The sequence below is a fragment of the Tenacibaculum adriaticum genome, from assembly GCF_008124875.1.
Classification (GTDB): domain Bacteria; phylum Bacteroidota; class Bacteroidia; order Flavobacteriales; family Flavobacteriaceae; genus Polaribacter; species Polaribacter adriaticus.
Genome location: NZ_VNIA01000004.1, coordinates 57,672 through 173,014, shown reverse-complemented (window position 1 = coordinate 173,014; position 115,343 = coordinate 57,672). Strand labels below are relative to the sequence as shown.

Genomic DNA, 115,343 nt, shown 5'->3' with positions numbered 1-115,343 from the left:
CGGTTCGCATTTGAATACGGTGTATCCGATAGATTAATGTTGGGTTTAGGTAGGAGTTCATTTAAAAAAACCTATGATGGATTTTTTAAATATCAGTTAGTTAGGCAAACAAGAGGAGTCAAAGCCTTTCCTTTAAGTATCTCATTGTTTGGTAGTGCTGTTTATAAAACACTAAAAGATTACGATCCAGAAAATAAACCAGATTTTAATAGAAAACTCGCATACACCTCTCAAGTATTAATAGCAAGTAAGATAAATAATTCCGTTTCAATACAGATAACACCTACCTACATTCATAATAACTCAGTAAGAACTAACCAAGATCCACACGATATTTTTGCGGTAGGATTAGGTAATAGAATAAAGTTAAGTAATAGGGTAACATTAAATACCGAATATTTCTACACAGCAAATCCTTTAAAGTCTATTAAAGCAAAAGATGCTTTAGCTATTGGTGTAGATATAGAAACAGGAGGGCATGTATTTCAACTCATTTTGTCTAATTCAATTACAATGATTGAAAGAGACTTTATTACTGAAACTACAAATGATTTTTTTGAGGGAGGAATTCATTTTGGTTTCAATATATCAAGAGCATTTCAAACAGGAGGAAAAAAGAAAAAGAAAGATTTTTAGATTAATTAATTGAAATGCGATTAAATGCTGGGTGAATTTGAGAGGCAACTAAAAAATCTTTTGAATATCACCCAGTTGTTTTTAAAACAGTAAAAAATGTTTAAAAAATCATTTAAGGTAAACGGACAAGAAGATATTGATGATTTTATGTTGATGATTGATGCAACTTATCACAAGTACTCAGATCTAACTAGAAAAGATTTTTTTGCAAAAAACAGCGAAAAAATATTTAAAACTAATAATTCTGACAAGTTAGAATTTGAGATTAAAAACCAATCACTAAATAAAATCAAAAACTTATATTTTACCAATATATTCAAAGTAGACATTCAAATTTTGAACATAGATTTTGATTTATCTATAATTAAAATAAAGCATAATTTTTTCAATCAAAAAGGAGAACTGTGCGCAATTTTAAGTTGTAATATTCATTGGTATGTTAAAGTCATGACATATTGAAAACTTGATGCCTTTTGTATTTGTTTTAGGGTTTGGAAAAGAATATTATAAGAATTGTTAGAGAGTTTGAAGCCAAAATTGAATTACTAGAGTCAGAAATAGAAAATACAATTAATAAAGCAGAAGAGGGTATAAAAATCACAAGAAAAACTTTAAATAAACTTAGGGAGGTAATTAGCAATAGTGAGTTTAAAAGTATCAAAAGTGAGATAAACTTTTTTAAAAACATCAAGCCACTTATATATAGCAAGTTAATTTACTATGTAAAACTCTTCTATATTGAAAGTAAAAGACCTAGAGGTAGTTCTAAATCTCAAATTAAATATTTCAATAGTCAAATAGATAAGCTTCAAAATTATTTTAATGATAATTTAGAGTTTTATCATTATTACAGAAGAGGTGCAACATTTTTAGATGAGCATTACTTCTTAAGAGGAAAGGCAGATATTCGCCTTTTTCCAAATTCACTAGCCTTTTTTTATGACCATCAATTTGCAACAAGTCACGATACAACCGTATCAACGATCATCGCATATGATATGCTAATAATTTATTTAAAAACTGAAGCTGATAAAATAGAAAACAATACAGGAATGGAAATAGGATTAAATACATTTCAAAAACAATCAGATATGATGTGGTCAGCCAACAAAACTGATTTAGTTGAGTTAATATATGCGCTATATGCTTTAAGAGCTATTAATAGAGGGACTGTAGATATAAAAGAAATAGCATTAATGTTTGAGAACATGTTTAATGTAGAATTAGGAGATTATTACAGAACCTATTTAGAAGTGAGGTCAAGAAAAATAAACCGAACCAAGTTTTTAGATAAACTAAGAGAAGCTTTACTTCAAAAAATGGACGAGCAAGATCAATAAATCACCCAACTTGGGTGTTCATTGTGAATAAAGTCTACTAAATCACTTCATATTTGTCAAACGAAAGTCAAATTAACTAAAAGGTTATTAGAAGAAATGAAATTCTGAAGATAGCCTTGAAAGTTATCCCGAACTTGTTTCGGGACCTCATTATTAATTTAAAAATTATTAATAGCTACTGCTACGAATGAGAGTTCAAGGCGGTAGCTATTTTAACTAAAATCGTTTAAAATGGCAGCAACAATTATCACTACCGAAGACTTACGAGAATTCAAAGAAGAATTACTCGAAGATATTAAAGCAATCATTAACCACCAATCAGGTTTTGCACCTAAAAAGTGGCTCAAATCACCAGAAGTTCGCGATCTGTTAAGTATCTCACCAGGAACATTACAAAATCTTCGTATCAATGGAACACTGCCCTACACTAAAGTCGGTGGAGTCATCTATTACGATTACGAAGAAATTTTAAAAGTAATGGAAGAAAACCGAATCCATAACAAATTTTAGTGTCATTGCGAGAAGCGTAGCGACGTGGCAATCTCACTCATATGCAAGAAGTAAACTACAGGATCGAGCGTTTAAAAAACATCCAGTGGGTGTTTTTAGCGAAGAGGCCAGCTGGCGCATTGGTGTTTAAACTATAGAACTAATATGCAAGACGTTAATTATATTAAACATCTAAATTCAATCTTTATCCAATTCTCAAAAGATAATCGATTAAATCCAACCCACATAAGCTTATACATAGCATTATTTCAGTTGTGGAATTTAAATCGATTTTTAGAAGAGTTTTATATAAACCGAGATGAGGTCATGCAATTATCTAAAATAGGTTCAAAATCTACCTACCACAGATGTGTTAAAGAATTAAGTCATTGGAAATATATCATCTATTATCCATCGCATAACCCATTTAAGGGCAGCAAAATTAAGATGTTCAATTTTGAGACAAGCTCTAAACAAGTGGTGGACTCATACAATCCTAAAAATGGACAAGCACTGGTATCTATTAATAAACATATACAAACTAATAAAAACATTAATAAACTAGACCGGCCAAAAAATGGAAAAGAAGTCATTGATTTTTTCAAAAAAGAAAATTGGCCAATAATTGAAGCTCAAAAATTCTTCAATCATTATCAAGGCATAGGCTGGAAAGTAGGAGGCAAAACAAAAATTGTCAATTGGCAATCAACAGCTCGTAATTGGATGCTAAAAGCTGAAGAAATAAAAACAGAAAAAACACAAAAGGGAGTTAGCCAAAACCAAGACAACCTTAAGACTAGTAAAAATAAAAACTATAATGAACCTTTATGAGCAATCTACAACCACATATAATTCGAGAAGGAAGTGTTCAGTACTGTTTAGGAGAATTTAAAGACAATAACATTTCATACGATTTCAAAAAGATATTAATTTACCTAGATGCAAAAGGAAAACTATTGTTTGGGAAAAACTTCAAAATTTATGAAGAAGATGAGGTCGTACTATACAAGCTATGCATTTATTTTATTAGAGATTTTGAAGCATGCAAAAAATTAGAAATAGATCCAAATAAAGGCATTTTATTATCAGGACCTGTTGGATGTGGTAAAACAAGTTTAATGAAGTTACTTCGTCACATAGTGCCTCATCACAAACCGTATGAAATCATTCCAGCAAGAAACATAACTTTTGCGTTCAACAATATTGGCTTTAAAACCATTGAAGAATATGGCAATAGTAGTTTTTATTGTTTTGATGATTTAGGTGTAGAAACAACCGGAAGACATTTTGGTAAAGACTGCAACGTTATGGGAGAAATTCTGTTATCACGTTACGATTTATTTCTAAAACGAAATATTAGAACTCATGCAACTACCAACCTTAACGCCCAAGAACTGGAAGAAAGATATGGTAATCGTGTACGTTCAAGAATGCGTCAACTCTTTAATTTGATAGCTTTTGATAAGGAAACTATTGATAAGAGGGTATAACAATTTCTTCATGTCTTATATTATTTCATAAAAATTTTGTATGGAAGTACCAGGTTATTCCATGCAAATAATATATTTTTGAGTATTTTAAAGGTTTTTTATGAATTTTATAGATTTATTTTCTGGAGCAGGTGGTTTATCTGAAGGTTTTATTAAGGCTGGTTTTAATCCAATCGCTCACGTAGAAATTGATTCTAATGCTTGTCAAACTCTAGAAACAAGATTAATATTCCATAAACTTCAAAGAGAGAATCAATTAAATTTTTATTATGATTATTTATTAGAGAAGATTTCAAGAGAAGACTTTCTTTTGAAATATAGTAATAAAGAAATTTCTAATTCAGTAATTAATACAGCAATCGGTGGTGAGAATAATAAAGAAATTTTTAATATTATAAACAAGTTAGTTGGTGCTCGAAGTATTGATTTAATAGTTGGTGGCCCACCATGTCAAGCCTATTCATTAATTGGTAGAGCTAGAGACAAAAATAAAATGAAAGATGATTCAAGAAATTATCTTTATAAAGAATATGCAAAATTTTTAAAAGAATATAGACCTAAAGTATTTGTATTCGAAAATGTCCTAGGTTTAATTACTGCAAATGAGGGTAAGTTCTTTAAAAATATGAAATCATATTTTAAAAGAATAGGTTATGAGTTGGATTATTCAATAGAAACATCATCAGATTATGGTGTACTTCAAAAAAGAAAGAGAATTATTCTTATAGGTTGGAGAAAAGACGTTGATTTTGAATTCCCTACTTTTGATAAGGTTACGAATGATTGGACAGTTACTGATTTACTGACTGACCTGAAAAAGCTTAAACCAGGAGAACAAAATAAAATAACAAAGTACAAAACTGATACGACAAATTATTTATCAAAATTTGATTTACGAAATGGTGTTGATTTTGTTACACAACATATAGCAAGACCACATAATCATAGAGATTTAGAAATCTATAAAATTGCTATTAAAAAATTTGAAAAGGGAGAAAGATTAAAATATCCTGACTTACCAGAAAGGTTAAAAACGCATAAAAATCAAAAATCTTTTGTTGATAGATACAAAGTAGTTGATTCTGAAGGATTGTCACATACTATGGTAGCTCATATCGCAAAAGATGGTCATCATTATATATATCCTGATAAAAAACAAGTGCGTTCATTATCAGTTAGGGAAGCAGCTAGAATTCAATCATTTCCTGATGATTTCTTTTTTGAAGGAGGAAGAACTTCAGCTTTTAAACAGATAGGTAATGCAGTACCGCCACTTATGGCTAAAGAGATTGCAAATAAAATACATGAACAGTTGATTAATGAGTGAAATAATTAAACATAATAACGATAAGGATAGAATAATTGAGAAACCATTCAAAGCTAGGGCTCGTCTTTTACCTCAATTAGGAGATATGCTCATCAAAAGTGAAGATGTAGCATTTCTTGAATTAATTAAAAATTCTTACGATGCCGATGCTGACGAGGTTAAGGTTTTAATGGAAAAAATAACTAGCCCAAAAGAAGGGATAATTATTATAGAGGATAATGGTGTAGGCATGGATTTAGATTTGATTCTAAATGTATGGTTAGAGCTTGCTAGTGATTTTAAAACAAAACAAGTTAAGGATTCTCTTCCCACACTAAAAGGTAGATTACCTATTGGGGAAAAAGGTATTGGCAGATTAGGTGTTCACAAATTGGGTAATAAAATTGAATTAATAACTAAAAAATTAAATAGTAAGGAAGTTCACGTAAATATAGATTGGCGCGAGTTTGAAAAAGGAGGTTATTTAGAAGACGTTCCTGTCAAAGTTATTGAGAAACATACACCCGAACATTTTTTGAACGGAAACAAAGGGACTTATATTGCAATAACTGATTTTCAAGAAAAAACTAAATGGACTCGTGGAAAATTCAGAGATATTTTAAGAACTGTAACATCATTTACTAGCCCATTTGAAGAAACAAATGAAAGTTTTAAGCCAACCATTGAAATTTTAGATAATCCAGAGTGGAAAGAAGATATAATTACTTGGGAAGATGTAAAAGATTATTCTATAATTCAATTTGAAATTGAAATATCAGGAGAAGAGATTACAAAATTTCATTATAAGTATGAACCATATTCTGTTTTTGAAAAAGCCAAGGAGAGAACAATAAAGTATGGAGAGTTTAAAGATGAAAATGGTAATTTAAAATTTTTTGATGATAAATTAGTTTCAGCAAATAAAACAGTTTTAGAAGACACAAAAAAAGCCGAACCTATTGATGTATCTGGTTTAGGTACTATTAAGTTTAAAGGATATATCTTTAATTTAGAAGCATTTGTTATAAAAGATACTGTTAGTGATAAGAAAGGACTAAAATCTTATTTATCAGAAAGTAGTGGTGTCAAAGTATATCGTGGTACAGAACCAAATGAAAATAATGAAGCTAGTTTTGTTAGAGTTTATAATTATGGCGAACCAGGTAATGATTGGTTAGGACTAAATTTAAAGAGAGTAAATTTTTCTTCCAGTATTAGTAATAATTTGATTGTTGGAGGTGTTTTTTTAGATAGAGAGAGTACTAAAGAATTACAAGAAAAAACAGATAGACAAGGTTTTATAGAAGATGAGAATTATAAAAACTTTAGAGATGCAATCAATCATAGTGTCAGTGTTATAGATATATTCAGAAGAGCAGATGTTAAAGCTCTGAGAGATTTGTATGGTCCTAAAGGAGGCGAAGAACCAGTTATATCATCAATTAACAAGCTACGTACTTTAGTAAATGAAAAGATAAAAAGCGACAAACCTTTAAATATTGCCTTAAATAAATATATTAATGACATAGAATCAAGTTACAATACTATTCAAAGTCAGTTAATAAAAACGGCAAGTGCAGGTTTGAGTTTAGGAATAGTTTTGCATGAAATAGAAAAAGTTATTGGAGAACTTTTACATATAATAAAAAATGAAGATTCAAATAATGTAGCAGAACTGATTAAAAGACTAAACAAGCTTGTAAAAGGTTATGCGGAGATTTTTAAAAAATCAAACAGAAATAACATAGATGTAAAAGATGTAATTGAGGATGCTTTATTTTCAGTTGAATTTAGATTGAGAGCACATGAAGTTGAAGTTATAAAGGAATATGAAAAATCAAAAGCTAATATTAATTTAGCTAAAGGTCTTATAGAAGGAGTACTAATAAATTTAATTGATAATTCAATTTATTGGTTAGAGATTGCTAAAAAAGAACATAAGACGATTTCTCAAAAGAAAATATTTATAAATATTGAGGAAACAGAAAAAAATATTCATTTAATAATAGCTGATAATGGTACAGGTTTTTTATTAAGTAAAGACGAGATAATTCAACCTTTTGTTACTGGTAAAAAATCAGGCATGGGTCTTGGTTTACACATCGCTAATGAAATAATGTTATCTCATAAAGGCAAATTAGATTTTCCTGATTTTAGAGATTATACAGTACCTGAAGAATTCAAAAAAGGAGCCATTATAAGCTTGATTTTTCCAAAATAATTTCACTAAATGATTCAACAATACTTTAAAACTGGCAAAACAATCGTAATCGATGATCAATATGAAGAAGCAAAACCTTTGTTAGACGCCTTAACAAGATTACATATCCCTTTTATTTATTCACAAGGTAAACCAAATTCTAAATTTCCATTACCAGATAGGAAAAATCCATTTCACTATAATTTAGTTTTTATGGATTTGAATTTAGATTTTAAATTTACTGGAGGCTTAAGTACTGAAGGAAATCAAAAAACATTTAAAGGTCTACATTCACAAATACTAAACAATCTATTAAAAAATGACAACAGAAGTTTTATTTTGATTATATGGAGTAATGAAGAAGAAGAATATAGAGATCATTATTTAAACATATTTGAGGATGAAGAGAAGTATAGGACAGACAAAAGACCATACAAAATAATTTCATTATCAAAACCAGATTTTTTTCAAGAACAAGAAGATGGTACATTTAAGTTTTTAGAGGAAAAAGAAACAGAACTTAAAGAAAAAATCAATAAAGAGCTTTCAAAATTAGAAGCGTTTAATCTTTTATGTGAATGGGATAAGGTTGTTTCGCAATCAGCAGGTGATGCTATTGATGACATTATGGGGTTAGTAAATAAGATTCCAGATGAAAATCAAAGAGAAGAGCATTTAGCAAAAATACTCACGGCAATGTCAATTGCTTATTCAGGAGATAAAGGTTATTTAAATTTTAATTCAAATCAAGAAAGAACAGATTCTGTTCTTTTGACATTGACTCAATTACTCAATGATGATATTGATAGAAATGTATTGAACCAAAGACAACAAGAATTTACTGGTTGGAAAGCCAAAGATACATCAGAAATTAATCAAATTAGAAGTGATATTAATCCTTCATTGTTAAATAATAAGCTTTTAATTTTTCAACCAAATAAATCTGATTTAACAGGGTCGGTTTATAAATCAAAATATGTTAATGTTGAATTTAAGGATATTTTTACTGATTCTATAAATAAAGATAAGGCCTGTAAACAGTTTTTAACTAGGTATAAAAAATGGTATAAAATTAAAAATTTAGACCAAGCAATGACTAACATCATTAGAGAAAGTTATTGTGATAAATACATTTATAACCGTTCCACGCCTATTGAAATTAACCTATCGCCACTTTGTGATATTGTTCAAGATAAAATAGTTTACCATAGAATAGTTTCTGGATACATAATGCCTGCATCTTTTTATAATTCAACAAAAAGTGATTTAGCCTATTTTGTAAAAAGTCCTGTATTCAATTATGATGGTAATGATGTATTTATAGGTTTAGATTTAAGACACCTTGTTTCATGTACTAAAACCGATATAGAACAAAAAGACTATTTATTCACCTTAAGAACAAATTTGGTTAATGATATTCAAACTAAATTAGCTTCTCATGTTTCTAGATTAGGGGTTTTAAACTTATAAATGAAGATGTTTAAATAAATCCCTTTATTTATGTCACCTTCAGAATCTTTAAAAAACATATTAGAAGAAGAATCAAAAAAACTCAAAGAACTTTTTGATTACCCAAGCTATTTAGCTATCCACAATATAGTTAGACGAATGGATATCGTCATTCCTTTATCTTCTAGAATTTCAAGCAGTCCTCAAGATGATTATGCTGAATTTAGAGCTTTTTTCGATTATGGCTGGTTACCACTACTCAAATTCTATTATTCAAAAATCAATTTAAGTGATAGGCTTCCTTTTACATTAGTGACTAAAGAAATATTATCTATTTGTGATACAAGTATTTCGTATAGTGGTAAAATAGAATTTTGCAAGCAATTGTTGAATTTTGAAAAGGCAGATTTAATAAAAATCAATAGAGTAAGTGACAAAGAATTTTCATTTACATACTTGCATAAAGATTCAGGTATTGAACAATTTGACAATATAAGTTTGAATTTTTATAAAGATCGTATTGTTGAAAAAATAATTGAAGCGAAGAAAAAAGAGAAACCGTTTGATGAAAAATATATAAAAGAAGAAGTTAGGAGAATAGTTAATAGTCCTGATGGAAATATGATTATCTATCATACTACAGAAGAAATTGACGACTACTATAATCAGCAAGGTCATTTTCATATGTTAAGAACACAAGGCTACGATGAATTTGATACCAAAGATACTTTTGGAGGTATTGAGTATTGGAGGTATGTTGATCTTATTGAAATTCTAATGGGATCAGCTTTAATGAGAATAGATGCTTGTTTAGAATTACAAAAAAAATTAGAATCAATTGATTTGCATAATGTACTTTCCTATACTTATTATAAAGATAAAATAGCTGCTAATTTCTCTAACTATTTGGATTTAGATAAAGGTGTTGTTGAACAAATTATGTCCTGTCTCACACTTACAAAAGATAATTATGAATATTATCTTGATTATCCTTCAGCGCCACCACCAATTTTTTTCCAAGTTGCAGATAATTTATTAATTACTTCAATTGCTGGATCTTTAACAAATCCAATAGTTTTATTGAATAAAGAGTTAAAGAGAAAGTATAAAAAAGATTATGATAAGGCAGTAAACAACAGAGAAGATAGATTTCGTAACGAATTGTTTATGTTCTTTCAAAACAACCGGATTGTAAAAGTTTCGAGAGGAATAAATATTTCATTCAATGGCATACATACAGATATCGATGCAGTAGCCTATGATACAAAAACAAAAACATTAGGTTTATTTCAACTAAAATGGCAAGATAGGTATCATCACTCAATGAAAGAAAGATACAGTCGTATCAGTAATTTATTTGATAAGGCTAATGAATGGATAGGTAAAATTAAGTATTGGGTAGATAGTAATTCAGATAAATCAATTATTAGTTCATTGCAAATTAACAACCAACAAAAAGCTTTAACTGAAATTAATGAAGTTTACATATTTGTGATTTCTAGAAATCAGATGAATTTTACTGGTGTCGAATTAGATGATTCTGTTGCATGGAGTTCATGGCATCAACTTATAGAATCACAAGCTTATATTGGTTCTAACATAGACAACCCAATTAAAGAGATGTTCATAAAAATGAAAGCACTTGAACCTCAAAATAGAATTAAAAGAGGAGGGATGCCAAACCAAACCAAGTTAGTAATAGAACTAGGAGATTACAAAGTTTTTAATAGTTGATTCCCCACAAACCAAAATCCAGTTTTCTCGTTCCTCAAAACCCTCTGTCTTTTGGTTTGTTCCGCTATCCAACGCGCAGTAGCTTTTGGTTGCCAACGCTCACACAGCACATTGCTTCTTTTGCTTAAAGTGTTATTTTCATAATTGAATAATCAAAAAAGCAAAGAGCTGTTCCTAACGCTCACACCAAAATCTACCCAAAGCTATGTTACATAATGCGCAGTTATAGTAGCATTCATTCACTTTCTGTACTATAACGCCATTATGTAAAATATCCGCTCACCAGCCGCCAATTCAGAACTGACATTGAAGTTTAGAACACACAAGATTGCCACTTTTCCCCACCACCCATTTCAACGGTGTAGGTTACAGCAATTATTAATGTTTGCCAAGTGTCTGCGGTAGGATGCATTTCATTCGCTCAATCCCTTATCAGGGAATCGCTCTTTCCATTTACTCACCTCAACACCGCGCATAAAAAAAGAGCATTTTTTAGAAAATGCCCTTTATTTATCTTTCCAACCGCTCAACATCAATAATTACTTCCACCTACGACACTTTGCCCCGTTAAGTGAGTCGTTCATATCTTGTTTCCAGAATATCCTTATAAGCAGCTTTCATATCATCCGATAAAAAGGAATTATCTATCCATTTTATGGCTTTAGGTTTGTTTTTGAGCACACGCTTAAAAACACCTTGTATTTGTCTATCAGTTAATCCAAATCCAAGTCCTAAACGCTCAAAATGTGATTTTTTAAGCTTTCTTTTTTTTCCCTCAAGAGTGAGCGCCAACTCTTCAGTATCTTCAGGAAGAACAATAGACACATTTAACAAATCATATGCAGGAGCTAATATCCAACCTGAAGGGCTTTCTATCATGGAAAAGTTTTTCAAATGCATATCATTGTTTCCCGTGAGAAAACTAAAGACAGCCAATTCAAAATAGAAGATTTTATCCAACAAAGTATTATTAGAATAACTGTCCAAGGCTTTACCAATTTTTTCCATGGAGCTTTTATACTTATCAAAAGCCTCTGTAATTTGAAACATATCCAACATATGAATTTTTTTTCCTTTTTCAGTCCTATCAATACGTTTGGTAACATAAGACAATTCACCCGAAGCCAATTTTATCAAACTTGATGGAACAACCCGTATGCCCAAAGCTTCCGCAATCCGCATAGTCAAATGTTCGTTCTCTGGCATTTCCGGAAATTGATGGGATGGTGGTTTAAATATATACTGGCCACCAAGTGCACCAACAACAGTTAACCGTGTGTCGGCTTGTTCTTGCGTTTCTTTTATCAAAGACATTGATAATTTAGGTTGCACACCTGGTACAGCAACACTGCGTTCAACAACACTCTTTGCCAATTCTGCCATTTGATCTATAGTATAGGGGATTATTGGGGGTGTTGTAGTACCAAAGAATTCCATAGAACATTTTTCATGAAAATCAGTTCCATTTTCAAGTGGCTCATAACAATATAAACATCTACGCATCATCTATTTAAAATTTCGTTAGCTATATGGTCAATATTTAATTATTTCGAAAGCTAATAACTAGCTCATAGCTTAATGCCCATTATGGGCTTTCATCGTCATCAGTTTTAGGTACAACGCTTACTGCCCCAATACAATTCTGGCAACAGGCTAATAATAATCCCATACGATCATTTCGGTTTATTTTCCAGTTTTTTGATGCAATATCTAGTAACCAACCTTCAGGTATTAAACCTTCAAAAAAAGGAAATAATTTATTATCAGTATAAGCTTCTTTCCTAACAGGCATGGTAAACGTTATAAATTCAGAAGGGTGAGCTTCTACATAAGTTGCATCATATTGAAACACATAATCACCTTCATCAGTTTCAATAATAGTTCCGGCCAAATAATCTTTATAATATACATTACCTTGTCTCATCGTTCAATGCTTTACTATTTACAGGGGCTAGTTCATGTCCAAACATAGCAAGGACAAGATTAACCTTTTCCATGTTAAGCTTGGTCTTACCTTGTTCTATTTTTCGTACTACTGTTAAAGCAACACCAGCTCTGTCGGCAAACTCTTCTTGTGTAAGCCCAACTTCTTTTCTTCGTTCTTTAACAAATTCTGCTAATGATTTCATCTTATATTTATATTGTAATTATATGCTTTTACATATAGTTTTAAACAAATATACATAATTATATGCTTTTACATATAATTTCAATAAAAAAGATATAATTATATGCTTTTGCATATAAAAGTGAAATATAGATTTTATATTTAACTGAAAAGGTTAAGTATAAGAAAGCCCAAAAAGATCCTGGGCTTATATTTACATTTTGAGTTTCTTAATAAACTTAATAATAGATTTGAACAGCATCGAGGCAATAAAACTGACCAAAGCCCCTACAAATGCCAAAATAGTGGTAGTAATCAAATCCTCAACACTAATATTTATAATTGAGGAAAATAAAGTACCACCAACAATGGCAGATTTGGTATTATAATCCATCGTTAGCCTCATCAGTTTCTGTATTATCATCATCTTTAACAACCGCTTGACTTACTGCAGTAGCTACAGTTCCAGCAACAGTCATATAAGTAGCAATAGTAACGACAAGAGCTGGCATACTAATTGGGGTAGCTATGATAGCACCACCTGCAGTAGCTAATGCAATGCCAATGTTTCGTAAAGTTTTAAAGAATTTCGGAGTTGATTTTTTATAACGTTCTACTATGTTCATAATTTTGAGATTTAATAGTTAATAAAACAGTTTCTTTTCGGTCTTTAGCTTGATACACTAAAGACAATAATTTTTGCATAGCATCTCTTGAGTAAACGCCTTTTCCAATACCGCCTAAATAAGTTACCGGTGCAATACAACCTTCCAATTCTTTTAAAGCATTATTTGCAGGATGAAACAGAATTAAACGTCTATTTTGAATACCTTTAATATGTAAATGATGCTTAAAACGTTTAGAAAAACGAGGTTCTACTTCATAAGTACCTTCAGGAATACAAGACACATTTCGCTTGTTATTATTCCAGGGCAATTCAATAGTGTGACACAAAAAAGTATTAGAGCGAAAGAGAGTACCGTCAGTACCCTCTTTAAAATATGCTCTATCCAATACTAATTCCATAATTATAGAGCATCAATAGTAACAGCAGCCAAAGCATTGTAAGCGCCATTCTTAAGTTCATACATTTGGCCATTAACCTCTTGATAAAACTCAACACCCAACACCTGAACAACAGGCAATGTTGAATTTACAGTCAATGAAGCTGTTAAGACAATTGCAGCAGTATTTGCAGCTGTATAAGGAAGAATTGCAGTCTCATCATTTTCAAATGTTGAGGTTTCATTTTCGAAATCCAATTCAGATGCACCCATAACCACCTTAAAATGGGTTGTTCCTGTTGGAGCTGCAATTCTTACAGTTGGAGAAAAGGCAGCAATAGTTAAAGTTGCATCACCAGTAACACGGTCAAATGCTTTTGTAAATGCAGCAAACAAAGTTGTGCCTAATTTACCATTCAAATTGAATTCAAAGTTTTCTAATAAGCTTAAATTACCGTTTTGTACTGTTCTCAATCCTCTTTCATTGGTTGTGTCTGTCTTAACAATAGCCAAAAGGTCTTTTGTTAATCTACTTACTACACGTTTATCTTTTGCATTCTGCAAAAGCACACGAATAGCGTTTCGTAATACTTTACCACCTTTACCAGCACGTCCAAATTCAGACCCATTTTCACGCGTTCTCTGAAACGCAGGATCATTCGCAATACGACTTGCATCAACACCGCCTTTTTCACGTGCTAGATGTCCGTCAGTAGTTTTGTAAAAGGAAATACCACCAATAGTTCCTTTTAGTTTAATAATTCCAGTTTGTTTTGCCATAATAATTCGTTTTTTGATTAATATGTCAAATCACGTAACTTTATGGCTCGTTGTAAAAAAGCAAATTCCGTTTTTGGTCATACATTCCGATAAAACCAAAAACGTCATTAAAATATTGATAACACTATCGTGTTGTCAACATTTTAACAACGCATCACCACCATCACCATCATAAAATAATAATGTATGGATGATGTACAGATAAAGCATAGATAAAGTATCATGAATCAAAAAAGAGCTTGCATATACCCAAAAGATATTCAGCGCATCACAGGAAGAAGTGAGCGCTATGGACGTAAGCTTTTAAATGATATTAAAAACTTCTTTGGCAAAGAATCTTACCAATTTGTTACAATCAAAGAATTCGTTGAATACAGTGGTATAGAAGAAGAAATTGTCAACAAATATTTAATAGATTAATCATAATATTTGATGCAAATTGACTGGTTTTAATGGAGTTAAAATCGTAAATTTGTAGTAAGACGTTCAGATAAAAAATACTATTTCAATCTAACTAATAGGTCTACAATTCGGTTCACTCTGTTTTAGTCTATTTCTGAAAGTATTGATTTTACTACATAGTGGCAGTTTAGTTATCATCCTGCCACCCCGACTAAAATGAATACTAAAGAAAACTAAAACCTTGTAAATCGTATTATTTACAAGGTTTTATGGTTTTTAGACTATCATAAGAATTGATATTATATGGTTTAATTCGGTTCACAATTCGGTTCACAGTTTTAAAACATAAAAGGTGTGAACCGAATAGATACTTAAAATATTGTAATTGAAATAGTTGATTTGACTTTCGTCTTGAATGAATGTTTAATTAAAAGACGACAACTATGCAATCACAAACCACCTTTACCCTGTCATTTTGGGTTAATGCAACACGTATTAAAAACAATCAAGTTTCAGTTTTTGCCAGAGTAACCGTAAACGGTAAACGCGCTAATATCAGTTTACAAAGAAAAGTAATCTTATCTGAATGGGATTCCAACAAAGGAAGAGCTAAAGGAAACAAACAAGAATCTAGATTACTCAACAGATATTTAGACCAGGTTAAAAATAGAATTTATGAAGCTCACGATGAATTGGTTAAAGAAAAAGCGTTTATCTGTGCTCAATCCATAAAGGCTCGTTTCCTGGGAGAGGATAGCGAAAAATACTCTTTACTAACATTAGTAGATTACCATAATACCCAAATGAGCGAATCTTTAACTTATGGCACTTTAAAGAACTACTTCACTACTCAAAAGTATATCAAGCTATTTCTAACCAAAAAGAGAATACAAGACATCTATTTGTCTCAACTTACGTTTCGTTTTCTAGTCGATTTTGAAAAGTTCTTGCGTTCCTATGTTCCAGAGGACCATCAAAAGCAAATGGAAAACAATACGGTTATGAAGCATATCCAAAGACTTCGTAAAATGGTTACGTTGGCTTATAAGATGGAATGGATAGATAAAGATCCTTTTATAAAATTCAAGCCAACTTACATTAAAAATGAACGTGAGTTTTTACGAGAAGATGAGCTGCAAGCTATTATTGAAAAAGACTTTGAAATAGAAAGATTGAAGCTCGTTAAAGATTTATTTGTTTTTAGTTGTTATACAGGATTATCATATATAGATGTAATGAACCTCAACGAAGATAATATTGCTATTGGTATTGATGGTGGTCGTTGGATAATTACTAACAGGCAGAAAACACATAACAAGGTTAAAATCCCAATTTTACCTCAAACAGAAATGCTTATTGTAAAATACAAAGACCATATAAAAGCAAAGAAAACAAAAACCTTATTCCCTAATATTTCAATCAAAAGCTCTACTCATACCTAAAAGAAATAGCTGATTCATGTAGTAGCATTAAAAAGAATCTAACCTTTTACATAGCTGGACATACACATTTGCTACCACTATAACTTTAAGCAATGGTGTGCGAATAGAAACAGTATCCAAATTATTAGGCTATTCTAAAATAGCTACTACATATATTTATACCAGAGTAATTGAAAGAAAAGTGAGGACATACAAATATTGAGAAACAAATTCCAAACTAATAAATTAAATTAAAAAGTAAATTTTAAAATCTTACAACAAAATTAATTTTTCAATTGAAATAAAATTGGACTTTTTAACAAAGTTTATTGCAAAATTTATAAAGAATTTTGTTCCATAAAAATGAAAACAATGGAAGATAATTCAAACAAACCAAAAAAGTCAATATTAAAAAGAATAATACGTCTTTTAGGTGTTACTATATTTAGTTTTATTCTACTTATAGTTGGATCAGCAGTTTATATTGCTATAAATGATAAAGCAGCAAAATCACCTCTTTACACAGGACCTATTATTCCTGACGAATTCCAAATTCCAATAGACAATAATTTTGATCATCATACAGAAGCTGTGGATGTTGTGCAGGGGCTTGATTTAAAGGGTAAAATAATTGTAATGACTGGCGGACATAGTGGAACTGGTAGAGAAGCAACAAAAGCATTTGTAAGTAGAGGGGCAACAGTAATTGCTTTAGCAAGGGATGTAGAATGGGCTAAAAGAAAGCTAAAAGGATTGCCAAATATTGAGATAGAATATTTGGATTTGTTAAAACCAAAATCAATAGAGGCTTTTACCCAAAAGTTCTTAAAATCCAATCGTCCAATTCATGCACTTATAAATAGTGCAGGAATATATAATATCCCATTGATAAGAGATAAAAGAGGATACGAATTACAGTTTGCAACGAATGTTCTAGGGCATTATGAATTAATAATGAAATTGCTTCCAGCTTTGAAAAAAGCAAACGGAGCTCGTATTGTCAATTTATCATCTCGTGGGCATCGTTTAAGTAATGTTCTCATTGATGATGTAAATTTTGAACATACTAAATATGACGGAATGATATCCTATGTCCAAAGTAAAACAGCATTAATTCTTTTGACCGTTAAATTGGATGAGTTGTTAAGAGACTCAGATATTAGGACGTTTGCGGTTCATCCAGGTCCAATCCCTTCATCAGATCTTTTTGCTTCATCCCAAGTAGGTATTGCTTCCAATACTAAAGTTCAGTTCATGAAAGCTTCTGCAAAATTATCGAGGGCAATCAACTATACTTGGTTATTGAACTTTTTTAGAAATCCAGAAAACGTTGGAGATATATACAAAACAGTAAAAGAAGGCGGTGCTACAACAGCATGGGCAGCAGTCAGTCCTGAATTAAATGGAAAAGGAGGTTTGTATTTAGAAGATTGTAATATAGCAAAACTAGTCCCTAATGATAGTAATGCCCCTTTCGGAGTAAGACAATATGCTTTAGATATGGAATCAGCTGACCAAGTATTGAAAATTTGTGAGAATATGACTGGTATAATATTTTAAAATTGAAAATGATGGAATCAAATAATTTAAATACAAGAGTTTTAGTAACAGGAGGTACAGGATTTTTGGGTGTACATACCATTGTTCAATTATTGCAACAGGGATATAAAGTAAAAACTACTATACGCTCTTTGGAAAGAAAAACAGATGTTCTGGAAATGCTTAAAAACGGAGGCATAACTTCCTTTGATAATCTCGAATTTATTGAAGCCGATTTAACAAAAGATGCTAATTGGGACGAGGCAGTAAAAGACTGTAAATATGTATTACATCTTGCTTCGCCTTTTCCTTCGGATGAACCAAAAGATGAAGACGAATTAATTATTCCTGCTAAAGAAGGAACGCTTCGAGTGCTAAAAGCTGCTCAAAAAGCAGGTGTAAAGCGTGTTGTAATGACCTCTTCCTTTGCCGCAATAGGCTACAGTATTAACCCTGAAAATCATATTTTTTCTGAACAAGATTGGACAGATCCTAATACAAATATTGGCGCATATATCAAATCAAAAACACTAGCTGAACAAGCTGCTTGGAGTTTCATTAAAACGGAAGCAAACCCGTTAGAATTAACCGTTATTAACCCTGTTGGTATTTTTGGCCCAATTTTAGGTAAAGACTTTTCAAGTTCAGTACAACTGATAGAACAACTCATGAGTGGAAAAATGTCTGCAACACCAAAAGTCTTTTTTGGTATTGTTGATGTCAGAGATGTTGCTGATATCCATATTAAAGCTATGATAAGTAAAGAGGCTAAAAATCAACGTTTTTTAACAAGTTCTGATGAGACTACTTCTTTACCAGAAACTGCAAAAATTCTGCGTCAACAGCAAAATAAATACTCGAAAAAGGTTACTAAAAAAGTACTTCCTAATTGGTTAGTAAAAATTCTATCAAATTTTAAACCAGAACTTAAATCTGTTGCTTCTCAAGTAGGTATTATCAAAACTATTTCTAATGAAAAAGCTAAAAAAATTTTAGGCTGGAAACCTCGAAATAAAGAAATTATTATAACCGATACAGCCAATAGTTTAATTAAATTTAGTGTCATTAAATAAAGTAATGGACATAAAATCGTGTTACATAGGGCCCGAGATTTCACCAGAACAATTTATACCAGAACATTTGTTTTTGTTTTTGGCAAAAGGAATCTTAAATGGTTATGATGGCAGTAATTATATTACAATGAAGTCTGGCGATTATTGTATTGTTCGTAAAAACCATTTAGCGAGATATAACAAGCAAAAAGAAAACGATGAATTTGAAAAGGTAGTCGTAATTTTTGATGAAATATTTCTTAAACAATTTCTAGAAAAACACCAACTCAAAAAAGAAAAATACAAACCTAAAGAAGCATTTATTCATTTAGATAAAAATGAACAAATACCAAGTTTTATAAGTTCATTAATACCTTATTATAATGGTATAGGGAAGATTGAAAAAGAAATTCAAGATACTAAGCGAGAAGAACTCTTACTTATCTTGTTAGAAATGCAGCCAGAATTATATGGAGTGTTTTTCGACTTTGGTAAACCCGAAAAAATAAACATGGAAGAGTTCATGAATCAAAATTACAAATTCAATGTAGGTATTGAGCGTTTTGCATATCTTACGGGTAGAAGTCTCTCGGCATTCAAAAGAGATTTTAAACAAATATTTAACGAAACACCCAACCGTTGGTTGATTCAAAAAAGGTTACAAGAGGCTTATTTTCTCATTAATAAAAAGAAACAAAAACCATCCGAAATATATATTGATTTAGGTTTTGAAGATTTATCTCATTTTTCATTTGCATTTAAAAAACAATTTGGAATGAGCCCAAAGAACTTATTATGACGATTTCAATATAATTTTAATTAGTTAATTTTACTTTGAGAAGTTACCAAAGCATTTAATTTCAATGAATTCAAAAAAAATATTATCTCAATACATTCAAAACTTTGTTGATTTAAATGAAGATGAAGTAAATCAATTCGTCAGCTGTTTTGAGGAGATAAAAGTAAAAAAAAGACAATTCATTGTGCAACCTAATTTTATTGCTCATCATGTACATTTTGTAGTTAAAGGGGCTTTCAGGTCGTATGTGGTTACAGACGAAGGTAACGACCACACTACTTCTTTTGCCATTGAGAATTGGTGGATTACCGATTATAATAGTTTTATATACCAACAACCAGCTACATCTTTTGTAATTGCTCTTGAAGATAGTATAATACTACGCGTACATTATGAAAAACAAAAGGAACTAAAACAAGTAAATCATAAGTTTGAAACTTTTTTCAGAATTATTGCAGAGCGAGGTTTAGCATTTTTTCAACGTAGAATTACACATAATATAACATTATCTGCAGAAAGGCGTTACGACCAATTTATGAGTAAATATTCTCATATAGCTCAACGGTTACCTCAATACGCTTTAGCATCTTTTTTAGGAATGACACCTGAGTTCTTATCTAAGATTAGAAACAACAAGGTTCAAAAGAAATCTTAAACTACTTCAACCATTTTTCCTAATCTACTTCATTGGAACTAGGTAGCTATTCGTTGCACTTTTGTAAGGTCAATATTGACGTATAATAATCAAAACAAAAGTAAAATGAAAACAGCAGTAAAAACAAAATGGAATTTAGATGTAGCACATTCAGAAATAAGCTTTAAAGTTAAGCATATGATGATTTCTACAGTAACAGGACACTTCGAAGACTTCAGCGCAACGGCTGAAACAGAAAACGAAAATTTCGTAAATGCAGATTTTAAATTTGTAGCAAATGTTGATTCTATCAATACTAAAAATAGTGATAGAGATGCACACTTAAAATCAGATGACTTTTTCAATGCAGAAGAATATCCAGAATTGACTTTTAAATCAAAATCTTTTGATGGAGACAAATTAGTTGGAGATTTAACAATTAGAGATAAAACCAAAGAAATTATATTAGATGTAGATTTTAATGGATTAGCTGTAGACCCTTATGGACAAACCAAAGCAGGTTTTGAAATCACTGGAAAAGTGAATAGAAAAGATTTCGATTTAACATGGAGTGCGGTAACAGAGGCAGGAAGTATAGTGGTAAGTGATACTATTAAGCTTGTTGTGGACTTACAGTTTATTAAAGAATAGTTTTGGCTAGTAGTATTTATTGAGGTTGATAAAAAATTTTCAGCCTCAATTTTCAATAAAACAAATAGTAACAAGGAAATTGTAAAAAACATAAAATGGAAAATCAAACAAAATTAAAAGGCGGTTTGGACACATTAGCATTATATAATGTTGCTTTTGTAGTATCAAATATTGACGAATCAATTAATTGGTACAACATTAATCTAGGATTTAAATTAGTTATGAAGCAGTTATTAATGATTCGAGAACTGACGCCCCACCATCAGTAATAGGTGGTAAAGCTTTAGTATTTCAAGTAGAAGATTTAAAAGTAGCTACTAAAGAACTTGAAAATAAAGGTGTGGAGTTTTTATGGAAAAAAAGATATTTAGCAGGAGATGTGCTATTTTGTTCTATGGTATTAGACCCTGATGGGAATCGTATAAATATTTTTCAAGCAAATACAGTAGCTCAATAATAGAAGATAACACTTTATTGGACAATTCATTTAACATCTAGTTTCTGTTAAATGATTTATCAAAAATAAGAATTGTAGTCAATTGAAAATTGAAGTCATAATGATGATTTCATATTCAATTGGCTTTGTTTTTTTATGAATATCTCATAAAAAATACTATAACCATTTATACTAAAATACATTATAACATATTTTATCATAGTTAAATTTTTAACTTTGTAGTATCATGTTAGAAGTTTTCAAGAAATATATAAATGATAAAACATCCTTGCCAGAGGAAGACTTAAACGAGATACTTTCTTATGCTATCATTAAAAAACTGCGTAGAAGACAATTTCTTTTACAAGAAGGTGATATTTGGCGTTATAATGCTTTTATCTGTAGTGGTTTTGTTAGAACATATTCTGTAGATGACAAAGGAACAGAACACATCATGAATTTTTCACCTGAAAACTATTGGACAGGAGATAGAGAAAGTCTTACCAATGAAACACCTTCAAAGTTTAATATAGAAGCTCTTGAAAATACAGAAATATTACTTATTAAAAAGGAGGATTTTGAAATGCTTTGTAAAAAAATACCTCTATTTAATAATTTAGTTAATAATATATTACACAAGAGTTTTATTACTTCACAAAGTAGAATCCATTCTAACATAAGCCAATCATCTGAAGACAAATACAACAATTTTGTTTTAAAATATCCATCTATAGCTAATCGTGTACCTCAACACATGATAGCTTCTTACATAGGGATTTCACCCGAAACCTTAAGTCGCATTAGATCTCAAGCAACTAAAAAGTAAAAACGTTGACATATGTCAAGAGTTTTTTGCTTTAAATGTCAATGGAAAAAAGCCATTGCCAGTGGCATCTTTGTATCATTAATAATTTAAAAAATTTATAAAATGAGCAAAGTAATTTTTATCACAGGAACAAGTTCAGGCTTTGGTAAATTAACAACCATTACCTTATCAAAAGCTGGTCATACTGTAATCGCTGGTATGAGAGGAACTACAGGCAAAAACAAAGATGTTGCCGAAGAACTATCTGCATTACACAATGTAGAAGTCGTTGAAATTGACGTAACCAACGACAATTCAGTATCAAATGCATTTCAACAAACACTTTCTAAATACGGAAAAATTGATGTGTTGGTTAACAATGCAGGAGTTTCAGGTTTTGGGCTTTTAGAGGCCACTTCACTAGAACAAATCCGTAAAATGTTTGAAGTGAATTTTTATGGAGTTATCAGAGCTTATCAAGCTGTTTTACCAAGTATGCGTAAAGAGAAAAGCGGTCTGATAATTAATTTGACATCAGGAGCAAGTGGGCACACCTTACCTTTTATGATTCCTTATTTAGCTTCAAAATTTGGTGTGGAAACTATAGCTGAAGGTCTACAAGCTGAATTAGCACAATTTAATATCGAAAATGTAACCATTCAGCCAGGGGTTTATCCAACCGAAATGAACAATGGTAGTAAAGCAGGAATTGGTGCAGATAAGCCTGAAATAGCTACTGACTACGATCCAGTTGCAACAGATATGTTTAACGCTATTGGTACTGGATTATTTGGTAAAATGCAAGAATTCGACATGAATCCGCAAACTATTGCAGATGGAATTTTAAATCTAGTAAGTATGCAAAATGGGGCTAGACCATTACGTTATCCACTGGATGCTATTGCACAAGGTACCGACATTGAATTTATAAATGCTAGAGCAGAGATAAAAGAAAAATGGTTAGCTAAATATAGCGGATAAATTTAATCTAATACGCTTATCCTGAATCTAGGATAAGCGTTAAAATCCTGAAAAATGGAAACTACAGAGGCAATGAAGTGGCACTATACTGCTAAAAGAATGTCTAGTAGAACAATACCAGATAGAACAATACCAGAGCATAAAATCAATAAAGTGATTGAGACGATGCACTTGTCACCATCAGGAATTGGCTTACCACCCGCCCTATGGAGCTGATTACCATTACTAATAATGAGTTGAAGAATAAAATAAAACCTCTAGCATTTGATCAAATGTAATTTGTTGAAGAGTATGCTTTAGGAATTGTACTTTTTGGAGAATCATGTCTTTATACAATTGCAGAATATTTTGAATATATTTTCGAAATTGATTTAGGACAATACCTTCATACATTCCTTCAAATTAGGGCTAGAAAAGCAGATAGGGAAAATTTCTAATCTCCTTAAATGAAAGTCTTTTAAAATGAATGGTTTAATAAGCTATAATATATTATTTAAACTAATTTTCGATAATTTTTTTTCAATATTTTGATTGTTTTTGTGAATAAATTCGTTTTTTAGAGCATCATACTTATAATCTTTACTCAATTGTTTATAATTTTTTGATACGTCTTGTATAGCATCTAAATACTCACTTTTACCTTCTTCTGGGTGCATATTAATTTTTGCACAGGGTGCAGAACATGCAAAATCAACAAAACATAATCCATTATTTTCATGCATTATTTTTGCAATTTTGTGATAATTAATACGTATACCCGTAACGTCAGAGCACGCTGTTATAGCCGCTATTTTTATGGGAATATTTTTAAATTCACTTAATAAAACTGCTAGACTATCCAAACAAGGCAAGCCCCTTTTATTAGATGGAATTACTTTTACCCTAGCAATAGTTTCTAACCATGAAGTATGATTGGAATGGTGCTCCATATGAGAAACAAAAATAATTGGACGTTTTTCCTCGGGAACTTTGATGTAGTCTTTTAAATTTTCATTCAGCTTGAGCCCTAAAATACGTTGGAATTTATTGATAGCTCCTGTCATTCCTGTACCTACATCCTTTGAAGCATTAACGTGCTTTTTTATAATGTTTTTGGCTTCATGATAAGCCAATGTCATCACAGAACCTGTAATGAGTGTTTAGGTATGGGTATTAGCTACATAAGGACCAATGTTATTTAACAACTCCTCTTCTATAGGACGGTATAAACGTCCACTTGCTGTCCAATCGGCATAAATAATTTTCTTTTTTCCATAAGGGGATTCAAAATACTCATCTATTCTAACAATATTTTTTCTAAAAGGTGCAAAATATTGCTCCAATGTAGTGGTATTATGTAAAGCCTTATTCATTGGAAATCTTTTTAAACTCCTCTAAACCACACTCCAAAAATTTGGCATATTCATCTTCATCTGGTGTATAACCTACGGGCTGGTTCAAGATCTGTGTACCATCTGAATTTAACAATACATAATAGGGTTGCGAATTAGTATGGAAATACTGAGTCTGGAAATTTGCCCATTTATGTCCATAGTTTGTAAGTTTTCTTGTACCTCCATTTACCCTATTTACCAAAACTTGCTGATCTTTGGGTAGCTCTTTTTTATCATCAACATATAGTGAAATTAACACATAATCGTTTCGTAAATACTTATCTATAGCTTTTTGAGACCATACATGCTCTTCCATCTTTCTACAATTTACACAAGCGTACCCTGTAAAGTCCAACATAATAGGCTTATTTACTTTTTTGGCATATGCAACACCCGTTTTTAAATCTTTAAAACATTCTAGGTTATTAGGGCAATCATTAGCATATAAAAAACTATATCCAACTGGTGGTGCCAAACCACTCAAAAGCATTAATGGAGTAAATGTATTAGTATCCTTATTTACTCTAAACCCAGATGCTAGATAAATAACAAAGGTTGTTACTAATATTCCTCCTACTATTCTTGAAAATGATATTTTTTTTATAGACGAATCATGGGGAAACTTAATTTTACCAAAAAGGTATAGTGTCAATCCACCAAAAACTAAAATCCAAATAACTAAAAAAGGTTCTATTTTTAATATACCCCAATGTTGTACCAAATCAGCATTCGATAAAAACTTAAATGCTAATGCCAATTCTAAAAATCCTAAAATTACTTTAGTGGTATTTAACCAACCTCCTGATTTTGGTAAAGCATTCATCATGTTTGGGAACATTGCAAACAATGCGAACGGTAAACCTAAAGATACTCCAAAACCTCCCATACCTGCTGTAAGTTGCCATGCTCCACCATCAGCAGTTAGCGAACCAGCCAATAATGAACCCAATATAGGACCTGTGCACGAAAACGATACTATAGCCAAGGTAAGTGCCATAAAGAAGATACCTATAAGCCCTCTTACACTTTCTTCTTGGGTTGTTTTATTAGTCCAACTTGAAGGCAATGTCAATTCATAATACCCAAAAAATGAAAATGCGAAAAACAAGAATATGACAAAAAATATTACATTTAACCATACATTCGTGGATATTTCATTGAGAATATCTGGGTTTACCGAATCCAACAGATGAAAAGGAATACTCAAGAGCACATAAACCATAAAAATAAAAAAACCGTACAGTAGTGCCTTTGATACTCCTGACGCTTTGCTTTGCCCACTCTTCTTTGTAAAAAAACTTACAGTTAAAGGTATCATAGGAAAAACACAGGGTGTTAATAATGCTAACAGACCACCAAAAAAACCTAAACTGAAAATACGCCATAATGACTTACCTTTTTTTGTAGAATTTGAAACTGTATTTAAAATATTGTTATCACATGAGTTGTTTGATTTAACAATCTCTTTTTTAGAAAAACCATACAGCATACTGTTTACTTGAGAGTTATCTACAATCAACACCTTTGCTGAGTTGTTCTCTAAATTTTGGTTATTGTTATTTGTTTTTGATGATGTTAAATTAAATATTAGTTCTACTTCTTTTGGAGGTATACATCTAACTTCATTACAAACCATAAACTCAACGCTTCCTTTTATAACTGATAGTCCTTCTTCTATTTTAACTTTCTGTTTAAAAGTAGCTGTATTATCAAAAAATTTAATGGCCATTTCAAAAATAGGATCATCAATCTTATATCCTTTTTCTTCTATGGTCTTATCTAATAACTTAAACTTTTCATCAAGGGAACTGTAAGAAAAAGTTGTTGGGAATGGCCCTCCTTTTGGTACTTGTTGAGAATATAAATGCCATCCCGGTGAAATAGTGGCTTTTGATATTAATTCATATTGGTTATCTGATATTTTTTTTACTGATGTAGACCACTTAATAGGTTCGAAAATTTGAGAATACAATACCGACCCCATTAAAAATAAAAATAATGAAATTATTTTTTTCATAATAATAGAATAATTTAAAAGGGTTATTATTAACAAATAACCCTTTGTTTAGTTTTATTAATTTTGCTGATTAATTCAAAAAGTTAGTTTATGAAGACAAAATTTTTAAAACTTAAAATTTTTGAATATAGAATGTTGATAGGTTATGTTATTAGTAATTATTCATACTTTATTTCTAATCATCTCTCTTAAAAATTTCATCTAATTTATTAGTCAAGTTGTTCCCCCTAAGGTTTTTTCCAATAATAACTCCTTCTGGATTTATGAGATAATTTGTTGGCACTGACTGAACATCATATTTAACAGCTACTTCATTTTTCCAACCTTTTAAATCACTCACGTGTATCCAGGGCAAACCATCTTCTTCTATAGCTAATTTCCATGCCTCATGAGAGGCGTCTAAAGAAACTGCTACTATTTCAAAGTTTTTTTCTTTAAATTTATGATATGCTTGTATTACATATGGATTTTCTGCTCGACATGGTTTACACCAACTAGCCCAAAAATCTAACAGTACATATTTTCCTTTTACAGAGCTGAGCGTGAATGGGTTTCCCTTAATATCCGTTTGATCAAAATCTAATGCTTTTTTACCTACAGAAGTTTTTTTAGCAATAGCTATTCTATTAGCTATAACTTTTCCTGTAGGTGTTTTTTTTAACATTTCATTAAATTTATTAAAATCTTTTTCTGCAACTTCGGGATCAAAATTTTTAGGCAGTTCATGTCGTAAAAATCTTTTTAATGCCACATATGAATTAGGATGTTCTATTATAAATTTATGAGCTACTTTTTTAATACTATCTACATAAACTTTTATACTATCATAAATTATAATTTTTTCCTCCATACTTTTATTTGACATTTTGTTTTGTAAAAAAATAATTCTGTCTGTTAGAGGTCTTACATCTTTTGTTATAGATATAGACTGATCTGTAAGTATTGAACCTTGCATATTTGCATTTTTAATAGAATCAACAGACGAAATTTTTATAGCGCTGTTATCTATAAAGAAATTGAACCTATCTGTTTTCCAATTTTCTTCTGGGAAACTTTGCCCATGTCGCATTGTTATAGTTGCTTCTGATGGATGAACAGTTTTTTCTTTAAAAACAAATTTTCCGTTTTTGACAACACACGTGTCGGCTATGCTTTCATCATGCTGTTGATAAGTAAGAATAGCCATGCTTTCAGCCGGTAAAGAAGCTATTTTTCCTTCAATAACAAAACCTTCTGAAAAATTGGTATTAACTTCTTTCTTTTTACAAGAACTTAAAAGAAAAATTAGGCAGTAGAATATTATATTGTAAGTTATTTGTTTATTCATTTTTCAGATCATTAAAATATTTATTTCAAAAAAATTACTTAGTTAAAAGATCTTATTATATACCCTTTTACACCTTCATCAGTAACTAATTTTATCAAATCTTGTTTTTCTTTTTCAGTTAAAACATTTTTCAATCCTGGAATAATAATAAACAGCATTAAATCTTTTTCTCTATCGGTTAAAGTCTTAATTGACTTTTCAATCTCTTTAAAGAAATATTCCTTTTTAATATTACCTAATTTCAATAATGCTGCTGATTTAAAAGCTGGTATTGCTTTTAAATTTTGTATTCCTAATGATTGTACTTGATTTGCTTTTTTATTTATGTCTTCTTCAGAAACACTTATTTTAGGTGTCTTTACTAACATTCCGAAGTATAATTCATAATTACCTACTAAAATCGCATCTACTTTTTCATTACCAACTTTGCTTCTAAATTTATCAATGTTAGATTCAAAGAATATTGCTTTATCAGAGTCTAAAGGAGCAAATTTTTCAAAAATGAATAAAGTCTCATTACTTATTCTTTCATCTTTATTTAAACTTTTATAAAACTCATCAACTAAATTATCAACCTTAATTGTATTTGTTTTAATTAATGCCTGAAGGTAAGCCGCTACAATTTTTTTATCTCTTTTTCCCGAATCATATTTTCTCTTTAAAACACCAAATGCTTTGCTAGAGTTAAAAGACTCTTCAACTTTTTCAATAAATTCTTCTCCTTTTAAAGTAGCTCCAGCAAAAATATGTACTAGATTTCCTTTCGGATCTAATATCACAAAAGAGGGGTAGGAGTTTATTTTATAGTTATTTGCAAATTTTGGTCCTTCTTCACCATATTCAGCATTAACCTTTATATTTATAAATTTAGAATTAAAATAATCTCCAACCTTTTTCTGAGTAAAAACTTGTTTATCCATTAATTTACAGGGTCTACACCAATTTGTATACACATCAATAAAAACATACTTGTTTTCTTTTTCTGCTAAATCAATCGCTTTATTTACACTTACGTCTTTGAACTCTATTCCTTGACTCAACGCTATACATGCATTAAGAAGAAAAGACACTAAAAATATTGTTTTTTGCACTTTGCTTTTGTTTAAAAAACAGAGCAGTAGAACTTTTAATTAAACTACTCTGTTTTGGATTAAAATTGATTAGGGATTATTTTCTAAATTTGGGTTTTGTTCCATTATAGTTTGAGGAAACTTAAACACTAAACGATTTTGTGTTAAGGTAAAAGTTTCTAACTCTGAACCATCTGTAAAATCATATACTTTATGATTATTAAAACTACTTATATCCTTTTGTATTAATGGATCTACAGTTAATCTTCTCATATCAAACCAACGGTACCCCAATAATGCAAACTCTCTAATACGCTCTTCAAAAATAAATTCAAGTAAAGCTTCCTGATTTGTAGCAATATTAGTAGGTACTTCAGCATCGTCAGACAATCTGTGTTCTCTAAATTCTACTAAATCATCTACTGCAGCAGGTAAATTATTAAGACGACATTTTACTTCTGCATTTAATAAATATAGCTCTGAAACTCTAACCCCGATTTGAGTTTGTGAACTTCCAATGGATTTTCTTAAAAACCCATTAGGATAAGAAACACTGTTACCTCTAGGAGTTGTAGTATAAAGTTCATCTACTCGCAAATCACTAGAACTATATAAAGATGCGGCATCTGCACTTAACACCAATTCATTTGAACTATCTGCCCAGTTATCAGAAATTTGTTTTGCATACATATTTTCTATATCGTCAACTGCCAAAGGTGTAGTATACCCATCATTATAATCATAGAGACCTACTTCTATATTACCTAAGCTACCTGTTTTTACCTGTGCTAGTGCTTCATTTAAAAGAGGACCTGCTTCATTAAATTTATGCATAAACACGTACACTTTTCCTAACAAGGCTTTGGCTCCATCTTGAGATATTCTCATTCTATGGTATGTATTTTTTGGCAAATTAGGAATAGCTTTGATTAAGTCATTGACTATAAAATCATATACTTCTTTTACTGTTGCTCTTTTAAAGTCTGTTTTTACCAAATCAGCTTCCTCTATTATAGGAAAACCTAAATCTGTTGAAGATGTTGAAGAATTATAGGGCAATCCGTAATAATTGATGAGTAAAAAATAACACCATGCTCTACCCGCTAATGCTTCTGCTTGTAGAGCCATTTTTTGTGACTCGCTTCCATCTTTAGAAGAAGGAACTTCATTTATAATTTTATTGTATATATAAATTTGCTCCATTAAAACTTCAAGCTCAGCTGCATTTTGATCTTCTTCATACAAATCACCTTCCCAACGGAACAATCTTTGTGTAAGTAAACCCGCTCCTTCAAAATAAGGATTTATAGCTACTACTTCGTCACCCAAAGGAACTTGCCCTTCTGTATTAGATAAGTTTATGAAGGTTAAGTTAAAAAACATTTTATCATAATCTTCTGTATACTCAGCAATGAGTTTACCTTTTGGAATCACTTCAATAAAATCGTCTGAACAAGCATTTAACATTAACATGCTCAAACAAAAAACTATTATTTTATATGTAACTTTCATAAGGATATTTTTAAAATTTTACGTTTAAGCCAAATGTGATTCCTTTACCTTGGGGTATTGTTCTAACGCCGCCAGTACTGACTCCATTTCCTGAATGATATTCCGGATCAATTCCATAATCATTATCAGCCCATAATAGAAGGTTTGATAATTGACCTCTTAAAGTAATTTGATTAATTCCATACTCTTTTAATATAGAAGAAGGTAATTGATAAATAAGATTTATATCTCTTATTTTAACATAAGAACCACTAATTACGTTGTTATCTCCCATTATATAATAATTTACATTTCTAGTACCATCAGGCACACTAATATGTCTAGGTATATCTGTAACAAGCTCATCCCCTGGCTCTTTCCATCTATTTAAAAATTCTGTATGAATATTACCCGAGTTAAATCCAAAGCTTTGTAATCTTGCTTCTGAATAAAAAGTGTTGACATCTCTACGCATAACATATCCTAGGTTAAAAATGGTATTAAAATTTAAAGAAAGATTTTTATACTTAAATGTATTACTTAACCCTCCTGTCCATTTAGGTTGTGAAGTACCCATAAATTTTATATCATCAATCCCTGCTACGTCTACATCGCTTGTAATAGTTCCGTCTGCTAAACGTATCTGTGGATCACCATTTTCATTTAGACCAGCAAAATCATAAGCAAATACAGCATAAGCTCCATATCCTTCTACATACATGTCGTTTACTCTTCCATCTCCTGTTGTTGCTTCATTTAATATATTAAGACTTGTGATTGTGTTTTTATTATATGCAGCATTTAATGAAGAAACCCAAGAGAAATCACCTAAGTTTAAATTATTAGTGGTTAAACTTAACTCTATACCATTATTTTCTAAATCTCCAAGGTTTCCAATAACGCTGCTATATCCTGTAAATCCGTTTGTTGGTATTCTACCTAAAAGATCTGTTGTTTTTCTATTATAATAATCTAATGAACCTGAAATACGACCAAACAAAGAGAAATCAATACCAAAGTTTGCGGTAGCAGTACTTTCCCAACTTAACTTACTGTTCCCTGGAGTTGAGATTAATAAACCTGTATTTCCTTGAAAAAAAGAACTTCCAGTTGCTTGTAAGATATCAAAAGAAGCTGCTGTACCTGGATTTGGAGCATTACCTGCAATACCATAAGTTGCTCTTAAAGAAAGCGCATTTAACCAGTTGCTTAACATAAAACTCTCTCTACCAATATTCCATTTTGCACCTGTACTCCATGCTGGCTTATTTTGAGCTGATTTATCTAAACCAAATAAATTACTTTGATCATTTCTTATACTTCCACTAATTGAATATTTTTGATTAAGAGTATATGAAGTGTTTCCATAGTAAGACATAAACCTAGTAGTCGTTTCACTTCTACCAAATTGACGCTCTTGAATAAGACTTCCAAGACTACTTATATTACCAAGTGCAGGATGTTGTAGAGCATTAGCTTTTACCACATTAAAAACAAGTGTTCCCGTATCTGCGAAAGATGAATACTCTCTATTATCAAATGTTTGTAGTCTTTCATCATAACCTCTAACACGACTAATTTTTGTATAGCTAAATTGTTCTTGAGCTTCTTGACCTGCAATTATGTTTAAATGATGCATATCATTATTCCAATTTAAAGAATAAGACAATTGATTTCTTATAGTCCATGCCTCATTATTGGTGTTTGAAGTCTGATAAATCCCTCCAGTAACTGGCACAATATATGTTGGAGCAGCACCAGGAGAAGATACTACTGTATATTCTAAAGCTTCTAGTCTTGAACGAATTGTAGAATGATCTTCATAATCTTCCCTATCGAATGATCCAAAGGTATACCCATATTTTCCTTGAAACTTTAATCCACCTATTAAATCTACATTGATTCCTAAAATATTTCTAATATTTTTTCTTCTATCTTCTGTATATCGATCATCAACTTCATCTAATGGAGTGTAACCCAAATTAATTCTACCAGCATCTTCATAAACTTTACGAATAGAATCATTTAGCTCCGTCATATGCGAAATTTCTATGTTTTTACCATTTTTATCTCTAAATAGCTGATAAGGTAAATAACGCCCATCTACTGGAATATTATTAGGTGTATATTTTTTGTGATAAGTAAGATCAGTAATCAAATCAATATTTACTCTTTTTCCTAAATCAAAATTTTGTCTAAGATTAAGCTTGTATCTATTATCTTTGGTTCCTGGGCGATTGCTTTGTGTCTCTGTATAGTTACCTGAACCATACACCGAATACCCTTTTTTTCCTGCTGAAACAGATAATGTATGAGTTGTAAGAACAGAAGGACGATACCATAAATTTTCAATTTGAGATTTATTATCAATAGACCCCAAACTATCTAGTCTTCTTCTCGCAGTTGCACTGCTAATGACTCCTCGGTATTCGTCATATAAAATTTGTTCATGAGGTGGAATTCCTTTCCCTGTTGTGGTAAAAGAAGTAACTTCTTCATATGGGTGAAGAATAGGATCAAATATATCCTCGGCAGCTTGAACAAAGTCATTACTACTAAGCGTATTTGTATACCCCATATCTGGCCTACCTTCAATGGTAGTAAAAGTATCATATTGAATTTGTATATCACCTGACTTATTGCCCTTTTTAGTGTTTATAACAATAACACCATTGGCGGCTCTAGCTCCCCAAATAGAAGCTGCTGTAGCATCTTTTAAAACTGTAATATCTTCTATATCTTGAGGGTTAATGTTAACAATACCAGATTGGGGAAGACCAAATTCATTTACTCCTATATTTTCAATAGGTAAACCATCTACCACAAACAATGGCGTAGATGTTAAACTTACACTAGACAATCCTCTAATTAAAACAGGGTCTAGTTGAGCACCTGGGTTACGGTTTATTGTTAGACCTGGCACGAGCCCTTCTAGTCGTTGTGTAACATCCATACTGCTTGTACGAGTTTGAACAACATCCATATCTGGTTTAGAAAAAGAACCTGTGCTTCTTCCTTTTAAAATGGTTTCATAACCTGTTGATAGTAAGACTACTTCCTCAAGTAAGCTAACATCTTCTTTTAAGATAAATTTAAGATTTTCAAAATTTTCTGAAGATACAACCATTTCTAGATCAACAAAACCTAGATGTGAGACAACAATTGTAGCTCCAATTTTTACATTTTTTATAACAAATGATCCATCAAAATCAGTAGAAACACCTTTTACCGTATTTTTAATTAAAACTGTTGCTCCTGATAATGGTACATCAAGTGAATCTACGACTGTCCCTCTAACAGTAACGCTTTGTTGTGAAGATTTTCTGAGAGCTTGGCTCTTCGGTATCTTAGAGACTATAATCGTTTTATCTTTATTAAGTTTGTATGTATACCCAGAAGGAGAAAGAATTTTTGATAATAATTCTGAGGTTTTTATTATTCCTTTTTTTACATGAACTTTAGAAGCTTTTTTGATTCCATCATACCTATAAACAAACTGATAGTCTGTCTGAGATTTTATAAGTTTAAACACTTCCTCTAAAGAAAGGTATTGATTTTTATCAATTTTAATTGGAAAATCCTGAGAAAAGCTACTGTTTGGAGTTAAGCTAAAAACGGTTGAACAAAACAGAAGTAGAAACGTTTTCATAAGTACATTGTATATTTTAGGGTTTATAAAAACCCAAGTACAATTCCGATTATTTTTCATAAATTTGCAAAGAATTAGTTAGACATTAGTTTAATTAAAGTTTAAAGGAATTTTTAGTTGAATACTGTGGAAGGTGTATACTGAAATTCCTTTTTTTTATTTTATATATATTTTTTTACCTCTTATTTCAAAATCAACTTCTTTTGTTTTTTCTAAATTTTCAAGCAAATCTTTTATATTATCCTCCCTATTAAGAGATCCCGAAAAAACAAATTTTTCTTTTTCTTTGTTTATAAAAACAATTTCTACGTCATACCACCGTGACAATTCAATCATCATTTCCTTTAAAGGCTCTTTTTCAAATATAAAAAGCCCTTTTTTCCATGCAGCTTCATTATTAACATCTATTTTTTTAACTTCAATAACCGAGTTATTTAAGCTAACGACAGACTGAAAACCTGGAGTTAAAAATTTAGTTATCTTATCTTTACTTATTTTTACACTTCCTTCTATTAAAGAGGTGAAAATATTTTTTTCATTACGATAAGCTCGAACATTAAACTCAGTACCTAATACTTCAACTTTTTGATTTTTAGTTACTACCTTAAAGTGATCTCCATTGTGTTGAGAGCTAGGAGTAACATCAAAATATGCTTCTCCATATAATAACTCAACTGTTCTTGGCTCACCAGAATTGAATTTTACAGGATATTTTAATTGGCTTTCTGAATTAAGCCACACTTTTGTTCCATCAGATAGTTGAACTACAAATTGCCCACCTCTCGGAATATTTAAAACATTTACACCTGCATTTAATTTATTTGCTTGAAAAGCGTTATTATATTCTAGTTGATTATTAACCATACTTGCATTTACACCTACATAACGACTAGCTTGTGTTAATTCAACTTTTTCTCCATTTCCTAAAATAAGTGTTGCCTTATCAGTACCTGCTGTAATTTCAACAGGCTGTTTTATTAACTTATTTTGAAAAATAAAAAACAGAGAACTTAAACCTAATATTAATATTGCAGCGGCAGCATACCTGAATAAATATTTAGTTTTTGATTTAGGAATCAAAATCTTTTGCTCTACCTTCTTCCAATCTTCCGCAACATTTATTTTTCTTAAAATAGTATCGCGTTCTTTCCAATAAGAGGAATTTTGTTTTAACTTATTTTTAATTTCCTCTTTATCTTTTTCATTAAGAAACTCAGAACTCTCTATATTCTCTGAATATAATATTGCTCTCGACATTTTTTTTGCTAGTTCCAAAATTTTATTAAAATGCATCATAAATCAATCTATTATTGTTATAACGATAAAATATTGTTGGTGGGTAAAAATAAAATTAAATTTTTTGATGTTTTTAATACAAAAACATCAAAATAAAAGAAAGAATATGAAATTACATTTCAATAAAAATCAACATAAAAAGGTAGTAATATCCTTTTAACAATGGACGTAATTTTTGATACGCAATTTTTTTATGTGCCTTAACAGTATTGATATTTAAAGATAGTACTTCTGCTATTTCTTTATTCGTTAAGTTTTTCATACTTAACAGCACTACTTGAGAATATTTTTGTGGTAAACTATTAATAGCATCATGAATTATTTGGCTAGCTTCTATAAGAATTACCTCTCTGTTAAAATGTGCTTCAGACTCTAATACATCTAAACCCTCTACTTCAACCTGTTTGTTAATTACTCTTACTCTTTTTGACTTTAAGTAATCAATACATTTATTCTTTACAGAAGTATATAAATATGCTTTTGTTAAAGTTTTTTCTTTGAGTTTCACATTACTTTCCCAAATCTTAATAAACACATCCTGAACTAAATCTTTAGCTACCGAGATATCTTTTACATATGTGTTTGCAAAAAGACATAATGATGGGTATAAAGACTCAAAAATCTCTTTAAATTCCTTTAATGTAAATGCAGGGTTATTCAAATATTTTGTCTATTTCATGAGTTAAGAGACCGTAAATATATCAATATCCAACAATAAACCAATTTAATTTCAATTTTTCACCATCAAGCCCTCCTCATTTAAAATAATCTTTAAAATTCTAACAAACAAAAGAAAAATTCTCAAAAACACTTCCTAAACAGAGCTGATATTAAATATAATTTTAACAAAAGTTTAATGTCTTTCTAAGAATTTAAATCGTCATAGAAATAAGAAAACATATTATTAATTTATTCTAGAAAAATTAGAATAGCAACTATAAATCTAAATATGAAACAAATTTTAATTGTCACATTTTCTGTATTATTGGCTTTTGTCCATACTCTAAAATCACAATCATTAGATCCAAATCACAAATTACCAATAGATAACAGCATAAAAAAAGGTGTATTATCTAACGGAATGACTTATTACATCAAAAATACTGATGTAGTTAAAGGTGCTGCTAGTTATTACATTATACAAAATGTAGGTTCAATATTAGAAAATAAAGATCAACAAGGACTGGCACATTTTTTAGAGCATATGGCTTTTAATGGAACAGATAATTTCCCAGGTAAAGGTGTTTTAAATACACTTGAAAAACATGGAGCAGTATTTGGAAAAGACATTAATGCTTATACTAGCTTTGATGAAACTGTATACAATCTAAGTAATATACCTACAAAAGACGGGCTTGTAGATACCTGTTTAACCATTCTAAAAGACTGGTCCAACTACTTATTATTAACCGATGAAGAAATTGATGCTGAAAGAGGTGTAATTAAAGAAGAATGGCGAACACGTCAAAATGGACAAGCACGTTTATTTAAAACATCATCACCAGTTACGTTTAATAATTCAAAGTATGCAGATAGAATGCCTATTGGTTTAATGTCTGTTGTAGAAAATTTTGATTATAAAACACTTAGAGATTTTTATCATGATTGGTATAGAACAGATTTACAAGCTATTGCAATAATAGGAGATATTGATATTGAAGAAATTGAAAATAAAATCATAGAAAAGTTCTCAAAAATTTCTGCTATTAAAAACCCTAGAGAAAGGCTAGTTGTAAATATCCCTAATCATGAAGGCTTAATGTATAGTTTGGCAACCGATCCAGAAGTTTCAACATCTTCAATAAGTTTTGGCATTAGACATAAAAAACCTTCGCAATTAGAAACCATAGCATATTTAAAAAAGAGATTATTGGAAGCAATGGCTATTAATATGTTGTCTTCTAGAATTTCAGAATTATCACAAAACCCTGAATCTTCATTTTTAGGATCGAGAGTTTCTTATGGAGACCTATCTAGAGCGCATAAAGTTTTTGACATTTCTATAACTCCTAAGAAAAACAAACAAAAAGAAGCGTTTAAAGAAGTTCTTTCTGAAGTTGTTAGAGCTGTGAAATTTGGTTATAATCAATCAGAAATTGATAGGATTATCATTAATATAAAAAGTTCTTATGAAAACCAAATTGCGAGATTAAACGATAGAGATCATGGCAAAATTGAACAAATAATTCTCAAAAATTATTTAGAAAACAAACCTATAACAGATTTAGAGAAAGTATATGAAATAGTTAAACAATTACTAAAAACCATAACTAAAGATGAATTAAAATTAACCATTCAGCACTTATATTCTCAACAAAATAGATTCTTGAATGTAACGGGGATAAAAGGAGAGAAAAATCTATCAAAAATAGATGCAAAACAAATCATAAAAGAAGTAGAAAACGATACCAACATGGTTCCATATTCTGAAACTTTAGAAGGTAAAACTTTAGTTTCTGGAATACTAATAAAAAACGGAACTATAAAAAAAGAAATAGAAAGTAAAAAGATAGGAGCCACAACCTTTGTTTTAGGCAATGGTATAAAAGTACATTATAAATATGTTAATAAGAATAAAAACAAAGTAGATTTAAATGCATTAAGTTACGGAGGAGAATCACTTTTAAAAAATGAGAATTTGCCTTCTGCTAGCCTTCTCGAAGGTCTAATCCAAATGTCAGGTTTAGGAGATTTTTCCGCAACAGATTTAAGAAAGATCTTAGCAGGAAAAACAGCCAGTGTTAGAATTGGTTTAGGAGAAATTAATGAAAGTGTTTCAGGGAGTTCAAATACAAAAGATGTAGAAACAATGTTGCAAATGGTTCATTTATATTTTGTAAAACCACGTTTTGACCAGCAAGCATTTCAAGTTTTAAATACTAACATCAGTAATTATATCACAAGAAGGAGTAATAATATTGATGAAAAAATGCAGGATAGTATAACAGCAACTTTATATGGAAAAAACAATCCTAAAAAACCTATTTTTAACCAAAGTTATTTAGATAAGGTTTCATTTGATAAAATTAAAACCATCTATAAGGATCGTTTTGCTGATGCAGCAGATTTTGATTTTTTTATTGTAGGAGATGTAAAAAAGGCTCAATTAAAACCTCTTTTAAAAAAATATTTAGCAAGCATTCCAACAAAAAATATAAAAGAAACCTTTATAAATAATGGAGCAGAATGGCTATCAAAAACTATTGATAAAGATATTTATTTAGAAATGAAAGATCCTAAGGCTTCTCTAAATATCTCTTACAAAAAAGAACTTCCTTATTCTTTAAAAAATAGTATTTACACAAGTGTCTTAGGTCATATTTTACAATTACGTGTTACAGAAACTGTAAGAGAATCAGAAGGTGGAGCTTATAGTCCAAGAGTCTCTGCACGTTTTTATAGGGAACCAAAATCCATGGCATATATTTCTTTTAAGTTTGATTGCAACCCTGATTTGGCAGATAAACTAGCTACTATAGTTAAAGCTGAACTTCAAAAAATAGCTGATGGAAATATTTTAGAAAATGATTTAAATAAAATAAAAACAAACTTTATAAAGGAGAGAAAACAATCAAAAGATAAGAATAGTTATGATATGCGTTTACTTACAAACTTTTTTAGGTATGATTACAATATGAATGACGCTAAGAATTTTGAACATATTGTAAATAAAACAACCCAAAAAAATGTTCAATCCATGGCTAAAAAAATTCTTAAAAACAGTAGTTCTTTTGAAGTAATTTTTAAACCGAAAGAATAAATTGTAAAATAATTATTGGAGATTTATAACAAAAACTCTTTATCTAAATCAACTAGTTTCTTATCTATACTAAATCTATCCTCCATCGAAAAATAGAAGAATGAAGATTGTTTAAATTTAAATTTACATTATAGATAAAGAATATGTTTAAAGTCATCTTCCTATTATTTAGAATAATTGTAAAATAACCTTTAAGCAAAAGTGTTAGTATAATAAGTGTATCTGTAAATGCCATTACTTGAGAGAAGGATAAATCTTAGCAACACTTCGAAAAAATACAGAACTAATAGAGTAATGCTGATTCAGAAAAGAATCATTTCCTATGAAATTATCTAAATTAATAACAACCCAAATCTTAAAAAGATTTGGGTTGTTTCTATAATCATGTTTATTTTTTAAATCTAATTTTTTATTAAAAAAGAAAAACATTTTTATTCTTCTATTAAAATACAAATAACAAAAAATCATTTACAAATTAAAAAAAATAAAAAGTAAATGATTTTTGTCAAATAATAAATCACTAATAAAATATCTTAGAAAGCAATCTGTAAAAGAAGTTCTCCTTTAATTAGGTTAGCTCCTTGTGCATAGTCAACAGATGTTACTGCTGCTTGTAATTTTAAATTATTACTGTCAAAATATTTAGTGAATCCAATTGTATAACTCTTTGATTCTTGCAACAATGAATTAATGTGATTCTTATATTCTGGTTCCATATTTTCGTATCTAAAATCTAAACTGTAACCTTTAGATGTTACATAACCTGTTTGTAAGCTATAACTTTCTCCTAAAACTAAATATTCACTAATTTCCTGAGGTGCTAATACTTGGGTTGCTCCAGCATCTAAAAAAGTTCCTTCTAAACTACTTGCACTACTGCTAGCATATTCAGCTAAAAATGAAAATCCTTTATATTTAAATAAGATATCTGTAAATATTTGTGAGTAATCAGGTAAGTTATTTTTACCATCAACATCATACAAAATAAAATCTCCATGACCTTCTCCAGTAGCGTTACTTGCTCCCTTGTTTTTACTAATTGCTCCACCAACCAAAACTTTCGGTGTTTGTTCATGTGCTATATCTGCAGTATATTTATCATTCCCTTCAGTAAAATATCCAGCTGGATATACATCTAAACGAGCACCAATCTTTAAACCGCCTAAATCAGAATCTCTCGAATCTGCTCCAAAAGAATTTCTACCATCACCTGATGTTACTGCAAAACTTGGAGCAATCCCTAATCTGTTACCAAATTTTGACTCTATAAACAATCCAAATTCTCTACCTGTTTTACTATATAGGGTGCTCAACATACCTCTATCTGTAAACTGTAGTTTATCTTCTCTATAAATCATTTCACGGTTATTCAAAAAACTTTGTTTTTGTCCACCAGTTATAGTTAACCATGTATAAGGGTGATAAGCAACCCAAGCATCTAATAGAGGGTCTGATAAACTAAAATCAGTTTGCATTAAAAAACTTACTTTTTCATTAACTGCTTTACCGCTGATTATGAAAAAATTTCTTTTAGAATTGAATTGATACCCTGAATCTTCTCCTTTTACTTTTTCATAACTAATACTAGGTTGAATAAACCCACCAATATTAAATTGATAAGCACCTTCGTTAAAAGAAAAATTTAATCCTGTACCAAGTTTAAAATTGGCTTTATTTCTAGGCTCTGTTTCCTGCGCATTAACAATAGCTATACAGAAAAATATAGTAAGACATATTATTTTTTTCATAATTGTTGATTTCATTTTAATTCTTTTTAGATAATCTATATATTGGTAATTCTTTATTTAATTCAGTTTCTAACACGCCAAAACTTATAAAGCTATTTGGTGCTTCTGGCTCCAATACTTCTGCTACTATTGGAGCGTTTTTTTGGTTTGTAGTAATAATAATTGTCCCCTTTGGAAACCGTTTCGTTTTATTTACTAATTTAGTTTTTAGGGTCTGACGATTCATTTTTTCATAAGGCTTTTCATTTTTATCATACGCTGTTACTAAATAAGCATCTACATTATATTCTGTTTCCTTAATAAGTGTATAAGTTTCAACTCCTAAAACATGTAGCTTTTTTATTAAATCTTCATGGCCTGCTTCTATTATATAAGCTGCTGGTTTTTCTCTAGTTAATTTTGGTATAGTTTGTAAACCATCTCTTATTGTTACCTTCAAATCCATCAAGTCATATGTATCTAAATCTATCACCTGAATAGTATCTTTATAAACCGTTGGAGAACTTGTAACTGTAATGTCTTTATTCGCATTCTCCTTCTGTGCTTTCATTATTTCTTCTTGTACTAAATTGAAATTGTTGAAAGTTGTTTTTAAATAAGACATTCCTATTAGAAAAGTTGTTGCGACTCGTCTATTAAAAGAAGTTCTACCTAACTTAACTCCTCTTACTTCAACCAAAGTTGAAATGGTATTGGTAAGAGCATAGGAAGTTGCGCTAGAACGAGCATTGTTAGCCCCTTTTTTAAATTGAATCTCTCCATGATAGTTTCCTGTAGACATATAACTCTGATAACGCAATCCATTTTTAGTTAATACTTTTCTAGCATTTTCTACAAAAAGCGTATCCGTTAGTACTCTCAAATTTTCAGGAACATTAAGATTTCCACTATATAAGAACATAATATCATACAAAGCGGCAATTCCAAAGGTGCCTAGTTTTGCAAAATCTCTACGATAAGGATTGTATTCATGAAAATCGACACCTACTTCTGGATTAAAGTTAGAAAATGCTTTCTTTAATGCAATACTTTCAGGAGCCATCAACTTAGTTTGATCTCGGTTTAAATCCAATCCATTATCAGCATAACGACTTTGCTTCATATAACCATCTATATTTGCCATAGGCACTATGCATAAATCAATCTTATCTAATAAATAGTTATAAATTGGGTTATTTAAAAGATTGTGCATTAAATATAGAAGCCCTTCTGTACTAGCAGGTTCATTACCATGTAAACCTCCTTGCATCCATACTTTAATTTTATCGTAGTTGGAATTTGAATTGGTTAGCCTTACCATAGGTATTCTAAACCCTTTTTGACTTTTTCCTATAAACTTCACACTCACATAATCTGGATGCTTATCTTTTTGATTATATGAAAAAATCAGAAGTTCTTTATAATCTGTAAATCCATTTTTTTTCTGTAAAGCAGGTGTTACAATTCCTAAACTATCTGAATCAGGAAAATAGCGTTCCGTAATTTTTTTAGATTGCGGATTTAATTGTGGAAAAGTGGTCGCTACACTTAATAGGAAACAAATTAATATAAAACTGTTCTTTTTCATATTTAAAAAGAAAAAGTTAACATTAATCGACCAATCAACTCATCACCTTCAATAGGGTTACCATCACTACCATTTATTGAATCTCCATCTACGTAGGTAAATGATGTTTGTATTTTAGCTCCATAATTACGTCCTAAATACTTACTTAAACCAATTGTATAATAATAAGGACGGCTGTAAAATGTATCATTATTCAAAAAAGAATTTTCATCTGCTTTTAGGTAAGTATATCTACCATCTATAGAAAATCCACTTTTAAATACATATCCTGCTTGGATATTATACCCCTCACCTAACATCATACGCCCTTTTACATAATTTTCTACATCTTGTATACCACCTACGTCAAAACTAGTAGAAGTTGAACCACTATTAAGTATACGTTGTGTTATATCGGAAGGCACAGAAGCTAAGCTTTTTACGAACTCTCCTAACATAGAAAAGCCTTGATATTTAAAAAGAAAATCGGCACCATATTTTGTGTAGTCTGGTAATGATTCTTTGTTATCGTCATCCAAATAAATTATATCTCCGCTTCCTCTTCCTCTTCGGCTACTCATACCAAAATTTATACTATAATTAGCTCCAATAACTAATTTTGGTGTTCGTTCTCGCATTACGTCTGCTTCTTTAAACTGACCAAAATTGGTAAATAATCCAAAGGGTAAAAAGTCTAGACGTCCACCAACTTTTATTCCTCCGTGATCCTTACTAAAAACATTTGCTCCATCACCATTTGTTACCACCAGATAAGGCTTTAAATAACTACCTCCACCAGTTCTAAATTTACCTTGCAAAAACAAACCAAACTCTCGTATAGAGGCGAATGCAGAAGTTAATCGACTACGTTCAACTAATTGAAGACTACTAGAAGCCATAAATAATTCTCTGTTATCCGTATAAGTAGAACGTTGTCCAAAAAGAACAGTTAATTGTTTCGTTACTTCGTATGAGGCATAAGCATCTAATAAAAAACTACTTGAAGAATCATCTACTTCTGAAGAACCACTTAAATCAAAATGAACACGATAGTTAAATCTCTGATCTTTTGATCCTCCATCTATTCTAAATCTAGCACGTCGTATTCTAAATCTATTTTCAGTATCAAAGTCATCAGATTCTGTATACTGTTTTGCTTCAAAAAGTGGTTGTATATAACCACTCATTTTAATTTTTTTACCTCCTTTTGTTGTAAATTGTAATCCTTCTGAAAATCGATAAGAATTCATTTCAGCAGATTGTGCTTGTATCTGAGAGATTATCAGAAACAAACAAAAGGTTGGTACTATTTTTAATATTTTCATATTCATATTATTATAACTACTTATTCAAAATTTCCTTTTACTATAATATTAGTGTCTTTCATCATATGTTGTCCTCTTGCAAAAACATCATGCAGTTTAAAATCTTTATCGAAAACGCATAAATCTGCATCATAACCAACAGCTATTCTTCCTTTGGTTTTTAATCCTAAATTTTTAGCTGGATTTACAGTGATTAATTTAAAAGCCTCTTCGATTCCTATTCCTCCTTTTTGAATTAATTGGACGACTTCTTTTAAGTTTTGATCGATAGGAGCTTGTCTTACTCCAATGGCGTTACCTTTCTCATCAAATTTGGTAAGACCTGCATGTCCATCAGAACTAAAAGTCATTGTGTCTATATTTACTCCTTTTTCTAAAGCATATAATACCGATTTATAAGGTGATGTATATTGCGATGCTCCTGTGGTAATATCAATCATCCCTCCTAGTTTAGCAAACTCTATTGCTTGATCAAAAAGAGCTTTAGTTCTTCCTACATGGGTGGGAGAAATATGCTCAATTGGAAATTGATATTTAGTAACAAGTTCAAAAAGAATATCCATTTTTGTATCTAGATTTCCTAAATGTATATGAAGAATTCCCTTTTTATTACCAATACATCCTCCTACCCTTACATCTCTCAGTTTTCTTAATAATTCTGTTGCAGTAGGGTAAGATGATCGGATATCACTAATCGCTATTTTACACCCTAGAATTTTATCAATAAAAATCATATCTCCTTGAATGCTATCTGTAATAGTAACAGTGTCTATTCCATAATAACCACAAAACATATATGCAGATACTCCTTCTTGTTCTAAGGATTTTACTTTACCATAAAGTGTACGAATGTTTCTGGCTGTACCATCCGTACCTAATAAACCTACTACTGTAGTTGTTCCACAGGATATTAGTTCACTTAAACTAACCTCAGGAGTCATAGATGAAAAACCAGTCTTACCACCAGCACCTATAATATGCATGTGCTGATCTATTAAGCCAGGTGTAACAATTTTACCTTTTGCATCATAAACATTAGCATATTCTGCATAAGAATCTAAATTATCTGATATAGCTACTATTTTTTCACCAGCTATTAGAACATCTTGTTTTCCAAGATATTCAGGAGAATACAGTTTTGTATTTTTTAAAAGTTTTAACATAAATTACATAAAGTGATAACAGAGCATAATAATTAAAGCTACTATTAAGGGTATAAAATTTCTTTTTACAATGGCAAGTGTGGTAACCCCTGCTATTTCAGATACAGCTATAATAACACCTGCAACAGGAGATACTGTTCTTCCCATAGATGCCGATAATTGCATAGGTAAAATAATAGCAGTGCTATCTACTCCCAATTTGGCTGCTATTTTTGGAACTAACGGGCCAAAAGCAAAAAAGGAAGCATTACCACTCCCCATAAGCATAGAAGCAAAAAAAATCATAATAGACATAATTACCCCTATTCCTATCGCTTCAAAACCTAAATTTTGTGATACCTTTACTAAACCATCAATAAATCCTAAACTTATCAATCCTTTTGCGAAAATATCTGCAGCAATGATAAGTGTGACAACGGATTTGAAGATATTACCCATTCCATTCCAAAATATTTTAAAAGATTCAAAAACTTTTATAATGCTTTTAGTTCTTATCAATTCAAATAAAATAGCTATAAATAAACTAATAAACATAGCCGTAGTTGTATCTAATGAAACAGGAAAGCTAAATAAATTAAACAGCTTTGAAAAAAGGATTAATAATAATATTGGAAGTATAGGAATTATAGCATATATCAATGGAGTCTTAATGTTTTCTTCTTGAATATCTACTTCTTGTTTTTGCTGAATATTTTTTTTATCATAATAGCGATTAACAAAGTAATAAGTAATCATCATTGATATACTTAAAGGGATCGCTAAAGGTATTTGATGCTTAACAAAAAACGATATCGTATCTATATCTGCTATGTTGGTAGCACTTGCTGTAATTGCTGATGCTGGTCCAATTCCCATAGCAGTACTTGCTGTTATAACAGATACAGCTGACAACCTACTAACCCCTAAATTGATTAATATAGGGAAAAGAGATGCCATTAATAATAAACTTAATCCTGCTGCAGATGGTATAGCAACAAATAAAATTTGTCCGATAGGTATCACTAAAGATGCAGCTAAATAAGGTTGCTTTTTAAATAATTTTAAAGGTTTCATTGCTACATAAACTAAAGTGTTAGATGCACCTATTTTATCAATATACGCAACAAACCCTCCAATAGCCATAATCATTAATCCAACACCAGCATTCGTTTTACTGAATGATTCTTTTATATATTTAAAAAGATCGAATCCAGCGAAACCTGTTGGATTAACAAGAGTTGGCATCTTGAAATTTAAAATCATTGCTAGCAACAACATTAAAAGACCCAATATTATCAATACTGCATGGGGATTATATTTTTTTAATAACAATCGTGTTGTGATAATTATAAAAATGAGAGATAATATAGGGCCTAACATGTAATTTTATTTATATTTAAAATGAAGAACCATCAACTTTTGTTCCTGGTGAAAATAAGGCTCCATTCGATTCTGGAACCTCAGCTCCGTGTTGAACAAAATCTCCAGTTAAATCAGGATATCTAGTATAAGATTCATCTGGGTTCCCTGACAAACCATTAACATCGAACGCTACAACAACATTACCTGTAACACCTCTTAAAGTCATAACATCACCTGCATTACTTATGTTCAAAGTTCCTTCTGACGCAAGCTGTACTACTGCTCCTCCAAAACTTCCTGTTGGATTTCCTCCTCCAAAAAGCACTAAAATTCCTCTTGCAGGAACAATAGATCCAGTTGGAAATGTATGTCTAACTTGTGACGTGTCTGAAACGGTATATCCTGTTAAATCTAATTCATTATCTGAATCATTATAAAACTCAATGAATTCATCATCGGTAGCGTCACGAGTTCCATCACCGTTAGCATCTCCTGCCAATCCAGTAGGTGGATCATAAAGAACTTCATTAATAATTACTGAAAAAGGACAACCATTATTACTAATTTCCCCAGGGACTAGAGGACAAGCATCAACAGCGTCAAAAACACCATCATTATCTGTATCAGTATTGACGTCATCATCTGTAACTGAAATATTAATATCAAATGTTGATAAAAAAGTATCACCAACAATAATATTAATCGTTTCTATTCCTTCAACTTCATCATCTTGAATACTTGTTAATGTAATTTCTCCCGAATTAGTCCCTGCACTAATTATAATTTGTGAAGACGATAATGTATAATCAATTCCAACTGTAGCTGTACCTTCTATTGTTAAAGGAATTACAAGTTGTTCTGCAGCTGGTCCATTTAGTGTTGCTGTTACTGTAATTGCTCCATCATCTTCAAGTAAATTTGTTTCTGTACTGCTAACTTCAATTAATATTGGAGAGATGTCTTCTGTAGTACAAGAAAAAAATATAACCAAGAGAAATACAAAACATAAAGATTTAAATGGAATGTTTTTGGTGTTCATTTTCATGAGTTTTTAATTTAAAAAATTTATTTAATAATTATTTTTGATGTCTGAGTTTTATTATCAATATTTAATTCAAGTAAATATAAACCTCGCTTAATTTTGCTAACATCCATAACATCTCCATTAGTCTCTTCCTCTAACATTTTTCTTCCATTCATATCATAAAGAGCAATGGTTTTTAATCCTTGAGTAGGAGTTTTAATGTTGATTTGATTTTGAGTTACTGGGTTTGGATATATTGATAATTCTAATTTACTAAACTCTTCATTTGATAGAACTGATCCATCAGCGAATGTTCCTGGAGAAAACAACACCCCTGCTACAGCATCTTTATGCTGAACAAAATCCCCGGTAATGTCAGGATTTCTAGTATAAGACTCATCTGGATTATTAGAAAGTGCATCAGAATCAAATGTTAAAATTACTGTTCCAGAGGCATTTTCAATTTCAATGATCTCTCCTGAATTTTGCAAGCTTAATCCTGCTGAACCTGTATCGGCAATAACAGTTGCCCCTCCGAAAGCTCCAGTTGGTGTTCCTCCTCCAAAAACAACAAGAAACCCATTTGCTGGTAAAATTGTACCTGAAGGAATTGTATGTCTTAAAGTTCTTGTTCCATCAGCAATTACATTATCATATATCATGTAACCACTAACATCAAGTGAAGTAGCTCCAGTATTTACAAATTCTATGAATCCATCATCGGTAGCGTCACGAGTTCCGTCACCGTTAGCGTCTCCTGCGGCTCCAGCAGGTGGATCATAAAGAACTTCGTTAATAATAAGCTGTGCTGATGCAGAGTAACTTATTGTTAAAATTAATAAAAATAGAAAGTAATTTTTTTTCATATTAAAGGGATTTAAATAGGTTGAAAATAGATATACTAGGCCCAAAGCTATGAGAGATTCAATACATTTAAAGATACCAATACCCAAATCAAGGTAATACCAATTCTGTTTTTTTAAGTAAACAAGATGGATTAAAAGAGTTTCAATCTCTTTTACTTTCATGTATTTTATCAAGGATACATTAAACTTTTACATTTAACAAAAAGTAAGATTTTACTGTATTTATGCATATAACAATGATAGATTTTAAACTATTTTAAAATTAAAAACTACAATAAAATGAAGTGAAAATGGAGAATAAAACAACTATATAGATTTAAATAATACCTGCTAATTTTTTAATTTTCTGTTTTAAAACTGCTGGTCTTACAGATGAATAACCTAAAATTAGTCCTTGTTTTTTTGGTGAAGTTATATAGCACTTACTCAAAGGAAAAGCTATTATATCATTCTCATTAAGTTTTTTAATAATCTCCGTTTCATATTCTTCACTTACCGGTGATTTAAAATAGGCTAATAAATGAAAGCTAGAAAAAGGTTTTTGTTGTACATACATGGTTTTACTGATGGATTCAAATTCAGTTATAAATAAATCATGTCGTTCTCTTGCGACCTCTATACTGTTTTTAATATGTTGATATAAATAATTTTTTTCAATAAACTGATTCATAACTACCTGAATGGAAGGAGATATAAATCTGTGTGAATGCTCTTGTAACGCTTCGATGATTTTAACTAAATATCTAGGTATAATCATGTACCCTAAACGAATTGATGGATGTAATAACCGATTAAACGTCCCCATATAAATAGTTCGGTCTTCAGTATCTAGACTATATATTGTTGGAATACTATTTGATGAGTTTGCTATTTCATTTTCATAATCATTTTCTATGACGAATGCTTTGTTTTTAGATGCCCATTCTAAAATTTCTTTTCTTCTTTTAAGACTCATCTGTATACCCAACGGATAATGATTAGAAGGTGTTACATGAACCACTTTTGGTTTATTATGAGTTATAGTATTCATTTTATTTATATTAATACCCTCAGAATCTAATTCAATAGGAATTAAATTAGCTTGAGAGCTTTTAAAAATAGAATGAACATTAGGAAATAATGGATTTTCTAACACCACAGAATCATCTTTATCAATTATAGCATTTGTTATTAAATATAAAGATTGCAATGATCCAGATACAATCATCACCTGTTTAGCATCGCATTTAATATTTCTACTAACATTTAAGTAATTACAAATACTTTTTTTAAGCTCATGTAATCCTGTTGATTGTGAATAGGAAAGTCCAGATGATTTAATATGTCGCCAGTATGTATTTAGAAGTTTTTTCCATTGATTTACAGGAAATACATCTAAAGGAGGCAACCCAGGCCTAAAAGCTAAACTTTTGTTTGGTAATCTATTTATAAGGGAAATATTCTTTAAATAAGATTGTCCTTTTTGGGATATATCTGGATATAAATTAATATTAACAGGTTCTTTTTGTTTAGAAGACGATTTATTAATTGTTGTATTCTCGTAATTAATACGATTACCAGAACCAGGCTTAGAAAAAATTAATTTTTCTAAAAGTAATAGTTCATAAGCTTTAATTACTGTTGTTCTTGACAAACCTATCTCCTGTGCTAAAATTCTTGTAGGGGGTAATAACCAATCATGAGGTAATTCAATATTCAGAATACATTCTTTAATGGCTTTATAAAGTATAATATACTTATTAGAAGGAACATTTTGTTTTTGACGCTGATACTCTTTTTGTATTCTCTGAATGGTAAATCTATTATTGGTATCCATTTTTTAAAATAATTGGTATCGTAAACATAGTAATTATTAAATTTAATTTGTCTTGAATCAACATATAATTATAATTTATTTTAAACTGAAATTATGAAAATCAAAAATCTATCCCTGATCTTATTACTAACAATTCCTTTTTGGTCATGTAGTAAGGATGAGCAACCAACCCCTGACCCACAACCCACACCTATTAACCTTGCTAAAGGATCTGGAACTTTTAATTACGATTACGAATCAACAAGTTTAAACAAAACTTTGGGTGTATATTATTATATTCCTGAAAATATTACTCCAACAACTCCAATCGTATTTGTGTTTCATGGAACTCAAAGAAATGCAGGAGAGTATAGAGATGCAATGATAGCAAAAGCTGATGAATTTGGATTTATAGCAATAGTACCTGAATTCTCTACACAAGATTTCCCTGGAGGTGATGGTTATAATTTAGGAAATGTTTTTATAGATGGTGATAATCCAACTGAAGACTCATTGAATCAAGAAGAAGAATGGGCTTTTTCTATTATAGAACCTTTATTTGATTATACTAAAACACAAGTAAATAACACAAATTCAACTTACGATGTTTTTGGTCATTCTGCTGGAGGTCAATTTTCTCACAGATTTGCCATGTTTAAGCCAAATGCTAGATTTAATAAAATGGTAAGTTCTTCTTCTGGCTGGTTTACTTTTCCTGATGCATCTATTAGATTTCCTTATGGTTTTGATCTATCTCCTTTAAAAAGTATATCATTATCTAACTTGTTTTCAAAACAAATATATGTTCAAGTAGGTGAAAATGATGATGACCCAAATGCTGCCAGCTTAAGGCATAATGATTATGCTGATGCTCAAGGACTAAACAGAAAAGAACGAGCTATTAATTTTTTCCAATTTAGCCAAAATTTATCTCAAGAAAACAACACTTCTTTCAATTGGAATTTTGAGATAGTAACAGGTATGGATCACGATTATATAGAGGCCGCAGAAAATGCAGCAGACATACTTTTTAAGTAGAATTATTAAATAGTATCAAAAAATAATCTAATTTCGACTCTGAATTAGTTAGTATTATAGTACAAACAAATTCCAAGAAAAATACCACCTGCAATGCAGGTGGTATTTTTAGGATAAAATCAACTTATTATGAAAGTTTCAAAAAAGAATATAGGATTGTTCCTTGGACCTATTCTATTTATACTAATTAAATTATTTTTTCATCCAGAAGGACTTGATGGTTCTGCAAATGCCATATTAGCTTCTACTGTTTGGGTTGCTATTTGGTGGATTACCGAAGCAATATCAATTCCTGCAACAGCATTACTACCGATTATTTTATTTCCCTTAACAGGAGGTTTATCATTAAGCCTTACAACAGCTTCCTATGGGCATAAATATATATTTTTGTTTATTGGAGGTTTTATACTTGCTATTGCCATTGAAAAGTGGAATTTACACAAACGTATTGCCCTTAACATTATCAAAATTGTGGGTACCAATGTAAATCGTATTATTTTAGGATTTATGGTAGCAACAGCACTTCTCTCGATGTGGATATCCAATACAGCTACAGCCGTAATGATTTTACCAGTTGGAATGGCAATTATTGCACAACTTCAAGACAACCCAAAAACTAAGCAAGATGAAAATTTAATTTTTGGTAAAGCATTAATGTTAGCCATTGCTTATAGCGCTTCTATTGGAGGTATGGCGACACTTATAGGAACACCTCCCAATTTGGTTTTGGCAGGTGTTGTTGAAAAAACATATCATACAGAAATATCATTTTTACAATGGTTTATTTTCGGTTTCCCAATAAGTATTCTTTTATTGTTTGTATGCTGGGTTTATTTAACACGTTTTGCTTTTAAGTTCAAGCAAAAAAAATTTCCTGGTGGTAAAAATGAAATCGAAAAACAATTAAGAGAATTAGGTAAAATGTCTTATGAAGAAAAATCTGTTTTAGTTATTTTTTCGTTAACTGCTTTGGCCTGGATTAGTAGAGCGTTTTTATTAGTAAAATGGTTACCCGCAATTGATGATACTATTATAGCAATAATAGCTTCAATTATATTGTTTTTAGTTCCTAGTAGCAAAAGGAACCAGCCATTAATATCTTGGGAAGATGCTGTAAAATTACCTTGGGGAATTTTAATTTTATTTGGAGGAGGAATGGCTTTAGCTCTCGGCTTTGAGTCAAGTGGTTTGGCGTCTTGGATTGGAAATCAACTAACCTCTTTAGAAGGCATTTCCGTTTTTATTCTCTTATTGGTTTTAATTACTTCTGTTAATTTTTTAACAGAAATCACCTCAAATATGGCCACAACAGCAATGTTACTCCCTGTTTTAGTATCATTGGCTACCGTAATAAATATTCATCCCTATATATTATTAGTAAGTGCCACGGTTGCAGCATCATGTGCATTTATGTTACCAGTTGCAACACCTCCTAATGCCGTAGTTTTCGGATCAGGCTATTTGAAAATAGAAGATATGGTTAAAAAAGGCGTCTGGATGAACATTGCTTCAATTATAATATTAACGTTAATTGTGTATTATGTTCTCCCTTTAATTTGGGATTTAAATTGATTAACACCATTTTACTAAGATAGTTCTAATACTATTATTTCTTAAAAAGAAAAAAGATATAAGTTTGAAATATTTAGAACCTATTATTCTAAAAAAGAAATATCTTTAGCAACAAAATTGTAAAGATGATAAAATACATAACTTTAATATTTGCTTGCTTTGTATTTACTATACCGAACAATTATCCTATCGACGGGTATCAAAATACAGGCATTAAAAGATTGAAACGCCTTCAGTTAACAATTTCTGGGGAATTGCCAAATCCAGGGCTTCCTTCTGGCGCCTATAAATCTATTAATGATATTAAACTTAATCTTTTGAGTAGAAAAAAAGAAAACACTGAAAACTTATTAATAGAAGATGCTATTTTACAAAAAAAAATAAATACACTTTTTCCAAGGTTAGACAGAAGTTATTCTATTACAATTCTAGATATTACGAACCCAACAAACTTACGATATGCTCAACAAAATGAGTCTAGAGGTTATCAACCTGGTAGCGTAGGCAAGCTAGCGGTAGTTACTGGTTTATTTCATCAATTAGCTAAAATTTACCCCGACTCATGGGAAAAAAGAACAGACTTATTAAAAACTAAATTTGTTAGAGCTGGTAATTGGGCATTATCAGACGAACATACAGTTCCTATTTTTAATACTGAAACTAATAAACTTGTTAAAAGACAAGTTGATGCTAGCGATGTTTTTTCGCTATATGAATGGACAGATCATATGCTTTCCGTAAGTAATAATGGTGCTGCTAGTGTTGTTTGGAGAGAAGTTTTATTGATGGCTGCTTTTGGTGATAAATATCCAAACTTAACCGAAATTGAAGCTGACACTTATTTTAAAAATACACCGAAAAGTATTATTACCGACTTGAGTAATGATGTTGTTAATATACCTTTACGAGAACTGGGTATTACATCAGATGAGTGGAGATTAGGTACTTTTTTTACAAGAGGAGCTAATCAATACGTAGGAGCTAAAGGAGGTAGTATAGGCACACCTCTTGGTTTAATGAAATGGATGTTACAATTAGAACAAGGTAAAATTATTGATGAAAAATCTAGCTTAGAAATTAAACGATTAATGTTTATGACAGATAGAAGAATTCGATATGCACAAGCACCTCAGTTAAAAGATGCTGCAGTTTATTTTAAATCTGGTAGTTTATATAAATGTGATCGTACAAAAGGAGAGCCATGTGGTAAATACAAAGGCAACGTAGATAATTTTATGAACTCAGTAGCAATTATAGAGCATCCTGATGGCACCAATTATATGGTTTGTCTTATGACCAATGTTTTACGCAAAAATTCTGCTAGTGACCATATGTTTTTAGCTGGCTCTATTGACAAGGCGATAAAGAGTTAATTTTACTAATACTTAGCAAGTATTTCACTAGCTTTATTCTTTATCTTTTTATCTGTATTATTTAAAATCATTTCAACCAACGGTTTAAATTTTATATCGTTGGTTTTCTCTATTAAATCAAGAACCGTTAACTTCAATTTATTATCATTCCTTTTAAGTAACTGAGTAAAACATTCCAATTCACTAGGAACTCTAATGTTTAATTTTTTAATCTGCTCTTCAGAAGCAGTATCCATCAATATAGATTCGGCAATAGGAATAAGTTCTCTTTTAAGTTGCATATCTAATATGTTGTCAAGGAATTCTATAGCATGTATACGCTGTTCTTCCTCTCCTTCTAAGATCACCTTTAATACAGGATCAATATCATCTGGAGGATATTTCATTCCTAAAAACTTAAAAATTCTTTTTAGTTGCCTATCTAACCGATTTTCTAACAAATCAATAAGCGCAGTTCTTGCCAACCTCTCTTCCTTAGACTCAATATCATCTTTACTTTTATACTGTAAAACAATCTGAGAATGAATTGCAGCCAATGTGTTTTGATACAAATCGCATTCATCTAATATTATATCAATAATATGACGATCTTTTATTTCAATATCATTATTATCCCATTTTATTTTTTGTAAGGATTCTATGGCTGATATTTTTACTTCATGCTCTGTGTTTGTAACTAACTTCATAAGAGCCTTAACTGCTTTTCGAGAATTAAATTTCCCAATTACAGAAGGGATTAGTCTGGCATCTTCTAAATCAACTTTATTTTCAATAACCGTTTCTGCAAGAATATCAATAATAGAATCTCCGTAACTAAACAATGCATCTGTAGCAGACAATCTATTTTCTTTTCTAGATAGATTTTCTATGATTGCATTTATAAATCTAGAATCAAGAGTTTTTGAAGCACTTCTTAAAGCCATTCTTACTACTTCTTGATCTGGATTAAAAAATTGATCACTAATAGTTGTGTAAAATTTCACAACTTTCCCATTACCAATTGAAGCCAATATAATTAGTAGTTTGTTTTTCACTTCCATTGGGTCTTGAAGTTCATTTACTTCCTCTAAAGCATTGGCGATCCTCTTTTCTAAATTAAACTTTAACTGAAGTTTTTCATAGTTTCGTAATTCGAGAGAAAGACCCAGTAACGCTGCATTGCGTATTGTAAGATCATTACTACTAAGATACTTATCGAATAACTTAATTGTATCCATTTCATAATGTTTTAATAAATATCGGAAAGCCGCTGTTGTTACCTCTTGATCTGCATCATAAATCATAGGTTCAATTAGTTCGCAAAGATTTTCCTTTCTTAAAAAATATAAATTCTCTACAGCTAATGCTCGAACTTTTGATGATGGGTGATTTAATAAAGATTCTATCTCCTTAAAAAAACGGTCATCTTTTATTTCTAATGTTTTGCTAAGCATGTAAAGCACTTGGTTTTCTGTTCCCGTTTTAAGCGCTTTTTTTACCGAATCAACGATAGAAGTAATAGGTGTTTCTTTAGATTTGTTATTTTTTTTATTTCCGTTTATATCTAAAATTAATTCTTTAAATGCATTTATGTACTCGTTTTTTAAAAGTAAAATCAAATAAATCCATAATGAAATTAATCCAATAATAATTAAGCTTACATATTTAGAAGGTATATCTAAACCATTAATAAAGAAAATAAGAATAAATCCTGCAATTCCTGTTGCAATACTATCTACAACTACATCTATAAATGTTTTAGTTTTCTTTTTAATTTCAATGGGAATAGGAATAGAAAGTAATTCTGTTGCCGCTCTATTTACAGATTGCTTTAAACTACCATCTACAATTTTAATAAAGACCAACACCCATAATTGAGGAACAACAAGCAGTAAAAAAGATCCTAAAAAAATTCCTGTAGGTAACCAAAGAAGTGATTTACCAACACCAAACATTCCAACAATTCTTTTTGTAAAAAACAGTTGAACAATTAAAGAAACTACACTTAAAGTAGAAAGCCAAAAGCCAAAGAAAGAAGCCAGCTCTTCCGGGTCTTGTATTAATATAGACGCATAATCACTATATTGATAATCTACAAGTTTAGCTACCAAAACACTAAGCCCAATAACCACAGCTATTAAAGAAAGTAATTTAGATTTTCGTATTAATCGAAAAGAATTTTCACCTTTAACATCAGAACGAAGACTTATTTGAAAAGTATTCAACTTTAAAACTTCATTTTTCCATATATACCTCACAATAGGAATACATATTAGTAATAATAAAGCTGCTACAAAAAGTAGCTCTTCAGCTGCTATGAATTTTGCTAGTATTGACGTAATATAACCTCCAAAAATTCCTCCTGCAATAGCTCCTGAACCTATAAAGCCAAAGATCCGTTTTGCCTCACGAATATTGTAAACTAAATTTGCAAGAATCCAAAATTGAGAAGCTGCTAGCAATCCAAAAATAGCAACCCATATATAAGGAATATAAAGCAATAAACCCTTCCCTATATTTAATTTAAAAGCTAAACCAAAAAAGACCAACGAAGCAATAGACCCATAAAGTGTTAAAACAATAATTCTATTTAATTGTGTTTTTTCTAATGCTTTATTATAAAAATAAGAACCTATAATTGCGGCAATAGCTGTTAAAACATAACCTAATGGTAATGCACCTGATCCTAATTCAGAAAGAAAAAGTGAATTAATTGTTGGTTTTACAATTAACAAAGTCGTTATGAGTAAAAAAATATTGAGTTGCAACAAAAAAGTTTTGCGCAACTCATCTTCTCTTATATCAAAAATTTTTAAAAGATATTCTTTTAATATATTTTTAAAAGCCATTTAAATTAGGAAATTAAGTGCAATTAATATTGCAAACTTAACAATTATACTTTTATAGCTTCCTCTTTTAAAACCTTCTCTATTGGCTCAACTAAACTTCGTATGATTTGTTCTCCGTTAGCATCTTCTATTAGCGCTACTAAAATATATTTTCTCGATCCTTTTCCCCACACCAATATTGAATCTGAATGATAGGTTCTCCATGAACCTGACTTACGGAATAACCGAGCATGTGGAGCAATTCTTTCTAACGTATTTACAAATTTATGATGTAATGCAGGCTTCTCCATTATATCTAACATTTCTTTTGAACGTTTTTCATTTACTAATTTTCCTTGAAGCAATAAATAATAAAATCTACATACTTGAGATACAGTAGCGGCATGACTTAGATTTTTTAAAGGCTCTCTATTTGTCTTACTATTACCAGACGCATATCGTTTACCTACCCATAAACCTCCTCCATAATTTTCATCATATAAGCTGTAGCGATCGCTCGTTAGTACTGTTTCAATTTTTTCATAACCGAGCCTATCAATCATTCTAGTCGTAGCCTGATTATTAGATTTACTAATCATTAACTTCATATCTGCTTTTACCTCAGATGTCTCCTTTAATTCTCCTTTTTCAATTGCATCCATCGCAGCTAATAAAACGGCTATTTTTGGTAAGCTAGCAGCATACATCATTTCATTTCCATTAATATCTGCAAATTTTATTTGATCAATATTACTTAAATCTACAACACCAATTGCAATTCTTTTTTGCTTAACTAAAGCTTTCCATTTATGATTACTATTAATCGTACTTTCTAGTTTTGCTTGAAGTGGAAGATTTATTAAATCCCTAAGGGGTGTTTCTCCATTTTTTAATTTTATAGGGAATGTTTGCGCATAAATGTTAGCTTGTACAACTACCAAAATAAATATGCTAATTATAAAATTTTTCTTCATTTGATATATTAAATTTTTCCAGCAAAAATAAATATTAAATCAATACCTTTTTAAAATACTTTAATTTTAGTTAAACTTTAACTTATTAAAAATCTTACATTTAACTTAAAACAACTTCTTCATCAACTTATTTTACGAGTTTAAAATCACATCAATTATAAACCTCAATAAAATCTCACAACAAGTAAACAAATTAGCTTACTCCAACCTCTTAATTATCATATGTAACACTTAAAATAAAACATTACCTTGTTTAACATTATCCAAAATCAACTAAACATTTTGTATATTTACTAAAATAAGATAAAATGAAAATTCTAATTACTGGTACTACTGGTTATATAGCTAAAAGATTGATTTTAAGACTGCTTGAAAATAAGCACAAATTAATATGCTGTGTTCGTGATTTAAATAGAATTCCTGATGAAATTGAAGATAGAGAGAATATAGAATTTATTAAAATTGATTTTTTAGAAACCTCAAATATTACTTTACCTTCTGATATCGATGCAGCATATTATTTAATTCATTCTATGTCAACGAATTCAGACGATTTTCAATCATTGGAAGAAAAATGCGCCGAAAACTTTAAGAAATTAGTTGAAAAAACCAATTGTAGACAAGTAATTTATTTAAGCGGAATTGTAAATGACTCTTCTCTATCTAAACATCTTAAATCAAGATTTGAAGTTGAAAAAACACTTCGCTCAAAAAAATATGCACTTACTACATTTAGAGCTGGAATAATTGTTGGTAGTGGAAGTGCTTCTTTCGAAATCATTAGAGATATAGTTGAAAAACTTCCTGTAATGGTAACCCCAAAATGGTTAAATACAAAAACACAACCCATTGCTATTAGAGATGTTTTAAGCTTTCTACAAAAAGCACTAGAGAAAAAAGATTTATATAACAAATCTTACGATATTTTTGGACCAGAAATACTTACCTATAAACAAATGCTTTTAGAATTTGCTGAAATTCGAGACTTAAAAAGGTATATATGGACACTTCCTATACTCTCTCCTAAACTATCTTCTTATTGGTTATATTTTGTTACCTCTACGTCATTCAGTTTAGCACAAGCCTTAGTAGAAAGCATGAAAGTTGAAGTAATTGGCAAACCAACTAATATTAACCAAGTATTAAATGTTCATCCATTAACATATAAAGAAGCTGTCAAGTTAGCTTTTCAGAAAATTGAACAACATGCAGTTATTTCTAGCTGGAAAGATGCAATAAGTAGCGGAATTTTTAACAAGCAATTATCAGAATATATAGAGGTTCCAAATTACGGTTGTTTTAAAGATGTTAGATCTCGTGAATTTGAAGATGAAGAACTCACAATTAATAAAATTTGGGCAATTGGTGGTAAAAATGGATGGTATAGTTTTAATTGGTTATGGAAAACACGAGGTTTAGTAGATAAAATTGTTGGAGGTGTTGGTTTGCGCAGAGGAAGGACTCATAAAAATCACCTCGAAGCTGGAGATGCATTAGATTTTTGGCGTGTTTTACTAGCAGATAAAAGTCAAAAAAGATTACTCTTGTTTGCAGAAATGAAATTACCAGGAGAGGCTTGGTTGGAATTTAAAATTATAAAAAATAAACTATACCAACGTGCAGTTTTTAGACCAAAAGGTGTGTTAGGTCGTTTATATTGGTATTCTGTGCTTCCCTTTCATGCTTTTGTTTTTAAAGGGATGATAAAATCCCTCACTAATAAATAAACAACTCTCTTTATAAATTACAAGCATTAACAAAAAAAATGTTTACTTTTCTTTTTATTTGTTTAAACATTCTATATATTTGATAAACAATTTGATAATTTTAATTCTAACACATTACAGTTAAAAAGATAGAAAGACTATCTTATATAAGATGTTTAGCTTATAATTCTTAAAAAAGAACAATAATAAATACATAAGTAAGAATTTTGATAAGAAAGAAAATCCATTTTTTGATATTAACTATAATAATTTTTAATTAAGACAAAATGGCATTTTACTATATGTGAATATTTAGTTAAAAATTTTTGTTTAGATAATTCCTTTTAAAAAATTAGTAATTTGCAGACCTGAAATTATCCCAATGCAACCAATAAAAAGGCAGTAAAATTCTTAAAGAAAACAAATATTCTTTAAAATTATTGAAATTAAAACTGAATACACTTTTTTTATAAAGAAAAATAATTGATTAATAACACAAATCAATAGGATTTTTGTAGCAAAATTAAAAGATAATGTTACATTTGTGGCCGTTTTAGTTTCAATTCAATTAATTAGATCTCAAAATCAAAATAAGTAATCCTTATTTTTTGAAAGAAAGTTGAAATGCTTTCGACAAAGATTAATATCTAACAACTCAGTATCTATTAAGAAACTAACCATGCTTTGCTTGGACTTGAGTTACCCAAGACAGCATATAAAAAGACAAGAATGATTGCACAAACACTCAAAAAAAAGGTAAATGGTACCAGATTAAATGGTTTTTCACAAGATGAAATTGGAGATGATCATTTATGCAGTGGCCTTCAAACACCTTTAAAAAAAGATGCGTTTTTAATTACAGATAAAGAAAAGATAGAAAAAATTTCTTATCTTTTTGCTGAAATTATGAATACAATGGGGTTAGATTTAACTGACGATAGCTTAAAAGGCACCCCTAATAGAGTCGCAAAAATGTATATTGATGAAATATTTTCAGGTTTAAACCCTGCTAATAAGCCAGAAATTACATTATTTGAGAACAAGTATGAATACAATCAAATGCTAGTGGAAAAGGATATCACATTTTATTCAAATTGTGAACATCACTTTGTGCCAATTATCGGTAAAGCTCATGTAGCTTATATTTCTTCTGGCAAGGTTATTGGTCTATCTAAATTAAATAGAATTGTGCAATATTACGCTAAAAGACCACAAGTACAAGAAAGACTAACCAATCAAATTGGTGAAGATTTAAAAAGTATATTACAAACTGAAGATGTTGCAGTTATTATTAACGCAAAACATCTTTGCGTATCGTCTAGAGGAATCAAAGATGACACATCTGCTACAGTTACCACTTTTTACAGTGGTAAGTTTAGCAATCAATCAAAAATTGTTGAATTACAAAATTATTTAAAACTTTAACGAAATGGATATTATAGACAAAGCAATAGAGTTTGAAAACAGAAAGTTTAAATTCATCACCACAAGTGATAGAATTTTAGCTTCTCGCGAAGCGAAAGACTTAATTTTAAGCTTAAATGAAATTTACAAAAAATCTAAAGACAGTAACATAATGGATATTATGAAACGTCTTACCGTTGTTAAACAACGCATAGAAAAACGTTTAAAAGGAAAACCTTTAACAGCTTAAACAACTTAACGTAAAGGTATTGTTAATTTGCTATGAGACAATACCTTTACTTTTCAACAATACACATATTTAATAGATCTCTCGATCTACTACTAAAAATTTATTTTTTAATTCTTAAGAATTAAAAAATGACTAGTTTTATAATCTACAATAAAACCAAATCAATTTCCCGTAAAACAATGGAAATAGTGTATGATAGTGTAATTTTTAAAATATAACATTATGAAACTAACTTATTTACTACCCCTTTTACTTTTTACTTTTATCTCTTGTAAATCACAAACCAATAAAAAAACTACAACTATGTCTTTATATGATGTTAAAATAAAAAATTTACAAGGAAAAGAAATGAATTTTTCTGACTTTAAAGGAAAGAAAATTTTATTTGTAAATGTTGCATCAAAATGTGGGTTTACTCCACAATACGAAGGATTACAAAAATTAGCTGATCAAAACAAAGACAAACTGGTAGTTATTGGAGTACCTTGTAATCAATTTGGTGGACAAGAGCCTGGAACTTCCACAGAAATTCAAGAATTTTGTCAACTTAATTATGGTGTAAATTTTCCAATTACTGAAAAAGTAGATGTGAAAGGAGAAAACCAACATCCATTATATCAATTTTTAACTAATAAAGATAATAATGGAGTTAAAAGCTCATCTGTAAAGTGGAATTTTCAAAAATATTTAGTAGATGAAAACGGTAATTTAATTGATTTTTGGTATTCAATTACAAAACCTTCTAGCAAAAAAATTGCTAAACATTTATAAGCCAATATTTTGAAAAAAATAAAACTACTCTTACTGTTTTTAGTTATTAATTTTTTAAGCTTAGCTATTGGAAGCTGGTTAATGAATGATGGACCAAGAACCGAGTGGTATGAAAAACTAAGCAAAGCGCCTTGGACTCCACCTGGTTGGGTATTTGGAGCTGCTTGGGCGGTTATTATGATTTGTTTTTCATTCTATTTAGCTGATTTGTTTTTAAAATCTAATAATCTAAAAACTAGAATCCTCTTCGGATTACAAATTATATTAAACGTTGGTTGGAACTATATTTTTTTTAATCAACACCTAGTCTGTTTAGGTTTAGTAGTTTTATTACTTCTAAACATACTTTTGTTTTACTTTTATTTTAATTTAAAAGGAATCGTTCACAAAAAACGTTACTTATTACTTCCTTATATAATATGGATGTGTATTGCAACTTCATTAAATCTTTATATTTTAATTCATAATTAATGAAAATATACACACTACATAAAAAACAAAATTTACCCATTACTGTTGAAGAAGCTTGGGAGTTTCTATCTAAGCCACAAAATTTAAAAACAATCACTCCAGATTATATGAGTTTTGACATTTTATCTGGAGCCGATAAACCCATGTTTCCTGGTCAAATTATTCAATACATTGTTACACCAATTCTGGGAATTAAAACAAAATGGGTTACAGAAATTACACATGTAAAAGACAAGGAATATTTTGTTGATGAGCAACGTTTTGGACCATATGCACTATGGCATCATAAACATTTTATCAAAAAAATAAAAGGTGGTGTAGAAATGGAAGATATTATAGATTATAAGGTTCCGATGGGTCTTTTGGGTCAATTAACTCATCCTTTTTTAGTAAAACCAAAACTAGAAGAGATTTTCGAATACAGGCAAAAAAAACTCATCGAACTGTTTGGAGAATACCATGGGTAATATCAATATTTTTTGGTTTAGAAGAGATTTACGTTTACAAGATAATCATGCATTATACCGTGCACTTAAAAGTAGTAAACCTGTTTTACCTATTTTTATCTTCGATACAAATATTCTTGAAAAACTACCCAAAAACGATGCTAGAATTACTTTCATTCATCAACAACTTCTAAAAATTGATACCGAACTAAAAAAAAATGGAAGTAGTTTACATCTTTTCTTCGGAAAACCTTCGGAAATTTACAAACAGTTAACTGAAAATTATTCTATTGATACTGTTTATACCAATCGCGATTACGAACCTTACGGAATACAACGTGATAAAGAAATAGCAAACGTTTTAGCAACCAAAAACATTAGTTTCAAAAGCTATAAAGACCATGTTATTTTTGAAAAAAATGAAATTACAAAACAAGATGAAACTCCCTATAAAGTTTATACTCCTTATTCAAAAAAATGGTTAGCCGAATTTCAGCAAAAAGAAATAAGCATTTATCCCTCGGAAGAATATCAACAAAATTTCATCAAAAAGAACACCTCTTCTTTTTTATCTTTAAATAAACTTGGTTTTGAAAAAAGTTTAATTAAAATTCCTGAATATGATATTAACCTAGATTTAGTTAATAATTACGAAGAAGTTCGGAATTTCCCTGCAATTAAAGGTACATCAAAATTAGGAGTTCATCTTCGATTCGGAACAATTTCAATTCGAAAAGCTGTTTTACAAGCTTCAAAAAGCAATAATAGTACCTTTTTAAAAGAATTGATTTGGCGAGAATTTTTCATTCAAATTTTGTGGCATTTTCCTCAAACAGTAACAAAAGCATTTAAACCAAAATACGATTTTATTAAATGGAGAAATAATTTAGAAGAATTCAAAAAATGGTGCGAAGGAAAAACGGGATACCCTTTAGTAGACGCAGGAATGCGTGAACTAAACACTACAGGTTTTATGCACAATCGAGTACGAATGCTTGTTGGAAGTTTTTTATGCAAACATTTATTAATTGATTGGCGTTGGGGAGAAGCTTATTTTGCAGAAAAACTACTCGATTTTGAGTTAGCAAGTAACATAGGAAATTGGCAGTGGGTTGCAGGTTGCGGTGTTGACGCTGCTCCGTATTTCAGAATATTCAACCCAACAACTCAAATCCAAAAATTTGACAAGGATTTAAATTACATCAAAAAATGGGTTCCCGAATTTCAAGAACTCACCTACCCAACTCCTATTGTAGATCATAAATTTGCGAGAGAACGTTGTTTAACCACCTATAAATTAGCTTTAAACCAACCTTAATGAATCATTACTTTCTAATTATCAAGTTTTTACGTAATTTTAGAACACAACTAGAACCTATAAAATCATAAAAACACAAGAAGTAGCAAATCAATAGGCACAAAATGTAGTTAGCAAAGAAATTACTGAAGTACCTTATGAAGAAATTGTTTCTGAAAAGCAAAGAATGGCTAGATAATGTACAAGAAATCCATTCTAGTGGAATTTCAGACCCTATAATAGGAGAGATTTTTACCACTAAAATGTCTTATGATGTAACCTTCAAAGATTCATGGTAGACAACAAATAGATGAATTTGGTGTCTTCGAAGTTAAAAATGGTAAAATTGCCAATGAGCAATTCTTTTGTTCAATGTAAAATATTAAATATTTAAAAAAGCTCTAGCAATGCTAGAGCTTTTTTTATTTCTTTATATTTGTTTATATTCGGGATGTGGCGCAGTCCGGTTAGCGTACACGGCTGGGGGCCGTGTGGTCGCAGGTTCGAATCCTGTCATCCCGACTTGTTTTAATTATACTTTAGCACCATTAATTAATTTTTTTAAATTGTTCTTAATCCAAAATAATTATGCAGCAGTTATTTAGAACTACGGCTTATCCCACCATACTCTAGTTGTTAATTCATCTGGTCCTTGCACTGCAATTGCTGCAGCATAATTAGCTGCATTAACGCTTTGTTCACTTACAGCGTATGTAAGCCTTCTTGGAATAGTCCCATTAGTAACGTTACCTGGATAATTAACTGGTATTAATACTGGAAAACCAGTTCTTCTCCAATTAGCAAACGCCTCATATTCATTTAAAAATGTTGCAGCCCAATATTGTGTGTTAATTTGCTCTAAAGCATTAGCTGAATCAAAAGGTTTTACTGATAAATAAGTATCTATTTCTGTATCAGAAATCACAGCATCAGGACCATATAAAGCTAACGTTTTCATAGCCGCCCTTACACCTGCATTATAATGTGGTTCTGGATTTCCACCAGCTAACCCCCATCTTTCTGCTGCTTCTGCAAGCATAAACTCAACTTCTGCATAGGTTTGAAAAAACATAGGTGCTGCTTCACTTGTAATACCCGTATTTCTATTAATTCCAGCATAATTATCTGTATTAGATTCTCCTGTCGTGTTTTGTAACATATTAAGATCCAGTCCATTTGGAAAACCTATTAAATCATTAGGATTAGTACTTTCATCACTTCTACGCATGGCGAGAATAGGTAATCGCGGATCATCTTGTAAAAAGTCTACAAATGTTTTACTCATGTGCATACTATTATCTGCCGAGAACACTTCCCCATTCCCATTCTTATTAATTCCTTCTGGCCCTGGTGTATGTTGAATATACATGATATCTTCATTAGACTCCATTACTCCTCCAGAAATAGCCTTAGTTACCCATTCTTGCGAAGCTGTAGCATCTATTTTAATTAAACGTAATCCCAAACGAAGCATCATTGAGTTGGCAAATCTTTTCCATTTAGCTTGATCTCCGTGATAAATCAAATCACCATCTCCAAAACCAGAGGTCCCATTACCTAAATCTGCAGCTGCTTCTTCTAATTCTTTTAACATATCTGCATAAATATCGCTTTGTGCATCATATTTAGGTTGTACTATACCTTCTAAATATGCTTTTCCTGCTTCACTATAAGGAACATCTCCATATAAATCGGTAAGCCTATGATAAATCAGAACACGTTGTATTCTTGTGATTGCTTTCATTTCAGCTGGTGCATCTTCTGTATCTAGCTGCACTAAAAGATCTTCTATGTTTTTAACAGCATTTCCATAAATACGGTCAATCATAGATGACGCATACCCTTTGTTCCAAGTATACTTATCTCCAGCCCAATACCCTGCTGTTGTCGAAAAATGTTGCATCATGGTGGAGCTATAAATTAAATTAGCTCTCCAGTTTTCATAACGTTCTCCAGAAGTATACAATTGAATTGCTGCCAATTTGGTTTCAGGACCAACTTGAATAGGTTTAGTAGAATCTACATTTAGCTCTTCAAATCCTTGATCACAAGCACCAAAAGCTAGTGTTAGTATTATTATATAAATTATTTTTCTCATAATTAGTTTTTTAAAACTTAACATTAAAACTTAATCCATAACTCTTTCTTGAAGGAACACCAAAATATTCCAACCCTTGAGCATTTCCTACATTATAACTACTCTCAGGGTCAATATTATCTATACTTCTTTGTAAGTAAAATAAATTGGAAGCTATAAAAGAGATGCTTGCACTGTTTATAAATGTTTTTTTAAGAAACTCACTTGGTAAGGAATATCCTAAACTTAATTGTCTAAATTTAATATAATCAGCATCCTCAACAAATTCTTCTGCAATACCACTAATTCTACCATAATAGGTTTGTAAATCTTCGGGTGCAACCGTAGTTGTAAATGCTTGTCCTGTGTCACCATCAATTCCTGATACAGTTAAACCATTTTCTCTACCGTCTAATGTCGCTTTATGAAGCCCATTACCATATAAAGTTCCATTAGTTCCTGAAAATATTTGCCCTCCAAATTTCCCATCAATTAAGAAACTTAGAGTAAAATCTTTATACATAAAAGTATTTGTAAGACCTAAAGTTAACGGAGGTACTCCTTCTCCAAGTATTTTACGCTCGCCTTCTTGAGCCAGCGGTACACCATTTCCATCAATATCATAAACAATATTACCTCCATTGTCTCTAACATAGGAAACTCCGACAATAGTTCCAAAAGGCTGACCTACAATTTGCTTAATAGCTGCATTTTGTGAACGAGGTTCTCCTAATAAAATTTCTCCATTTTCCTCATTGGTTGCTATAATTTTAGATTCGTTATATGCTCCGTTAATAGAAGCATTCCATCTAAAATGATCAGTCTGAATTGGCGTTCCTGAAATTAAAAATTCGATTCCTTTATTTTCTAGTTCTCCAATATTAGCCAGTGCACTCGGATAACCAGAAAAAACTGATGCCGCCACCGGAACAATATCATTGGTCGTGTTATTTTTATAATAAGCCAAATCAATAGACAGTCGGTTGGCAAACATCCGAGCATCAACACCTATTTCAAATTCACTTTTACTAAATGCAACCAAATTAGCATTAGGAACAGAACCATTAGAAATATTCCCTAGAGGTTGCCCTAAATGGCCTTGACCAAATATTTGATAGGATAAGGCTAATTGGTATGGATCTTGTGCACCACCTGCAACTTCAGAATAACCTCCTCTTAATTTTAAGAAATTAATCGTTTTTGGCATTTCAAAAGCTTCTGATAATATTAAACTGGTATTTATGGAAGGATAGAAATCATTATTTGGAGTTGATTTCCCTGGATACGATAACGTCGAGAACCAATCATTTCTACCTGTAACCGTAAGATAGACCCAATTATCATAAGCAAATTCTACTGATCCATATAGAGAACCTATACTTTTTTTCCCATATCCTGGAAAATCAGCATCTACACCAAAAATATCTTTAGATGATTGATTGGCCGTATTACTAAAATCTTCTAATCCTGGGACAATAAAGTCATTTCCAACAAGTCTTATTAATTCTCTTGAGACAGTATTTTTGTTAGCACCAAAAAAAACAGAAGTAGATAATTTATCTGTAATGTTTTTATCGATACCTAAAATAACATCTGCATCAATTTGACTGTATCTATTTTCTGATTCAACAATTCCTCCTAAAGGTTTATAAGCTGTTCCCCAAGGCTCAACAGAAGTACCTCTAATAGTATAGTGATCAACCCCAGCTCTGGCTGTAATATACATCCAATCCAAAATATCATAACGAATAGAAGATGAGGCTATTATTCTATTTTTAACATCGTTATTTCTAAAGTTATAAGCGGCAAAATAAGGATTTTGTGAATAAATATCGCTAGAGTATTGAAGTTCTGTCCCATCTTCATTTGTACCAGGTTGCATAAAACGTACATCTATATTTGCTGGAAAAAGCGCTACAGAAAAATTAGCATTTCCTGGCGAATCTGATAATCGAGGCCTGTTTTTAACATTTTCAACTATATATTTGGCATTCACTTGGGCTGTTAATTTATCTGCTAAAACCGCATCTGCATTAAATGAAAAAGTTTTTCTATTTAACCCAGCGTTAGGTACAATATCTTCATTATCTAAATTAGATACAGACAAGCGATAATTAATATTATCTGTACCACTTGATATTGCTACAGAATTTATAAATGTAGTTCCGGTTTTATAAAAATGTTCCGCATTATTACCAACATAAGAATAGGGTCTAGATTCACCATCCCACTGTACTACAGATGAACCATCTAATTTAGCGCCCCAAGAAGATAACCCTAAATCAAATGCTTCTGCTGCATTTACTGGTTTTCTAGCTTGAGTTCCTTGTCCGTATTCAGTTTGGTAATCTTGTAAAGATGTATCTATTTTATCAAATATTACTGAGCTACTATATTCTATACCAAAACCCTTTTGCTTTTTACCAGATTTGGTTGTTATTATAATAACCCCTCCTGATGCTCTTGAACCATATAAAGCAGAAGCTGCTCCTCCTTTTAAAACACTTATAGATTCTATTTCATCTGGATTAATACTAGAAATTCCATCTCCACCATCTGAACCTCCCCACATTCCAACAGAACCATTATTAACATTACTAATAGGGATACCATCAACTACATAAAGCGGTTGATTATCTCCTGTCATAGTACTTGCTCCACGAATAATAACTCTGCTAGAACCCGCAGCTCCTGTAGCATTTTGAGAAATATTTACCCCCGCTACTTTTCCTTGAAGAGCATTGATTGCATTGGCACTTTTAATTGTAGAAACTTCATCTCCTTTAACTTCTGTTAAAGAATAACCCAATGCTTTTGTTTTCTTTTTTATACCCAAAGCTGTTACAACAACTTCTTCTAATAAACTTGCATCTTCAGCAATAGATACATTAATAATATTTTTTCCATCCACAGCGACTTCTTTTGCTGAATAACCAATAAAAGAAAACACCAAGATTGCTGATTTATCTGAGACACTAATGCTGTAGTTTCCGTCAAAGTCTGTCGAAACACCATTTTCGGTTCCTTTAACAACAACATTTGCCCCTGGTAAAGGTATTTTTCCATTAGCATCTGTTACGGTTCCTGTTATTGTAGTTTGTGCTTGAACAGTTTGAAACCCCAACAAGCAAAACAAAAACAGTACTTTTAATACTTTTTGAATCATAATTTAATTTTTGGTTAGAAACAACTAGTTTTTAAGTTAGTAATGAGTTAACTACACGTTAACTGCAAGTTAAATCTATGAATCTAAGTTATTATTTATCTCATAATTTCGACCAACAACAAATTTAAAAAGGTGTTGGGATAAATTTACTTAAACTCAAAATATCAATTATACAACATTAATTTTTTTATAATTATCAAAAAAACTATGTAATATAACCGTTGCGCATTTTGATCAAATTCTATCAATTCTAAAAAAAGTATATTAAATTATTGAAACCAATTTCTAGAATAATTATTAGTGTTTTTTTTTATTAAAATTTAATACTAAACCCTTGTTTTAAAACCTTCTTTTTTAGTTCTGGATTACTTTTAATAATTTCCCATTCACAAAATTTTCATGAGATACAAAAAAACTTTTATGGACTTTCCCGTTTAATTGAATCTTACTTATATTGCCATTATTGTTTAATTGTCTTTCAATAATTATATTCTTATTTTTATAATATTTTGAATCTAACTGAATGGTGATTTTATCAAACATCGGTGCTGTAATAGCATATTTTGGTTCACCAGGTACTAATGGATATATTCCCATCATAGCGTAAACCAACCAAGCAGACATAGTTCCTGTATCATCATTTCCAGGTAATCCATTTGATTTATTTTTAAAATATTCTTTAACCAATTCTTTAACCTGTTTTTGACTTCTCCATTCTTCATCTTTTATATAATTAAACAGATACGGATACGCAATATCTGGCTCATTTGCCATATCAAACTGATTACTGTCAAACACTTTTTGCAATTGCTTTGTAAATTTTTTTTTCCCACCCATCAATTTTACAAGACCTTTCATATCGTGCGGAACCATAAAAGCATATTGCCATGCATTCCCTTCTATAAACCCAATATTTTCTTCAAAATTAGCTCCCGATAATGGGTTAAAAGGCTCATACCAATGACTATCCTCTGTTTTTGGATGTAATAAATTTAGGTTTTTGTCAAATAATTTTTGATAGGAAACTGAACGATTTTTAAAACGTTTGTAATCTTCTTTTTTACCTAATGCTTTAGCTAAAAGTGAAATGGAATAATCTGAAGCATTATACTCTTGGGTGGTGGAAACAGATCCTTTATTTTTTGTTGTTACAAATCCTTTTTCTATATAATCTTGAAGTCCGGGACGTAATGGATTATTTTCTATTTGATCAGCACCTTTTAACATCGCTTTGTAAGCTTTTTGAACATCAAAATCTTGAATACCTTTTAAATACGTATCTGTTATAACAATACTAGCAGGATCACCAACCATTGTGAATGTTTCTGTGGAATTTAATTCCCATTTAGGTAACCATCCATTTTCATCATACATCTCCAACATACTTTTTACCATGTTAGATTGTTGTCGAGGGTATACTAAAGACATTAATTGATGTAAATTTCTGTAGGTATCCCAAAGCGAGAATACGGTATAACGAGTATTTTTGGTTTTACCTATTTTGCCTGTTTTAATTTCAGGATATTCTCCATTAAAATCATTTAATGTATTTGGGTGAATTAAAGTGTGATACAAAGCTGTATAAAAAATCGTTTTATTTTCTTTCGAACCACCTTCTACTTTGATCCTAGAAAGTAATTTATTCCATTCGGTATATGTTTCTTTATAAACAGTCTCAAATGATTTATTTCCTGTTTCTTTTTCTAAATTTTCACGAGCATTATCTATACTCACATAAGAAACACCAATTTTAACTTCAATCGTTTCAATTTTATCAAATTTATATGAAAAATAGGTTCCTATACTATCACCAACAACCATTCTTGTTGCATTTTTCATGATTCTAGTTTTCCCATTATAAGGCATCCACTGAGCTTCCACACCTTTGTATTTCGTTGGCTTTTTCCACACACCAAACGTATCAGCTGCTTTTGAAAATTTTGCAACAAAATATATAGGATATGCTGCTTCCGGATTATTATAACAAAAAGATCCAACACTACGCATTCCTTCAATTTCTGTCGAAGAAACAATTTTTACCATTGCGCCTTGTTCATTTGTTAAACCCAAACCAAGATTCAATAAAATGTTGGCTTGCCCTTTTGGAAAAGTAAATCTACTTACCCCTACTCTTTTAGAAGTTGTAAACTCAGACTTAACATTATATTTATCAATGTTTAAACCATAATACCCTGTTTTGGCTATTTCTTCTGAATATGTAGAACCATATTTTAAATGATTTGTTTCAAGGTCTCCAGTAGTAGGCATTAATAATAAAACTCCTAAATCAGGACAACCTACACCACTTAAGTTTACTTGGCTAAACCCTGTTAAAAAAGTATTTTCATGTACATAAGGATTAGATAACCAACGACTGTCTTTTTCTAAAGGTAAATTTTGAGACCCGGCAACATTAAAAGGACTTATACTTGCCATTCCTCTTGGAGCAATAGGTCCTGGAAAAGTTGCTCCAAAATTAGACGTTCCTATAAATGGATTTACATAATCTGCAGGCTGTTGAGCATGTAAAATTATCATATTGGCTAAAACAAACAGGAAACAAAAAACAATTTTTTTCATCTAGTTTTTAAGTTGAAATCGATAAATATTAATCGTCCCAAGTCATTTTAAATTGAGCATCTTCCATTCTATTTCCTTGTGCTTCATCACAAATTGCATAATTAAATCCAGATCTTAAGCTATAACCAGCGTGTTCTCCATTTTTATTCAGGGCTATAAATCCAACCTGTAAATACTCCATATCTTTATGATTCTTGTGTTTATCATAAATACGTTCTGTAATTTCTTTACAAGCTTCGAATGGCGATTTTCCTTGACGCATTAATTCTACTACCATAGCACTTCCCGCTGTTCTAATTACAGCTTCTCCCAAACCAGTAGCTGCTGCTGCACCTACTTCATTATCTAAAAACAACCCAGCTCCAATTATTGGTGAATCACCTACACGTCCATGCATTTTCCATGCTGCACCGCTTGTGGTACAACCTCCACATAAATTTCCATCTTTATCTAGCATTAACATACTAATCGTATCGTGATTTTCTATATTTATTACAGGTTTATACTTCGATTCTTCTAACCATTTTTTCCAATCTTTTTCAGCTTCAGCAGTTAACAAATTTTCTTCAACAAAACCTTCTGACAATGCAAATTGAAGGGCTCCTTGTCCTGATAACATAACATGTGGTGTATTTTGTAACACTCTTTTGGCTACAGAAATTGGATGTTTAATTCCTTGTAAAAAAGAAACAGATCCACAATTACTCTCATGATCCATTATACAAGCATCTAAAGTTACTTTACCCTCTCTATCAGGATAACCACCATAGCCAACACTTCTAATATTAGGGTCGGCTTCTGGAATTTTCATACCTGCTTCAATGGCATCTAAAGCAGGCTTTCCATTTTTTAATTGTTTCCAAGTTTCTTCATTCGCAGGTAAACCATGGTTCCATGTAGAAATAATAATTGGTTTTGTGTGTGTGTTTTCATTTATCTCTGCTCCAATTGTTTCGTTTTTCGCAATTTCTTTACAACCTAAAATCGTACTGATTCCTATAGTACCTAAAGCTGTTTTTTTTATAAAATCTCTTCTGTTTGACATCGTTTGATTTTTAGTTGAATATTTTAGAGGATACTGCCATTTTACCTTTATTATTTTTCTTTGGAGAATTTCCCATGGTAAAAACTAAAATACCTCCATTTTTAATTTCTTTATGTGTAATATAACTTCTATCTATTTCTTTTCCATTTAAATTAATGGATTGTATATAAATGTTCTCGTTATTATTATTAATTGTTTTAATTGTAAACTTTTTACCATTCTCTAAATTGATGGTTGCAAGATCAAACAAAGGTGATCCGAAAGCATAAATACCCTGTGCTGAATTCACAGGATAAAACCCTAACGAACTAAATACATACCATGATGACATTTGTCCACAATCTTCATTACCACAATGTCCATTTGGTTCATTTTTATATTGAGTATCTAAAATATCTCTAACTAGCTTCTGTGTTTTCCACGGTTTATTAATATAATTGTATAAATAGGCAACATGATGACTGGGTTCATTACCATGTACATATTGACCAATCATTCCTGTGCTGAATATGGGTAGTTTATCTTCTGGCAATGGTTTTAAAGTAAACATGGAATCTAATTTTTTTTCAAAAGCTTCCTTTCCTCCTACAACATCTATTAAACCTTCAATATTTTGAGGAACAGACCAAAAATATTGCCATGCATTACTTTCACAGAAATAAGGCGTGTACTCTTTAGGTATAAAGGCTTTTATGAATTCACCATTTTTAAGTTTAGGACGCATAAAGGTACTTTTTAAATCGTATACATTTCTCCAGTTCTCTGAGCGTTTGATGAAATAATTATAATCATCCATTTTGTTTAAAGATTTTGCAAACTGTGCGACACACCAATCGTCATAAGCATATTCTAGTGTTTTTGAAACCGACCAGTTTTCATTTTCTTCATCAACAGCAACATACCCTTTTGTTTTATACACATCTAATTGTCTAGAATTGACCATAGAACTTTCAATACAAGCTTTGTAGGCTAATGCTACATCAAAATATTCAACTTCTTTAAAATAAGCATCCACAATAACAGGTATGGCATGATTACCGATCATCATATTCGTTTCATTACCTTGTAGAGACCAAACGGGTAATAACCCCGTTTCTTTATAATGGGCCAATAAAGAATTTATCATATCTGAAACTCTAGTTGGATGTACTATTGTATAAAGAGGATGTGCGGCTCTAAATGTATCCCATAACGAAAACGTATCATATCTATTAAACCCTTTCGCTTTTTCAATAGAATCATTTGCGCCTTTGTAATTTCCATTTAGATCACTTAAAAGTGTTGGTGCCAACATGGATTGATATAACATTGTGTAGAAAATAGTTTTCTGATTTTCATCTGATGTTGAAACTTCTATTTTTTTAAGTTCTTTTTCCCATATATCATTTGCTTTTACGCTATATTTTTCAAAATTAAAATCTGGAGCTTCAATTTTTAACGATTTATAAGCTCCTTCAATATTGGCTGTTGACAAACCCGTTTTTAAAATAATTTCTTCACTTTTATCCGTTACATAATTTAAAACAATTTTTGTTTTCTTAGCTTTAATTGGATTGCTTGCAAGTGTATCGTTTTTAAAAACTTCATACGATTTAAAAGCTTTTGAAAGTTTTATGACAAAATAAATACGTTGATCTTTTGCCCAACCTGTTGATTTTCTATACCCCTCAATCGTTTTATTATCAACAACGTTAATATACGTTTCTGTAGGAGCATCCCAATTTAGCGCATAGCCTAAATCTATATGAATCTGTGATAAACTATCTTTAGGAAATGTATATTTATGAATTCCGACTCTTGCTGTTGCTGTAAGTTCTACTTTTATCCCATAATCCAATAAATCTACCATATAATATCCTGGAGAAGCATATTCTTTATCATGAGAAAATTTCGAAAATGGTTTAAAATTATTGTCTTTAATTTTTTTAGAAAATCTGCTATTGGTTGGCATCACTAAAATATCATACAAATCGCCTGCACCTGTACCCGTTAAGTGTGTATGAGAAAAACCTGAAATAATAGAATCTTGGTAAAAATAGCCTGCAATTCTATCCCATCCAGGAATGCCAATATCTGGACTTAGCTGTACCATACCAAAAGGAACACTAGCACCAGGATACGTATTCCCAGGTCCATCAGTTCCAATAAATGGGTTTACAAAATCAGTTAAGTTTGTATTATTGCTTTTTTTTACGCAACTACTTACCGCTATTAATAGTATAAAAAATATAAGACTATTAGCTTTCATTATGCTATTTTAAACTGGCTTTGGTTTCTTTTATAATCTCTAAATAATCTTTTGTTAAAGCGGGACCATCAAAAAAGGTAACTCCTTTTGCTCCATTTTCTTTTGCTAATAAAATAGCTTGTTTTAACTCTTCCGAAGATTTAAATGGAGGTAAATAAACGCCAGTATTAATTCCTATCCCTTTCTCTTTTACATCTTCAACCCCTTGCTTTGTAGCATAACCAATCCAATCTATCTCTTCATTGTAAAAACCATGATAAATCATTGGATACACCTCATCTATAGTCCATTTATCCCAACGTTGACGAACCATATGATCTGCCATTTCGGGATACGGAAATACTGCTGCTGTTAAGTTTTTATTATATTTATGAACAATTTCATATGCCTCATTTACAACTTTTCTTATAGCATTTAACCTGAAGTTTTTCCACTCCATATCTATAGAAGTGTTTTTAATTTTTCTTGGATTTTTATGATGTAATTTTTCAAACTCACTAACACAAACGTCACAATAACAAAAATCGAATTCTGGCAGCTCTTCATCCTGAACTAAATTATACTTGGGAAGTAAGCCAATTGGTAAAAAAATATCTGAAAAGCGGATATAATCTAAATGCACACTTTCAATACCATCTACTTTTGCTAATTCTTCAACCAATCCTAACACGTGATTTCTAGATTCTTTTCTAGTCGGGCATAACCACTGATAATAATCTACATAAGGCCTCGTATCAAAGCATGATTTTCCTTCTTTGCTAACCGCATACCACTCTGGGTGTGTTAAAGCAATAGAATCTCCAGGTCTGTTCATTGCCATAATCCAAGCATGTACTTTCAAACCTTTTTCTGCAGCTATAGGTACTAATTTTTTTAAAAGTTCTGGATCGGTTCCTGTATTAATTAAAACTTCATCAATACCTGCATTCTTATATTTTTCAAATTCTTGTGCATACTCATCATTCCCTCTTTGTATATCTGCAGTTATCCAAACACCAAAATCAAAGGGTACTTTCTCCTTTTTTTCTTCAGAAATTGGATTCTCTTTTTTATTTTCTTGTTTACTTACACATGAAGTTATATTAAGTACAAGTGCAAAAAGCAATAGTTTAAATAGTCTCATAGTTATTCTAGTTTGAAATAATTTTACCATCTTCTTTGATAATTAATGTTTTATTTGAAAAAGGACTTTTTACTGAAATATTAAATCCTGTTAAATGATTTTCTAATGAAAGTTTTAAACTCTTATTATCAACTTTAATAAAGTTCCTTGAAAAACTAGCTAACGATGTTGCCCATTTTTTGTGTGTTTGATAATACTTTTTCTGCGCTTTGTACAAATCATACAATTGCCATTTTACCTTTTCTTCTTCAGGTATTGTAAAATTATCTTCTCCTATCGCTTTTGAAGAAAAATAGACATAACCCCACTTTTCGGGTTCGTGCATGTTTATAACTCCCATAGGAGACCAAACCCAATTGTACTCGGGTAGAAATTTTCCATTGGTATCTTTCTTTCTTTCGTACATTCCATTCTTTAAAGTATGTTGCCAATTTACTCTAGAAAAATTCACTTTCCAGAAAGTGTCTTTAGGAACATTATTCTCGTTATACGATTTTTTGAAAGCTGCCCAGGGAATAGCCATCTCTAGAACCCAACCTTCATCAATATCTTTTGCATTGTTTATAGTACCCTTTACTTTAACAGCAGATTTTAACCCAGTAAGTGTCCAATCATTTAAAACTACATTATTTTCTTCCCTATAGGGTTTATTTAAAAATAAATCCCATACTGTGTTTAAAGCATTTACTTCGAGTTCATAATAATTTTGTGTATCTCCATCAGGATCTATAAAGACCTCAAAATCATTATTATAAAAAATAATGGTATCTCGTTGTTTTAAATTTGCCCATACATGTGGTTCTTCAAGCTTAGCCAATATATAAAAATTGGAATCGTCCCATAACATTTTAACTTTTGTTGCATACTTTGGTTTTTTAACTCCCTCTATATCAATAAAAAAAATAGACCAATTAACTTTATTCCAAGAGCCATCTGTTTCTTCTCCATCAATTTTAATTTTATCAGAAGTTTTATACGCAATATATGTTTCTGGTATAATTTCTTTTTTAGATTGTGCACAACCCATTATAGAAAAACAACCAAATAATACTGCTAAACATTTAAATTTTACACACATCCTTTATAAACTATTATCTTTTGTATACTGAATTACTTCGCTTAATTTACCAAATGCCATAGCTACAACTGTATCTGCAGCACCATAATAAATGGCTAATTTATCCTCTTCTATATCGTGTAAAGCGGCACAAGGAAACACAACATTAGGAACATCTCCTACTTGTTCATAATCTACTGCTGGTCCTAATAAATAAGGCTGAGTTCTATATTTTACATTTTCTGGTGTATCTACTTCTAAAATAGCCGCACCCATAGCATAACGAAATCCATTACAAGTATTTATTACACCATGATAAAGCATTAGCCAACCTTCATCAGTAAGAATTGGAATTGGTCCTGCACCAATTTTGGTACATTGCCACGCACTCTCTTCAAATGGTGTTGCTTTCATGACGCAACGGTGTTCTCCCCAATATTTCATATCTGGGCTGTAACTAATGTAAATATCGCCAAAAGGAGTGTGACCATTATCGCTCGGGCGACTCAACATAGCGTATTTTCCGTTTATCTTTTGTGGAAACAATACTCCATTTCTATTAAATGGCAGAAAGGCATTCTCACATTGAAAAAATTCTTTAAAATCGAATGTATAACCAATACCAATCGTTGGGCCATTATAACCATTACACCAAGTAATCCAATATCGATCTTCAATAAAAACAACACGAGGGTCATATTTATAATCAGATTCAATCATTTCGGTATTTCCTGCTTGCATTACAATAGGTTCATGGTTAATATCCCAATCAACTCCATTTTTGCTAAAGCCTGCAAAAATATTCATTTGTACTGCTTTGTTATCACACCTAAAAACACCAGCGAAACCATCCTTAAAAGGAACAACAGCACTATTAAAAATACTGTTAGATGTTGGTATAGCATACCTGTTTATAATTGGGTTGTTTGAATATCTCCAAATAACTTCATTGCTGTTTTCTGGTTTATCTTGCCAAGGAATATTACTCACTTTTGTTATTTTTTACTTATTAAATTTATTTTCTAGAAAAATATTCTATCCTTTTTAATCAGGTAATTTTTTAACTTTATTTAACCATGTAAATTTTAAAATAATTGAAGTTATTAAAAAGACAACTAATGAAATTACTGTCTTTTGATAATCTCTAATTAAAAGAAATATAGGAAGCACAATCATACTCGATTGCCAAACTATTCCAATAATGCAGTTTAGCATATCTGCTATAAAATCATTATTTTTTTCAAACGTTTTATCTTCTTTTTTTAGAGTACTATAAACTGGTTTCCACCATCCCCAAGGCCGCACATTACTGTAAAAAGATTTTAATACTTCTATGTCTGTAGGCTTTGAAAAAAAAGTTCCTAAAAGAGAACCTATGATTGAAAACCCAAAAATTATTGGAAATAAATATATTGCTTGTAATTCTGATAAATCATATAATAATGTTCCGGTGGTAAAGTTTCCTTTATTTTGATCTAATACAAATTGTAATGAGGCTATTATAAGTCCTGCAAACATACCCCAAAAATATCCCCAGCCATTAAAACGCCACCAAATCCATTTTAAAAAGTTTGCCGCTACATATCCCCCAAATAAAGAACTTGTAATCCATAATGTTAAAGAGTTAATAGAATCTGTAAAAAAACCCATAAAAACACCTAAGCCAACTACTACAAATGATGCAATGTGACTTACTTTAATATAATGTTCGCTCTTCGCTGTTGGTTTAAAATATTTTTTATAAATATCATTTACAATATAAGCAGGTCCTGCATTTACAAAAGCAGAAAATGTAGACATGAAAGCTGCTAAGAGACCTGCTAATAACAAACCTTTAATACCTATAGGTACATAAAAGTTAATAACTCTGGGTAATAGTATTTCTAAGTCTGCTCCACTTAACGATGGGTTAGTACTCATTTCGGGAGCGAGTGCTACTAAAGCTATTACTACGATTCCTCCAATTAATAAATATCTTGGAATAAATAATATGAGGTTTGTAAAACCACTCATGTATGCTGCTTCTTTAACAGATTTTGTAGAAAGAATTCGTTGTAAATCATAACTTGGCGTAGGACCAGCAATACTGGCAAAAAAACCTTTAAATAAAGACATTCCTACTAATGCACCAAACATTTTATATCCTTCAGAGTCAACTAAATTATTAAAAGCTTGGTATTTTTCACTCCAAAGGGTATCTAATTCCCATCCAAAGAACACATTCTTCCATTCTTCAGAAATTACAGAAGTAATCTGAACATCTGTATAATAAATAAGCGTATAACCAGCAACAAGTATTCCTGCAAGAACCATAATAACGTATTGTAAAACTTCCGTAGCAACAACAGAGAACATCCCTCCTTTAACGGTATAAATTGTGGTTAATAAGATAATAATTAAAGCATACGATTGTTCAGAATTCAAGAAGGATACATTACCAAGTTGTAATGCTAAATTCCAAGGTAAAATAACAGTCATAAATTTACCTATCCCCTCAAAGAAATAAGCAATAAAACCTATCACAGAAACAATAGCAAAAACGGCTACTATAATATGAGATGCTTTGCCTGCTCTGTCATTACCAAAGCGTGTTAAAATCCATTCGGAACCCGTCATTATATTCGATCTTCTTATCCAAACAGCTAAGAACATCATGATAAAAATTTGATTCCAAATGGGCCACAGCCACATAAACATAAAACTTTTTACTCCATATAAAAACAGGATTCCAACCATCCAAGCAGTTCCTGAAATATCGAACATACCCGATCCATTACTTAAACCTAAATAGTACCATTTAATAGATTTTCCACCAAGAAAATAATAATCTAATCCTTTTGATGCTTTTTTTGAAATCCCAATACCAACTCCAACAGTTAATAAAACATAACATATAATAATACTTAAATCGATAATGTTCATATTATTTTCCTTCGTTATTAGTTAATCCCCAATTTTTATTAGGTTTTGGTCCCATAACAAAATGTAAAACACCTCCTTGACTAATTTGTTGATGTGAGATAGAGGTAACATTCAATTCAATACCATTAAGTGTTGCTGATTGAATATAAAAATTTGTGTTTGAAACGTTTTCTGCTTCAATTACAAAAGTTTTTCCTTCTTGAAGATTTATAGTTGTTTTTTCAAAAATAGGACTCCCAATTTCATAATCTCCTGAAGCAGGATTCATTGGGTATAAACCCATGGAACTAAAAATATACCAAGCAGACATTTGTCCACAATCTTCATTTCCACTCAAACCATTAGGTGTTGTGTTGTATTGTGTATTGAGAATATGATGTACCCAATACTGAGTTCTCCATGGTTTATTTGCTTTATTGAACATATATGCTATGTGATGGCTAGGTTCATTTCCATGTGCATATTGACCTATTAATCCTGAAATATCTGCAGAGACATTATTTCCTGTAATTTCTGAACTTTCTGTAAATAATTGTTCTAAACGTTTTGAAAAAACCTCATTATTTCCATGTAATGAAATCAAATTTTCTACATTATGAGGTACAAACCAACTGTGTTGCCATGCATTACCTTCGGTATAATCGGTATGTTCTCTATGGTTAGAGTGTTTGGGATCAAAAGGTTCGTTCCACGATTTCCCATCTTCTAATTTCCCTCGCATAAAACCTGTTTCTGAATCAAATAAATGTTGATATGCTTTTGAACGATTTAGAAAAAATTTATAGTCATCCTCTTTCCCTAATGCCTTGGCCATTTGTGCTACACACCAATCATCATAAGCATATTCTAAAGTAATTGTAACCGATTCATCTAATAAATTACAAGGAATATATCCATATTTTTTATATAAGTTTAATCCTCGCTCATCTTGCATCATGGTTGTTTTCATAGCGTCATAAGCTTTTTCCACATCAAAACCTTTAATTCCTTTTTGATAAGCATCCACAATTACAGGGATGGAATGATAACCTGTCATAGTATTAGTTTCATTAGCATAAAGTGTCCAAACCGGCAAAACCTTTTTAGTTTCGTAATAGTCTAACATAGAATTAACCATATCGGATACTTTGTTTGGCGCTAATAATGTTAGTAAAGGATTTTCTGCTCTAAATGTATCCCAAAGAGATAAAGTCGAATACGCCGTAAAATTATTTGCCTCTATAATACTATCGTTCTCTTTTCTAAATTGTCCGTTTTTATCACTATATGTTACAGGAGCTAATTGGGCATGATACATTGCTGTATAAAAAATAGTCTTAAGAGAATCCACAGATGTTTCAACTTTTATTTTAGATAAAGCTGAACCCCAAATAGTTTCTGCTTCGGTTTTTACATTTTCAAAATTAAAATTTCCAGCATCTAAATTATCTTTTGCATTGGCTATACTAACAGATGATACAGCTACTTTTACAAGCAATTCATTGTTATTATTAAAATTAAAAAATAACTGTGATGCTATTTTTTCTCCCTCTGCTGTTTCTCCTCCAATTATTTTCTGATTAGCAACTAATACATGATTTATAATAGGCTTTGAAAATGTTGCTACAAAAAAAACTTTTTGGTTTTTTGCCCAGCCAGTACTAAAACGATAACCACTTACTGTATAGTCATCTTCCACTGTTATAGATGATTTTAAAGCTCTATCCCAATTGATTGCAAAGCCAAGATCAATAACCACAGATTGTTCATCAGTATTTGAAAATGTGTATTTATGAAATGCTGTTCTTTTTGATGACGTTAATTCTACATTAATTTTTGGGTCTTCAAGATAAACTTGATAATATCCTGGACTTGCTTTTTCATTCCTATGGCTATAGGATGACTTATAAGGAAGTGAATCGCGAGAAGTTGACTGCGAGGTTAAATCTACCTTTTTATTTATGGGCATAAATAACACATCTGCTAAATCACCAATACCTGTTCCACTTAAGTGCAAATGACCAAAACCAACTACTATAGAGTCGGAATAATGATATCCCGAGCACCAATCCCAATTTGAAATCCCATTATCTGGACTTACCTGTAGCATCCCAAAAGGAACGGTTGCTCCTGGGTACGTATGACCGTGGCCTCCAGTACCTATAAATGGATTTACAAAATCAGTTAATACCTCTTTGTTTAAAGAAGTATTAACTGATTTTTTTTTGCAACTTAAAATTAAAACTATAAAACAAATTAAGAATGTAAAATTTTTCATTTAAAAAAGATATCATAATTTAACTTTAAATTTTCATGAATTTAATGATTATTAAAATTAATTTAGACGGACAACCTATAAACTCATCTAAACACCAAAAAAACATCAATTAAATATTTATTGAATAATGAATAATAATCAAAACAAATTTTATCGAATATCTTGGCAATATCACACTATCTTTTGGTTAGTATATTTTTTATTTAACACATTTCGTTGGGGTAGTTATTTTAATGATTATTTATATTCATTTAAATCCAATTTGTTAGGATTTCCCATTCATATGACACTCTGTTATTTAAATATTTTTGTTCTCATGCCTTTTTTGGTTTATAGAAAGAAATATGTTTTATACGTATTTGCTGTTTTATTAGCCATTTTTATTATGGTTATAATAAAATTTAATCTAACGTATTTATTAATAAGTCATAATGTATGGCCTGAAGGTCCAGAACAAATCAACACATTATCCCTTAATTATACTATAGAGATGATGATTGGTGAACTATATGTTATGACTTTTGTTGCTGCAATTAAAATAACATTAGACTTTTTAAAAGAACACCAAAGATTCTCGGATCTTGAAAAAACACAATTAGAAACAGAATTGCTTTTTTTAAAGACCCAAATTTCACCTCATTTCTTTTTTAATACACTTAACAATATTTACTCTTTATCGGTAGAAAAATCTAACAAAACACCAAGAATAATTTTAAAACTTTCCGAATTAATGCGTTACCTTCTTTATGAAACAAAGGGAAAACGACAAACTTTAGAAAATGAAATACTTTGTATACAAAACTACTTAGATTTAGAACGGATTAGGTATGATGATTCATTAGAAATAAACATGTATATTTCTGGTGATATTGAAAATAAAGAAATAGCGCCTATTTTATTATTAACATTTATTGAAAATGCTTTTAAACATGGTGCTAACAAAAACATAGGAAAAGTGAAAATTGTAATTCACTTTAAAATCATAGAAAAATTTCTTTACTTTACCATTATTAACCCTATGCCTGTAATTACAAGCCATAAAGATAATTTAAAAAAATCTAGTGGGATTGGGTTAGAAAACGTAAAAAAAAGACTCGATTTAGGATATGATAAAAACGATTATGATTTAAAAATAAAAAGGATTAAAAATAAGTTTATTGTAAAGCTTAAAATTAAAGTGGGATAAATAACCCATATATAATACTCCCCAGTAATACCTATAATAGAGAAATAGTAATAAATATGAAAGTAAAATGTTTGATTATTGATGATGAACCTTTAGCTATTAATGTTATTAAAAATTATTTAGAACAAATTGAACATTTTGAAATAGTAAATTCATTTAGTAATGCTATAGACGGTTTAAACTTTTTAAAAAAAAATACTGTTGATGTTATTTTTTTAGACATAAATATGCCTGTATTAGATGGCATAAATTTTATTAAAAGTTTAGTTAAACCTCCTTTATTAATAATTACAAGTGCATATGATGAATTTGCCATAGAAACATACGAATTAGATGTATTAGATTATTTAGTTAAACCTATTGAGTTTCCTAGGTTTATGAAAGCATTAAATAAAGTTGACAAAAAGCTTGACACAGTTAACAAAGCTTCTCTCGAGAATATTAAAGAACGTCTTTTTATTTTTGTTAAGATTGATAAAAAGAAAATGAAAAAAATTTTTCTTGATGAAATTTTAGTCATTGAAAGCTTGAAAGATTACTTAAAAATAAACACCTTATCAGGTAGATATATTGTTCACAGCACACTAACAAATTTCACAAATTTATTACCTTCAAGAGATTTTATAAGAATACATAGATCATATACTATTGCAATTGACAAGATTGATGCTGTTGAGGGAAACAGTATAGAAATCGAAGGTCTTAGATATGTAATAGGAAGATCATACATAGAAAATGTAAAACAGAAAATTTTAAAATCTTCGATTTAAAACCTATAAAAAAAATAGTCATCAATAATAAATAAACTCAAGAGAACACGATATGTCCTGCTAATCAATGTCCATATTTAAATATCTTTTTAAAAATGATAACGCTTAAAAGCTTCTATAGCGGCATAATCTGCCAATCCTAAATCATTATATTTTTTTGCAGTTTCTCTATTTCTATCTTCAACACGTACCCAAAATTCTCTATTGTCATTTCCCTGAAACATAACCCCATCTTTTTGAGACTGATGATAAAAAATTGCATGTCGTTTTTTAAGTACTTGATCTGGACTCAAAGGAACAGCCATTTCTATTTGATACGACTCCCATTCGTGCCATGCTCCACGGTATAGCCATACCCAACAATCATCCATAAACTTTTTACCTTTTAATCTTTTTAAAGCCTCAAACAAACTATCTAAACAAACTTTATGTGTACCATGTGGGTCTGCTAAATCTCCTGCTGCATAAATTTGATGTGGTTTTATGTTTTCAATAATATTGCACATAATTTTTATATCCTCATCAGAAAGATTATTTTTCTTTACAGTGCCCGTTTCATAAAAAGGAAGATCTAAAAAATGAACATTTGAATCAGGCAATCCCAAATATCTCGTAGCTGCCAAAGATTCACTTCTTCTAATTAAACCTTTCAGTTTTCTAACTTCTACAGAATCAATATCATTTTTAGATTTATTCTTTAAAAAATTGATAATACTTTCTAATTCGCTCGAGTTAGTATTAAAAGCCTTAGAAATTTCAACAAATTTTAAAGCCTCTTCATTAGAAACTGCAATATTTCCTGAAGTTTGATACACAACATGTACATCATGGCCTTGCTCTACTAATCTATCAAAAGTTCCTCCCATCGAAATAACATCATCATCGGGATGTGGACTAAAAATAATAATTCTCTTTTTTGCAGGAATCGATCGTTCTGGACGATATGTATCATCAGAATTTGGTTTTCCTCCAGGCCAACCTGTAATTGTATTTTGTAACTTATTAAACATTTTAATGTTTAAATCGTAAGCTGTTCCTTCTTCCGTTAAAAGACTCGACATACCATTATCATTATAATCTTTATCTGTTAACTTAAGAAAAGGTTTATTTGTTAATTCACATAACCACACAACAGCTTTAAATTTTAATTCCTCTGTCCATACACATGCCTTTACAAGCCATGGTGTTTTTACTCTGGTTAGTTCAGATGAAGCTTCACTATCTAAAACAAATGTTGTGTTGCTATGCTCTTGCAAATAAGTTGCTGGGATTTTAGAAGAAATTTCTCCCTCTATTGTGTTTTTTAGTATTTCAGCTTTATTAATTCCCCACGCTAGAAGCACAATTCTTTTAGCGCTTCTTATAGTACCAATACCCATAGTAATAGCCTTTCTTGGCACATTATCTATTCCTAAAAAGGCAGGAGCAGCATCTATGCGAGTAATATAATCAAGAGTAATGCTTCTTGTTCCAGAATTAATATGAGATCCTGGTTCGTTAAATCCTATGTGGCCTGTTCTACCAATACCTAAAAGTTGAAAATCTAAGCCTCCGTAAGATTTAATTTTCATTTCATAATCTATGCAATACTGACGTAGTTGTTCGGCACTTACTTTTCCATCTGGAATATTAATATTTTCGGGAAGAATATCCACATGATTAAAAAGATGATCGTGCATAAAGTAAAAATAACTTTGAATGTTATCTTTATCGATCGGGTAATATTCGTCTAAGTTAAATGTAATAACGTTGGCAAAACTTAACCCTTCTTCTTTATGCATTCGAACAAGCTCTTCATAAACTTTTACAGGAGAAGACCCTGTTGCTAACCCTAGTACACAAGGCTCATTTAATTCGTTTTTTCTATGAATTAAATTTGCAATCTCATGTGCTACTATAATAGAAGCTTCTTCAGAAGAATCGAAGATAACATTATGAATTTTTTCAAATCGTGTATCTTCAAACTTACCTGCTTCTTTGTAACTTATTTCTTCTTTTTCTTTATAACTTATTTCTTCTTTCATTACTTATCGATTACTGATTTGGTTAATTAAAATTAATTATTAACTATTCTTTTCAATCAAAAATTCGACTAATAACAAGTTCTAGTCGCCAAAGGTGTTACTTTTTGAAAAGAATTATCTATATTAAATATCTATATACTTTTATCAAATTTTCTCCTTGCCACCTGATAAATATCATATTTTATTTCATTCATGAAGATGACCTTTGCCAGAGGCAAAAGAGCAAATATGAATACTACTCAATGTTATCATTGTGGTAACGATTGTGATACTACAACCATCGTTTTTGATAAAAAATCTTTTTGTTGTAATGGTTGTAAAACTGTTTATGAAATTTTTTCTGAAAACGAATTAACTTGTTATTACGACTTACAACAAAATCCTGGGGCTGTTCCTAAAGAAATAAAAGGAAAGTATGATTTCTTAGATAACGAAACTATTATTGAAAAATTACTCGAATTTAATGATGGAGACACACAAATTATTAATCTATACATTCCTCACATTCATTGTAGTTCATGTATTTGGGTATTAGAAAATTTACATAAACTTCATAAGAGCATCACAACTTCTCAGGTTAATTTTCCAAAGAAAACAGTGAGAATTACCTATAAGTCATCACAAATATCGCTTAAAGAAATCGTGCTATTAATCAGTTCTATTGGGTATGAACCTTATATTTCTTTAGAAGATTATGAAGTTGGCAAAAAACAAGTAGATAGAAGCTTATTATATAAATTAGGTATTGCAGGATTTTCTTTTGGAAACGTAATGTTCCTTTCTTTTCCTGAATATTTTGAGGTATCTGAATTTTGGTTAGAACAGTACAAACATATTTTTCGCTGGATGATGTTTGCTTTTTCGTTACCTGTGGTTTTGTATGCAGGAAGTGATTATTTTATTTCGGCTTATAAAGGTTTACGTTCAAAAATTTTAAATATTGATATTCCTATCGCTCTTGGAATTTCAGTATTATTTATCCGAAGTACTATTGAAATTATTTTTGATTTAGGAACTGGATTCTTCGACAGCTTAACAGGTTTGGTTTTCTTTTTACTCCTCGGTAAATTCTTTCAGCAAAGAACCTATAATTATTTGTCATTCGAACGTGATTACAAATCGTATTTTCCTATTGCAGTTACTAGAATTACATCCAAAGGAAAAGAAGAAAGCACTCAAATATATAATGTAGAAAAAGGAGATAGACTTTTAATAAGAAACCAAGAATTGATTCCTGTAGACGGAATTCTCATTAATGGCGACGCTCAAATAGATTATAGTTTTGTTACTGGTGAAGCAGAACCTGTGGCGAAAAAATCTGGTGATAAATTATTCGCAGGTGGTAAACAACTTTCTGGTATTATAGAAATGGAAGTGTTAAAATCGGTTGAACAAAGTTATTTAACGCAACTTTGGAGTAACGATGTTTTTAAAAAGGATAAATCATCCTCTTTCAAAACCATTACAGATACTATTAGTAAAAACTTTACGATAGCTGTGTTAAGTATTGCGTTTATAGCAACCGCTTTTTGGTTATTTATTGATAATTCGAAAGCATTAAATGTTTTTACTGCTGTATTAATTATTGCGTGCCCCTGTGCTATTGCTTTGGCTGCTCCGTTTACTTTAGGTAATATGTTGCGAATTTTTGGTAAGAAAAAATTTTATCTAAAAAACGCAACCGTTATAGAACAATTAGCGGAGACAGATGCTATTGTTTTTGATAAAACAGGAACACTTACTACTCATAAAGAAAACACCATTAATTACTTTGGAAGTAAGTTAAATCATATCGAAAAATCAATATTAAAAAGTTCGTTACGATCATCAAATCATCCTTTAAGCAGAAATTTATATCATTTTTTTGAAAGTGAAGAAACGATTACTATCACTAATTTTCAAGAACATATTGGTAAAGGATTAGAAGCTAATCATCAAGAAACGTTGGTAAAAATAGGTTCTTCTTCTTTTGTTAAAAATGCCTGTGAGCCTGGAAATTTAGATACTTCAGTTCATATAAGTTTTAATAATCAATATAAAGGAAAATTTGTTTTTAAAAATGCATACCGACAAGGTGTTAGCAAAGTGTTTAAAGAATTAAATGAATATAATTTATCTGTAGTTTCGGGTGATAATGAAGGTGAAAAAGTGTATTTGGAAAAATATCTTCCGCAGAAAACCAAATTACTTTTCAACCAAAAACCTGCAGATAAGTTAAACTATGTAGCTCAACTTCAAAAGGAAAATCATAAAGTAATTATGATAGGTGACGGATTAAATGATGCTGGTGCTTTAGCGCAAAGTAATGTGGGTATTGCTTTATCAGAGAACATCAATGTATTCTCTCCTGCTTGCGACGGAATTTTAGACGCTTCTCAATTCAATCAAATAGGAAGCTTTATAAAAGCTTCTAAAAAAGCTGTTCAAATTATAAAATATTGTTTTTTACTATCGCTTTTATACAATATCGTTGGATTGTATTTCGCCGTTACAGGTCAATTACAACCCGTAATTGCTGCTATATTAATGCCTCTAAGTTCAATAAGTATTGTTATTTTTACAACAATAGCAACTAATTTAGTAGGTAAGAAATTAAAATAAGCATCATGAAACTCCAAAAATTTATAGACCATACACTCTTAAAGGCAACAGCAACCGAACAAGATATTATCAATTTATGCAATGAAGCAAAAGAGCATCATTTTTATGCAGTTTGTGTAAATGGATGTTATGTTAAACTCGCCAAAGAGCAATTAAAAAACACCGACATAAAAATAGCAGCTGTTGTAGGGTTTCCTTTAGGCATGATGAGTACCAGAGCTAAAGTTTTTGAAGCAGAACAATGTATAAAAGACGGTGCTGATGAGATTGATATGGTAATAAACGTAGGGAAATTAAAATCTGGAGAAACTAAATATGTTGAAGAAGAAATTTTTAAAATTAAAAACGAAATAGAGGATAAAATTTTAAAAGTAATTTTAGAAAACTGTTACTTAACTGAAGATGAAATTCAATTAGCATGTCAATTAGCATTAAATGCAGATGCTGATTTTGTAAAAACCTCAACAGGTTTTGGAACTGGTGGGGCCACTTTTAAAGATATCAAGTTAATGAATGACATTGTTGATGGAAAAGCTCAAATTAAAGCTGCTGGAGGAATTCGAGATTTAGAAACTGCTTTAAAATATATAAAACTGGGCGTAACAAGATTAGGGACCTCTTCGGGCGTTGATTTAGTAACCAAAGGAAAAACAGATAAAAACCAATATTAAGATGAGTGTACACATAGAAGCCAAAAAAGGAGAAATCGCCCAAACTGTTTTATTACCAGGAGATCCTCTTCGTGCTAAATGGATAGCCGAAACATTTTTAGAAGGCGCTGTTTGTTATAATGATGTTAGAGGTATGTTGGGGTTTACGGGCACTTATAAAGGAAAAAAAATATCTGTACAAGGAACAGGAATGGGTATTCCTTCTGCCTTAATTTATTGTCACGAATTAATTACCGAATATGGCGTTAAAAATTTAATCCGTGTTGGTTCTGCAGGTTCTTATCAAAAGGAAGTTAAAATTAGAGACATCGTCATTGCTATGGCGGCATCCTCTAATTCCGGATTAAATAAAATTCGTTTTAACGGAGCAGACTTCGCTCCTACTGCAAGTTTTAACTTATTTAAAAAGGCCATTGAAGTAGCTAAAGAAAAAAATATTGATATCAAAGCTGGCAATATTTTAAGTTCTGATGAATTTTACACAGATGATCCTAACGACTATAAAAAATGGGCATCTTTTGGTGTCTTGGCTGTAGAAATGGAAAGCGCAGGTTTATATACCATCGCTGCAAAACACAACGTAAATGCACTTTCTATTGTTACTATTTCTGATAGTTTAGTAACCAACGAAAGAACCACTTCAGACGAACGAGAACACACCTTTAAAAAAATGATCGAGCTAGCTTTAGAATTAGCTTAATTGTCATTTCGAACGCAGTTAAGAAATCTCTCGCTCGTTAAAAACAATAATATGAAAAATTCACTTATTCAAAAATACAACATTCCGGGACCTCGTTACACAAGTTACCCTACAGTCCCGTATTGGGATGAAAGCACTTTTTCAAAAGAAAAATGGCTGGAAACTTTTAAAAAATCGTTTAAAGAAAGTAACACTTCCGAAGGAATTAGCTTATACATACATTTACCTTTTTGTGAAAGTTTATGTACATTTTGTGCTTGTCATAAGCACATTACCAAACGTCATGAAGTTGAAGAAGATTATATTACAACCGTTTTAAAAGAATGGAATTTATACACCAATTTAGTTGATGAAAAACCTATCATTAAGGAAATTCATTTAGGTGGAGGAACCCCTACTTTTTTCTCTTCAGATAATTTACAACGCTTAATAAAAGGTTTATTTATAAACGCTGAAAGACATCCAAATTTCGAATTCAGTTTTGAAGGACATCCTAATAATACTACTAAAGAACAACTTCAAACTTTATTTAATTTAGGATTTACGCGTGTAAGTTTTGGCGTACAAGATTACAACGAAACCGTACAAAAAGCCATCCACAGAATTCAACCTTTTGAAAACGTACTGCAAGTAACAAATTGGGCTAGAGAAATTGGATACACTTCTGTAAGTCACGATTTAATTTTTGGCTTACCTTTTCAAACCAAAGAAAATGTAATTCACACCATTAACAAAACAAAAGAATTACAACCCGATCGAATTTCATTTTACAGTTATGCACACGTACCTTGGGTAAAAGGTGTTGGGCAAAGAGGTTTCAACGAAGCTGACTTACCAAAAGATAAAGAAAAACGCGAATTGTATGAAATTGGAAAGCAACTTTTTGCTGACTTAGGTTACGTAGAAATAGGTATGGACCATTTTGCACTTCCAACCGATAGCTTGTTTAAAGCAACACAAGAAAAAACGTTGCATAGAAATTTTATGGGTTACACTGCCAACAAAACACAATTAATGATTGGTTTGGGGATGTCTGCCATTAGTGATTCTTGGTACGGTTTTGCACAAAATGTAAAAACTGTAAAAGAATATCAGGAACTCGTGAACTCTGGTGAAATCCCTGTTTTTAGGGGACATATTTTAAATCAAGAAGACCTCATCGTCAGAAAACATATTTTAAATATTATGTGTCATTTTTCCACTTCGTGGGATGAAAAGCTAAACCAGTTTGATGAATTAGAAAACTCTATAACTTTATTACAAGAAATTAAAGAAGATAAACTTCTCAAAATACAAAACAACACATTAACTGTTACAGAAGAGGCAAGACCATTTGTAAGAAATATTTGCATGGCTTTTGATAGGCGACTGCAACGAAAACAGCCCGAAACTAAATTATTTTCATTGACAATATAAAATTAAACTCGAAGAAATTCTTCGAGTTTTTTATTGCTTTAAAAAGAAGCTTTTTCTCCAAACATGACAAATATCATGTTTTAAAAAACCTCCTAAAACTACATTTGAAGCGTAAATCTCAAACAAGGCATGAGCGTAATTTATTTACTCCTTTCTGTAAGCGTATTAGTAGCAATCGTTTTTTTTATAGCATTTATTTATTCGGTAAAAAAAGGACAATACGATGATTCGTACACCCCATCTGTACGTATGCTTTTTGATGATGAACTAGTTAAAGAAAAAACTAACAAATAATAGATATTAAATCAATTTAGATTATGGAGATGCAACAATTTTATTACGATAATAAAATCGTGAAAAAATTTATTTACGCCACTATATTGTGGGGTATTGTAGGTATGTCAGTAGGATTACTATTGGCTTTTATGTTTTTATTCCCAAATGTTACTGACGGAATTTCGTGGTTAAGTTTTGGTCGTCTACGTCCACTACACACTAACGCTGTTATTTTTGCTTTTGTTGGAAATGCCATTTTTGCAGGAGTATATTATTCATTACAACGATTGCTTAAAACACGTATGGCAAACGATTTTTTAAGCAATTTCAATTTTTGGGGATGGCAATTAATTATTGTTGCTGCAGCAATTACATTACCATTAGGATACTCAACATCAAAAGAATATGCCGAATTAGAATGGCCAATAGATTTAGCCATTGCTGTTGTTTGGGTAGCTTTTGGGGTAAATATGATTTGGACAATTTTAAAACGTCGTCAACGTCATTTATATGTTGCTATTTGGTTTTACCTAGCAACATTTGTAACCGTTGCTGTTCTTCATATTTTTAACAGTTTAGAACTACCTGTTAGTGGTTTAAAAAGTTATTCTGTTTACGCAGGAGTTCAAGATGCCTTGGTACAATGGTGGTACGGACATAATGCAGTAGCTTTCTTCTTAACTACTCCTTTTTTAGGTTTGATGTACTATTTTGTTCCTAAAGCGGCTAATAGACCTATTTATTCTTACAGACTGTCTATTGTCCACTTTTGGTCATTAATTTTTATTTATATCTGGGCAGGACCTCATCACCTTTTATATTCTGCTTTACCCGAATGGGCACAAAACTTAGGAGTTGCCTTTTCTGTAATGCTAATTGCTCCTTCTTGGGGTGGTATGATTAATGGATTGTTAACGCTTCGTGGCGCGTGGGATGAAGTGAGAACTAATCCTGTTCTTAAATTTATGGTGGTCGCTATTACTGGATATGGTATGGCAACATTTGAAGGACCTATGTTGTCCTTAAAAAATGTAAATGCGATTGCTCATTTTACAGATTGGATTATTGCTCATGTACACGTTGGCGCCCTAGCTTGGAATGGGTTTTTGACTTTCGGAATGTTATATTGGCTAGTACCGAGAATGTTTAAAACAAAGTTATTTTCAACTGGATTAGCAAACCTACACTTCTGGATTGGTACTTTAGGTATTATCATGTATACTTTACCTATGTATATTGCTGGTTTTGTTCAAGCTTTTATGTGGAAACAATTTAATCCTGATGGGACACTAACTTATGGTAACTTCTTGGAAACAGTACAAGAAATTATACCAATGTATTGGATGCGTGCTATTGGTGGTAGTTTATATATTTTAGGAGCATTTGTAATGTTGTACAACATTACTAGAACCATAAGATCTGGCAGTAAGGTTACAGATGATTTAGCTGAAGCACCTGCTTTAACAAAAGTTTCTAAACATAGAACTTCTGGAGAAGGTTGGCATACATGGCTAGAAAGAAAGCCTATTAAATTAACTATTTATGCTACAATAGCAATCTTAATTGGTGGTGTTGTACAGATTATTCCAACTTTATTAATAAAATCTAACATCCCAACCATTTCAAGTGTAAAACCTTATTCTCCTTTAGAACTAGAAGGTAGAGATCTTTACATACGTGAAGGGTGTGTTGGTTGTCACTCTCAAATGATTCGTCCTTTTAGAAGTGAAGTTGAACGTTATGGAGAGTATTCTAAAGCTGGTGAATATGTATATGATCATCCTTTCTTATGGGGAAGTAAGCGTACCGGTCCTGATTTATTCAGAGTTGGAGGTAAGTACAACGATAATTGGCATCTAAACCATATGTATGATCCACAAAGCACCTCTCCTGGTTCTATAATGCCATCGTACAAATGGCTATTAAGAAACGCATTAGATAAATCGAATACCGAAGGTAAAATGCAAGCTATGATTACATTAGGTGTTCCTTATACTGAGGAAGATATTGCGAATGCACAACAACTAATGGAAGAGCAAGGTGCTAAAATTCAAGAAAGTTTATACAACGACCCTGATTTTGCAAGCAACTACGAACAAGATAAAAAATACGCTAGCGAAAATGGTCTACAGTTTATAGAAATGAAAGACAGAGAAATTGTTGCTCTAATAGCTTACTTACAAAGATTAGGCACCGATATTAAAGTAAAAGATGTTGCAGATAAATTGAAAACTAAAAACTAAAAATCATGTTGAAATTTGTAAAAAACTATATGGAAACTATTGCAGGTATAGAAATTTACCCAATCATTTCCTTAACCATTTTCTTTACGTTTTTTATGTTGCTTTTTTGGTGGGTTTTTACTGCAAAAAAAGAATATATAAAAAAGGTTAGTCAATTACCATTTGATAATTAATAATTAACTAAAAATGAAAAAGTATTTTCAATCATTAGGCTATATTATCTTTTTAGGAGTTTCTTCTTATGCGATTATAACAGCCATTAAATCATACGAAAAACCATTTAGTTTATACGAAAATCCGCTAGTTTGGATAGCGTTAGTAGCTGTAGTTTTAGTTGTTCTTCTAAAAGAATTTTTAAATATCACCGCGCTTCAGCAAGCAGAAAAACTTCGAATGGAAAAAGATGGAATTACTCCTGAAGAAGTAGATATTTGGGCGGGTGTAAAAAAAATCATCAAGCGTTGGACGAAAGCTAGAGCTTTAGAAGAAGAAAGTGAAATAATTCTAGATCATAACTATGATGGAATTAAAGAGTTAGATAATTCTTTACCACCATGGTGGCTATACATGTTCTATGCTACTATTATTTTCGGAGTGGTATATTTAGTAAGGTATCATGTTTTAGGAGCAGATAATCAAGCAACAGAATACAATAAAGAAATGGCAGAAGCGAGAATGGAGTTACAAAAATACCAAGCAACTTCACCAAATGTATTTGACATTAGTACAGTTACTCAACTAACGGATGCTTCAGATCTAACAAGAGGAAAAGCTGTTTTTAACCTCAACTGTGCCGCTTGTCATGCTCCAGATGGTGGTGGTGGGATTGGACCTAATTTAACAGACAAACACTGGATTTTAGGTGGAGGTTTTAAAAATGCTTTCAATACAATATACAACGGAGGTAGAGACGGAAAAGGTATGGTGGCTTGGAGCAAGACCTTAAAACCAAACGACATACAAAAAGTTGCAAGTTATGTATTGTCTTTACAAGGAACTACACCTGCTAAACCCAAAGACCCACAAGGTGATATTTGGGTAGAAAATACTGTTGAAGAAGTTTCTTCAAAAGATTCTATAAAATAAAAATACAATTTAAAAAAGCATATAAAATTAGTTTTTAATAGTTGATTATGGAAACACCCAAAAATGAAAATTTTAGAGATAGTATTGGTACTATAAATGAAGAAGGTGGACGTTCTTGGGTGTATCCTAAAAAACCTAGTGGTAGATTTTATAAATATAGAAGTTATGTTAGCTATTTATTACTGGCTTTTTTATTAGCTGCTCCGTTTATAAAAATTAAGGGAAACCAATTTTTATTGTTTAATGTTTTAGAACGTAAGTTTAATATTTTCGGCTTTCCTTTTTGGCCACAAGATTTTCATTTAGTTGTAATTTCTATGATCATCGGCGTGGTATTTATCACTCTTTTTACCGTTGTTTTTGGACGTATTTTCTGCGGATGGGTTTGTCCGCAAACTATATTCTTAGAAATGGTCTTCAGAAAAATTGAATACTGGATTGAAGGAGATAGAAACAAACAAATTAAATTAGACAAACAAGAGTGGAACGCTGAAAAAATTAGAAAAAGAATTACCAAATGGATAATCTTTTTTATAATTTCATTCATTATCGCTAATGTTTTTTTAGCGTATTTAATTGGTAGCGACAAATTATTAGGTTATATAACTGATAATCCTTTAGATCATACTAGCACCTTAATTTCTCTATTAATTTTTACAGGTGTTTTCTATTTCATCTTTGCTTGGTTTAGAGAACAAGTATGCATTATAGCATGTCCATACGGTAGATTACAAGGAGTTCTTTTAGACAATCAATCAGTTGTTGTGGCATACGATTATAAGCGAGGAGAAAAAAAAGCTGGTCGTGCAAAAATCAACAAAAAAGAAGATAGAACTATTTCTGGAAAAGGAGATTGTATCGATTGTAAACAATGTGTATATGTTTGTCCTACAGGAATAGATATTCGTAACGGAACGCAATTAGAATGTATAAACTGTACCGCTTGTATTGATGAGTGTGATACTATTATGGAAAAAGTAGGTTTTCCTAAAGGATTGATTCGCTACGCAAGTATCGATAATATTGAGAAAAAAGCTCCTTTTAGATTTACTCCTCGTATGAAAGGGTATTCAGCAGTGCTTTTTATTCTTTTAGGAGTATTAACTGGCATGCTGTTTTTAAGAAATGATGTAGAAGCTCGTATTTTACGTTTACCAGGCCAATTATACCAACATAAAGAAGATGGAATTATAAGTAATGCTTATTCTTACAAAATCGTCAACAAAACAACCGATGAAATAGATGATGTAAGTTACAAACTCCTTTCTCACAAAGGAAAAATTGAAACCGTGACTCATCAGCATTTTGAAGTACCAAAACAAGGTTTAGCAGAAGGCTCGTTATTTATAGAACTACATCAATCTCAACTAAAAAAAGACAAAGTTAAACTAAAGATAGGTGTGTATAGTGGAGACAAACTAATTGAAACTACCACAACTAACTTCTTAGGTCCTAGAAGTTACCGATAACTAAAATTAAAAAATAACAAGATGAAAATTAATTGGGGAACAGGTATCGTTATCGCGATTATAGCATTTATGAGTTTTATTATGTTCATGGTTGTTACTATGATTACCGATAAAAAATATGATCATGATTTAGTTACTGAAAAATATTATCAGAAAGAATTAGCTTATCAAAAGAATATTGATGCTATAAAAAATGTAAAAGAATTAAAAGAAGCTATAAGAACTGAAAAAACACCATTAGGCTTAAAAATATTTTTTCCGAGTTCTTTTAATTTAAATGAAATCAAAGGAAAAGTGTTCCTATACAGACCTTCTAATAAACAATTGGATTTTGAAATGCCAATTTCAATTACCGATACCTATTTGCTCGTGCCTGAGAAAAACTTATTAGAAGGTCGTTGGAACATGGATATTTCTTTCACCTACAATACTAAAGAATATTTATTTCAAAAAGAATTGATTTACTAATGCTAATTTCTGCACTCATATTTGGTTTATTAGGAAGTTTTCATTGTATTGGTATGTGTGGGCCGATAGCTTTTATGTTGCCTGTAGACAGAACTAATCCTACCAAGCAATTTTTTCAGATAATGAGTTACCATATAGGGAGATTAACGACGTATGCAATTATTGGATTGCTGTTTGGTTTGTTAGGAAAGGGCTTTCAATTATTTGGCTTTCAACAGCAAATATCTATCATTACTGGAACATTAATGATTTTGACTATTCTTCTTCCTAAATTGTTTAACAACATAAAACTATCTAAATCTATAACTCGATTCGTTTTTAAAATAAAATCGGCTTTAGGAAAAGAACTAAAAAACAAAAACAACAATGCTTTTTTTACAATTGGTTTTTTGAATGGTTATTTGCCGTGTGGCTTGGTGTATATGGCTGTGTTAGGAGCTCTATCGTCTACCAATCCTTTTACTGGTAGTTTATACATGCTTTTATTTGGTTTAGGTACCATACCACTTATGACTTCAGTTGTATATATGGGTAATTTTGCTAGTGGTCTTTTTAGAAAAAGAATACAACAAATAATACCTATCATAGTAGTATGTATAGGTATATTATTTGTTCTTCGTGGTTTAGGATTAGGAATTCCTTTACTATCTCCCCCAGATACTATTAGTACTTTAAACGAAACTGCAAAAGGCTGTCATTAACTTTTCTTTTTTTGCTTCCCTCCCAATACCATCAATAGTACAGCTGCTATAAGCACTACACAAACTAATGCAAATATAGCAATCATAAACGCGCCATTTCCCCAAGAAACTGAAGGTAAAAATTGTGTCATCATAAATAATTATTTTCATCAAAAATAGAGCGATATAAATACTTTAAAAATGATTTTTATCATGAAAATATAATCTTAAAACAGTAATTTTATAGGATAATTTTTAATATCTAAGTCATGAAAAAAATAATTGTCCCCGTAGATTTTTCTAAACACTCTGAAGACGCTTTAAAAACAGCTGCTTTTATTGCAAAAAAACAAAATGCAGAAATTATTGCTGTCCATATGTTAGAGCTTTCTAATGCTATTATTAGTCAATCTGAAAGTTATTCTCAGCAAGAAGCAGTGTTTTATCTAAAATTAGCAGAAAAAAAGTTTATTGAGTTTCTAAATAAAGAATATCTTAAAGAAATAAAAGTTACTCCTATAATTAAGCATTACAAAATTTTTAGTGAGTTGAACGCTTTAGCTAAAGAAGAAAATGCTGAATTAATAGTGATGGGGTCTCATGGCATAGGTGGTTTAAAAGAAATTTTTGTAGGTTCAAATACAGAAAAAGTAGTTCGTAACTCTTCGGTTCCTGTTCTTGTTACAAAAGACACACCAATTTTATCTAACTTGGAAAATGCTGTTTTTGCTTGTGATTTTACTAATGAAGATATAAAACCATATCAAGAGGCTAAAAAGTTACTAAGTAAGTTAGGTTGTAAATTACATTTGTTACACGTTAACACTCCTTACGGAAGATTTAAAAGTACTAAAGAAACACAAAAGAAAGTCGTTAACTTTTTAACCAAAGCGAATGAAACTTTAGAAACCTTACATCAAGTTCAACATATTTCTGATTATACAGTAGAAAGTGGAATTTTAGAATATGCTAATCAGCATAATATGGACTTAATTGTAATTGCAACTCATGGTAGAAAAGGACTTTCACATTTCTTTGAAGGTAGTATTTCAGAAGATATTGCAAATCATGCCAACTTACCAGTTATGACGTTTAAAATTTAAGTATATTTTATGCAAATAAAAATAGGAAGCTTTTCAGCTTCCTATTTTAGTATTAAATCCCGAATTAACACTAAAGATATTGGTCTAACAAATATTTAATTAAATCTGTTGTTGTAACAATACCTACTAATTTTTCTTCTTCAACAACTGGTAATGCATGAAATTCTCTTTTAGCTAAAATTTCTGCAACTTCTTTTATTGTTGTTTTTGGCGACACACTAACTACATTATTAGCCATCACTTGTTCAATAGTAAACATGCTATTTTTTACACGCCCAACCTCTAACTCAACCTCTTCAATATTTTCTGTATAGCTAACGCGCATTAAATCTGTGTGACTAAGCATACCTAATATTTCATCATTAAATATTACAGGAATATGTCTTATATTATTACTTTTAAACAACTCTGCTGCTGTAGTTAAATCATCATTATAATTTACAGTTATCAAATCTGTAGTCATTATTATTGAAACTGGTGTGCTTTTATCCATAATTTACAATCTTATTGATGACTCAAATATTGAAAATTTTCAATACTAATTTTATGATTTATATCATATTAAATCTTTTTAATTAATAATAACTTTGTTATAATTAACAATTAAATCCTTATGTGTTATGGAAAAAACAATTACAAATTGGTCTAAAAAAGAATTACAAGCATATCTTTTTATTTATTGTATGAATGCCGATTATGATGAAACAAAAAATGAAATTGAATTTGTAAAATCTAAAATCGATGATGAAACTTTTAACAGAATGCATACTGAGTTTGAAAAAGATAATGATTATATAAGTATTCAAAAGATTCAATCATCTTTAGATAAATTAGGTTATACTCACAAAGAAATTGAACAGCTTTTTACCGAAATTAAAGATTTATTTTTATCAGATAATAAGTTTGATATACTAGAACGAAACTTAATGATGGGCTTAAAAAAGTTGCTTTTATAAGCGCTAAAAAAAATATTACATTTTTTTAAAAAAAAATTTGCCAGTATTTAAAATGATACTATATTTGCCTCGCTTTTTTAAGCAACAGCCGATGTAGCTCAGCTGGCTAGAGCAGCTGATTTGTAATCAGCAGGTCGTGGGTTCGAGTCCCTCCATCGGCTCAAAATAAGTTAAAAGACATCAGAAATGATGTCTTTTTTTATGCATTAAATTTTCTAACTTTGTTTCAATTAATTTTTTAAAATGAAAAACATATTTATTATCGGTATTGCTGGAGGAACTGGTAGTGGTAAAACAACTGTAGTAAATCAAATTATAAATGAATTACCTGCAGATGAAGTTTGTGTAATTTCGCAAGACTCTTACTATAAAGCTACTGAAAATCTTTCTTATGAAGAACGTACGAAAATAAATTTTGATCATCCAAGAGCTATCGATTTTGAATTATTAGTTACCCACTTGAATGAACTAAAAACTGGTGGAATTATAGAGCAACCTGTGTATTCTTTCGTTTCACATAACAGAACAAAAGACACTATAAAAACACATCCTAGAAAAGTAGTAATTATAGAAGGCATCTTAATCTTTAATAGTGAAGAACTTAGAAAGTTATGTGATATAAAAGTTTTTGTACATGCAGATGCAGATGAAAGACTAATAAGACGTATTAAAAGAGATATTACCGAAAGAGGTCGAGATATTGAAGAAGTACTGTCAAGATACCAAAGCACACTAAAACCTATGCATCAGCAATTTATTGAACCAACTAAAAATTATGCAGATATTATTATACCTAATGATAGATATAATACTGTAGCAATCGATATTGTCCGTACCGTAATCAGCGAGCGTTTATAAGATGAATTTAAAATCTCTTAAAGAAAAACCTGCATTTAAAATTGCAACCAATGTTTATCTGTTAATCTTAACAGGTTTTGTTATTTGGATGCTTTTTATTGATGAAAATTCGTACCTTATCCATAGAGAGTTTAATAATGAAATTGACGAGTTAGAAACTTGGATAAAGTATCATAAACAAAAAATTGCTGAGGACAAAGAGACCATTAAAAAACTACAAGATTCTTTAGAGCTTGAGCGATATGCTCGAGAAAAATATTTAATGAAAAAGGAAAACGAAGATATCTATATTATAGAATTTGACACCATAAAAAAGTAATGAGCAACTATTTATTTGATGAATTTGAAAATGTAACACCTAAAGCTTGGAAACAAAAAATTCAAGCAGATTTAAAAGGTGCAGATTACAATGAGACCTTACTTTGGAAAACAGAAGAAAGCATTACTGTAAAACCTTTTTACACTAAAGAAGACCGAACGCATCAAGAAATTAACTTACCCAAAAGTGGTTTTAATATTTGTCAATCTATATTTATTGATGATGAAAAAGTTGCGAATCAATTAGCGATCGATGCTCTAAAACGCGGAGCGACAGCAATTGAATTTACTGCAAATTCTGATTTTGATTATAAAAAAATTCTTAAAAACATTGACGCAACATCAACCAAAATATATTTTAAACTAAATTTTTTGTCTGAAGATTTTGTTTTAGAAATTTCAAAATTTATCAATTCAAAAAACTGTTTTTTTAATATTGATATTATTGGGAATCTTGCTAAAACAGGAAACTGGTTCTCAAATTTAAAAGAAGATCATAATCAGTTAGAAAAAATTATTTCTTTTACTAATAATTGCATTGGCGTTAATGTTTCAACGTATCAAAATGCAGGGGCAACGAACGTTCAACAACTCGCATATGCATTAGCTCACGCCAATGAATACTTAAATCATTTTGGTGAAAGTATTGCTAGTAAAATCCATTTTAATTTTTCTATAGGAAGTAATTACTTCTTTGAAATAGCTAAATTACGCACATTTCGTATTTTATGGAACTCTCTATTAAAAGAATATGGCATTAAAAATACGTCAGCTCACATTTTTGCACAACCAAGTTTACGTAATAAAACACTATACGATTATAATGTAAATATGTTACGAACTACATCAGAATGTATGAGCGCTATTTTAGGTGGCGCAAATACAGTTTCTAATGTTTCATATGATGAAATTTTCCATAAATCAAATGAATTTGGAGAACGAATTTCTCGTAATCAATTATTGATTTTACAACAAGAAAGTGAATTAGCCGAAGCGCAAAATATCGCTAACGGAACTTATTATATTGAAAGTATTACTGAACAACTTGCTGAAAAAGCATTAGAAATTTTTAAACTAATTGAAAATGGCGGTGGATTTTTAAAACAATTGAAAGAAGGAATCATTCAACGAAAAATAGCTGAATCTGCAGAAAAAGAACAAACTTTATTTGATAACGAAGATTTGGTTTTACTTGGAACCAATAAAATTCGAAATGAAAAAGACAAAATGAAGAATGATTTGGAATTATTCCCTTTTGTGAAAAAACGAGTAGAGAAAACTTTAATTCAACCTATTATTCAAAAAAGGTTAGCTGAAAAATTAGAACAAGAACGTTTGAGCAATGAGTAGAAAAGATATATCGAACATCAGTTTAAATCAAAGCCAAAAATCGAAGGTAGAAAGTAAACTACACGAAGATTTTGTTGCAGGAATTGCTCCTAACTTACGTGGACCATACTCAACGATGTACGTTCGTCGTCCCTGGACGATTCGCCAGTATGCAGGTTTTTCAACTGCTGAAGAAAGTAATGCTTTTTATAGAAGAAATTTAGCAGCAGGACAAAAAGGCTTATCCGTAGCTTTTGACTTAGCTACACATCGTGGTTACGATTCAGATCACGAACGCGTACAAGGCGATGTTGGTAAAGCAGGTGTTGCTATTGATTCTGTGGAAGACATGAAAGTTTTATTCGATCAAATTCCGTTAGATAAAATGTCCGTTTCTATGACTATGAACGGAGCGGTTTTACCAATTTTGGCTTTCTATATTGTTGCTGCTGAAGAGCAAGGAGTTTCTCCCGACAAACTTGCAGGAACTATACAAAACGATATTTTAAAAGAGTTTATGGTGCGTAATACATACATCTACCCACCTACTCCTTCTATGAAAATTATCGCAGATATTTTCAAATATACGAGTCAGAACATGCCGAAATTCAATTCAATTTCGATCTCTGGGTATCATATGCAAGAAGCAGGTGCTACACCAGAAATTGAGTTAGCATATACTTTAGCTGACGGACTTGAATACATTAAAAAAGGACTAGAAGCAGGAATGGATATTGACACCTTCGCTCCTCGTCTTTCATTTTTTTGGGCAATTGGAATGAATCACTTTAAAGAAATTGCCAAAATGCGTGCTGGTAGAATGTTATGGGCAAAATTGGTAAAACAATTCAATCCGAAGAACGAAAAATCATTAGCATTAAGAACACATTGTCAAACCAGTGGTTGGAGTTTAACCGAGCAAGATCCGTTTAACAATGTTGCAAGAACTACTATTGAAGCTATGGCAGCTGCTTTTGGTGGAACACAAAGCTTACACACCAACGCATTAGATGAAGCAATTGCTTTACCAACAGATTTTTCAGCTCGTATCGCACGTAATACCCAAATTTATCTGCAACAAGAAACACATATCACCAAAACGGTAGATCCTTGGGCAGGAAGTTATTATTTGGAGCAATTAACTGAGGACATTGCCAACAAAGCATGGGAATTAATTCAAGAAGTTGAAGAATTAGGAGGAATGACAAAAGCGATTGAAAAGGGAATTCCAAAAATGCGTATCGAAGAAGCAGCCGCCATTAAACAAGCAAAGATTGATAGCGGAAAAGATGTAATTGTTGGTGTTAATAAATATCAATTAGAACAAGAAGATCCGTTACATATTTTAGAAGTTGATAACGAAGCAGTGCGTCAATCTCAAATCACTCGTTTAAATAATCTGAAATCAGATAGAAATCAGGCTGAAGTTGAAAAATCTATAGCAGATTTAACAGAATGTGCAAAATCAGGTGACGGAAATTTATTAGATTTAGCAGTAAAAGCAGCAAGAAATAGAGCTACATTAGGTGAAATTTCTGACGCTTTAGAAGCTATTTTTGGAAGACATAAAGCGGTTCATAAAACCATATCTGGCGTGTATAGTAAAGAAATAAAAGACGATAAATTATTCAAAAAAGCTTCTGAATTAGCTGATCAATTTGCTAAATTAGAAGGTCGACGCCCCCGAATTATGATTGCCAAATTAGGGCAAGACGGTCACGATCGTGGAGCAAAAGTAGTTGCTACAGGTTATGCCGATTTAGGTTTTGATGTAGATATTGGGCCGTTATTTCAAACTCCACAAGAAGCAGCTAAACAAGCGATAGAAAATGATGTTCACATCCTTGGAATTTCATCATTAGCAGCGGGACATAAAACACTCGTACCTCAAGTAATTGAAGAATTAAAAAACTACGGACGTGAAGATATTATGGTAATTGTTGGTGGTGTAATTCCTGCGCAAGATTATCAGTTTTTATTTGATTCCGGTGCCATAGGTGTTTTTGGCCCTGGAACTAAAATAGCGCAAGCAGCTATTGATATGCTAGAAATTTTAATTGAAAGTATCGAAGAATAATACAGATATGCAAATAAAATTCATCGATAGAAAATCGGGCAAAACCATCAGTGAAAAACCTCCAGGAGAAGTTTTTTTAAAGTTATTATACCACAATCCGTTTGGTAAAATGACTATACTTCCCGTTGTAAAGCGTAAGTTTTTATCCGTTTGGTATGGTAAAAAAATGGACAAACCATCTTCAATCAAAAAGATTAAAGCATTTGTGGCTCAATTAGGTATTGATATGAACGAAGCTGAAAAGCCTATTTCAGCCTATACTTCTTTTAATGATTTTTTCTATCGTAAATTAAAACCAAATGCTCGTCCCATTGAAAACGGATTTGTTTCTCCTGGCGATGGTAAATTAATTGCTTTTGAAGATGTAAGTGATGTTCATGATTTCTTTGTAAAAGGAAGAAAATTTACCCTTGAAGAATTTTTAGGCAACAAAGAATTAGGCGAAAAACATAAAAATTCATCACTTATCATTTTACGATTAGCTCCTAACGATTATCATCGTTATCATTTTCCGTATGCAGGAACTCCTTCAGAAATGACAAAAATAAAAGGCGATTATTTTTCTGTTTCTCCACACGCATTATTTGGGCACTTCACGCAAGTTTTTTGTGAAAATAAACGTGAGTTCTGCACTTTATCAACCAAAGATAAAGGTGAAATAATTATTGCTCCCGTGGGCGCAACCATGGTAGGTACTATTATTGAAACATTTACTCCAAATTCCACAGTAAAAAAAGGAGATGAAATGGGGTATTTTGCTTTTGGAGGCTCTACCATTGTTTTATTGATTGATAAAAATAAACTTACTATTGATCCGGATATTTTAGAAAATACTAAAAAACGTATGGAAACTTTCGTTAAAATGGGTGAGAAAATTGGTAAGTAACCACCTATAACCCCAACCTATTTTAACACAAAAAACAATTAAAATCAAGGTTCTATTCCTGTAAGATTGCGTAAATTTGCCCCTGTTTTATACTACGCAAATTTTCTTATGAAAAAAATCTTAAATATCCTCTACTCTACACGTTTAATGGCGGTATTGTTTTTAATATTCGCTATAGCAATGGGTGTTGCCACTTTTATAGAAAATGATTTTGGTACACAAACCTCAAAAAAACTAGTATATAATACTTGGTGGTTTGAATTGATCATGGTGGTTTTTGTTATTAATTTCTTCGGAAATATTTTCAGATACCGTTTGTATAAAAAAGAAAAGTGGCCAGTTTTAATGTTTCACTTGGCTTTTTTATTCATTATAATCGGAGCAGGAATTACACGTTATATTGGTTTTGAAGGAATGATGATTATAGATGAAGGGGAAACTACAAACAAGTTTCTATCTGATGTAAACTACTTAAATGTTGTAGTTGACAATAATGAATTTCAAAAAGAAACAAATAATAAACTTTTACTTTCTGCTTGGGGAAAAAATTCGGTTGAATTTACTGAATCTTTTCAACCTAAAAAGGATGAACCAGCACATAAAATTAATTTCAAATTAGTTGATTATATTCCGTGGGCAGAGAAAAAAATGGTTTTAGACGAAAACGGAACAGAGCACTTGTTTTTTGTAGAAAGCTCTAGTGGAAGTAGACACGAACATTATATAAAAAGAGGAACATTACAAAACATTCATAATATATTAGTTGGTTTCGAAGCTCCAGATCAAAATGCATCCATCAATTTTTATTACGAAGATGGAAGCTTAAAAATGCGAACAAAATCGGACGGTGATTGGTTGCGAATGGCAGATCAACAAAGAGGAAAAATTGTAAAAGATAGCGTGCAAAATTTTCAATTTTTAACCCTTCATAATATTTCAGGATTACAATTTGTAATTCCGAAGCCAGCAGAAAAAGGAGAAATCAAAACACTGAGAGGCAACAAAGACAATAAAAAATACGATATCGTTGTTTTTGATATTACCACTAACGAAAAAACCGAACGTATAGAATTAACTGGTGGTCAATTTAATACAGATGGAGAAAAACAATTTTCTATTGGTGAATTAAATTTTAGAGCATGGTATGGTGCTAAACAACTACAAACTCCTTTTAGCGTGAAATTGAATGATTTCCAACTAGAAAAATATCCTGGTTCTGAAAGTGCTGCTTCGTATGCAAGTGAAGTAACTGTTATAGCCCCGGAAGAAACATTTGATTATAGAATTTACATGAACCATATTTTAGATTATAAGGGTTATAAATTCTTTCAATCTAGTTATAAAAATGCTGGTGAAGCAATTGAACAAACACATTTATCTGTAAATCATGATTTTTGGGGAATGTTAGTTACTTATTTTGGATATTCACTTCTGTACACTGGATTAATTTCTATGCTGTTTGCAAAACATACTCGTTTTGATGATTTGAAAAAAGGACTGAAAAAAATCAGGAAGAAAAAAAATACATTTTCTATAATTTTAGCATTCTTTTTCTTCGGAATTGCAAATGCTCAACAACATGAAGATCATTCAGAACCACATCAACAGAAAAAAGTTACCAACCAACAAATTGACAGCGTTTTAAAAGCTAACTTAGTTAATAAAATACACGCTGACAGTTTTAGTCGCTTGGTAATTCAAGATGCAAACGGACGAATGAAACCTGCACATACTTTTGCTTCTGAATTAGTTAGAAAAGTTTCTCAAAAAGAGAAATTTAACGGAATGGAACCGAGTCAAGTATTATTATCAATTACCGAAAATCCGATGTTTTGGATTGAAGTTCCGATGATTTATCTTGAAAAAGGAAACAAGAAAATTCGTGAGACTTTAAATCTACCCGATTCTGCAAAATATGCTCGATTATCGGACTTTTTCACACCTTCAGCAAATTATAAGATTAAAGAATTAGTTGCTGAGGCTCAAAAAGAGAAACTTCAAAATAAATTTCAAAAAGATTTAATTAAGATTGATAGACGTGTTGGTTTATTGTACAGTGCTATTGGTGGTGGAATTTTACGTATTTATCCTATTCCCAACGATGAAAACAACAAATGGGTTTCACAACCAGAAACTTTACACGCTGGATTTAAAGGAACAGATTCTGTGTTTGTTCGTCAATCATTACCTGTCTATTTACAATTATTACAAGATTCAAAAAAATCGGGTGATTACACGGAAACTAACAAAGTTTTAGATGGAATAAAAAAATTCCAAGAAAAATATGGTTCTGCTGTAATTCCATCAAAGAAGAAAATAGATTTAGAAATCGCTTATAACAAATTAAATATTTTTAAAAACACTTCTTATACTTATGCAGTGGTTGGTGTTTTACTAATTGTATTTGTGATTTTACAAATCTTTTTTAGTAGATCAAAAATCATCAACTACATTGTAAAAGGACTAATTATCTTAGCAATTCTCGCTTTTATATACCATACTTTCGGATTGATATCTCGTTGGTATATTAGCGGAAATGCTCCTTGGAGTAATGCTTATGAAAGTATTATTTATGTTGCTTGGGCAACTATGTTATTTGGTTTTTTCTTAGGGAGAAAATCTGCATTAACTATTGGTGCAACCACTTTTTTAGCTTCTATTATTCTTGTTTTTGCTCACCAGAATTGGTTAGATCCAGAAATTGCGAACTTACAGCCTGTATTAAATTCTTGGTGGCTGATGGTACACGTTTCAATAATTGTAGCTAGCTATGGGCCATTCTCTTTAGGAATGATTTTAGGTGTTGTTTCTTTATTTTTAATGATTTTCACTACCGAAAAAAATAAGAAGAAAATGGATGCAAATATTAAGGAATTAACCATTATTAACGAAATGTCTTTAACGGTTGGTTTAGTAATGTTAACCATTGGAAACTTTTTGGGTGGAATGTGGGCAAATGAGAGCTGGGGACGATATTGGGGTTGGGATCCAAAAGAAACATGGGCATTAATCTCTATTATGGTGTATGCTTTTGTGTTACATAAGCGTTTAATTCCAGGTTTACGAGGTAAATACACCTTTAATTTATGGTCTGTAATTGCGTATGCATCTATTATGATGACTTATTTTGGTGTTAACTTCTACTTATCTGGTCTACATTCATATGCAAGTGGAGATAGAGTTATTACACCAACTTCAGTATACTATTCTATAGCGTTTGTATTAATTTTAGGAGTCTTAGCTTGGATTAAATACCGAAAGTTTTATAAGAAGTAGGCTAAGTTTGCAAGAAAAATGTACTTTTGTGCATTAATTAAAATCTCGATTTTACATCGAACTTTGAATCAGAAAAATCAAATTATGTTTAATAAAAATATAAAATTAATTATAGCGGGTTTAATATCAGTTTGGGCTGTTTATGAATTTGCGCAAGGGCATATTATGAACGGAATTTCCATCTTATTATTAGCAGGGATTTTTGTTTTCTTCTACTTTAAAAATGAATTCATTTTATTAGCCTTTTTACAATTACGCAAGCAAAACTTCGAAGGCGCACAGAAATGGTTAGGATATATTAAAAATCCTGAAACTGCACTAATAAAAAAACAAGAAGGTTATTTTAACTATTTACATGGAATTATGCTTTCTCAAACCAATATTACTCAAGCAGAAAAATTCTTAAAAAAAGCGGTGAAACTTGGTTTATCTATGGATCATGATTTAGCAATGGCTAAACTTCAATTAGCAGGTATTGCAATGACGAAACGTCGTAAGCGTGAAGCTACCAACTTAATGGCTGAAGCAAAGAAATTAGACAAACATGGAATGTTAAAAGAGCAAATGCAAATGATGAAACAGCAAATGAAAAAAATATAAACCCCATTTTTCTAAATAAGAATTAAACAAATTATTGTAACTTTACTCGTTATCATTTCATTAAAATGATTAGAAAACTTCTTTTAAGGTCTCTAGACAAACATGCATCGCATTGGATAGTTCTATTCATCGATGTGTTTTTGGTGTGTATTTCTTTTTTACTTGCATATTCAATTCGATTTAATGCTTCTCTAAATTTCAATACTGAACATTTTGTTTTCCAATTACCTTTTGTAGGCGGTATCTCCTTAATTTGTTTCTGGATTGTTGGGTCTAACAGGGGAATTATTCGTCATACGGGAATGAGAGATGCTTTCAACGTGTTTTTAGGTGTTACAATGACATCCTTTTGTATTCTTTTTTTAGTTGCTATAAATAGCGCTTTTAAAATTATTCCTTCTTTTACGATTCCTAAAACAATAATTCTTATACATTATTTTATCACCGTTTTTATCTTGGTCGTAAGTCGGTTTATTTTTAAATCTTTTTATGAAATTATTTCTTCTGAATTAGATGTCATTACCAATGTAATGATTTATGGAGCAGGCGATTCTGGTTTAATTACTTACGGTGCTCTAAACAGAGATACTCAAAATAGCTATGAAGTTGTTGGTTTTATTGATGATGATACTAATAAAATCGGAAAGAAAATAGATCGTGTGAAAATTTACGATCGAGATGAAATTACAAAGGAATTTGTTGAGAGTAAAAAAATAAACGAAGTCATTATTTCAATTCAAAATATTAAATCTGAAAGACTTCTTTACATTACTGATAAGTTATTAGCTCTTGGCGTGAGTCCAAAAATTGTTCCTCCTTTTTCAAAATGGATTGGTGGTGATTTTGATGCTAATCAAATTAAACAAGTTAAGATTGAAGATTTACTAGACAGAAAACCCATATCTATTGATAATCCGATCATAAAAAGGGATGTAAACGGAAAAGTTATTTTAGTTACAGGAGCAGCAGGTTCTATTGGTAGCGAAATATCTAGACAAGTTAGTAATTATAATCATGAGCATCTAATTATTATAGATCAAGCAGAATCTCCTTTATATGAATTACAACAAGAACTAATTAGAGATGGGATTGTTAATTTCACTTCAATAGTTGCTGATGTTAGAGATGAAGTTCGTATGGAAGGAATCTTTAAAAAATTCAAACCTAATAAAGTATATCATGCTGCCGCTTATAAACACGTTCCTTTAATGGAAACAAGTCCTTATGAAGCGGTTAAAATAAACATAGGAGGCACCAAAACAATTGCAGATTTATCGGTCAAATATAATGTGGAGAGATTTGTTATGATTTCAACGGATAAGGCTGTAAATCCAACAAACGTAATGGGGGCAACAAAACGTGTTGCAGAAATGTATATTAGCTGCTTAAGTAAACAAAACCATACAACAAAATTCACAACGACTCGTTTTGGTAATGTTTTAGGTTCAAATGGTTCTGTAATTCCCTTATTTAAAAAGCAAATTGAAAATGGTGGTCCATTAACTGTAACTCATCGAGAAATTACTCGTTTTTTTATGACCATTCCTGAAGCTTGTCAGCTAGTCCTTGAAGCGGGCACTATGGGTAATGGAGGTGAAATTTATATTTTCGACATGGGTAAATCGGTTAAAATTTACGATATAGCAAAAAGGATGATTCATTTATCCGGATTTAAATACCCTGAAGATATTGATATTAAAATAACTGGTTTGCGTCCTGGGGAAAAATTGTATGAAGAACTATTAGCCTGTGGGGAAAATACTACACCTACTTATCATGAAAAAATTATGATTGCTAGGACTCAAAACATAGACATTGATTATATTCAAGAAAAAATAGTTAATTTATGCATAATTAATAAAAATTATAACAACAAAATTTCAGTTAAGCTCATTAAAGAAATTGTACCAGAATTTAAATCCAACAATTCTATTTACGAGGAATTGGACAAACAGATTTCAAATTAAAATTAGTATTTTCGCGAAAATTTTATTTTATGCAAAAAGTTAAAAAAATTATTTTTATTCTCTTTTTATCTGTATTAACGTCTTGTGTTTCAAAAAAAAATATAGTTTATTTTCAAAACGATCAAGTAGATCAATCTAAAGTTTCTAATTCTTATAAAACTATATTTAAACCAGATGATTTATTACAAATTACTATATCTTCACAAGATTTAGATGCTGTAAAGCCTTTCAATCTGCCTGCTGTAACCTATTCAACTACAACAAACAGTGTTGTTGGCACACCTCAGCAACAATCTTATTTGGTAGATAACAATGGAGAAATTAATTTTCCTATATTAGGTAAAATAAAAATTGGAGGATTAACAAGAGAAGAGGCTATCACTTTATTGAAAGGTAAATTAGATCCTGATTATGTAAAAAAACCTAATATTAATATTCGTATTAATAATTATAAAATTACTGTTTTAGGTGATGTTAAAACCCCTGGAAGCTTCATAATACCTAATGAGAGAATTACTATACTTGAAGCAATTGGTCTAGCTGGAGATTTAAATATTTCTGGGATTCGAAGTAATGTGAAAATTCATAGGGAAGAATTAGGAATGAAAAAAGTGTACGAATTAGACTTACGTTCTAATACCGTTTTCACTTCTCCTGCTTATTATTTACAACAAAATGATGTTGTATACGTAGAACCTAATAAATCATCTTCACAAGACGCAGCATATAATAAGAACTCAGGGTTGTTTATTTCAGTAGGCTCTGTACTTGTTGCCTTAATCTCTATTTTAACAAGACCTAAGTAAGTAATCATGAATAATCAATCTAATAATTATATTCAGCAAATAGAAGAGAACGACACCATCAATATAAGAGCTGAATTAGAAAAGTATTTAATCCATTGGAAATGGTTTGTATTAGGGATTTTATTGGCTCTTTTAGGAGCTTATTTATACTTAAGATATGTGACTCCACAATACTCTGCTTCTACAACAATTTTAATAAAAAATGATAAAAAAGGAGGGCTTTCTGAAGAACTTGCTGCTTTTGAAGATCTTGGAATTGTAGGAGGCTCAAACAAAAATATTGATAATGAAATTGAAATTTTAAAATCAAGAAAAATCATTAATAATGTTGTTGAAAAGTTAAACTTAAATATTACTTATGTTAGCGAGGGCCGAGTAAAAAATTCAGAAATATATAAAATTTGTCCAATCAATTTTATGCTTTTAGATAGTTTAAAGATTGATTTAGAAGAAAACGAACTCTTTTTTATTGATGTTTTATCAGATAACAAATTCAATATATTTGACAAGGAAGACAACTTGATTAAAAAAGAAGCTACTTTTGGAGATACATTATCATTTGAAAGTATTGGTCAATTTTCAATAAATAAAACATCTTATTTTGATAATGAACATATAGATGATCGAATTAATATACATGTATCTTCACTAAATAACACGATAGATAATTATATTTCTAAACTATCAATTTCTCCAATTAATAAAAATGCTAGTGTTTTAAAATTATCTTTAAATTCAGCTGTTATTGAAAAAGCAGAAAATATTCTTGATGAAATAGTTACTCAATATAACAAAGATGCTATTAGTGATAAAAATCAAGTATCTAACAAAACAAATGAATTTATTGCTGATAGATTAGAAAATATAGGAAAAGAACTAGCTATTGTTGACAACAGCGTTAGTAATTTTAAAAAGAAAAATAACATTACAGATATTCAATCTGAAGCACAATTATTTTTAGAATCAAATGCTATAAACAGACAAAAATTAATTGATGCCAATACACAATTAAGTTTGGTTAAAGGTTTGAATAGTGAATTAACTACAAATACAGAAGATCTTTTACCGGCTAATTTAGGATTACAGGATCCTAATATAGCTAAAGCCATTGGGGAATACAATGAATTGGTTGTTAAGAAAAATAGACTATTAAAAAGTGCTGGAGAAAAAAATATCGTTTTTATAGAATTGAAAGATAATATTGATAATATTAAAAATTCTTTAAAAAGTAGTTTACGTAATCAAGAAAAATCTTTACAATTAAATGTTGATAATTTAGCAAGAGAAGCAGGAAGATTTAACTCAAAAATCTCTTCTATTCCTTCCAAAGAAAGAGAGTTTTTAGACATTGCTAGACAACAAGAAATTATTGCTGGATTGTATTCTTATTTATTAAAAAAGAAAGAAGAAACTGCTATTTCTTTAGCAGTTACGGTTCCTAATGCTAAAATTATTGACAAAGCATATGGTTTTAAATCTCCTGTAAGTCCAAAGAAAAAAACTATCTATCTAGTTGCTTTATTACTTGGATTATTATTTCCGTTTATTATAATTTATATCCGAGATCTTTTAGACACTAAAGTACACACTAAGAGAGATATTGAAGAACAAACAACAATTCCCTTCTTAGGGGATGTTCCCCATTCTGAAACAAAAGAAAAAATTGTAATAAATTCTGATGCTCGTTCTAGTACAGCTGAAGCCTTTAGGTTAATTAGAACCAACCTTGATTTCATATTATCAAATGTGAATCAAGAAAAAGGAAAGACAATCTTTATAACTTCTACCACAAGTGGAGAAGGAAAATCTTTTATTTCTATTAATTTAGCGGCTACATTAGCCCTCTCTGGTAAGAAAGTGCTATTAATGGGAGTAGATTTACGTGCTCCAAAAGTTACTGAATATTTAGGCATTCCTGATAGAAAAGGAATTACCAATTTTATTACTAACGAGGATATTACATTAGATTCTTTAAAATTTAGAGTTCCAGAGTTAAAAGATTTAGATATTATAGCTTCAGGTGCAATCCCACCAAATCCAGCTGAATTATTAATGACGGGTAGAATATCAGAATTATTTAATGAAGTTAGAAATGATTATGATTATATTTTGGTTGATACTGCTCCCGTTAACTTAGTAACTGACACCTTGTTAATTTCTAAATATGCTGATGTTTTCTTATATGTTACAAGAGCAAACTATCTAGATAAAAGAATGCTAACTGTTCCTCAAACCTTATATAAAGATAAAAAATTACCAAATATGGCCATTGTATTAAACGATACAGATATGAATAGAGGTTACGGTTATGGCTATGGTTATGGTTATGGATACGGATATGGAAACGTAAAAGATGATCAAAAGCCTTGGTATAAAAAGATTTTTAGTTAGTTTAGTGTCTATACCTAAAACATAATATAAAAAAAGGAAGCTATATAGCTTCCTTTTTTTATATTAAAAATTTTTTATTATTCTCTAACAAATGTTTTATTTCTTTCTTTATTTTTTTATCACCTATCTTTTGAAGCAATCTTAAATGATTTTGATGATGTGTATCTGAACCTACAAAATCATATAAATTTTCTTTTAATAATTTTTTTGCTGTTTTTTGAACCCCTTTTCCATATTGCTCGGTTAGTGATAATAAATTCAACTGAAAAACACACCCTGCTTTTTTTAACTTATAATAACTTTCAAAATCGTTATGATAAAAATTATATCGTTCTGGATGTGCCAAAACAGGTTTATATCCTTTTAATTGAACGTCAAATAAAACATCATATAGATTATAAGGGGCGTTAAAATATGACATTTCAACTAAAATGAAATTATCCTTAAGTGTTAATATATCATCATTTTCTAAACGCTTGACAAATTGTTCATCTAACATGTATTCAGCAGCTGCTCTAAAAGTTATATCATCAAATCCTTGTACCTTTAATTCAGT

Annotated in this window: 97 protein-coding genes, 2 tRNA genes and 1 pseudogene (2 of these 100 cut by a window edge); 62 read left to right on the top strand and 38 right to left on the bottom strand. The window is 30.7% G+C overall.

Features of this window, described 5'->3' with window-relative positions; translation table 11 throughout:
• The 10 genes from C7447_RS12255 to C7447_RS12210 form a co-directional block, all read left to right on the top strand.
• Positions 1–636: the 3' portion of a DUF5777 family beta-barrel protein gene (locus C7447_RS12255; protein WP_148870806.1), read on the top strand. Its footprint begins 258 nt before the window's first position; only the last 636 of its 894 coding nucleotides appear in the window; the start codon falls outside the window, past its left edge; the stop codon is at positions 634–636.
• A gap of 96 nt (positions 637–732) precedes the next feature.
• On the top strand, positions 733–1,095 hold the full coding sequence (locus tag C7447_RS12250) for a hypothetical protein (RefSeq protein ID WP_148870805.1): 363 nt from the start codon (positions 733–735) through the stop codon (positions 1,093–1,095).
• Positions 1,096–1,127: 32 nt separating this feature from the next.
• Positions 1,128–1,976 carry an RteC domain-containing protein gene (locus tag C7447_RS12245; RefSeq protein ID WP_148870804.1) on the top strand — a complete coding sequence of 283 codons (849 nt, stop codon included), beginning with the start codon at positions 1,128–1,130 and terminating at the stop codon, positions 1,974–1,976.
• Positions 1,977–2,207: 231 nt separating this feature from the next.
• On the top strand, positions 2,208–2,486 hold the full coding sequence (locus tag C7447_RS12240) for a helix-turn-helix domain-containing protein (RefSeq protein ID WP_036124021.1): 279 nt from the start codon (positions 2,208–2,210) through the stop codon (positions 2,484–2,486).
• A 144-nt stretch (positions 2,487–2,630) separates the two neighbouring features.
• Positions 2,631–3,296: a hypothetical protein gene (locus C7447_RS12235; protein ID WP_148870803.1), complete on the top strand. Its 666-nt coding sequence runs from the start codon at positions 2,631–2,633 to the stop codon at positions 3,294–3,296.
• On the top strand, positions 3,293–3,955 hold the full coding sequence (locus C7447_RS12230; protein WP_148870802.1) for a P-loop NTPase family protein: 663 nt from the start codon (positions 3,293–3,295) through the stop codon (positions 3,953–3,955). Before C7447_RS12235 ends, C7447_RS12230 begins: the two co-directional genes overlap by 4 nt.
• 100 nt (positions 3,956–4,055) lie before the next feature.
• Entirely contained in the window at positions 4,056–5,282 is a 1,227-nt protein-coding gene (locus tag C7447_RS12225) for a DNA cytosine methyltransferase (RefSeq protein WP_148870801.1), read from the top strand.
• On the top strand, positions 5,275–7,482 hold the full coding sequence (locus C7447_RS12220) for a sensor histidine kinase (protein ID WP_148870800.1): 2,208 nt from the start codon (positions 5,275–5,277) through the stop codon (positions 7,480–7,482). Before C7447_RS12225 ends, C7447_RS12220 begins: the two co-directional genes overlap by 8 nt.
• A gap of 9 nt (positions 7,483–7,491) precedes the next feature.
• Complete coding sequence (locus tag C7447_RS12215; RefSeq protein ID WP_148870799.1) at positions 7,492–8,931, top strand: hypothetical protein; 1,440 nt, start codon at positions 7,492–7,494, stop codon at positions 8,929–8,931.
• 30 nt (positions 8,932–8,961) lie between these two features.
• The gene (locus C7447_RS12210) at positions 8,962–10,644 is read left to right on the top strand and encodes a hypothetical protein (protein ID WP_148870798.1); all 1,683 of its coding nucleotides are present in this window, start codon (positions 8,962–8,964) and stop codon (positions 10,642–10,644) included.
• 567 nt (positions 10,645–11,211) lie between these two features.
• Here the strand turns inward: C7447_RS12210 and C7447_RS12205 are convergent.
• The 6 genes from C7447_RS12205 to C7447_RS12175 all read right to left on the bottom strand — a co-directional run bounded on the left by C7447_RS12205 (position 11,212) and on the right by C7447_RS12175 (position 14,535).
• Positions 11,212–12,027, bottom strand: coding sequence for a HipA domain-containing protein (locus tag C7447_RS12205; protein ID WP_449456393.1), 816 nt, complete (start codon positions 12,025–12,027; stop codon positions 11,212–11,214).
• Between the two features lie 202 nt (positions 12,028–12,229).
• Complete coding sequence (locus C7447_RS12200) at positions 12,230–12,568, bottom strand: HipA N-terminal domain-containing protein (RefSeq protein ID WP_148870796.1); 339 nt, start codon at positions 12,566–12,568, stop codon at positions 12,230–12,232.
• Positions 12,555–12,773 (bottom strand): type II toxin-antitoxin system Y4mF family antitoxin, encoded by a 219-nt coding sequence (locus tag C7447_RS12195; protein ID WP_148870795.1) that lies wholly within the window; start codon positions 12,771–12,773, stop codon positions 12,555–12,557. Before C7447_RS12195 ends, C7447_RS12200 begins: the two co-directional genes overlap by 14 nt.
• Positions 12,774–13,134: 361 nt before the next feature.
• Positions 13,135–13,377 (bottom strand): hypothetical protein, encoded by a 243-nt coding sequence (locus C7447_RS12185; protein WP_148870793.1) that lies wholly within the window; start codon positions 13,375–13,377, stop codon positions 13,135–13,137.
• Entirely contained in the window at positions 13,355–13,777 is a 423-nt protein-coding gene (locus C7447_RS12180) for a DUF5675 family protein (RefSeq protein WP_148870792.1), read from the bottom strand. Before C7447_RS12180 ends, C7447_RS12185 begins: the two co-directional genes overlap by 23 nt.
• Before the next feature lie 2 nt (positions 13,778–13,779).
• Positions 13,780–14,535 carry a hypothetical protein gene (locus tag C7447_RS12175; RefSeq protein WP_148870791.1) on the bottom strand — a complete coding sequence of 252 codons (756 nt, stop codon included), beginning with the start codon at positions 14,533–14,535 and terminating at the stop codon, positions 13,780–13,782.
• A 222-nt stretch (positions 14,536–14,757) separates the two neighbouring features.
• Here C7447_RS12175 and C7447_RS12170 point away from each other — a divergent pair, with 222 nt between their 5' ends.
• The 12 genes from C7447_RS12170 to C7447_RS15070 all read left to right on the top strand — a co-directional run bounded on the left by C7447_RS12170 (position 14,758) and on the right by C7447_RS15070 (position 23,692).
• Positions 14,758–14,955, top strand: a complete 198-nt coding sequence (locus C7447_RS12170) for a hypothetical protein (RefSeq protein ID WP_148870790.1) — start codon at positions 14,758–14,760, stop codon at positions 14,953–14,955.
• 425 nt (positions 14,956–15,380) lie between these two features.
• The gene (locus C7447_RS12165) at positions 15,381–16,379 is read left to right on the top strand and encodes a site-specific integrase (RefSeq protein ID WP_246143071.1); all 999 of its coding nucleotides are present in this window, start codon (positions 15,381–15,383) and stop codon (positions 16,377–16,379) included.
• Positions 16,380–16,730: 351 nt separating this feature from the next.
• Entirely contained in the window at positions 16,731–17,918 is a 1,188-nt protein-coding gene (locus tag C7447_RS12160; protein WP_170246028.1) for an SDR family NAD(P)-dependent oxidoreductase, read from the top strand.
• Between the two features lie 11 nt (positions 17,919–17,929).
• Positions 17,930–18,970, top strand: a complete 1,041-nt coding sequence (locus C7447_RS12155; RefSeq protein ID WP_246143070.1) for an SDR family oxidoreductase — start codon at positions 17,930–17,932, stop codon at positions 18,968–18,970.
• Positions 18,957–19,748 (top strand): helix-turn-helix domain-containing protein, encoded by a 792-nt coding sequence (locus C7447_RS12150; RefSeq protein ID WP_246143069.1) that lies wholly within the window; start codon positions 18,957–18,959, stop codon positions 19,746–19,748. Before C7447_RS12155 ends, C7447_RS12150 begins: the two co-directional genes overlap by 14 nt.
• A 64-nt stretch (positions 19,749–19,812) precedes the next feature.
• A complete protein-coding gene (locus tag C7447_RS12145; RefSeq protein ID WP_148870787.1) occupies positions 19,813–20,403 on the top strand; it encodes a Crp/Fnr family transcriptional regulator in 591 nt (196 codons plus the stop codon).
• A gap of 105 nt (positions 20,404–20,508) precedes the next feature.
• Complete coding sequence (locus tag C7447_RS12140) at positions 20,509–21,033, top strand: YceI family protein (RefSeq protein WP_148870786.1); 525 nt, start codon at positions 20,509–20,511, stop codon at positions 21,031–21,033.
• Between the two features lie 95 nt (positions 21,034–21,128).
• Positions 21,129–21,302, top strand: coding sequence for a hypothetical protein (locus C7447_RS14850; protein ID WP_170246026.1), 174 nt, complete (start codon positions 21,129–21,131; stop codon positions 21,300–21,302).
• A gap of 414 nt (positions 21,303–21,716) precedes the next feature.
• Positions 21,717–22,295, top strand: coding sequence for a Crp/Fnr family transcriptional regulator (locus C7447_RS12135; RefSeq protein ID WP_148870785.1), 579 nt, complete (start codon positions 21,717–21,719; stop codon positions 22,293–22,295).
• A gap of 102 nt (positions 22,296–22,397) precedes the next feature.
• Positions 22,398–23,255 carry an SDR family oxidoreductase gene (locus tag C7447_RS12130; protein ID WP_148870784.1) on the top strand — a complete coding sequence of 286 codons (858 nt, stop codon included), beginning with the start codon at positions 22,398–22,400 and terminating at the stop codon, positions 23,253–23,255.
• 54 nt (positions 23,256–23,309) lie between these two features.
• Complete coding sequence (locus tag C7447_RS14845) at positions 23,310–23,471, top strand: nitroreductase family protein (protein WP_170246024.1); 162 nt, start codon at positions 23,310–23,312, stop codon at positions 23,469–23,471.
• An 86-nt stretch (positions 23,472–23,557) separates the two neighbouring features.
• On the top strand, positions 23,558–23,692 hold the full coding sequence (locus tag C7447_RS15070) for an RteC domain-containing protein (RefSeq protein ID WP_148870918.1): 135 nt from the start codon (positions 23,558–23,560) through the stop codon (positions 23,690–23,692).
• A gap of 177 nt (positions 23,693–23,869) precedes the next feature.
• Here C7447_RS15070 and C7447_RS12120 read toward each other — a convergent pair.
• The 8 genes and pseudogenes from C7447_RS12120 to C7447_RS12085 all read right to left on the bottom strand — a co-directional run.
• Positions 23,870–24,607 (bottom strand): annotated as a pseudogene (locus C7447_RS12120) (aminotransferase class V-fold PLP-dependent enzyme); the annotation flags it as partial.
• Complete coding sequence (locus C7447_RS12115) at positions 24,600–26,645, bottom strand: protein-disulfide reductase DsbD family protein (RefSeq protein ID WP_148870783.1); 2,046 nt, start codon at positions 26,643–26,645, stop codon at positions 24,600–24,602. The gene C7447_RS12115 and the pseudogene C7447_RS12120, both read right to left, overlap by 8 nt.
• A gap of 175 nt (positions 26,646–26,820) precedes the next feature.
• Positions 26,821–27,972, bottom strand: coding sequence for a TlpA disulfide reductase family protein (locus tag C7447_RS12110; protein ID WP_148870782.1), 1,152 nt, complete (start codon positions 27,970–27,972; stop codon positions 26,821–26,823).
• 38 nt (positions 27,973–28,010) lie between these two features.
• Positions 28,011–29,063, bottom strand: coding sequence for a thioredoxin family protein (locus tag C7447_RS12105; RefSeq protein WP_170246022.1), 1,053 nt, complete (start codon positions 29,061–29,063; stop codon positions 28,011–28,013).
• 69 nt (positions 29,064–29,132) lie between these two features.
• Positions 29,133–30,554 carry a RagB/SusD family nutrient uptake outer membrane protein gene (locus C7447_RS12100; RefSeq protein WP_148870780.1) on the bottom strand — a complete coding sequence of 474 codons (1,422 nt, stop codon included), beginning with the start codon at positions 30,552–30,554 and terminating at the stop codon, positions 29,133–29,135.
• Between the two features lie 10 nt (positions 30,555–30,564).
• Positions 30,565–34,182 (bottom strand): SusC/RagA family TonB-linked outer membrane protein, encoded by a 3,618-nt coding sequence (locus C7447_RS12095; protein WP_170246020.1) that lies wholly within the window; start codon positions 34,180–34,182, stop codon positions 30,565–30,567.
• Positions 34,183–34,338: 156 nt separating this feature from the next.
• Entirely contained in the window at positions 34,339–35,439 is a 1,101-nt protein-coding gene (locus tag C7447_RS12090; RefSeq protein WP_170246018.1) for a FecR family protein, read from the bottom strand.
• Between the two features lie 151 nt (positions 35,440–35,590).
• Entirely contained in the window at positions 35,591–36,139 is a 549-nt protein-coding gene (locus C7447_RS12085; protein WP_148870777.1) for an RNA polymerase sigma-70 factor, read from the bottom strand.
• A gap of 288 nt (positions 36,140–36,427) precedes the next feature.
• Between C7447_RS12085 and C7447_RS12080 the strand changes: the two genes are divergently transcribed.
• Positions 36,428–39,238 (top strand): M16 family metallopeptidase, encoded by a 2,811-nt coding sequence (locus C7447_RS12080; protein WP_148870776.1) that lies wholly within the window; start codon positions 36,428–36,430, stop codon positions 39,236–39,238.
• A 533-nt stretch (positions 39,239–39,771) separates the two neighbouring features.
• Here the strand turns inward: C7447_RS12080 and C7447_RS12075 are convergent.
• The 8 genes from C7447_RS12075 to pdxR all read right to left on the bottom strand — a co-directional run bounded on the left by C7447_RS12075 (position 39,772) and on the right by pdxR (position 50,067).
• Positions 39,772–40,986: a hypothetical protein gene (locus tag C7447_RS12075; RefSeq protein ID WP_148870775.1), complete on the bottom strand. Its 1,215-nt coding sequence runs from the start codon at positions 40,984–40,986 to the stop codon at positions 39,772–39,774.
• Positions 40,987–41,002: 16 nt separating this feature from the next.
• Positions 41,003–42,553 carry a M14 family metallopeptidase gene (locus C7447_RS12070; RefSeq protein ID WP_148870774.1) on the bottom strand — a complete coding sequence of 517 codons (1,551 nt, stop codon included), beginning with the start codon at positions 42,551–42,553 and terminating at the stop codon, positions 41,003–41,005.
• A 2-nt stretch (positions 42,554–42,555) separates the two neighbouring features.
• Positions 42,556–43,857, bottom strand: a complete 1,302-nt coding sequence (locus tag C7447_RS12065) for a porin (RefSeq protein ID WP_148870773.1) — start codon at positions 43,855–43,857, stop codon at positions 42,556–42,558.
• A gap of 20 nt (positions 43,858–43,877) precedes the next feature.
• Complete coding sequence (gene iadA, locus C7447_RS12060) at positions 43,878–45,020, bottom strand: beta-aspartyl-peptidase (protein WP_148870772.1); 1,143 nt, start codon at positions 45,018–45,020, stop codon at positions 43,878–43,880.
• Between the two features lie 3 nt (positions 45,021–45,023).
• Positions 45,024–46,379, bottom strand: coding sequence for a C4-dicarboxylate transporter DcuC (dcuC, locus tag C7447_RS12055; protein WP_148870771.1), 1,356 nt, complete (start codon positions 46,377–46,379; stop codon positions 45,024–45,026).
• Between the two features lie 16 nt (positions 46,380–46,395).
• A complete protein-coding gene (locus tag C7447_RS12050) occupies positions 46,396–47,400 on the bottom strand; it encodes a lamin tail domain-containing protein (RefSeq protein ID WP_148870770.1) in 1,005 nt (334 codons plus the stop codon).
• A gap of 26 nt (positions 47,401–47,426) precedes the next feature.
• The gene (locus C7447_RS12045; protein WP_246143068.1) at positions 47,427–48,251 is read right to left on the bottom strand and encodes a lamin tail domain-containing protein; all 825 of its coding nucleotides are present in this window, start codon (positions 48,249–48,251) and stop codon (positions 47,427–47,429) included.
• A 316-nt stretch (positions 48,252–48,567) separates the two neighbouring features.
• The gene (gene pdxR / locus C7447_RS12040) at positions 48,568–50,067 is read right to left on the bottom strand and encodes a MocR-like pyridoxine biosynthesis transcription factor PdxR (protein WP_148870769.1); all 1,500 of its coding nucleotides are present in this window, start codon (positions 50,065–50,067) and stop codon (positions 48,568–48,570) included.
• A gap of 93 nt (positions 50,068–50,160) precedes the next feature.
• Between pdxR and C7447_RS12035 the strand changes: the two genes are divergently transcribed.
• From C7447_RS12035 to C7447_RS12025, 3 genes are all read left to right on the top strand, one after another.
• Positions 50,161–51,084 carry a hypothetical protein gene (locus C7447_RS12035; protein ID WP_148870768.1) on the top strand — a complete coding sequence of 308 codons (924 nt, stop codon included), beginning with the start codon at positions 50,161–50,163 and terminating at the stop codon, positions 51,082–51,084.
• Positions 51,085–51,213: 129 nt separating this feature from the next.
• Positions 51,214–52,656: an SLC13 family permease gene (locus C7447_RS12030; RefSeq protein ID WP_148870767.1), complete on the top strand. Its 1,443-nt coding sequence runs from the start codon at positions 51,214–51,216 to the stop codon at positions 52,654–52,656.
• A gap of 125 nt (positions 52,657–52,781) precedes the next feature.
• Positions 52,782–54,029, top strand: coding sequence for a serine hydrolase (locus tag C7447_RS12025; protein WP_148870766.1), 1,248 nt, complete (start codon positions 52,782–52,784; stop codon positions 54,027–54,029).
• Between the two features lie 5 nt (positions 54,030–54,034).
• On the opposite strand, the gene C7447_RS12020 is transcribed toward C7447_RS12025, so the two are convergent.
• Positions 54,035–56,857: an Npt1/Npt2 family nucleotide transporter gene (locus C7447_RS12020; RefSeq protein ID WP_148870765.1), complete on the bottom strand. Its 2,823-nt coding sequence runs from the start codon at positions 56,855–56,857 to the stop codon at positions 54,035–54,037.
• Positions 56,858–56,901: 44 nt separating this feature from the next.
• A complete protein-coding gene (locus C7447_RS12015) occupies positions 56,902–57,810 on the bottom strand; it encodes a serine hydrolase (RefSeq protein ID WP_148870764.1) in 909 nt (302 codons plus the stop codon).
• A 308-nt stretch (positions 57,811–58,118) separates the two neighbouring features.
• Between C7447_RS12015 and C7447_RS12010 the strand changes: the two genes are divergently transcribed.
• From C7447_RS12010 to C7447_RS11975, 10 genes are all read left to right on the top strand, one after another.
• A complete protein-coding gene (locus tag C7447_RS12010) occupies positions 58,119–59,537 on the top strand; it encodes an SDR family oxidoreductase (RefSeq protein ID WP_148870763.1) in 1,419 nt (472 codons plus the stop codon).
• A 708-nt stretch (positions 59,538–60,245) separates the two neighbouring features.
• Positions 60,246–60,941 (top strand): GTP cyclohydrolase I FolE, encoded by a 696-nt coding sequence (gene folE / locus C7447_RS12005; protein ID WP_148870762.1) that lies wholly within the window; start codon positions 60,246–60,248, stop codon positions 60,939–60,941.
• A gap of 4 nt (positions 60,942–60,945) precedes the next feature.
• A complete protein-coding gene (locus tag C7447_RS12000; RefSeq protein WP_148870761.1) occupies positions 60,946–61,170 on the top strand; it encodes a hypothetical protein in 225 nt (74 codons plus the stop codon).
• Between the two features lie 222 nt (positions 61,171–61,392).
• The gene (locus tag C7447_RS11995; RefSeq protein WP_148870760.1) at positions 61,393–61,941 is read left to right on the top strand and encodes a glutathione peroxidase; all 549 of its coding nucleotides are present in this window, start codon (positions 61,393–61,395) and stop codon (positions 61,939–61,941) included.
• Positions 61,942–61,950: 9 nt separating this feature from the next.
• Positions 61,951–62,412, top strand: a complete 462-nt coding sequence (locus tag C7447_RS11990; protein ID WP_148870759.1) for a TspO/MBR family protein — start codon at positions 61,951–61,953, stop codon at positions 62,410–62,412.
• Positions 62,412–62,879: an SRPBCC family protein gene (locus C7447_RS11985; protein ID WP_148870758.1), complete on the top strand. Its 468-nt coding sequence runs from the start codon at positions 62,412–62,414 to the stop codon at positions 62,877–62,879. The genes C7447_RS11990 and C7447_RS11985 overlap by 1 nt, the downstream gene beginning before the upstream one ends.
• Positions 62,872–64,176 carry a cryptochrome/photolyase family protein gene (locus C7447_RS11980; RefSeq protein WP_148870757.1) on the top strand — a complete coding sequence of 435 codons (1,305 nt, stop codon included), beginning with the start codon at positions 62,872–62,874 and terminating at the stop codon, positions 64,174–64,176. The genes C7447_RS11985 and C7447_RS11980 overlap by 8 nt, the downstream gene beginning before the upstream one ends.
• Before the next feature lie 137 nt (positions 64,177–64,313).
• Positions 64,314–64,454: a hypothetical protein gene (locus C7447_RS14840; protein ID WP_170246015.1), complete on the top strand. Its 141-nt coding sequence runs from the start codon at positions 64,314–64,316 to the stop codon at positions 64,452–64,454.
• Positions 64,444–64,533 (top strand): SnoaL-like domain-containing protein, encoded by a 90-nt coding sequence (locus tag C7447_RS15110; protein WP_394343764.1) that lies wholly within the window; start codon positions 64,444–64,446, stop codon positions 64,531–64,533. Before C7447_RS14840 ends, C7447_RS15110 begins: the two co-directional genes overlap by 11 nt.
• 69 nt (positions 64,534–64,602) lie before the next feature.
• Positions 64,603–64,677, top strand: a tRNA-Pro gene (locus C7447_RS11975).
• Between the two features lie 85 nt (positions 64,678–64,762).
• On the opposite strand, the gene C7447_RS11970 is transcribed toward C7447_RS11975, so the two are convergent.
• The 10 genes from C7447_RS11970 to C7447_RS11925 all read right to left on the bottom strand — a co-directional run bounded on the left by C7447_RS11970 (position 64,763) and on the right by C7447_RS11925 (position 82,630).
• The gene (locus tag C7447_RS11970) at positions 64,763–66,253 is read right to left on the bottom strand and encodes a SusD/RagB family nutrient-binding outer membrane lipoprotein (RefSeq protein WP_148870756.1); all 1,491 of its coding nucleotides are present in this window, start codon (positions 66,251–66,253) and stop codon (positions 64,763–64,765) included.
• Between the two features lie 10 nt (positions 66,254–66,263).
• Complete coding sequence (locus C7447_RS11965) at positions 66,264–69,398, bottom strand: SusC/RagA family TonB-linked outer membrane protein (protein ID WP_148870755.1); 3,135 nt, start codon at positions 69,396–69,398, stop codon at positions 66,264–66,266.
• A 354-nt stretch (positions 69,399–69,752) separates the two neighbouring features.
• Positions 69,753–71,978 (bottom strand): GH92 family glycosyl hydrolase, encoded by a 2,226-nt coding sequence (locus C7447_RS11960; RefSeq protein WP_148870754.1) that lies wholly within the window; start codon positions 71,976–71,978, stop codon positions 69,753–69,755.
• A 28-nt stretch (positions 71,979–72,006) separates the two neighbouring features.
• Entirely contained in the window at positions 72,007–73,023 is a 1,017-nt protein-coding gene (locus C7447_RS11955) for an isoaspartyl peptidase/L-asparaginase family protein (protein WP_148870753.1), read from the bottom strand.
• A gap of 10 nt (positions 73,024–73,033) precedes the next feature.
• Entirely contained in the window at positions 73,034–75,271 is a 2,238-nt protein-coding gene (locus C7447_RS11950; protein ID WP_148870752.1) for a GH92 family glycosyl hydrolase, read from the bottom strand.
• Between the two features lie 4 nt (positions 75,272–75,275).
• Complete coding sequence (locus C7447_RS11945) at positions 75,276–76,394, bottom strand: putative glycoside hydrolase (RefSeq protein WP_148870751.1); 1,119 nt, start codon at positions 76,392–76,394, stop codon at positions 75,276–75,278.
• Positions 76,395–76,401: 7 nt separating this feature from the next.
• A complete protein-coding gene (locus tag C7447_RS11940) occupies positions 76,402–77,472 on the bottom strand; it encodes a carbohydrate-binding family 9-like protein (RefSeq protein WP_148870750.1) in 1,071 nt (356 codons plus the stop codon).
• 3 nt (positions 77,473–77,475) lie between these two features.
• A complete protein-coding gene (locus C7447_RS11935; protein WP_148870749.1) occupies positions 77,476–78,441 on the bottom strand; it encodes a glycoside hydrolase family 130 protein in 966 nt (321 codons plus the stop codon).
• Between the two features lie 54 nt (positions 78,442–78,495).
• Positions 78,496–80,373, bottom strand: coding sequence for a sodium:solute symporter family protein (locus C7447_RS11930; protein WP_148870748.1), 1,878 nt, complete (start codon positions 80,371–80,373; stop codon positions 78,496–78,498).
• A 1-nt stretch (position 80,374) separates the two neighbouring features.
• Positions 80,375–82,630, bottom strand: coding sequence for a GH92 family glycosyl hydrolase (locus C7447_RS11925; RefSeq protein ID WP_148870747.1), 2,256 nt, complete (start codon positions 82,628–82,630; stop codon positions 80,375–80,377).
• Positions 82,631–82,757: 127 nt separating this feature from the next.
• Here C7447_RS11925 and C7447_RS11920 point away from each other — a divergent pair, with 127 nt between their 5' ends.
• Together C7447_RS11920 and C7447_RS11915 are read left to right on the top strand one after the other, a co-directional pair.
• On the top strand, positions 82,758–83,816 hold the full coding sequence (locus tag C7447_RS11920) for a sensor histidine kinase (RefSeq protein ID WP_148870746.1): 1,059 nt from the start codon (positions 82,758–82,760) through the stop codon (positions 83,814–83,816).
• Positions 83,817–83,872: 56 nt separating this feature from the next.
• Positions 83,873–84,586 carry a LytR/AlgR family response regulator transcription factor gene (locus C7447_RS11915; RefSeq protein WP_148870745.1) on the top strand — a complete coding sequence of 238 codons (714 nt, stop codon included), beginning with the start codon at positions 83,873–83,875 and terminating at the stop codon, positions 84,584–84,586.
• Between the two features lie 89 nt (positions 84,587–84,675).
• Here the strand turns inward: C7447_RS11915 and nagB are convergent, their stop codons facing one another.
• Positions 84,676–86,610: a glucosamine-6-phosphate deaminase gene (nagB, locus tag C7447_RS11910; protein ID WP_148870744.1), complete on the bottom strand. Its 1,935-nt coding sequence runs from the start codon at positions 86,608–86,610 to the stop codon at positions 84,676–84,678.
• A 228-nt stretch (positions 86,611–86,838) separates the two neighbouring features.
• Here nagB and C7447_RS11905 point away from each other — a divergent pair, with 228 nt between their 5' ends.
• The 11 genes from C7447_RS11905 (at position 86,839) to C7447_RS11855 (ending at position 98,241) form a co-directional block, all read left to right on the top strand.
• Positions 86,839–89,211: a heavy metal translocating P-type ATPase gene (locus C7447_RS11905; RefSeq protein ID WP_148870743.1), complete on the top strand. Its 2,373-nt coding sequence runs from the start codon at positions 86,839–86,841 to the stop codon at positions 89,209–89,211.
• Between the two features lie 5 nt (positions 89,212–89,216).
• Positions 89,217–89,882, top strand: coding sequence for a deoxyribose-phosphate aldolase (deoC, locus tag C7447_RS11900; RefSeq protein WP_148870742.1), 666 nt, complete (start codon positions 89,217–89,219; stop codon positions 89,880–89,882).
• 1 nt (position 89,883) lies between these two features.
• Positions 89,884–90,582, top strand: a complete 699-nt coding sequence (gene deoD / locus C7447_RS11895; RefSeq protein WP_148870741.1) for a purine-nucleoside phosphorylase — start codon at positions 89,884–89,886, stop codon at positions 90,580–90,582.
• Between the two features lie 51 nt (positions 90,583–90,633).
• Positions 90,634–91,998, top strand: coding sequence for an oxygen-independent coproporphyrinogen III oxidase (gene hemN / locus C7447_RS11890; protein ID WP_148870740.1), 1,365 nt, complete (start codon positions 90,634–90,636; stop codon positions 91,996–91,998).
• 129 nt (positions 91,999–92,127) lie between these two features.
• Positions 92,128–92,292, top strand: a complete 165-nt coding sequence (gene ccoS / locus C7447_RS11885) for a cbb3-type cytochrome oxidase assembly protein CcoS (RefSeq protein WP_148870739.1) — start codon at positions 92,128–92,130, stop codon at positions 92,290–92,292.
• A gap of 23 nt (positions 92,293–92,315) precedes the next feature.
• Positions 92,316–94,517: a cytochrome-c oxidase, cbb3-type subunit I gene (gene ccoN, locus C7447_RS11880; RefSeq protein WP_148870738.1), complete on the top strand. Its 2,202-nt coding sequence runs from the start codon at positions 92,316–92,318 to the stop codon at positions 94,515–94,517.
• A 5-nt stretch (positions 94,518–94,522) separates the two neighbouring features.
• On the top strand, positions 94,523–94,690 hold the full coding sequence (locus tag C7447_RS11875) for a CcoQ/FixQ family Cbb3-type cytochrome c oxidase assembly chaperone (protein ID WP_148870737.1): 168 nt from the start codon (positions 94,523–94,525) through the stop codon (positions 94,688–94,690).
• A gap of 13 nt (positions 94,691–94,703) precedes the next feature.
• The gene (locus C7447_RS11870; protein WP_148870736.1) at positions 94,704–95,603 is read left to right on the top strand and encodes a cbb3-type cytochrome c oxidase N-terminal domain-containing protein; all 900 of its coding nucleotides are present in this window, start codon (positions 94,704–94,706) and stop codon (positions 95,601–95,603) included.
• A 47-nt stretch (positions 95,604–95,650) separates the two neighbouring features.
• Entirely contained in the window at positions 95,651–97,072 is a 1,422-nt protein-coding gene (gene ccoG, locus C7447_RS11865) for a cytochrome c oxidase accessory protein CcoG (RefSeq protein WP_148870735.1), read from the top strand.
• Between the two features lie 21 nt (positions 97,073–97,093).
• Positions 97,094–97,540 carry a FixH family protein gene (locus C7447_RS11860; RefSeq protein WP_148870734.1) on the top strand — a complete coding sequence of 149 codons (447 nt, stop codon included), beginning with the start codon at positions 97,094–97,096 and terminating at the stop codon, positions 97,538–97,540.
• Positions 97,540–98,241, top strand: a complete 702-nt coding sequence (locus tag C7447_RS11855; RefSeq protein ID WP_148870733.1) for a sulfite exporter TauE/SafE family protein — start codon at positions 97,540–97,542, stop codon at positions 98,239–98,241. Before C7447_RS11860 ends, C7447_RS11855 begins: the two co-directional genes overlap by 1 nt.
• Here the strand turns inward: C7447_RS11855 and C7447_RS14835 are convergent.
• Positions 98,238–98,375 (bottom strand): hypothetical protein, encoded by a 138-nt coding sequence (locus C7447_RS14835; protein WP_170246010.1) that lies wholly within the window; start codon positions 98,373–98,375, stop codon positions 98,238–98,240. The genes C7447_RS11855 and C7447_RS14835 overlap by 4 nt on opposite strands.
• Positions 98,376–98,489: 114 nt before the next feature.
• On the opposite strand from C7447_RS14835, the gene C7447_RS11850 reads away from it, so the two are divergent.
• Positions 98,490–99,323, top strand: a complete 834-nt coding sequence (locus tag C7447_RS11850; protein ID WP_148870732.1) for a universal stress protein — start codon at positions 98,490–98,492, stop codon at positions 99,321–99,323.
• Positions 99,324–99,393: 70 nt separating this feature from the next.
• Here the strand turns inward: C7447_RS11850 and C7447_RS11845 are convergent, their stop codons facing one another.
• Entirely contained in the window at positions 99,394–99,816 is a 423-nt protein-coding gene (locus C7447_RS11845; RefSeq protein ID WP_148870731.1) for a CBS domain-containing protein, read from the bottom strand.
• A gap of 127 nt (positions 99,817–99,943) precedes the next feature.
• Between C7447_RS11845 and C7447_RS11840 the strand changes: the two genes are divergently transcribed.
• From C7447_RS11840 to C7447_RS11785, 12 genes are all read left to right on the top strand, one after another.
• A complete protein-coding gene (locus tag C7447_RS11840; RefSeq protein WP_148870730.1) occupies positions 99,944–100,279 on the top strand; it encodes a hypothetical protein in 336 nt (111 codons plus the stop codon).
• Between the two features lie 87 nt (positions 100,280–100,366).
• A tRNA-Thr gene (locus tag C7447_RS11835) sits at positions 100,367–100,440 on the top strand.
• A gap of 91 nt (positions 100,441–100,531) precedes the next feature.
• Entirely contained in the window at positions 100,532–101,137 is a 606-nt protein-coding gene (gene udk / locus C7447_RS11830) for a uridine kinase (RefSeq protein ID WP_148870917.1), read from the top strand.
• 1 nt (position 101,138) lies between these two features.
• Complete coding sequence (locus C7447_RS11825) at positions 101,139–101,456, top strand: FtsB family cell division protein (protein ID WP_148870729.1); 318 nt, start codon at positions 101,139–101,141, stop codon at positions 101,454–101,456.
• Entirely contained in the window at positions 101,456–102,805 is a 1,350-nt protein-coding gene (locus tag C7447_RS11820; protein WP_148870728.1) for a methylmalonyl-CoA mutase subunit beta, read from the top strand. The genes C7447_RS11825 and C7447_RS11820 overlap by 1 nt, the downstream gene beginning before the upstream one ends.
• The gene (scpA, locus tag C7447_RS11815; protein WP_148870727.1) at positions 102,798–104,861 is read left to right on the top strand and encodes a methylmalonyl-CoA mutase; all 2,064 of its coding nucleotides are present in this window, start codon (positions 102,798–102,800) and stop codon (positions 104,859–104,861) included. The genes C7447_RS11820 and scpA overlap by 8 nt, the downstream gene beginning before the upstream one ends.
• On the top strand, positions 104,842–105,747 hold the full coding sequence (gene asd, locus C7447_RS11810; protein WP_211354926.1) for an archaetidylserine decarboxylase: 906 nt from the start codon (positions 104,842–104,844) through the stop codon (positions 105,745–105,747). Before scpA ends, asd begins: the two co-directional genes overlap by 20 nt.
• A gap of 108 nt (positions 105,748–105,855) precedes the next feature.
• Entirely contained in the window at positions 105,856–109,023 is a 3,168-nt protein-coding gene (ccsA, locus tag C7447_RS11805; protein ID WP_148870726.1) for a cytochrome c biogenesis protein CcsA, read from the top strand.
• An 84-nt stretch (positions 109,024–109,107) separates the two neighbouring features.
• Positions 109,108–109,623, top strand: a complete 516-nt coding sequence (locus C7447_RS11800) for a DUF2892 domain-containing protein (protein ID WP_148870725.1) — start codon at positions 109,108–109,110, stop codon at positions 109,621–109,623.
• Positions 109,624–109,688: 65 nt separating this feature from the next.
• On the top strand, positions 109,689–111,590 hold the full coding sequence (locus C7447_RS11795; protein ID WP_148870724.1) for a polysaccharide biosynthesis protein: 1,902 nt from the start codon (positions 109,689–109,691) through the stop codon (positions 111,588–111,590).
• A 29-nt stretch (positions 111,591–111,619) separates the two neighbouring features.
• The gene (locus C7447_RS11790) at positions 111,620–112,396 is read left to right on the top strand and encodes a polysaccharide biosynthesis/export family protein (protein ID WP_148870723.1); all 777 of its coding nucleotides are present in this window, start codon (positions 111,620–111,622) and stop codon (positions 112,394–112,396) included.
• A 6-nt stretch (positions 112,397–112,402) separates the two neighbouring features.
• Positions 112,403–114,787 (top strand): GumC family protein, encoded by a 2,385-nt coding sequence (locus tag C7447_RS11785; RefSeq protein WP_148870722.1) that lies wholly within the window; start codon positions 112,403–112,405, stop codon positions 114,785–114,787.
• Positions 114,788–114,845: 58 nt separating this feature from the next.
• Here the strand turns inward: C7447_RS11785 and C7447_RS11780 are convergent, their stop codons facing one another.
• Positions 114,846–115,343, bottom strand: partial view of a tyrosine-protein phosphatase gene (locus C7447_RS11780; protein WP_148870721.1) — the 3' portion only. It continues 243 nt past the right edge of the window; 498 of the gene's 741 nt are visible here — the last part of the coding sequence; its start codon lies off the right edge, out of view; it ends in the stop codon at positions 114,846–114,848.

Coding starts and splice junctions, on each gene's coding strand:
- C7447_RS12250 (WP_148870805.1), top strand. CDS start 733: ATGTTTAAAAAATCATTTAAGGTAAACGGACAAGAAGATATTGATGAT.
- C7447_RS12240 (WP_036124021.1), top strand. CDS start 2,208: ATGGCAGCAACAATTATCACTACCGAAGACTTACGAGAATTCAAAGAA.
- C7447_RS12235 (WP_148870803.1), top strand. CDS start 2,631: ATGCAAGACGTTAATTATATTAAACATCTAAATTCAATCTTTATCCAA.
- C7447_RS12230 (WP_148870802.1), top strand. CDS start 3,293: ATGAGCAATCTACAACCACATATAATTCGAGAAGGAAGTGTTCAGTAC.
- C7447_RS12225 (WP_148870801.1), top strand. CDS start 4,056: ATGAATTTTATAGATTTATTTTCTGGAGCAGGTGGTTTATCTGAAGGT.
- C7447_RS12220 (WP_148870800.1), top strand. CDS start 5,275: ATGAGTGAAATAATTAAACATAATAACGATAAGGATAGAATAATTGAG.
- C7447_RS12215 (WP_148870799.1), top strand. CDS start 7,492: ATGATTCAACAATACTTTAAAACTGGCAAAACAATCGTAATCGATGAT.
- C7447_RS12210 (WP_148870798.1), top strand. CDS start 8,962: ATGTCACCTTCAGAATCTTTAAAAAACATATTAGAAGAAGAATCAAAA.
- C7447_RS12205 (WP_449456393.1), bottom strand. CDS start 12,027: ATGGCAGAATTGGCAAAGAGTGTTGTTGAACGCAGTGTTGCTGTACCA.
- C7447_RS12200 (WP_148870796.1), bottom strand. CDS start 12,568: ATGAGACAAGGTAATGTATATTATAAAGATTATTTGGCCGGAACTATT.
- C7447_RS12195 (WP_148870795.1), bottom strand. CDS start 12,773: ATGAAATCATTAGCAGAATTTGTTAAAGAACGAAGAAAAGAAGTTGGG.
- C7447_RS12185 (WP_148870793.1), bottom strand. CDS start 13,377: ATGAACATAGTAGAACGTTATAAAAAATCAACTCCGAAATTCTTTAAA.
- C7447_RS12180 (WP_148870792.1), bottom strand. CDS start 13,777: ATGGAATTAGTATTGGATAGAGCATATTTTAAAGAGGGTACTGACGGT.
- C7447_RS12175 (WP_148870791.1), bottom strand. CDS start 14,535: ATGGCAAAACAAACTGGAATTATTAAACTAAAAGGAACTATTGGTGGT.
- C7447_RS12170 (WP_148870790.1), top strand. CDS start 14,758: ATGAATCAAAAAAGAGCTTGCATATACCCAAAAGATATTCAGCGCATC.
- C7447_RS12165 (WP_246143071.1), top strand. CDS start 15,381: ATGCAATCACAAACCACCTTTACCCTGTCATTTTGGGTTAATGCAACA.
- C7447_RS12160 (WP_170246028.1), top strand. CDS start 16,731: ATGGAAGATAATTCAAACAAACCAAAAAAGTCAATATTAAAAAGAATA.
- C7447_RS12155 (WP_246143070.1), top strand. CDS start 17,930: ATGGAATCAAATAATTTAAATACAAGAGTTTTAGTAACAGGAGGTACA.
- C7447_RS12145 (WP_148870787.1), top strand. CDS start 19,813: ATGAATTCAAAAAAAATATTATCTCAATACATTCAAAACTTTGTTGAT.
- C7447_RS12140 (WP_148870786.1), top strand. CDS start 20,509: ATGAAAACAGCAGTAAAAACAAAATGGAATTTAGATGTAGCACATTCA.
- C7447_RS14850 (WP_170246026.1), top strand. CDS start 21,129: ATGGAAAATCAAACAAAATTAAAAGGCGGTTTGGACACATTAGCATTA.
- C7447_RS12135 (WP_148870785.1), top strand. CDS start 21,717: ATGTTAGAAGTTTTCAAGAAATATATAAATGATAAAACATCCTTGCCA.
- C7447_RS12130 (WP_148870784.1), top strand. CDS start 22,398: ATGAGCAAAGTAATTTTTATCACAGGAACAAGTTCAGGCTTTGGTAAA.
- C7447_RS14845 (WP_170246024.1), top strand. CDS start 23,310: ATGGAAACTACAGAGGCAATGAAGTGGCACTATACTGCTAAAAGAATG.
- C7447_RS12115 (WP_148870783.1), bottom strand. CDS start 26,645: ATGAAAAAAATAATTTCATTATTTTTATTTTTAATGGGGTCGGTATTG.
- C7447_RS12110 (WP_148870782.1), bottom strand. CDS start 27,972: ATGAATAAACAAATAACTTACAATATAATATTCTACTGCCTAATTTTT.
- C7447_RS12100 (WP_148870780.1), bottom strand. CDS start 30,554: ATGAAAGTTACATATAAAATAATAGTTTTTTGTTTGAGCATGTTAATG.
- C7447_RS12095 (WP_170246020.1), bottom strand. CDS start 34,182: ATGAAAACGTTTCTACTTCTGTTTTGTTCAACCGTTTTTAGCTTAACT.
- C7447_RS12090 (WP_170246018.1), bottom strand. CDS start 35,439: ATGTCGAGAGCAATATTATATTCAGAGAATATAGAGAGTTCTGAGTTT.
- C7447_RS12080 (WP_148870776.1), top strand. CDS start 36,428: ATGAAACAAATTTTAATTGTCACATTTTCTGTATTATTGGCTTTTGTC.
- C7447_RS12075 (WP_148870775.1), bottom strand. CDS start 40,986: ATGAAAAAAATAATATGTCTTACTATATTTTTCTGTATAGCTATTGTT.
- C7447_RS12070 (WP_148870774.1), bottom strand. CDS start 42,553: ATGAAAAAGAACAGTTTTATATTAATTTGTTTCCTATTAAGTGTAGCG.
- C7447_RS12065 (WP_148870773.1), bottom strand. CDS start 43,857: ATGAAAATATTAAAAATAGTACCAACCTTTTGTTTGTTTCTGATAATC.
- iadA (WP_148870772.1), bottom strand. CDS start 45,020: ATGTTAAAACTTTTAAAAAATACAAAACTGTATTCTCCTGAATATCTT.
- dcuC (WP_148870771.1), bottom strand. CDS start 46,379: ATGTTAGGCCCTATATTATCTCTCATTTTTATAATTATCACAACACGA.
- C7447_RS12050 (WP_148870770.1), bottom strand. CDS start 47,400: ATGAACACCAAAAACATTCCATTTAAATCTTTATGTTTTGTATTTCTC.
- C7447_RS12045 (WP_246143068.1), bottom strand. CDS start 48,251: ATGAAAAAAAATTACTTTCTATTTTTATTAATTTTAACAATAAGTTAC.
- pdxR (WP_148870769.1), bottom strand. CDS start 50,067: ATGGATACCAATAATAGATTTACCATTCAGAGAATACAAAAAGAGTAT.
- C7447_RS12035 (WP_148870768.1), top strand. CDS start 50,161: ATGAAAATCAAAAATCTATCCCTGATCTTATTACTAACAATTCCTTTT.
- C7447_RS12030 (WP_148870767.1), top strand. CDS start 51,214: ATGAAAGTTTCAAAAAAGAATATAGGATTGTTCCTTGGACCTATTCTA.
- C7447_RS12025 (WP_148870766.1), top strand. CDS start 52,782: ATGATAAAATACATAACTTTAATATTTGCTTGCTTTGTATTTACTATA.
- C7447_RS12020 (WP_148870765.1), bottom strand. CDS start 56,857: ATGGCTTTTAAAAATATATTAAAAGAATATCTTTTAAAAATTTTTGAT.
- C7447_RS12015 (WP_148870764.1), bottom strand. CDS start 57,810: ATGAAGAAAAATTTTATAATTAGCATATTTATTTTGGTAGTTGTACAA.
- C7447_RS12010 (WP_148870763.1), top strand. CDS start 58,119: ATGAAAATTCTAATTACTGGTACTACTGGTTATATAGCTAAAAGATTG.
- folE (WP_148870762.1), top strand. CDS start 60,246: ATGATTGCACAAACACTCAAAAAAAAGGTAAATGGTACCAGATTAAAT.
- C7447_RS12000 (WP_148870761.1), top strand. CDS start 60,946: ATGGATATTATAGACAAAGCAATAGAGTTTGAAAACAGAAAGTTTAAA.
- C7447_RS11995 (WP_148870760.1), top strand. CDS start 61,393: ATGAAACTAACTTATTTACTACCCCTTTTACTTTTTACTTTTATCTCT.
- C7447_RS11985 (WP_148870758.1), top strand. CDS start 62,412: ATGAAAATATACACACTACATAAAAAACAAAATTTACCCATTACTGTT.
- C7447_RS11980 (WP_148870757.1), top strand. CDS start 62,872: ATGGGTAATATCAATATTTTTTGGTTTAGAAGAGATTTACGTTTACAA.
- C7447_RS14840 (WP_170246015.1), top strand. CDS start 64,314: ATGAAGAAATTGTTTCTGAAAAGCAAAGAATGGCTAGATAATGTACAA.
- C7447_RS11970 (WP_148870756.1), bottom strand. CDS start 66,253: ATGAGAAAAATAATTTATATAATAATACTAACACTAGCTTTTGGTGCT.
- C7447_RS11965 (WP_148870755.1), bottom strand. CDS start 69,398: ATGATTCAAAAAGTATTAAAAGTACTGTTTTTGTTTTGCTTGTTGGGG.
- C7447_RS11960 (WP_148870754.1), bottom strand. CDS start 71,978: ATGAAAAAAATTGTTTTTTGTTTCCTGTTTGTTTTAGCCAATATGATA.
- C7447_RS11955 (WP_148870753.1), bottom strand. CDS start 73,023: ATGTCAAACAGAAGAGATTTTATAAAAAAAACAGCTTTAGGTACTATA.
- C7447_RS11950 (WP_148870752.1), bottom strand. CDS start 75,271: ATGAAAGCTAATAGTCTTATATTTTTTATACTATTAATAGCGGTAAGT.
- C7447_RS11945 (WP_148870751.1), bottom strand. CDS start 76,394: ATGAGACTATTTAAACTATTGCTTTTTGCACTTGTACTTAATATAACT.
- C7447_RS11940 (WP_148870750.1), bottom strand. CDS start 77,472: ATGTGTGTAAAATTTAAATGTTTAGCAGTATTATTTGGTTGTTTTTCT.
- C7447_RS11930 (WP_148870748.1), bottom strand. CDS start 80,373: ATGAACATTATCGATTTAAGTATTATTATATGTTATGTTTTATTAACT.
- C7447_RS11925 (WP_148870747.1), bottom strand. CDS start 82,630: ATGAAAAATTTTACATTCTTAATTTGTTTTATAGTTTTAATTTTAAGT.
- C7447_RS11920 (WP_148870746.1), top strand. CDS start 82,758: ATGAATAATAATCAAAACAAATTTTATCGAATATCTTGGCAATATCAC.
- C7447_RS11915 (WP_148870745.1), top strand. CDS start 83,873: ATGAAAGTAAAATGTTTGATTATTGATGATGAACCTTTAGCTATTAAT.
- nagB (WP_148870744.1), bottom strand. CDS start 86,610: ATGAAAGAAGAAATAAGTTATAAAGAAAAAGAAGAAATAAGTTACAAA.
- C7447_RS11905 (WP_148870743.1), top strand. CDS start 86,839: ATGAATACTACTCAATGTTATCATTGTGGTAACGATTGTGATACTACA.
- deoC (WP_148870742.1), top strand. CDS start 89,217: ATGAAACTCCAAAAATTTATAGACCATACACTCTTAAAGGCAACAGCA.
- deoD (WP_148870741.1), top strand. CDS start 89,884: ATGAGTGTACACATAGAAGCCAAAAAAGGAGAAATCGCCCAAACTGTT.
- hemN (WP_148870740.1), top strand. CDS start 90,634: ATGAAAAATTCACTTATTCAAAAATACAACATTCCGGGACCTCGTTAC.
- ccoS (WP_148870739.1), top strand. CDS start 92,128: ATGAGCGTAATTTATTTACTCCTTTCTGTAAGCGTATTAGTAGCAATC.
- ccoN (WP_148870738.1), top strand. CDS start 92,316: ATGGAGATGCAACAATTTTATTACGATAATAAAATCGTGAAAAAATTT.
- C7447_RS11875 (WP_148870737.1), top strand. CDS start 94,523: ATGTTGAAATTTGTAAAAAACTATATGGAAACTATTGCAGGTATAGAA.
- C7447_RS11870 (WP_148870736.1), top strand. CDS start 94,704: ATGAAAAAGTATTTTCAATCATTAGGCTATATTATCTTTTTAGGAGTT.
- ccoG (WP_148870735.1), top strand. CDS start 95,651: ATGGAAACACCCAAAAATGAAAATTTTAGAGATAGTATTGGTACTATA.
- C7447_RS11860 (WP_148870734.1), top strand. CDS start 97,094: ATGAAAATTAATTGGGGAACAGGTATCGTTATCGCGATTATAGCATTT.
- C7447_RS11855 (WP_148870733.1), top strand. CDS start 97,540: ATGCTAATTTCTGCACTCATATTTGGTTTATTAGGAAGTTTTCATTGT.
- C7447_RS14835 (WP_170246010.1), bottom strand. CDS start 98,375: ATGATGACACAATTTTTACCTTCAGTTTCTTGGGGAAATGGCGCGTTT.
- C7447_RS11850 (WP_148870732.1), top strand. CDS start 98,490: ATGAAAAAAATAATTGTCCCCGTAGATTTTTCTAAACACTCTGAAGAC.
- C7447_RS11845 (WP_148870731.1), bottom strand. CDS start 99,816: ATGGATAAAAGCACACCAGTTTCAATAATAATGACTACAGATTTGATA.
- C7447_RS11840 (WP_148870730.1), top strand. CDS start 99,944: ATGGAAAAAACAATTACAAATTGGTCTAAAAAAGAATTACAAGCATAT.
- C7447_RS11825 (WP_148870729.1), top strand. CDS start 101,139: ATGAATTTAAAATCTCTTAAAGAAAAACCTGCATTTAAAATTGCAACC.
- C7447_RS11820 (WP_148870728.1), top strand. CDS start 101,456: ATGAGCAACTATTTATTTGATGAATTTGAAAATGTAACACCTAAAGCT.
- scpA (WP_148870727.1), top strand. CDS start 102,798: ATGAGTAGAAAAGATATATCGAACATCAGTTTAAATCAAAGCCAAAAA.
- ccsA (WP_148870726.1), top strand. CDS start 105,856: ATGAAAAAAATCTTAAATATCCTCTACTCTACACGTTTAATGGCGGTA.
- C7447_RS11800 (WP_148870725.1), top strand. CDS start 109,108: ATGTTTAATAAAAATATAAAATTAATTATAGCGGGTTTAATATCAGTT.
- C7447_RS11795 (WP_148870724.1), top strand. CDS start 109,689: ATGATTAGAAAACTTCTTTTAAGGTCTCTAGACAAACATGCATCGCAT.
- C7447_RS11790 (WP_148870723.1), top strand. CDS start 111,620: ATGCAAAAAGTTAAAAAAATTATTTTTATTCTCTTTTTATCTGTATTA.
- C7447_RS11785 (WP_148870722.1), top strand. CDS start 112,403: ATGAATAATCAATCTAATAATTATATTCAGCAAATAGAAGAGAACGAC.